At 59.0% G+C, this 114,286-nt stretch carries 104 protein-coding genes, 1 other RNA gene and 2 riboswitches (1 of these 107 cut by a window edge); of the genes, 45 read left to right on the forward strand and 60 right to left on the reverse strand.

Going from position 1 to position 114,286, the window contains the following annotated elements; translation table 11 throughout:
* Window positions 1-1,410, reverse strand: a 1,410-nt coding sequence (locus KYE_RS04630) for a retention module-containing protein (protein ID WP_008170910.1), incomplete at its 3' end; no start/stop codon positions are given.
* 381 nt (window positions 1,411-1,791) lie between these two features.
* Here KYE_RS04630 and KYE_RS04635 point away from each other — a divergent pair.
* From KYE_RS04635 to KYE_RS04655, 5 genes are read left to right on the forward strand one after another with little or no spacing between them, the layout of a single operon-like run.
* Window positions 1,792-3,681 (forward strand): TolC family outer membrane protein, encoded by a 1,890-nt coding sequence (locus tag KYE_RS04635; RefSeq protein WP_008170911.1) that lies wholly within the window; start codon window positions 1,792-1,794, stop codon window positions 3,679-3,681.
* Between the two features lie 23 nt (window positions 3,682-3,704).
* Window positions 3,705-5,840 (forward strand): type I secretion system permease/ATPase, encoded by a 2,136-nt coding sequence (locus tag KYE_RS04640; protein ID WP_008170912.1) that lies wholly within the window; start codon window positions 3,705-3,707, stop codon window positions 5,838-5,840.
* Entirely contained in the window at window positions 5,837-7,267 is a 1,431-nt protein-coding gene (locus KYE_RS04645; protein WP_008170913.1) for an HlyD family type I secretion periplasmic adaptor subunit, read from the forward strand. Before KYE_RS04640 ends, KYE_RS04645 begins: the two co-directional genes overlap by 4 nt.
* A 2-nt stretch (window positions 7,268-7,269) precedes the next feature.
* A complete protein-coding gene (locus tag KYE_RS04650) occupies window positions 7,270-7,905 on the forward strand; it encodes a response regulator transcription factor (RefSeq protein ID WP_008170915.1) in 636 nt (211 codons plus the stop codon).
* Window positions 7,895-8,230: a hypothetical protein gene (locus tag KYE_RS04655; RefSeq protein ID WP_008170916.1), complete on the forward strand. Its 336-nt coding sequence runs from the start codon at window positions 7,895-7,897 to the stop codon at window positions 8,228-8,230. Before KYE_RS04650 ends, KYE_RS04655 begins: the two co-directional genes overlap by 11 nt.
* On the opposite strand, the gene KYE_RS04660 is transcribed toward KYE_RS04655, so the two are convergent.
* The 5 genes from KYE_RS04660 to KYE_RS04680 form a co-directional block, all read right to left on the reverse strand.
* Window positions 8,227-10,140 carry an EAL domain-containing protein gene (locus tag KYE_RS04660; RefSeq protein WP_008170917.1) on the reverse strand — a complete coding sequence of 638 codons (1,914 nt, stop codon included), beginning with the start codon at window positions 10,138-10,140 and terminating at the stop codon, window positions 8,227-8,229. The two genes, KYE_RS04655 and KYE_RS04660, sit on opposite strands and share 4 nt — an antisense overlap.
* Complete coding sequence (locus KYE_RS04665; RefSeq protein ID WP_100169450.1) at window positions 10,127-10,876, reverse strand: transglutaminase-like cysteine peptidase; 750 nt, start codon at window positions 10,874-10,876, stop codon at window positions 10,127-10,129. The genes KYE_RS04660 and KYE_RS04665 overlap by 14 nt, the downstream gene beginning before the upstream one ends.
* 164 nt (window positions 10,877-11,040) lie before the next feature.
* Entirely contained in the window at window positions 11,041-11,430 is a 390-nt protein-coding gene (locus KYE_RS04670) for a CBS domain-containing protein (RefSeq protein ID WP_008170919.1), read from the reverse strand.
* On the reverse strand, window positions 11,417-11,794 hold the full coding sequence (locus KYE_RS04675; protein WP_008170920.1) for a hypothetical protein: 378 nt from the start codon (window positions 11,792-11,794) through the stop codon (window positions 11,417-11,419). The genes KYE_RS04670 and KYE_RS04675 overlap by 14 nt, the downstream gene beginning before the upstream one ends.
* Window positions 11,791-13,275, reverse strand: a complete 1,485-nt coding sequence (locus KYE_RS04680; RefSeq protein WP_008170923.1) for a DUF1538 domain-containing protein — start codon at window positions 13,273-13,275, stop codon at window positions 11,791-11,793. Before KYE_RS04680 ends, KYE_RS04675 begins: the two co-directional genes overlap by 4 nt.
* A 287-nt stretch (window positions 13,276-13,562) precedes the next feature.
* Between KYE_RS04680 and KYE_RS04685 the strand changes: the two genes are divergently transcribed.
* From KYE_RS04685 to senA, 3 genes are all read left to right on the forward strand, one after another.
* On the forward strand, window positions 13,563-15,155 hold the full coding sequence (locus KYE_RS04685; RefSeq protein WP_008170924.1) for an isocitrate lyase: 1,593 nt from the start codon (window positions 13,563-13,565) through the stop codon (window positions 15,153-15,155).
* A gap of 163 nt (window positions 15,156-15,318) precedes the next feature.
* On the forward strand, window positions 15,319-17,133 hold the full coding sequence (locus KYE_RS04690; protein ID WP_008170925.1) for an SLC13 family permease: 1,815 nt from the start codon (window positions 15,319-15,321) through the stop codon (window positions 17,131-17,133).
* 69 nt (window positions 17,134-17,202) lie between these two features.
* Window positions 17,203-18,570: a selenoneine synthase SenA gene (gene senA / locus KYE_RS04695; protein WP_008170926.1), complete on the forward strand. Its 1,368-nt coding sequence runs from the start codon at window positions 17,203-17,205 to the stop codon at window positions 18,568-18,570.
* A gap of 25 nt (window positions 18,571-18,595) precedes the next feature.
* On the opposite strand, the gene KYE_RS04700 is transcribed toward senA, so the two are convergent.
* From KYE_RS04700 to KYE_RS04760, 13 genes are all read right to left on the reverse strand, one after another.
* Window positions 18,596-20,170, reverse strand: a complete 1,575-nt coding sequence (locus KYE_RS04700; protein ID WP_008170927.1) for a cation:proton antiporter family protein — start codon at window positions 20,168-20,170, stop codon at window positions 18,596-18,598.
* Between the two features lie 109 nt (window positions 20,171-20,279).
* Entirely contained in the window at window positions 20,280-21,218 is a 939-nt protein-coding gene (locus tag KYE_RS04705) for an alpha/beta fold hydrolase (protein WP_008170928.1), read from the reverse strand.
* Window positions 21,219-21,402: 184 nt separating this feature from the next.
* The gene (locus KYE_RS04710; RefSeq protein WP_008170930.1) at window positions 21,403-23,544 is read right to left on the reverse strand and encodes a TonB-dependent receptor family protein; all 2,142 of its coding nucleotides are present in this window, start codon (window positions 23,542-23,544) and stop codon (window positions 21,403-21,405) included.
* 194 nt (window positions 23,545-23,738) lie between these two features.
* Window positions 23,739-25,025, reverse strand: coding sequence for a phosphoribosylamine--glycine ligase (gene purD / locus KYE_RS04715; RefSeq protein ID WP_008170931.1), 1,287 nt, complete (start codon window positions 25,023-25,025; stop codon window positions 23,739-23,741).
* Between the two features lie 12 nt (window positions 25,026-25,037).
* Entirely contained in the window at window positions 25,038-26,618 is a 1,581-nt protein-coding gene (gene purH, locus KYE_RS04720) for a bifunctional phosphoribosylaminoimidazolecarboxamide formyltransferase/IMP cyclohydrolase (RefSeq protein WP_008170932.1), read from the reverse strand.
* An 84-nt stretch (window positions 26,619-26,702) separates the two neighbouring features.
* Window positions 26,703-27,020, reverse strand: coding sequence for a DNA-binding transcriptional regulator Fis (fis, locus tag KYE_RS04725; RefSeq protein WP_008170934.1), 318 nt, complete (start codon window positions 27,018-27,020; stop codon window positions 26,703-26,705).
* Window positions 27,017-28,015 carry a tRNA dihydrouridine synthase DusB gene (gene dusB, locus KYE_RS04730; RefSeq protein WP_008170935.1) on the reverse strand — a complete coding sequence of 333 codons (999 nt, stop codon included), beginning with the start codon at window positions 28,013-28,015 and terminating at the stop codon, window positions 27,017-27,019. The genes fis and dusB overlap by 4 nt, the downstream gene beginning before the upstream one ends.
* A gap of 224 nt (window positions 28,016-28,239) precedes the next feature.
* Window positions 28,240-29,496, reverse strand: coding sequence for a DUF3426 domain-containing protein (locus KYE_RS04735; RefSeq protein ID WP_008170936.1), 1,257 nt, complete (start codon window positions 29,494-29,496; stop codon window positions 28,240-28,242).
* 61 nt (window positions 29,497-29,557) lie between these two features.
* On the reverse strand, window positions 29,558-30,454 hold the full coding sequence (gene prmA / locus KYE_RS04740; protein ID WP_008170937.1) for a 50S ribosomal protein L11 methyltransferase: 897 nt from the start codon (window positions 30,452-30,454) through the stop codon (window positions 29,558-29,560).
* A 2-nt stretch (window positions 30,455-30,456) separates the two neighbouring features.
* Window positions 30,457-31,803: an acetyl-CoA carboxylase biotin carboxylase subunit gene (accC, locus tag KYE_RS04745; RefSeq protein ID WP_014578428.1), complete on the reverse strand. Its 1,347-nt coding sequence runs from the start codon at window positions 31,801-31,803 to the stop codon at window positions 30,457-30,459.
* A gap of 18 nt (window positions 31,804-31,821) precedes the next feature.
* A complete protein-coding gene (gene accB / locus KYE_RS04750) occupies window positions 31,822-32,289 on the reverse strand; it encodes an acetyl-CoA carboxylase biotin carboxyl carrier protein (protein ID WP_008170940.1) in 468 nt (155 codons plus the stop codon).
* Between the two features lie 27 nt (window positions 32,290-32,316).
* On the reverse strand, window positions 32,317-32,757 hold the full coding sequence (gene aroQ, locus KYE_RS04755; protein ID WP_008170941.1) for a type II 3-dehydroquinate dehydratase: 441 nt from the start codon (window positions 32,755-32,757) through the stop codon (window positions 32,317-32,319).
* Between the two features lie 316 nt (window positions 32,758-33,073).
* Window positions 33,074-34,687 (reverse strand): diguanylate cyclase, encoded by a 1,614-nt coding sequence (locus tag KYE_RS04760; protein WP_008170942.1) that lies wholly within the window; start codon window positions 34,685-34,687, stop codon window positions 33,074-33,076.
* A gap of 198 nt (window positions 34,688-34,885) precedes the next feature.
* Here KYE_RS04760 and KYE_RS04765 point away from each other — a divergent pair, with 198 nt between their 5' ends.
* Together KYE_RS04765 and KYE_RS04770 are read left to right on the forward strand one after the other, a co-directional pair.
* Entirely contained in the window at window positions 34,886-36,886 is a 2,001-nt protein-coding gene (locus tag KYE_RS04765; RefSeq protein WP_008170943.1) for an EAL domain-containing protein, read from the forward strand.
* A gap of 7 nt (window positions 36,887-36,893) precedes the next feature.
* On the forward strand, window positions 36,894-37,946 hold the full coding sequence (locus KYE_RS04770) for a DUF2333 family protein (protein WP_008170948.1): 1,053 nt from the start codon (window positions 36,894-36,896) through the stop codon (window positions 37,944-37,946).
* A 74-nt stretch (window positions 37,947-38,020) separates the two neighbouring features.
* Here KYE_RS04770 and ppa read toward each other — a convergent pair whose 3' ends face one another.
* The 3 genes from ppa to rpiA all read right to left on the reverse strand — a co-directional run bounded on the left by ppa (window position 38,021) and on the right by rpiA (window position 41,053).
* Window positions 38,021-38,548, reverse strand: coding sequence for an inorganic diphosphatase (gene ppa / locus KYE_RS04775; RefSeq protein WP_008170949.1), 528 nt, complete (start codon window positions 38,546-38,548; stop codon window positions 38,021-38,023).
* A gap of 537 nt (window positions 38,549-39,085) precedes the next feature.
* Window positions 39,086-40,225, reverse strand: a complete 1,140-nt coding sequence (locus KYE_RS04780) for an acyl-CoA dehydrogenase family protein (RefSeq protein ID WP_008170950.1) — start codon at window positions 40,223-40,225, stop codon at window positions 39,086-39,088.
* Between the two features lie 147 nt (window positions 40,226-40,372).
* Window positions 40,373-41,053, reverse strand: a complete 681-nt coding sequence (gene rpiA / locus KYE_RS04785) for a ribose-5-phosphate isomerase RpiA (RefSeq protein WP_008170951.1) — start codon at window positions 41,051-41,053, stop codon at window positions 40,373-40,375.
* Window positions 41,054-41,203: 150 nt separating this feature from the next.
* On the opposite strand from rpiA, the gene ilvA reads away from it, so the two are divergent.
* Complete coding sequence (ilvA, locus tag KYE_RS04790; RefSeq protein ID WP_008170952.1) at window positions 41,204-42,739, forward strand: threonine ammonia-lyase, biosynthetic; 1,536 nt, start codon at window positions 41,204-41,206, stop codon at window positions 42,737-42,739.
* Between the two features lie 269 nt (window positions 42,740-43,008).
* Window positions 43,009-43,170: a hypothetical protein gene (locus tag KYE_RS21605; protein WP_008170953.1), complete on the forward strand. Its 162-nt coding sequence runs from the start codon at window positions 43,009-43,011 to the stop codon at window positions 43,168-43,170.
* On the opposite strand, the gene KYE_RS04795 is transcribed toward KYE_RS21605, so the two are convergent.
* From KYE_RS04795 to KYE_RS04815, 6 genes are all read right to left on the reverse strand, one after another.
* Window positions 43,152-43,787, reverse strand: a complete 636-nt coding sequence (locus tag KYE_RS04795; protein ID WP_008170954.1) for a 5-formyltetrahydrofolate cyclo-ligase — start codon at window positions 43,785-43,787, stop codon at window positions 43,152-43,154. The genes KYE_RS21605 and KYE_RS04795 overlap by 19 nt on opposite strands.
* A 4-nt stretch (window positions 43,788-43,791) precedes the next feature.
* A non-coding RNA gene (ssrS, locus tag KYE_RS21020) (6S RNA) lies at window positions 43,792-43,973 on the reverse strand.
* Window positions 43,974-44,035: 62 nt separating this feature from the next.
* Complete coding sequence (locus tag KYE_RS04800) at window positions 44,036-44,332, reverse strand: cell division protein ZapA (RefSeq protein WP_008170962.1); 297 nt, start codon at window positions 44,330-44,332, stop codon at window positions 44,036-44,038.
* Window positions 44,332-44,538 (reverse strand): TIGR02449 family protein, encoded by a 207-nt coding sequence (locus tag KYE_RS04805; protein WP_008170964.1) that lies wholly within the window; start codon window positions 44,536-44,538, stop codon window positions 44,332-44,334. Before KYE_RS04805 ends, KYE_RS04800 begins: the two co-directional genes overlap by 1 nt.
* A 103-nt stretch (window positions 44,539-44,641) precedes the next feature.
* The gene (locus KYE_RS04810) at window positions 44,642-45,916 is read right to left on the reverse strand and encodes an ABC transporter permease (RefSeq protein WP_008170966.1); all 1,275 of its coding nucleotides are present in this window, start codon (window positions 45,914-45,916) and stop codon (window positions 44,642-44,644) included.
* Window positions 45,913-46,629 (reverse strand): ABC transporter ATP-binding protein, encoded by a 717-nt coding sequence (locus KYE_RS04815; RefSeq protein ID WP_008170967.1) that lies wholly within the window; start codon window positions 46,627-46,629, stop codon window positions 45,913-45,915. Before KYE_RS04815 ends, KYE_RS04810 begins: the two co-directional genes overlap by 4 nt.
* Window positions 46,630-46,696: 67 nt before the next feature.
* Here KYE_RS04815 and KYE_RS04820 point away from each other — a divergent pair, with 67 nt between their 5' ends.
* The gene (locus KYE_RS04820; RefSeq protein WP_008170977.1) at window positions 46,697-47,218 is read left to right on the forward strand and encodes a DUF3299 domain-containing protein; all 522 of its coding nucleotides are present in this window, start codon (window positions 46,697-46,699) and stop codon (window positions 47,216-47,218) included.
* Between the two features lie 6 nt (window positions 47,219-47,224).
* Here the strand turns inward: KYE_RS04820 and KYE_RS04825 are convergent, their stop codons facing one another.
* Entirely contained in the window at window positions 47,225-47,782 is a 558-nt protein-coding gene (locus tag KYE_RS04825; RefSeq protein ID WP_008170978.1) for a ZrgA family zinc uptake protein, read from the reverse strand.
* 136 nt (window positions 47,783-47,918) lie between these two features.
* Here KYE_RS04825 and KYE_RS04830 point away from each other — a divergent pair, with 136 nt between their 5' ends.
* The 4 genes from KYE_RS04830 to KYE_RS04845 are packed head-to-tail and all read left to right on the forward strand — an operon-like array spanning window position 47,919 to window position 52,370.
* Entirely contained in the window at window positions 47,919-48,518 is a 600-nt protein-coding gene (locus KYE_RS04830; RefSeq protein ID WP_008170979.1) for a UPF0149 family protein, read from the forward strand.
* A gap of 26 nt (window positions 48,519-48,544) precedes the next feature.
* The gene (gene pepP, locus KYE_RS04835; RefSeq protein ID WP_008170980.1) at window positions 48,545-49,864 is read left to right on the forward strand and encodes a Xaa-Pro aminopeptidase; all 1,320 of its coding nucleotides are present in this window, start codon (window positions 48,545-48,547) and stop codon (window positions 49,862-49,864) included.
* Window positions 49,865-49,870: 6 nt separating this feature from the next.
* Window positions 49,871-51,154, forward strand: a complete 1,284-nt coding sequence (gene ubiH / locus KYE_RS04840; RefSeq protein ID WP_008170981.1) for a 2-octaprenyl-6-methoxyphenyl hydroxylase — start codon at window positions 49,871-49,873, stop codon at window positions 51,152-51,154.
* Entirely contained in the window at window positions 51,147-52,370 is a 1,224-nt protein-coding gene (locus tag KYE_RS04845; protein ID WP_008170982.1) for an FAD-dependent monooxygenase, read from the forward strand. Before ubiH ends, KYE_RS04845 begins: the two co-directional genes overlap by 8 nt.
* A 9-nt stretch (window positions 52,371-52,379) precedes the next feature.
* On the opposite strand, the gene KYE_RS04850 is transcribed toward KYE_RS04845, so the two are convergent.
* The 9 genes from KYE_RS04850 to ubiE all read right to left on the reverse strand — a co-directional run bounded on the left by KYE_RS04850 (window position 52,380) and on the right by ubiE (window position 58,566).
* A complete protein-coding gene (locus KYE_RS04850) occupies window positions 52,380-53,099 on the reverse strand; it encodes a 16S rRNA (uracil(1498)-N(3))-methyltransferase (protein WP_008170983.1) in 720 nt (239 codons plus the stop codon).
* Entirely contained in the window at window positions 53,096-53,881 is a 786-nt protein-coding gene (gene tatC, locus KYE_RS04855) for a twin-arginine translocase subunit TatC (protein WP_008170984.1), read from the reverse strand. Before tatC ends, KYE_RS04850 begins: the two co-directional genes overlap by 4 nt.
* Entirely contained in the window at window positions 53,878-54,351 is a 474-nt protein-coding gene (gene tatB / locus KYE_RS04860; protein WP_008170985.1) for a Sec-independent protein translocase protein TatB, read from the reverse strand. The genes tatC and tatB overlap by 4 nt, the downstream gene beginning before the upstream one ends.
* 11 nt (window positions 54,352-54,362) lie before the next feature.
* Window positions 54,363-54,602 carry a Sec-independent protein translocase subunit TatA gene (tatA, locus tag KYE_RS04865; protein WP_008170986.1) on the reverse strand — a complete coding sequence of 80 codons (240 nt, stop codon included), beginning with the start codon at window positions 54,600-54,602 and terminating at the stop codon, window positions 54,363-54,365.
* Window positions 54,603-54,690: 88 nt separating this feature from the next.
* Entirely contained in the window at window positions 54,691-55,020 is a 330-nt protein-coding gene (locus tag KYE_RS04870; RefSeq protein ID WP_008170987.1) for a phosphoribosyl-ATP diphosphatase, read from the reverse strand.
* 29 nt (window positions 55,021-55,049) lie between these two features.
* A complete protein-coding gene (gene hisI, locus KYE_RS04875; protein ID WP_008170988.1) occupies window positions 55,050-55,466 on the reverse strand; it encodes a phosphoribosyl-AMP cyclohydrolase in 417 nt (138 codons plus the stop codon).
* A gap of 27 nt (window positions 55,467-55,493) precedes the next feature.
* Window positions 55,494-57,137, reverse strand: a complete 1,644-nt coding sequence (gene ubiB, locus KYE_RS04880; RefSeq protein WP_008170989.1) for a ubiquinone biosynthesis regulatory protein kinase UbiB — start codon at window positions 57,135-57,137, stop codon at window positions 55,494-55,496.
* On the reverse strand, window positions 57,134-57,775 hold the full coding sequence (locus tag KYE_RS04885) for an SCP2 domain-containing protein (protein WP_008170990.1): 642 nt from the start codon (window positions 57,773-57,775) through the stop codon (window positions 57,134-57,136). Before KYE_RS04885 ends, ubiB begins: the two co-directional genes overlap by 4 nt.
* Window positions 57,775-58,566, reverse strand: a complete 792-nt coding sequence (gene ubiE, locus KYE_RS04890; protein ID WP_008170991.1) for a bifunctional demethylmenaquinone methyltransferase/2-methoxy-6-polyprenyl-1,4-benzoquinol methylase UbiE — start codon at window positions 58,564-58,566, stop codon at window positions 57,775-57,777. The genes KYE_RS04885 and ubiE overlap by 1 nt, the downstream gene beginning before the upstream one ends.
* Window positions 58,567-58,691: 125 nt before the next feature.
* Between ubiE and KYE_RS04895 the strand changes: the two genes are divergently transcribed.
* Window positions 58,692-58,970 (forward strand): polyhydroxyalkanoic acid system family protein, encoded by a 279-nt coding sequence (locus KYE_RS04895; protein WP_008170993.1) that lies wholly within the window; start codon window positions 58,692-58,694, stop codon window positions 58,968-58,970.
* A 20-nt stretch (window positions 58,971-58,990) separates the two neighbouring features.
* Here KYE_RS04895 and KYE_RS04900 read toward each other — a convergent pair whose 3' ends face one another.
* Window positions 58,991-59,740, reverse strand: a complete 750-nt coding sequence (locus KYE_RS04900) for an FFLEELY motif protein (protein WP_008170996.1) — start codon at window positions 59,738-59,740, stop codon at window positions 58,991-58,993.
* A gap of 83 nt (window positions 59,741-59,823) precedes the next feature.
* Window positions 59,824-60,747 (reverse strand): alpha/beta hydrolase, encoded by a 924-nt coding sequence (locus KYE_RS04905; RefSeq protein WP_008170999.1) that lies wholly within the window; start codon window positions 60,745-60,747, stop codon window positions 59,824-59,826.
* Window positions 60,748-61,071: 324 nt separating this feature from the next.
* Here KYE_RS04905 and KYE_RS04910 point away from each other — a divergent pair, with 324 nt between their 5' ends.
* A complete protein-coding gene (locus tag KYE_RS04910) occupies window positions 61,072-62,478 on the forward strand; it encodes a WS/DGAT domain-containing protein (protein WP_039881856.1) in 1,407 nt (468 codons plus the stop codon).
* A gap of 35 nt (window positions 62,479-62,513) precedes the next feature.
* Here the strand turns inward: KYE_RS04910 and KYE_RS04915 are convergent, their stop codons facing one another.
* From KYE_RS04915 to KYE_RS04930, 3 genes are all read right to left on the reverse strand, one after another.
* Window positions 62,514-63,299, reverse strand: coding sequence for an ABC transporter ATP-binding protein (locus tag KYE_RS04915; protein WP_008171001.1), 786 nt, complete (start codon window positions 63,297-63,299; stop codon window positions 62,514-62,516).
* A complete protein-coding gene (locus tag KYE_RS04920) occupies window positions 63,299-64,114 on the reverse strand; it encodes an ABC transporter permease (protein ID WP_008171002.1) in 816 nt (271 codons plus the stop codon). Before KYE_RS04920 ends, KYE_RS04915 begins: the two co-directional genes overlap by 1 nt.
* Before the next feature lie 66 nt (window positions 64,115-64,180).
* Window positions 64,181-64,289: riboswitch (guanidine-I (ykkC/yxkD leader) on the reverse strand.
* A gap of 184 nt (window positions 64,290-64,473) precedes the next feature.
* On the reverse strand, window positions 64,474-65,505 hold the full coding sequence (locus tag KYE_RS04930) for an alpha/beta fold hydrolase (RefSeq protein ID WP_008171004.1): 1,032 nt from the start codon (window positions 65,503-65,505) through the stop codon (window positions 64,474-64,476).
* Between the two features lie 154 nt (window positions 65,506-65,659).
* On the opposite strand from KYE_RS04930, the gene glnT reads away from it, so the two are divergent.
* Window positions 65,660-67,018 (forward strand): type III glutamate--ammonia ligase, encoded by a 1,359-nt coding sequence (glnT, locus tag KYE_RS04935; RefSeq protein ID WP_008171005.1) that lies wholly within the window; start codon window positions 65,660-65,662, stop codon window positions 67,016-67,018.
* Window positions 67,019-67,036: 18 nt separating this feature from the next.
* On the opposite strand, the gene KYE_RS04940 is transcribed toward glnT, so the two are convergent.
* Window positions 67,037-67,807 (reverse strand): class II aldolase/adducin family protein, encoded by a 771-nt coding sequence (locus tag KYE_RS04940; RefSeq protein ID WP_008171006.1) that lies wholly within the window; start codon window positions 67,805-67,807, stop codon window positions 67,037-67,039.
* A 138-nt stretch (window positions 67,808-67,945) separates the two neighbouring features.
* Between KYE_RS04940 and KYE_RS04945 the strand changes: the two genes are divergently transcribed.
* Window positions 67,946-68,845: a bifunctional transcriptional activator/DNA repair enzyme AdaA gene (locus KYE_RS04945; RefSeq protein ID WP_008171007.1), complete on the forward strand. Its 900-nt coding sequence runs from the start codon at window positions 67,946-67,948 to the stop codon at window positions 68,843-68,845.
* Here KYE_RS04945 and KYE_RS04950 read toward each other — a convergent pair.
* From KYE_RS04950 to KYE_RS04970, 5 genes are all read right to left on the reverse strand, one after another.
* Window positions 68,828-69,439 carry a TetR family transcriptional regulator gene (locus tag KYE_RS04950; RefSeq protein ID WP_008171010.1) on the reverse strand — a complete coding sequence of 204 codons (612 nt, stop codon included), beginning with the start codon at window positions 69,437-69,439 and terminating at the stop codon, window positions 68,828-68,830. The genes KYE_RS04945 and KYE_RS04950 overlap by 18 nt on opposite strands.
* 222 nt (window positions 69,440-69,661) lie before the next feature.
* Window positions 69,662-70,729, reverse strand: coding sequence for a putative urea ABC transporter substrate-binding protein (locus tag KYE_RS04955; RefSeq protein WP_008171012.1), 1,068 nt, complete (start codon window positions 70,727-70,729; stop codon window positions 69,662-69,664).
* Window positions 70,730-70,799: 70 nt separating this feature from the next.
* Window positions 70,800-74,426 carry an urea carboxylase gene (uca, locus tag KYE_RS04960; protein WP_008171020.1) on the reverse strand — a complete coding sequence of 1,209 codons (3,627 nt, stop codon included), beginning with the start codon at window positions 74,424-74,426 and terminating at the stop codon, window positions 70,800-70,802.
* On the reverse strand, window positions 74,417-75,055 hold the full coding sequence (locus tag KYE_RS04965) for an urea amidolyase associated protein UAAP2 (RefSeq protein WP_008171021.1): 639 nt from the start codon (window positions 75,053-75,055) through the stop codon (window positions 74,417-74,419). Before KYE_RS04965 ends, uca begins: the two co-directional genes overlap by 10 nt.
* 13 nt (window positions 75,056-75,068) lie before the next feature.
* Window positions 75,069-75,794: an urea amidolyase associated protein UAAP1 gene (locus tag KYE_RS04970; protein WP_008171023.1), complete on the reverse strand. Its 726-nt coding sequence runs from the start codon at window positions 75,792-75,794 to the stop codon at window positions 75,069-75,071.
* A gap of 57 nt (window positions 75,795-75,851) precedes the next feature.
* A riboswitch (guanidine-I (ykkC/yxkD leader) is annotated at window positions 75,852-75,958 on the reverse strand.
* 376 nt (window positions 75,959-76,334) lie between these two features.
* On the opposite strand from KYE_RS04970, the gene KYE_RS04975 reads away from it, so the two are divergent.
* Window positions 76,335-77,855, forward strand: a complete 1,521-nt coding sequence (locus KYE_RS04975; protein ID WP_008171025.1) for an aldehyde dehydrogenase family protein — start codon at window positions 76,335-76,337, stop codon at window positions 77,853-77,855.
* Window positions 77,856-78,040: 185 nt separating this feature from the next.
* Here the strand turns inward: KYE_RS04975 and KYE_RS04980 are convergent, their stop codons facing one another.
* The 3 genes from KYE_RS04980 to KYE_RS04990 are packed head-to-tail and all read right to left on the reverse strand — an operon-like array spanning window position 78,041 to window position 80,333.
* Window positions 78,041-78,619 (reverse strand): peroxidase-related enzyme, encoded by a 579-nt coding sequence (locus KYE_RS04980; protein WP_008171027.1) that lies wholly within the window; start codon window positions 78,617-78,619, stop codon window positions 78,041-78,043.
* Window positions 78,620-78,663: 44 nt separating this feature from the next.
* On the reverse strand, window positions 78,664-79,647 hold the full coding sequence (locus KYE_RS04985; protein WP_008171033.1) for an MDR family oxidoreductase: 984 nt from the start codon (window positions 79,645-79,647) through the stop codon (window positions 78,664-78,666).
* Between the two features lie 44 nt (window positions 79,648-79,691).
* Window positions 79,692-80,333: a TetR/AcrR family transcriptional regulator gene (locus KYE_RS04990; RefSeq protein ID WP_008171034.1), complete on the reverse strand. Its 642-nt coding sequence runs from the start codon at window positions 80,331-80,333 to the stop codon at window positions 79,692-79,694.
* A gap of 277 nt (window positions 80,334-80,610) precedes the next feature.
* Here KYE_RS04990 and pqqA point away from each other — a divergent pair, with 277 nt between their 5' ends.
* The 12 genes from pqqA to KYE_RS05045 all read left to right on the forward strand — a co-directional run bounded on the left by pqqA (window position 80,611) and on the right by KYE_RS05045 (window position 93,015).
* Entirely contained in the window at window positions 80,611-80,682 is a 72-nt protein-coding gene (gene pqqA, locus KYE_RS21025; protein ID WP_007153157.1) for a pyrroloquinoline quinone precursor peptide PqqA, read from the forward strand.
* 53 nt (window positions 80,683-80,735) lie between these two features.
* Window positions 80,736-81,665: a pyrroloquinoline quinone biosynthesis protein PqqB gene (gene pqqB / locus KYE_RS04995; protein ID WP_008171036.1), complete on the forward strand. Its 930-nt coding sequence runs from the start codon at window positions 80,736-80,738 to the stop codon at window positions 81,663-81,665.
* Window positions 81,662-82,417 (forward strand): pyrroloquinoline-quinone synthase PqqC, encoded by a 756-nt coding sequence (gene pqqC, locus KYE_RS05000; protein WP_008171038.1) that lies wholly within the window; start codon window positions 81,662-81,664, stop codon window positions 82,415-82,417. The genes pqqB and pqqC overlap by 4 nt, the downstream gene beginning before the upstream one ends.
* Entirely contained in the window at window positions 82,417-82,692 is a 276-nt protein-coding gene (gene pqqD, locus KYE_RS05005) for a pyrroloquinoline quinone biosynthesis peptide chaperone PqqD (protein ID WP_008171040.1), read from the forward strand. Before pqqC ends, pqqD begins: the two co-directional genes overlap by 1 nt.
* Window positions 82,689-83,825: a pyrroloquinoline quinone biosynthesis protein PqqE gene (gene pqqE / locus KYE_RS05010; RefSeq protein WP_008171042.1), complete on the forward strand. Its 1,137-nt coding sequence runs from the start codon at window positions 82,689-82,691 to the stop codon at window positions 83,823-83,825. Before pqqD ends, pqqE begins: the two co-directional genes overlap by 4 nt.
* Window positions 83,791-85,713: a prolyl oligopeptidase family serine peptidase gene (locus KYE_RS05015; protein WP_008171043.1), complete on the forward strand. Its 1,923-nt coding sequence runs from the start codon at window positions 83,791-83,793 to the stop codon at window positions 85,711-85,713. Before pqqE ends, KYE_RS05015 begins: the two co-directional genes overlap by 35 nt.
* 44 nt (window positions 85,714-85,757) lie before the next feature.
* A complete protein-coding gene (ercA, locus tag KYE_RS05020) occupies window positions 85,758-86,921 on the forward strand; it encodes an alcohol dehydrogenase-like regulatory protein ErcA (protein WP_008171044.1) in 1,164 nt (387 codons plus the stop codon).
* Window positions 86,905-88,671 carry a NahK/ErcS family hybrid sensor histidine kinase/response regulator gene (locus KYE_RS05025; RefSeq protein WP_008171045.1) on the forward strand — a complete coding sequence of 589 codons (1,767 nt, stop codon included), beginning with the start codon at window positions 86,905-86,907 and terminating at the stop codon, window positions 88,669-88,671. Before ercA ends, KYE_RS05025 begins: the two co-directional genes overlap by 17 nt.
* 116 nt (window positions 88,672-88,787) lie before the next feature.
* Window positions 88,788-90,578 carry a CotH kinase family protein gene (locus tag KYE_RS05030; RefSeq protein WP_008171046.1) on the forward strand — a complete coding sequence of 597 codons (1,791 nt, stop codon included), beginning with the start codon at window positions 88,788-88,790 and terminating at the stop codon, window positions 90,576-90,578.
* Complete coding sequence (locus KYE_RS05035; RefSeq protein ID WP_008171048.1) at window positions 90,575-91,333, forward strand: polyphosphate polymerase domain-containing protein; 759 nt, start codon at window positions 90,575-90,577, stop codon at window positions 91,331-91,333. The genes KYE_RS05030 and KYE_RS05035 overlap by 4 nt, the downstream gene beginning before the upstream one ends.
* Entirely contained in the window at window positions 91,317-91,901 is a 585-nt protein-coding gene (locus KYE_RS05040) for a DUF4956 domain-containing protein (protein ID WP_008171050.1), read from the forward strand. Before KYE_RS05035 ends, KYE_RS05040 begins: the two co-directional genes overlap by 17 nt.
* Window positions 91,891-93,015: an OprO/OprP family phosphate-selective porin gene (locus tag KYE_RS05045; protein WP_008171052.1), complete on the forward strand. Its 1,125-nt coding sequence runs from the start codon at window positions 91,891-91,893 to the stop codon at window positions 93,013-93,015. Before KYE_RS05040 ends, KYE_RS05045 begins: the two co-directional genes overlap by 11 nt.
* Here the strand turns inward: KYE_RS05045 and KYE_RS05050 are convergent.
* From KYE_RS05050 to KYE_RS20855, 3 genes are read right to left on the reverse strand one after another with little or no spacing between them, the layout of a single operon-like run.
* Window positions 92,987-94,357, reverse strand: a complete 1,371-nt coding sequence (locus KYE_RS05050; protein WP_008171053.1) for a sensor histidine kinase — start codon at window positions 94,355-94,357, stop codon at window positions 92,987-92,989. The two genes, KYE_RS05045 and KYE_RS05050, sit on opposite strands and share 29 nt — an antisense overlap.
* On the reverse strand, window positions 94,354-94,995 hold the full coding sequence (locus KYE_RS05055; protein ID WP_039881850.1) for a helix-turn-helix transcriptional regulator: 642 nt from the start codon (window positions 94,993-94,995) through the stop codon (window positions 94,354-94,356). The genes KYE_RS05050 and KYE_RS05055 overlap by 4 nt, the downstream gene beginning before the upstream one ends.
* Window positions 94,995-96,473, reverse strand: a complete 1,479-nt coding sequence (locus KYE_RS20855; protein ID WP_008171058.1) for a response regulator — start codon at window positions 96,471-96,473, stop codon at window positions 94,995-94,997. Before KYE_RS20855 ends, KYE_RS05055 begins: the two co-directional genes overlap by 1 nt.
* A gap of 192 nt (window positions 96,474-96,665) precedes the next feature.
* Between KYE_RS20855 and KYE_RS05065 the strand changes: the two genes are divergently transcribed.
* From KYE_RS05065 to KYE_RS05075, 3 genes are all read left to right on the forward strand, one after another.
* Complete coding sequence (locus tag KYE_RS05065) at window positions 96,666-96,950, forward strand: hypothetical protein (RefSeq protein ID WP_008171059.1); 285 nt, start codon at window positions 96,666-96,668, stop codon at window positions 96,948-96,950.
* A 67-nt stretch (window positions 96,951-97,017) separates the two neighbouring features.
* Entirely contained in the window at window positions 97,018-98,394 is a 1,377-nt protein-coding gene (locus KYE_RS05070; protein ID WP_008171062.1) for a class II fumarate hydratase, read from the forward strand.
* Between the two features lie 27 nt (window positions 98,395-98,421).
* Complete coding sequence (locus tag KYE_RS05075; RefSeq protein ID WP_008171063.1) at window positions 98,422-98,904, forward strand: CDP-archaeol synthase; 483 nt, start codon at window positions 98,422-98,424, stop codon at window positions 98,902-98,904.
* On the opposite strand, the gene KYE_RS05080 is transcribed toward KYE_RS05075, so the two are convergent.
* Window positions 98,901-99,875, reverse strand: coding sequence for a metallophosphoesterase (locus KYE_RS05080; protein ID WP_008171065.1), 975 nt, complete (start codon window positions 99,873-99,875; stop codon window positions 98,901-98,903). The two genes, KYE_RS05075 and KYE_RS05080, sit on opposite strands and share 4 nt — an antisense overlap.
* 165 nt (window positions 99,876-100,040) lie before the next feature.
* Between KYE_RS05080 and chrA the strand changes: the two genes are divergently transcribed.
* From chrA to msrB, 3 genes are all read left to right on the forward strand, one after another.
* On the forward strand, window positions 100,041-101,222 hold the full coding sequence (chrA, locus tag KYE_RS05085) for a chromate efflux transporter (protein WP_008171067.1): 1,182 nt from the start codon (window positions 100,041-100,043) through the stop codon (window positions 101,220-101,222).
* Window positions 101,223-101,334: 112 nt separating this feature from the next.
* On the forward strand, window positions 101,335-101,988 hold the full coding sequence (gene msrA / locus KYE_RS05090) for a peptide-methionine (S)-S-oxide reductase MsrA (RefSeq protein ID WP_008171069.1): 654 nt from the start codon (window positions 101,335-101,337) through the stop codon (window positions 101,986-101,988).
* Between the two features lie 11 nt (window positions 101,989-101,999).
* The gene (msrB, locus tag KYE_RS05095) at window positions 102,000-102,425 is read left to right on the forward strand and encodes a peptide-methionine (R)-S-oxide reductase MsrB (RefSeq protein WP_008171070.1); all 426 of its coding nucleotides are present in this window, start codon (window positions 102,000-102,002) and stop codon (window positions 102,423-102,425) included.
* 33 nt (window positions 102,426-102,458) lie between these two features.
* On the opposite strand, the gene KYE_RS05100 is transcribed toward msrB, so the two are convergent.
* Window positions 102,459-102,779, reverse strand: coding sequence for a c-type cytochrome (locus tag KYE_RS05100; protein ID WP_008171072.1), 321 nt, complete (start codon window positions 102,777-102,779; stop codon window positions 102,459-102,461).
* A gap of 58 nt (window positions 102,780-102,837) precedes the next feature.
* A complete protein-coding gene (locus tag KYE_RS05105) occupies window positions 102,838-104,064 on the reverse strand; it encodes a sulfite oxidase (RefSeq protein ID WP_008171074.1) in 1,227 nt (408 codons plus the stop codon).
* A gap of 214 nt (window positions 104,065-104,278) precedes the next feature.
* Between KYE_RS05105 and KYE_RS05110 the strand changes: the two genes are divergently transcribed.
* Window positions 104,279-105,043 carry a lysophospholipid acyltransferase family protein gene (locus KYE_RS05110; protein ID WP_008171076.1) on the forward strand — a complete coding sequence of 255 codons (765 nt, stop codon included), beginning with the start codon at window positions 104,279-104,281 and terminating at the stop codon, window positions 105,041-105,043.
* A 25-nt stretch (window positions 105,044-105,068) separates the two neighbouring features.
* Here KYE_RS05110 and KYE_RS05115 read toward each other — a convergent pair whose 3' ends face one another.
* Both KYE_RS05115 and nhaD read right to left on the reverse strand, forming a co-directional pair.
* A complete protein-coding gene (locus tag KYE_RS05115; protein ID WP_169702174.1) occupies window positions 105,069-106,052 on the reverse strand; it encodes a calcium/sodium antiporter in 984 nt (327 codons plus the stop codon).
* A gap of 9 nt (window positions 106,053-106,061) precedes the next feature.
* Complete coding sequence (nhaD, locus tag KYE_RS05120; RefSeq protein ID WP_008171080.1) at window positions 106,062-107,312, reverse strand: sodium:proton antiporter NhaD; 1,251 nt, start codon at window positions 107,310-107,312, stop codon at window positions 106,062-106,064.
* A gap of 324 nt (window positions 107,313-107,636) precedes the next feature.
* On the opposite strand from nhaD, the gene mqo reads away from it, so the two are divergent.
* From mqo to KYE_RS05140, 4 genes are all read left to right on the forward strand, one after another.
* The gene (gene mqo / locus KYE_RS05125; RefSeq protein WP_008171082.1) at window positions 107,637-109,118 is read left to right on the forward strand and encodes a malate dehydrogenase (quinone); all 1,482 of its coding nucleotides are present in this window, start codon (window positions 107,637-107,639) and stop codon (window positions 109,116-109,118) included.
* 156 nt (window positions 109,119-109,274) lie between these two features.
* Complete coding sequence (locus tag KYE_RS05130) at window positions 109,275-110,507, forward strand: ATP-grasp domain-containing protein (RefSeq protein ID WP_008171084.1); 1,233 nt, start codon at window positions 109,275-109,277, stop codon at window positions 110,505-110,507.
* A gap of 55 nt (window positions 110,508-110,562) precedes the next feature.
* Window positions 110,563-112,587, forward strand: coding sequence for a hypothetical protein (locus KYE_RS05135; protein ID WP_039881863.1), 2,025 nt, complete (start codon window positions 110,563-110,565; stop codon window positions 112,585-112,587).
* A gap of 48 nt (window positions 112,588-112,635) precedes the next feature.
* Window positions 112,636-114,286, forward strand: the 5' portion of a protein-coding gene (locus tag KYE_RS05140; protein ID WP_008171088.1) for an acetolactate synthase large subunit. It continues 20 nt past the right edge of the window; the window shows 1,651 of its 1,671 coding nt (coding positions 1-1,651); it begins with the start codon at window positions 112,636-112,638; its stop codon lies beyond the right edge, outside the window.

The following is a 114,286-nucleotide window of genomic DNA, read 5'->3' on the forward strand; positions in this document are numbered from 1 at the left end:
CTCGTCGATCGCCGAAGTGAGATTGCCTGCGGTGGCGTCCAGGGTTCCGGTTTCGGAATCGGAGACGGAATTGCTGTTCCGGTCGGTCGCTGAGGCGTTGATGGTCAGGGTGCCATCCACCAGGCCAGAGACATCCACATCGGCAACGGAATAGGAGCCGTCGTTAGCGACGGTTGCGGTGGTCGTCACCTCCGTGCCATCGATGTCCGTGATGCTGATGGCGACCGTCTCACCGGGTGCCACGTCCGCCGTGGTGCCAGACAGATCCACGGTTTGGGCGGCGTTGTCGACGTCATCGATGGCGAGGGTCAGGCCGCCAGCCGTTGCATCCAGGGTGGCGGTGTCGGAGTCAGACACGGAGTTGCCATTGCGGTCCGTCGCGGAAGCATTGACGGTCAGCGTGCCATCGGCCAGGCCAGAGACATCCACATCGGACACGGAATAGGAGCCGTCGGCGCCAACGGTGGCGGTGGTGTTTACCACATTGCCCTCAATATCGGTGATTGAGATGGAAATGGTTTCACCCGGAGCCACGTCTGCGACAGTACCCGATAGCGCCACTGTCTGGGCAACGTTGTCAATGCTGTCAACGGCGATGTCCAGCGCGCCAGAGATGGCATCCAGAGTACTGTCGGCAGAATCGGCAACGGAAACGCCGTCGGCGCCGGTAGCGGTTACCTGAATAGAAATCGGGCCGTCAACAATGCCCGTGAAATTCGAGAATACCGCAGTGAACTGGCCGTCCACTCCCGGCACAACCGTCTGGATCAGGGTGTTTCCATCCTGATCGGTCAGGGTGATCTGAACAGAGGAGCCCTGCACCAGGTTAGTGACTGAACCGGTGGCGGTGATGTTGGGCGTAACGCCTGAACCCTGCGAGACGCTGTCGATTGCAATGGTGCCAGGCTGAGGCAGGGTCGTTTCATTGCCCTCTGATGCACCTTCGTTAACAACGGGCTGGCGACCGGGCTCTACTGAACCAAAACTGGGGCTTTGCTCAGCCGGAGTTATGTCTTCAACAATGCGTGCCAGGCGCACGGAACTGCTGCCCCCGGAGCTGCCCCCGTCCAGACCTGCTGCGGGTGCTTCGGCATCTTCAATGGCGCTGCCCAGCGCCTCTTCGATAGAGGCCAGAGCCTCAGCCACACCGTCCTGTGACACGCTGGACTCAGCTACTGCTGGATTGAACTCGGGTGCCATTTCAGCGGTAGCGACAATGCTCACGCCACCATCAACAGTGACGGTGTTGTTGTATCCGAAGTCGAGCAGGGCCCGCGCGTTATCTTCGGTCACCAGAGTATCGCCGGCGCGCAGGGCATCGCCAGCTTCCAGCAGGCGTCGGCTTCCATCTGGAGCTACCGCCCAGACTTTTCCAGTGGTGTTCAGAACAATCGCGATGGTGACGCTCATTAGGGGCCTCTCTCTGGCAGCCTGTAATCGGAAAAGCACGTTCGGTGTGAAACCGGACAGAGCTTGTCTTGGATAATGAAGGGACAAGTTATAGTGGCGAGCAGCAGGTGCACACTGGACTGCAGTACAGGTTGGGACGGTTTCACGTTAAAAAACGTAAACAAACATTAAATATTGTCAAATAGTAGGATTTTTCGACGATTTGTATAAGATTGCGGCAGCAATGTGTTTATTTGCAACTTTTTGTGACTGGTGTGCGTACTTGGTGGCTGTTGAAAAATCGCGCTGTGTTGGCGCCTTGTTGATTACACCGTATGGGAAGTGGAGGTTGGAATCTTGTTCAGGGCTTATAGGTCAAATCGGTTCAGCTGCGGGCTGAGCATGTTGGGCGTTGCCACCTGCCTGTGGGCAACGTCCCCGGTCCAGGCTGCCGCTGACGAAAACGTTGAAGCGCCTGTGTCGCGTGAAGCACAACACCAGTCCTATGTTGGCGCGGGTGTAACCTCTGCTGTTCAGACCGCCATTGAGACTAATCCCGAAGTGCGTGCCAGTTGGCACCAATTCCTGTCCGCAGAGGATGAGCGGGACGCCGCTTTCGGCGGTTACCTGCCTTCTATTGACGCGCGAGCCCGCTACGGTCTGGAACATCGCAACTATGGGCCGGTCGACGAGTACGATGGTTACAACGGCGAAATCACCCTGACCCAGATGCTCTACGATGGCTTCCAGACCAGCAGTTCTGTTGCGCGCTTTGAAGAGCAGAAGCTGGCAGCCTATTTCGAGTTGCTGTCGAGCATCGAAGACACATCGCTTGAAGTGCTTCGCGCCTATCTTGATGTGGCACGCCAGCGGGAGTTGCTGGAGTTGGCCCGTCAGAACCTGGAAACCCACCAGGACGTTTACGAGCAGGTCAGTAGCAGTGCCGAGGCCGGTGTAGCTCGGGCGGCGGACCTGGAGCAGATCAGTGGACGCCTGTCACTGGCGGAATCCAATCTGGTGACGGTTGCCAGTAATCTGCACGATGTGAAAGCCCGGTACCTGCGCATTGTCGGTGAACTGCCGCCGGGGGAGATGGATGAAGTACAGCTGACTGCCGCCCTCGTTCCAGAGACAGTGGCTGAAACCCTGTCCATCGCCTACGAAGCCAACCCGGGATTCCGTGCAGCCCATCGGGAGATCGAGGCGGCCCAAGCCAACGTTCGTGAAAACCGGTCCGGGTATCATCCGCGTCTGGATCTGGTGGCCAGCTATGGTCATCGTTCATTCGATGACGTGGGTTTCGATAATTCAGAGACAGACGGCCGGGTTGGCATTGAGCTGAGCATGAACCTTTACCGTGGTGGCTCCGACAGAGCCAGAGTTCGCAGCGCCTACAATCAGGTAAACGTTGCCAAGGACTTGCGGGACAAGTCGTGTGTAGACCTGCGACAGCAGATTCAGATTGCCTTTAACGATGTGCGCAACCTGGAAACCCAGATTCCGGTGTTGAACAATCATCGCCTGTCATCCGCCCGTGTCCGTACCGCGTACAAAGATCAGTTCGATATTGGCGAGCGCACCCTGCTGGATCTGCTGGACGCAGAAAACGAGTACTTCGACGCCAGCCGAGCCTATGTGAACGCGCTTTATGACAGTCGTCTGGCGGTGGCTCGGGTACAGGCCGGTATGGGGCACCTGGTGACCTCCCTGGGATTGGTACGCACTGGTCTGCCCACTCTCGAAGAGCTTGGTGCGGAACCGCTGACAGTCACCGCCAGCGCGTGTCCTCCGACGCCCGTAGACAGCTCCGTCAAGCTGTTGCTGGACAACGACGGTGATGGCGTGCGCAACTACAAAGACCGGTGCCCGGACACGCCGGCTGGTGTTCAGGTCGATCTTAACGGCTGCGCCATTTCGGCTGAACTGAAAGTGATCCGGACCGGCGTTATTGAATTTGCCAACGACTCTGCCACTATTGCCTCTGTAAGCGATGATTTTATTGAGGAAATCGGTCGCTTGCTGGCCAATAATCCCGAAGCAAAGCTGGCCGTTGTCGGTCATGCCTCGAAGGTGGGGGCGCCCGGCTACAATCAGTCGCTGTCTGTGCGCCGGGCTGAGGCCGTTGTAGACAGGCTGGTTTCGGATTATGGCGTTGCGCGCTCACAGATGACCGCCTCTGGCCAGGGCTATTACCAGCCTCGCTTTTCCATTCAGTCAGAGGATGCGCTGGGTGCTAACCGTCGCGCTGATATAATCGTCCGTGCCCCGGACACAAACGCCGAGACCAATTGACGTCTCGATAGATAGGACACAGGGTGGAACAGACTGAAAAGGCAAACCACACCGATCATCTATTGACCTGCTTGCAGATCATCTGCAAGTTCCACGGTCAGCCGGCATCCGCTGAAAGTATCACCTTTGGGTTGCCCCTTGACGAGGGGCGCCTCACGCCCTCGAGCTTTGGCCGGGCCGCTGCCCGTCTGGGCTTTACCAGCCAGATCGAACGCCAGCCACTGACCAGCCTCAATGGCGCCCTGTTCCCGGCAGTTTTGCTACTCAAAGGTGACCGGGCCTGTGTTGTCGACGGCATTGATGCTGAACAGGGGACCGCATCACTGGTTCATCCTGAGTTGCCGGAATCGGAGGCGCACATCCCGCTGGACGATCTGGCAGACGAATACACCGGAAACGTCCTTTACTGCCGCCCGAAGTTCCGGCTGGACCAGCGTTCACACAAAAACCGTTCAGCACCGAGAGGCCACTGGTTCTGGGGCGTCATCGCAGAGAACCGCCGGCTGTACCGTGATATCTGCATTGCCGCGTTGATGATCAATCTGTTTGCAGTGGCCATGCCCCTGTTTGTCATGAACGTCTATGATCGCGTGGTCCCCAACAACGCCACTCACACACTCTGGGTTCTGGCCGTGGGGCTGATCATTGCGCTGTCTGCAGATCTGGTGTTGCGACTGATGCGCGGTTGGTTTATTGATCTGGCCGCCAGTCGGGCCGATGCCAAACTTTCGTCTTCCATTATGGAACGGGTACTCGGCCTCAGCCTGAGCCACCGGCCACAGTCTGCGGGGTCGTTCGCCGCCAACGTGCAGTCCTTCGAATCCGTTCGCTCGTTTGTCAGTTCAATGACCGTCGTGGGGCTTGTGGACCTGCCGTTTGTGTTGCTTTTTCTTGGCGTGATCATGCTGATCAACTGGCCTCTGGGTGTGCCGGTGATTGTGGGTGCGATCGGCCTGGTGATTTACGCCTCTATTGCGCAGCGACGCCTGAGGGCGCTCTCGGAGGAGAGCATGGTCGCCGGCTCCCAGCGAAACGCCACCCTGGTCGAAGGTCTGGCCAATCTGGAATCGGTAAAAAGCTTTGGCGTCGAAAGCCGGATCCAGCGTTCCTATGAGCGCACCTCGCTTTATATCAGTAACGTCAGTGCCCGGCTGAAATTCATTGCTTCCACCATCCAGAACGGGGCCCAGTGGTGCCAGCACCTGGTGTCCGTTGCCATCATTATTCTCGGGGTTTACCTCATCATCGAAGGTGAATTGACCCAAGGCGGCCTGATTGCGGCCTATCTGTTGTCATCCCGGGCCATGGCGCCGGTCAGTCAGGCAGCCGGCTTGCTGGCTCAGTACCACCAGGCATCCACTGCGTTAAGGGCGCTGGATGAGATCATGGAAACTCCGCAGGAGCGACCCGCGGGCAAAAGCTGGGTCTCACGCCCTGTGCTTAAAGGCAACATCGAGTTCAGTGGCGTTGAATTCCAGTATCCTGAGGCCGGGCATCGGGCCCTGACCGGAGTCTCTCTCAATCTGAAAGCGGGGGAGCGTGTGGCGATCCTGGGCAAGAACGGGTCGGGTAAGAGCACGCTCCAGCGCCTGTTGCTGGGCCTGTACCACCCCGATTCGGGCAGCATCAGCCTCGATAACGTTGATCTGCGCCAGCTGGATCCGGCCGAGTTGCGTCGCAACATCGGCTACGTGCCCCAGGCCGTGGAGCTGTTCTACGGCAGCCTGCAGGAAAACATTACACTCTCCCGACCGGTGTCCCACGAAGAGCTGTTGCGGGTGACAGAGATCAGTGGGCTAAAGGCGTTTGTCGATGCTCACCCTGAGGGGTTTGATCTGCAGGTGGGCGAGGGCGGCCAGCGCTTGTCTGGCGGTCAGCGCCAGGCGGTGGCGATTGCCAGAGCCATGGTGGATGACCCTCCAATTCTGTTGCTGGATGAGCCCAGTGGCTCACTGGACCATTCCAGTGAGGAGCATTTCAAGCGCAATCTCGCCAGGGCCGCGCAGGGGAAGACCGTGGTCATGGTAACCCATCGTACGTCCCTGCTGGAGCTTGCCAATCGCATTGTCGTACTCGATGGTGGGCGGGTCGTGGCCGATGGCGCCAAGGACACCGTTATTGAAGCGCTGCGCCAGGGCAAGATCCGGGGGGCGTCATGAGCGACCAGAGCAATCAGCAGCGCACCCTGGCCGAGAAAAGCTTCCATGGCATTGGTCGTGGCAGCGACCGGGTGGGGCGAAAATCGGAAGGGCTGTTTGATCGGGTATTCGGACGCTGGTTAAGAATACCGGACACCGAGGGTTGGGAAGTCGACAGCGAGTGGGCGAGGGTTCAGCAGGAGCCGATACGCGCCCGCAGCCTTCTCTGGATGGTGTTTTTTGCTTTTGTGGCCTTGCTGGTCTGGGCCGCGCTGGCCCCCATCGACGAGGTGGCCAGGGGTGAAGGCAAGGTGATTCCGTCCAGCCAGTTGCAGGTAATACAGACCCTGGATGGTGGCGTTGTGGAAGAGGTCGCCGTGCAGGAAGGTGATCTGGTAAGCAAGGGCGACTTGCTGGTTAGCGTTGAATCGACGAGGTTCGCCTCGGACCTGGCCGAGCAGAAGTCCCGAGAACTGGCGTTGAAAGCCGACATTGTGCGTTTGCGGGCACTGGTGGATGGCACCGATATCCAGTTTCCTTCGGAGTTTTCGGAAACCGCCCCGGAACTGCTGGAGGTCCAGCGCTCGCTGTTCGAGAACAGCCGTCAGGAGTTGCAGGAACAGCGGTTGATCTACCAGCAACAGCTGGAACAGCGCCAGGCTGATCTGCGGGAAGCAGAATCGGCGCGCACACAGTATCAGGAGGTTCTCGACCTCGCTTCTCGGGAGCTGGAGCTGAAGCGACCGCTTGTGGCTTCCGGCGCGGTGTCGGAAGTGGACCTGATCAAGCTTGAGCGGGAAATCAGCAACGCCCGGGGTGAGGTGAATCAGGCCAATGCCGCCATATCGCGTGCCCGTTCGGCGATTACCGAGGCCCGGTCGAAAATCCGCGAAGCCGGACTGATGATGACCAACAAATGGCGTCAGCAGTTATCAGAATCCATCAGCGAACTGGCCGCTATCCGGGATGCGATGGGGGGCCTAGATGACCGGGTCAGCAAAACACAGATTGTCTCGCCTGTGGATGGCACCGTGCAGCGGCTGTTTGCCAAAACCGAAGGCGGCGTTGTCGCGCCCGGGCAGGACGTGGTTGAAATTGTGCCACTGAACGATGAGCTGCTGGTTGAGGCGAAGATCTCGCCGAGAGACATTGCCTTTATTCGCAGGGGGCAGAAGGCCATCGTGAAATTCAGCGCTTACGATTTTGCGGTCTTCGGCGGCCTTGAGGCGACAGTGGAGCACATCAGTGCTGACACCATTACTGACGAGAAGGATAACACGTTTTATCTGATCCGCTTGCGCACGGAATCCGAGGGGTTCTCGGAAAAACTGTCGATTATTCCGGGTATGACCGCTCAGGTGGACATTCTCACTGGTGAGAAAACGGTATTGAATTATCTGTTGAAGCCTGTTGTCCGGGCCACCTCCCAAGCTATGAGTGAGCGCTGATCATGTCTTTGTCGTTGCTTTTGTACGACCGCCGTTTTGCGCCTCTCGATCACTGGCATCGGGTGCTCCCCGAGGCGCATCCACGTGAAGCCTCAGAATGCGTGACCGCTCCGCAACACGGTGCTTTGCTGTGGCTGAGCACGGACGTCGCAGACTGGCAGGCCACAAGTCAGCGCTGGTCAGATGCTGGCAGCCGCGTTCTGATCCTGACCCGACTTCCCGACCCGTCGGAAATGAACCGTGCTCTGGCCTGCGGTGCGCGGGCCTATCTGCCGGCCCTGGCAAATACACAGGTTGTCCGGCAGGCGGCGGAGGTGGTGAGTTCCGGGGGGTTGTGGTTTCCCGAGGACCTGCTGGGTTCATTGCTGCGTCTGGTTTCCGGCGCACTGGAGCAGAGCGGGCGCCAGCGCACAGAAGCCGATCTTTCAATGCTAACGGGTCGGGAGCAGCAAGTGGCTCGCTACGCAGCCAAAGGTGACAGCAATCGGTTGATTGCCGAATCCCTGGGCATAACAGAGCGAACCGTTAAGGAACACATGGGGTCGGTGTTTCGTAAGCTGGGTGTCAAAGACCGAATGCAGCTGATGCTGCTGGTCACCGGGCAGCGTCCCGCCGGTGGAGGGGAGAATGTACGTTAAACGCAACGAACAGCGGATTGTGGCGGTCAGTGAGGACTATCTCGACGGCTTTGAAAAAGTCGACCAGACGGATCCGGAGCTCCAGGTGTTTCTGGCAGAGAAAACCGATCCCAACCGAAACCGGCGCTTCCGGGAGTCGGATTCGTCGCTGATCCGGGTCATTGAAGATCTGGTGGACCTGCTGTCCTCCAAGGGTATCATTCGCTTTACCGACCTGCCGCCGGAAGCTCAGAAAAAGCTCATGGAGCGCAAATCCATGCGCGGGAATGACGACGATCTGAATCTGATCGACCATCGCGGTGACGATCTCTTCGACTTCGATTAGTCGCCCGCTTTCACGCCGGGCCCCGTGGCGCCATCGAATCCCAGTTCCCACGCCGCCCGAACAATGTCAGGGGTGCTTGCCCCCGCCAGGTAGATTGGCAGGCCAATGGCGTGGGCCATGCCGGTCAGTCGCTGCATATAGTGACGGGTACCATGATCAGACCCTAACCGCTGCGCGTAAGCGGGATCGGTTTTCAGGTATCTGAGCCCCAGTTCCCGAAGTTTTGGCAGATTTTCCAGGTGCTGCCCGACACCGCTGATGCCCACCTGGCAGCCATAGGGTCGAAGGTCCTCGATGAACGATCGCAACGATTGATCGTCCAGTTGAAGAACCGACTCTGGCAGCTCGAAGTGGAATTCCCCGGGGAGCTGCCCGGCAGCCGGCATGCTGGCCAAAAGCTGGCGCCGCGCCTGTTCACTGTTCAGGCTCTGGGTTGCGACGTGCACAATCACCGGTGTTTCGCCCAGTGTTTCCGGAGATGTCGTCAGGTGTTTCAGCATGGCTGAATCCACCAGAGGCATCAGAGACAGGCGTCGACTCCAGGGCAGGAAATAGCCTGCGGTACGCCATTCGTTGTCAAGCTTCAGTCGTACCTTTGCCTCAAGGTGAATAACCGTGCCGTCCGGCCGAACCAGTGGGTGCAGTACCGCGTCGACGTCATGGTTGCTGATCGAGTGGCTGATTGCCTCGCGCCACTCTTGAGTGCTCTGGAATGGAATGTGAACGTCTGAGCCTGTGTCCACGGCCAGATGTTCCTGGGTCTGTTCCGCCTGAGCCAGCAGATGGTCTGCCTTCATCAGAATCTCTGAGCGTGTGACACCGGCTTTGAATACACTGGCCGACCAGCTCAGTTCCGACTCACCGTTCTCGTCAAACAGTCCGGGAACGGAAGCGGTAAGAGGAGTCCCGAGCGCGGTGGTCTCATCAAACTCCGTCAGAATGACGCCGAAGTCCGAGCCGTTGAGCCTGCCCATGAACAGGTTCGTGAAATGCAGTTCGCTGTTGATCAGGGCGTCAGAAAGTCGTAGGCAGAACGCTCGAAGAGCCTCGTCAACCGTTTCGTGGCCATGCTCAGCGTTAAGGTCAGTCAGGTTCGCTATTCTTGCCAGAATCAGCGTGTGCCGTGTGTCCTGGTCGTAGTCACAGATGAGTCCGTCCAGCCGGCTGATAAAGAACTCGCGGTTGGCGACACCTGTAACCGGGTCGTTCAAGGCCTTCTCTCGCATGTTCGCCAGAGCTTGCGATTCCCGCTCGAGCATGTCTTTTACCCGACCGGAAAGTGTGTTCATAGCTTTCGCCACACGGCGGAACTCTTCGGTGGCAGGTTCTTTCAATTCCACAAAACGCTTGTCTCCGATGGCTTCGGCCTGATCTACCACGCCTTTCAGAGGCCGGGTTATACGGCGCACCAGCCAGCTTCCTCCCAGCCCTGCCAGCACGGCGACAATCAGCAGCCAGGTGAACAGTCGCCGGGTGGTTGTCCATAACGAGTTCTGGGCATGGGTGGTGTCGCTTTCAAGCGTCAGGCTACCGTAATTCACCCAGCCATCGGTGAGGGTTGCGCGGCCGGCAGGAACGTCTAGCGGAAAGAGCGACTGGAACCAGTCCGGCGCCGCGCTGCTTTCAACCTGGCCAGTCAGTTCAACAGACTTGCCATCGGGCATGGCAAGCCGGATTCTCTGATAGTGACCGGTGGCGAACTGGGCTTCCAGAAACGAACGCAGCAGGGCCGGCTCTTTTTCCGTATGGGACAGCGTGATCGCCAGAGAGTTGGTGTTATCAATGTTCTTGATCGTCAGTTGTTCCTGATAGTAAGCCTGAGCGGACAGCAGACTGCCAGCCAGGCTGGAGGCAAAGGCAGTGACAATCAGAAAGCTGATTAGCAGCCAGAGCTGTTTAACGAGAGACATTCAGACTCACTCCTTCACGTTTCATTCGGTTCAATACGTCTCGCCACGGCGATAACCGGGCGGTGGCGCTGCCGGCAGAGGCGCCGGTTCCCCCGGCCCAGAGTTCGCTGCTGTTGAAGCTGAATACGGGGGTCAGATCGGTTCGTTCGCTGGCTGGCAGAATGTCCTCGATCAGGCTGTCCAGCAGGATCGGTTCGGCCCCGGCTTCCGGGTAATACCCCAGAACCATATGCGGCCGGGTGACCGGGCTGGTGGACCCTCCTATCCGGGCCCGAACATAGATCAACCTGAGTTTGTCATCGCTGATACCGGCGTTGAGCAGGCTTACATACTGGATGATTACATAATCCTCGCAATCGCCCCGGCCTCTGGCCAGTGTTTCGAGAGGCGTTGCCCAGTAGTCCTCACGACCCCAAAGCGATTGATCCAACTGGTAGGCCAGCGCTTTGTGAACAAAAGCATTCACCTGTTTCAGTTTCTCGGCGGTATCCAGGGAGCTTACCCGCTGTAGCAGGGATTGCCATCGTTCAAGGATGGCTTTATCAGCCTGGAAACCATATTGATTCCATTGCGCGTGGGTTTCGGCGAAATCAATGGAGGCGAAAACGGGGCGCGGTGAAGCCTGGGGAAGTGAACTGGAGAAGGCTAGGGCGGCAGCACAAAAAGCAGTGGCGGCGAGCAATCCACTGCGTCTTGTCCATGCTCTGATTGTCAGTCGGTTACTATCGACGCCCATCGACGCTCACTTGATTCGATTGAGGTGACCACGAATGAGCCCATACAACGAGAAGGCAGTGTGTCCTAGTGCCGACGAGTTGTCAGTTGTGGCTTTGTAACCTGTTCACCGGGAGGGCTGATGCCATTCGGGTACGAGGCGGCCAAGGATTTGCAATGCGCCTGCTAGTCGATGCTGTCGAGCAGGGCCGCCATAATGTCGTCCATGACCACAAAGCCTTTGAGGTCATTGTCGGCCAGCACCAGAAGGCGCTTTACCCGGTATTTGCTCATCAGACTGGCCGCATGCCGGACATTCAGGTTCTCACCGACGCTGATCACCGGCTTGGCGCAGGCGTCATAAACGTTCAGAAGGTCGATGTCGCCGTCCTCGGCGATCACGGTTTTTAGCACGTTGGTATAGGTGATCAGGCCCCAGGCATCGTGCTCGCTCTGTTTCTCCACCACCAGTGATTTCACCGAGTGCCTCTTCATCAGAGAGAGCGCCTCACGGATGGTGGCAAACGGAGTAATGGTGATAATGTCCCGGACCATCACATCTTTAACCAGTTTCATCGTTGTTCTCCGGATACAGTGAACATTTCAGGTGTTGTTCGAATTTCTCGACCTGTGACATATCGATCCCTCCCAGGTGTTCCAGGGGCAGGGTGAACACAAGTCCCTGTGAATCGGTGTGGTCGGGCATGAGAATTTTCTGGATGGCTTTCAGAATATCAAGTGAAAGGCCCTTCTCCAGTACCATCAGCAAAACGCTCTGGCTGCCGTCGTAGGTCAGCCCGAAGAAGGTCTTCCGGGCGGCGTTACTGATGCCCCGGCCCGACAGCACCGTTATGCCCCCGGCGCCCAGGTCTCTTGCCGCATCCACACAGTCCTGCTCCCGATCCTCGGGAACAATGGCAACCAGTACGGAAAATTTCATGGCTCTGTTTTCCTCTGCTTAGCAAGCATTTCAACAATGATGGCATAGCCCATCACCGTGACAATCGGAAAGATCGACGCGAAGGCAATCAGGCCAAAACCGTCGATCAGTACGTTACGGCCCTCTATGTTGCTAGCCAGGCCAATGCCCAGTGCGGTCACCAGGGGCACGGTGACCTCGGAGGTGGTGACGCCACCGAGATCGTAGGCCAGGGGAATGATGTACCTGGGTGCCAGCGCGGTCAGAAAGATGACCAGAATATAGCCGCCGATGATGTACTGGTGTATCGAATCGCCACTGATAATCCGGTGTACTCCGAGGGTTATGCCCACGGCCACCCCGACCGCCACGATGATCCTGATGGCGTTGCCATTGATGGTTCCGGCCGCCGCCTGTTCTGCCTGGTGCCCGATAGCGATCAGCGCAGGTTCGGCCATGGTGGTGGCAAAACCGATCATGAACGCAAAGAGGTAGACGAAGGCGAAACCCTCCATGCTCATCAACTGCTCGGCCATGCTGGTGCCAATGGGAAACAGGCCCAGTTTCAGGCCGACAACGAAGGCATAGAGCCCCAGGACAACCAGTGCAAATCCGGACAGAATCCTGCGGGGATTGGTCAGCCCCCGGCGCAGGACCAGGTACTGGAAGAACAGGATGGTGATAATGATCGGGAGCACATCACGGACCATTTCAGCCAGGTCCAGCAACATCGCGAGCACAAGCGGGGCGTCCTCCACATTTGCATTGGCAACCAGAGCCGGCAAAACGGACGGATCCGCGGTTTCCCCGGAATAGACAACAATCCCGTACAGCTGAACGGTGATCATGGGCACCATGACTGCAAGCGCGACCAGTCCGAACCCGTCCATTAGCGGATTACGCCCGCGGATGGAGGCAGCAAGACCAATGCCCAGGGCTGCAATCAGGGGAACGGTGACGATATTGGTGGTCACACCGCCGGAATCGTAGGCGAGTCCGACAATCTCCGGCGGCGCAAACCCAGTGATGATGACAACCACGATATAGCCGATGATCATGAACCAGTGCAGCGGGTAACCGAAGATGGTCCGGAACACGCCCAGGGCAACGACGAGGCCAACGGAAACGGCCACCAGTATCCTGAGCGTCAGGGCCTTTATCTTGCCCTCGCTGATTTCCTCCGCCTGCTGGGCCACGGCAATCAGTGCCGGCTCTGCCACCACCGCAGAAAAGCCCATTGCAAAGCCGAACGAGAGCAGAACCGGCACAGAGCCCCTGCGGGCAAACTGATTGGACAGGCTTTTGCCAACCGGGAAGATGCTCAGCTCAAGGCCCTGGAGGAACAGGGCAACCCCCACGGCCACGATCAGTAAGCCAATGGCCATCGCCAATGTGTTCTCCGGCACTTGCTGGAGAATGACGAGCTGAAAGAAGGCCACGACAGCGATGATTGGAAACAGGTTCTTCAGGGCGTGCAGAAGGGAATGACTGAAAGCTCGCATATAGAACACTGTTCACGCCTGATGGGTTCTGATGGGAAATGATCATTGTTCACAATAACAATAGCTACTGTTTCAGCGTTGATCCATCTCAAAAGCCGATCCTGTTCTTCATTCACCAAAAAAATGCCGAAAATAGATTATATAAATTTCAATTATAAATTTGAAACCACTAAAGTAACCATCAATGTCAGCGCTTCGCTCAAAAAGTGAGCAGGTTGTTGGCTTCGGAAGTTGCTGTACGCTTCTCCGCATCGACTTAGAAAACCAACGTAGAAAGGATTGAGACAATGCCCTACGCACAAGACGTTGACCAGATTGCTTCCCTGTTGAAGCAGCACCCGACCTGGAATGCTATCAACCCGAAGCACGCCGCTCGCATGCGCGCCCAGAACAAGTTCAAGACTGGTCTGGATATCGCGAAGTACACCGCCAGGATCATGCGCGAAGACATGGCGAACTACGATCAGGACACCGCCCAGTACACCCAGTCCCTGGGCTGCTGGCACGGCTTTATCGGTCAGCAGAAGATGCTGTCCATCAAGAAGCACTTCGGCACCACCAAGCGTCGCTACCTGTACCTGTCTGGCTGGATGGTTGCTGCCCTGCGTTCCGAGTTCGGCCCGCTGCCTGACCAGTCCATGCACGAGAAGACTGCCGTATCCGGCCTGATCGAAGAGCTGTACACCTTCCTGCGTCAGGCAGATGCCTGGGAACTGAACCACCTGTTCCGTGCCCTGGAAGAAGCTGAGAAAGCTGGCGACAACGCCAAGGCTGAAGAACTGATCAAGCAGATCGACAACCACGAAACTCACGTTGTGCCGATCATTGCCGACATCGATGCTGGTTTTGGTAACGCCGAAGCGACCTACCTGCTGGCCAAGCAGATGATCGAAGCCGGTGCCTGCTGCATCCAGATCGAGAACCAGGTCTCTGACGAGAAGCAGTGTGGTCACCAGGACGGCAAGGTAACTGTTCCCCACGCCGACTTCCTGTCCAAGATCAACGCCGTTCGTCTGGCGTTCCTGGAGCTGGGAGTGGACGACGGTGTTATCGTTGCCCGTACTGACTCCCTGGGCGCTGGCCTGACTCAGAAAATCGCCGTGACCAACGAGCCGGGCGATCTGGGCGACCAGTACAACAGCTTCATCGACGGTGAAGTGATCGAGAAAGCAGAAGACATCAACAACGGCGACGTTGTGATCAAGCAGAACGGTCAGCTGGTTCGTCCGAAGCGTCTGGCGTCTGGCCTGTTCCAGTTCAAGCCGGGCACTGGCGAAGACCGTGTGGTTCTGGATTGCATCACCAGCCTGCAGAACGGTGCTGACCTGCTGTGGATCGAAACCGAGAAGCCGCACGTTGGCCAGATTGCAGCCATGGTTAACCGCATCAAGGAAGTGGTTCCCGACGCCAAGCTGGTTTACAACAACAGCCCGTCCTTCAACTGGACTCTGAACTTCCGTCAGCAGGTATTCGACGCATGGAAGGAAGAAGGCAAGGACGTTTCTGCCTACGACCGCGCCAAGCTGATGAGCGAAGAGTACGACAACACCGAGCTGGGTCAGCTGGCTGACGAGTGGTGCCGTAACTTCCAGCGTGACGGTTCACGCGAAGCGGGTATCTTCCACCACCTGATCACGCTGCCGACTTACCACACCGCGGCCCTGTCTACCGACAACCTGGCCAAGGGTTACTTCGGTGACGAAGGCATGCTGGCCTACGTGGCTGGTGTACAGCGCAAGGAAATCCGTCAGGGTATCGCTACCGTTAAGCACCAGGACATGGCTGGTTCCAACATCGGTGACGACCACAAGGAATTCTTCGCTGGTGAAGCGGCCCTGAAGGCCGGTGGTAAAGACAACACCATGAACCAGTTCGGTTAATAGAACAGTTCAGTTGTCTCTTCCGGAGTAATCCGGAAGCCACAAAAACCCCGCCTCGGCGGGGTTTTTTCGTTGAGGCGAGGATATTTGGTGTATCGCTCGTGATGTGTTCGATACTGTAACCTGAAGAGAAACAAGCTCGGTGCCAACCGGAGGGAAGGTGTTGAACACGGATCAGGCCATTGTTTTTTCGATACTGGGTATCGCCCTGGTGCTGTTCGTCTGGAACCGAATCCGGTTCGATCTGGTCGCCCTGATCGCGCTTCTTGCTGTCTCGATTGCCGGGATCGTGCCTGTGGATCAACTGTTCGACGGCTTTGGCCATCCTGCGGTTGTCACGGTGGCGGCGGTTCTGGTTATCAGCCAGGGGCTGGTCAACGGCGGTGTGGTTGACCGCCTGGCCAGGCTGCTTGGAAAGGTCGGGCACAGGCCGACGCTGCAGGTGCTGATGCTGACTTCAGTGGTGGCCCTTTGCTCGGGGTTTATCAACAACGTTGGTGCACTCGCACTGTTGATGCCGGTGGCGGTCTGGATGTCCAGGGAAGCCGGGCGGTCGCCCTCGCTGCTGCTGATGCCCCTGGCATTTGGTTCCCTGCTCGGGGGAACCATGACACTGATTGGCACGCCTCCGAACATCATCATTGCCAGTTATCGGGAAGCTGGTTCGTTCGGCATGTTTGACTTCGCACCGGTGGGCCTTGCCATTACGTTGGCAGGCATTGGCTTTATCACGCTGGTCGGGTGGCGGCTGACGCCGCGGCGGGGTAAGCCCGACGACGGTGGCAAGCTGTTCAGTGTGGGCGACTATGTTACCGAGCTTCGGGTGCCGGAGGATTCCTCCCACGTTGGGGCAACCCTTCATGGGCTTCTGACGCGCGCCGATGCCGAGAAGGACGTCGTGGTTCTGGCGCTTATCCGGGATGACAAGCGGTCGCTGGCTCCCTCTACGTTCTCCGTCCTGCGCGGCGATGATCTGCTCCTGGTGGAAGCGGATACCGATGCCTTGCAGGACTTTCTGGACAGCACCGGGCTCGAGTTGGCGAGAGTGGAGGAAGCCTCTTCAGAAGCGTCCGATCAGGAAGAACCAGAGTCGGGAAAGCCGGGCGAAAAGTCCCTGTCTGAGGGCGACGTGCGTTTGATCGAAGCGGTCATCACGCCGGAATCGGGGCTGATCGGAAAAACCGCCAACAGGCTCAATCTTCGCGAGCAGAACGGTCTCAACATCGTTGCGATTGCGCGTCAGGGTCAGCGGTTGCAGCGACGTCTGGGTGATATTCGTTTTCAGGCTGGCGACATCCTTCTGGTCCAGGGCGAGGAGGAAACCTTGAGTGTCACGCTTCAGGGGCTCGGCTGCCTGCCCCTGGCCGAGCGGGGTCTCCGGTTTGGCAGGGAGCGCAACTCCCTTCTGGCTGGCGGCCTTTTTATCGCCGCCATTGCGTTGATTGTGGTTGGCTGGTTATCTCCCCCGGTCGCTCTGGTCGCCTGCGCTGTGGTCATGGTTCTCAGCAAGGTTCTCAGCAACCAGGAAGCCTACCGGGCGATTGACTGGCCCGTTATCGTTCTGCTGGCCGCCATGATTCCTGTGGGGCAGGCCCTCGAGACTACCGGTGGGGCAGAATTGATCGCGTCCTGGATGCTGATGCTGGGCTCCGGAGGCGATGCCTGGGTGGTTGTTACCATTATCCTTACGGGCACAATGCTGCTGTCGAACGTTGTGAACAACGCGGCAGAGGCCATCCTGGTTGCGCCGATTGCCTTGAGTCTTTCCGGGCAGCTTGGCATTGCCGCCGATGCCATGTTGATGGCGGTGGCGGTTGGCGCCTCCTGCGCTTTTCTGACCCCGGTAGGGCATCAATCCAATGCTCTGGTTATGGAGCCCGGAGGTTATCGCTTTGGGGACTACTGGCGGCTGGGGCTGCCGCTGTCTCTCCTCGTAACCGTGGTAGCTGTGCCAGTCATTCTGGCGGTCTGGGCGTGACGCCGTTTAACCGGTGTCTGTACTCTCTGTTATGCTGTTACTCATCTGTTTTGATGGGTGACTGGCACGATGGCAGTGATTGAGCAAATCGATCTGGCAAAGTCGGAATTGCTGGAGCAGCTTGAATGGACAAGGAAGCGAACCGAGACCCTCGTGTGTTCTCTTCCCGAGACCGCGCTGGACGTTCCCTACCATCCGGGCGTCAATCCACCGCTCTGGGAAATGGGGCATGCGGCCTTCTTTTACGAAGTCTTCGTCTTCAACCTGCTGGATGGCACACCGAGCCATGATCCTGCCATGGACGACCTGTGGGATTCGTTCCACATCGAACACCGGGATCGATGGAACCGCGAGTTGTTTCCGGGGCGGCAGAAAACCCTCGACTACTTCAATCTCATCTATGATCGAGTGGCCGAGCGGATCGAGAAGCAACCGTTAACCGACCAGGCCCGTTACCTCTACCGCTACGCAATCTACCACCAGAACATGCACATCGAGTCTATGATCTGGTGCCGTCAGACCGTCGGCTACCCGGCTCCGCCGGGTACTGATTTTTACCGACCGGCGCCAGGTGACTCGCATCAGGGAGACGCCTGTGTTCCGGCAGGAGAGTGGCTGATCGGGATGCCGGGTGAGTCCGGGCAGTACGCCAGTGACGATTTTGCCTTCGACAATGAAAAGCCATGGTTTACCGTGAAGCTGGAATCGTTCGCGATTTCAAAATGCCTGGTCAGCAACCGGGAGTTTATGCAGTTTGTGGAAGACGGTGGCTACCGGCGGCCAGAGCTCTGGTCTTTTGGCGGGCGGAAATGGCTTCAGACCGAAACCGATGTTGCCCTGGTTCACGGCAGTGACGAGCCTTTTATACGGACGCCCCGCCACCCGCTTTACTGGCGCTGGCATGATGAGCAGTGGCAGGAGCGGGTGTTCGATCGCTGGCAGCCGCTCAATCCGGATGCACCGGTCACTCACGTGACATTCTGGGAGGCGGAGGCCTGGTGCCGTTGGGCGGGGCGTCGGCTGCCGACGGAATACGAGTGGGAAGTCGCGGCTCTGGGCAATCGCCCGGGCGAGCCCTTCCGGCGCTTTCCCTGGGGCAACTCGGCGCCGACCGAACAGCTGGCGGATCTCAACGGGCGCGCCATGGCGCAGAGCCCGGTGTTCGACTTTCCTGCGGGTGACAGTCCGTTCGGCTGCCGGCAGATGACTGGCACGGTCTGGGAGTGGACCGGCGATCAGTTCCTGCCCTACGACGGTTTCAAAGTGGATATGTACCCTTTCATGTCCACCCTGCAGTTCGGTGATCACAAAGTCACCAAGGGGGGCAGTTGTGCAACGTCATCCTGCCTTATCCGGGGTACCTATCGGCAGGCCTATCTTCCGCTTCGGAACGACGTATACACTGGTTTTCGAACCTGCGCGCTCGAAAAGCCCTGAACGTCGACTGTAATCGCCGATACAGTTAATCAGGTTTGCCGACAACCAGGGATGGTTTGGCGGGCTTTTTATCGATCAGATGACTGGCAAGGGCCACGCCGGTTTCACTCATGGTCAGGTAGGCTTCATCGGCCCCGGCTTCCCGGATCTGTTTTGCCTCATCTTCATACATGGTGTGGGCCACGATAAAACCCTTGAAACCCAGTTTGCGCAGCATTCGGGCGGCGATCAGTTTGCCTTCTATGTCACCCATTGCCAGGATCACCGACTGCACTGCAGGCATGTGCAACCCGTTCCAGAAGGACGCATCCTCGGCATCAGCAAAAACCACGTTGCGGCCTTCTTTCTGGTGTTGACTGGCTTTTGCAGGGTCGGAATCCAGCCCCATCAGTTTGGGCTGATCCTCGCAGAGCCAGTCGTAGGCTGCGGTCCCTGTCCGCCCCATGCCCATGATCAGGACGCGGGTATCCCCGAGGGAAATCGGTTGTTCATCGGGATGATGTTTGCTGCCTTCAAAGCGGCTGAGATCCTGGGAGTAACGTTCATAAAGGCCGTGCGCAAACCGGTTGATCGGGGCAGAAACCAGGAACGACAGCGACACCGAAATTGCCAGAGGGACCAACCACTCCGGCAAGGCAACGCTTGCCACAATCAGGCCGAATTCGCTGTAGTTGGTCAGTGCCAGGGCGCTCAGGAAGCCGCTGCGGGCCCGTAAACGGAAGGCCAGCAGCAGGAAGAAGAACAGGATGCCTTTCAGTGGCAGCACCAGCCCCGCAATGATTGCGAAAATGAGCGCATCCCCGTCGGGCAGACCGCCAATGCCAATCTGTAGGAAGAAACCCACCAGGAACACTTCCTTGACGCTCCAGAGCGACTTGGAGAGTTCCTGCGACCGGGGGTGATTGGCCAGCATGGCACCGAAAACCAGCGCGCCGAGCTCCGAGCTGAGGCCGACGGCCTCAAAGCCAAGCCCGCCGACAACGAGTGCCAGAAGCAGTCCCAGGAGCACCAGCAGTTCGTCGTGGCCGCTGGCATCGAGCAACCGGAACAGCAGAGGGCGAAGCAGGGGAAGTCCGAATACAATCAGGGCCCATTCGGAGGGCGTTTTACCAGCGGCCAGGCTCATGACAACCAGGGCGATCAGATCCTGCATGATCAGGATGCCGATGGCGACCCGGCCATGGAACGCCCGCAGTTCCCGTTTGGATTCAAGAACCTTGGCGGCCAGCACCGTGCTCGAGAATGACAAGGCGATGGCCAGCATCAGCGCGGTCGACCAATCGAGGTCCATCAACAGGTAGACACCGGGGGTAAATACCGCGCAGGTGATGCCAAAGTGCAGAAGGCTGCCGCCAATCACTTCCGGACTGACGATGGATCGGAGCTTCAGCTTCAGCCCCACGGTAAACAGCAACAGGAGTACGCCAAGATGCGCAATGTGCTGGAGAACGTCGGTCTCCTCGATCACCACACCGGTGGCTTCGGCGATGCCACTGAGCACAAAGCCGGCAGCCAGGTAGCCAACAAGAGGGGGGAGGCCAACAAGCTTGACCAGCAGGCCAAGGCCGAAGGCAAAGGTAATCCAGATCGCTTCAGGCATGGGATATCAGTTCGGACGTCAAAAGCACAATGGTTGTTAGGCTACCCTGTTTTGCGGTGCCCTTGTAGTCGCTGAAGGTGGAATGCGGAAACTATTGCTCAAATGAGCCTCACTCGACCGGCTGCCCGATAAAGGTCCGGAACAGTTCTGCGGATTCCGCCGGGGCCTCCACCATCGGTGCGTGGCCGATACCGTCCATCAGTTCCAGCCTGGCATTCGGGATTGCTGCTGCGAACACCTCGCCGTTTCGGTAGTTGATCACCCGGTCTTCCTTGCCCCAGATGATCAGGACCGGGGCCTGAATCCTGGTGATGGCATTGCGGAAGTCCGACTCGAAACCGGCATCACGAATCGCCGCAAAAATGACCTCGTTGATGTCTCGATTGGCGATGGCCCGCTCTTCCATCACGCCCATGATCGGCCAGGGCACAAAGGGCTCTTTCTCGAGAGCGAACTCCATGAGCCGCTCGAAGTCACCGGGCTTTTTGGGGATCAGGGGGTTGTCCCCCTCCATCACAAGATCCACCAGTTCGCTTTCATACTCGAGAATGCCCGCGGGGTCGAACAGCACCGCTGATTTCACTTTGCCGGGATAGTTGGCTGCATAGAGTGCGGTAATCGCACCTCCCATGGAATTTCCCATGATGTGGGCATCCTCGACCGACAGTGCCTCCAGAATCTTTGCGACGTAGCCTGCCTGATCTTCCAGGCGGTAGCCGATGTCGAGGGGCTTGCTGCTGTCACCATGCCCCGGCAGATCGATCGCATAGACATTGAAGTCGTCGGTCAGGTGGCCGGCCAGACGGGTCCAGTTGTCCTTGTTGGCCCCGAAGCCATGGATCATGACGATGGTGTCGCCTGCGCTCATTTCCTGGTTCCTGAGATAGGCGATGTCAAGGTTGCCCACTGCCACGCTCGCCGCCTCCAGACCCGCCGATGATCGTTCAAAATCAATCGCGGTCTGGTAGATGTCCTGACGAGAGCAGGCACTGAACAGCAGGGAAGCGGCCAGTATGATCAGCAGGTATACCGGTGACGGGCGGCGCATCGAAGGGACTCCTTTGGGCGATGTGGTCGGAACTTTGTGTCCGCAGTCTACCTTACTCTCGGGCCGGAGAATGGGAATTGCTTCCCCTGCCCGGCATAAAAAAAGACCCGGCCAACGGGCCGGGTCTCATCAGTGGGCCATTCACAGCGGGTTCGCCCGGAAACCAGGCCAACCCGGTCATTCGTCAGAAATTAACGCTTAACCCCAGTGAAGCGGTGCGCGGCAGGTTCGCCATGGCGCCATCGGGCAAACGTGAGACAATTTGCTGTTCATCGAACAGGTTGTCCACTTTCAGGAAGACATCGGCACTGGCGGTCAGTGCGTAGCGGCTGATGAAATCGACCAGGAACAGGGACTCGGTCTCGTCCAGTTTCGTGGCGGTGTTGTTGCATCCCGCGCTGACACACATCTCATCGACGTAGGTGGCCACAAGGTAGTTGTCCCAGCCACTCGGGTGTTCCATGCCTGTCCGGAAGCTCATCTGGTTTTCAGGTACGTCCTTGAGCTGCTCGCCTTTTTTCAGGCCCGAAGCGGCATTGTCCTTGCTGATTTCCGCCTGGGTAAAGGTGTAGGTAAGGCTGACCGGAAGGTAGAACTCGCCTGCCCGGGTGCCGGTCTGGAGCTGGAACTCAACACCGGAAATTTCAGCCTCGCCGGTTACAAAACTGCCAGAGGTGGCGCCATTGCTGCACGGCGAGCCCACGGAACAGTTTTCGGCCTTGTTGGAGAAGTCGCTGTAGAAGCCGATCATTTCCGCGAAGAACGCATTGCCAAAGTACCGGAGGCCGGCCTCCCAGTTCTTGCTGGTTTCCGGATCTTCGTTTGCCTTGGCACCACCTCCGAGAGGGGAGAAACCCCGGTGCACGCCACCCAGAACCTGCCAGTTTTGGGACAGGTCATAGGTAAAGGAAGCGCCGGGCAGGAGTTCAGCACTGTCATTGGCGCGGGTGCTGTCGACGGTTGTGCGGCCGGGATCCGCGTATTGGGTGCGGCTGGTCTGTACATCCTCGTAGCGCAGGGCGAGGTTAACGCTGAGCTTGTCCGTCGCCTGCCAGGTGTCGAGCGCCCAGAAGCTCAGGGCTTCGCCGGTCTCAAAGCGATTATTGCTGCCCGTGGGGGCGACAGTGTTCTGGAACACCAGAGAGCCGTTGACCTGGTCATAAACATCGACCGGCTGGAAACGATCCATTTCATCTTCGTGGTAGCGGGCGCCGAAATCAAACTGGTGGCTGCCCATGTCGACATCAAAGTTTACCTGCACGCCCTCGGACAGGTAGTCCCTGGCGTTGTTTTTGTAATCCAGGCCGCTGGCGTCAACTGTGCCGTCCAGAATACCCTGGGCATTGGCGTCGCCGCCGTTTGCCGAGTCGATGATGCTTCCGCCGCCGCTGAGCTTGAACCAGTTCCGCTTGAAGTCGTTGCGATAGAGGGTGGCCGTGCTGCTTACGGTATTACTCCAGTCGAACTGATGGGTCAGGCTGATACCGGAGTGGGTATTGTTCATCTGGTCGATGCTGGACAACCCGTAACGCCGGTTCGGATCCTGGCTGAAGTCCGCATCGGTCAGGCCGAGGTAACTGGAGTTGGAGGTTTCCTCGGAGTATTGCAGCTTGGCGGTCACGCTCTGGCGCTCTCCCTGCCAGCGCAGCTTGCCGACATAGTCTTCGATATCAAAGCCGGTATCGCGGTTACTGCGGTCAATCTCCTTGAAGCCTTTCGCGGAGCGCTGGACGGTCTCAAGCAGGTAGCCCCAGTCGCCGGCCGTGTCACCATAGGTTACATGAACGTCGGTGGAGCCGCGGTCGTTGGTGACTGTCTCAACATAGCCCTGCCGCTGATCGGGAATGGGTGTGGAAATCAGGTTGATGACACCACCGGTGGTTTGCGGGCCATAGCGCAGCAGCGGGGCACCCTTGAGTACTTCCAGCGAGGACATGCGCTTCAGTGTCGGAAAATAATAGGCGGCCGGATTGGAGTAGGGCGCCGGTGCGATCAGAATGCCATCTTCCATCAGGGTAATATTACTGCTGCGCTCGGCCGTGGCGCCGCGGATGCCGATATTGGGGCGCAGGCCCAGGCCTTCTTCTTCCCGCACATAGACGCCCGGGACGGTTTTCAGCACCTGGTTGATGTCGGTCTCAACCTCGGTTTTCAACTGCGCCTCACCAACGACGTAGCCTGACCCTGGCAAGGTCTGGGCTGCGGACGCATCGCCAATGATTTCCATGGGTTCAAGCATCTGGGGCTGATCATCGCCGACTGCCCAACTGGCGCCCGGGGCAAGGCTGACAGCCACGGCCAGTGATAAGCGGGAAGGTTTAAACATGTGGTTAATCTCCATTACCATTTGTTTTTCGAAATGTAAGTGACAATCATTACTATTACGTTCGGGCGAAACTTTACGGTTCCGTAACTATAAAGTCAATAGTCAGTGCTTATGACGCAGGCAGGTGTCAGGTCAGGCGAAGAAATCCCCGGTCGGCCGGGGATTGAGAATAGGATCGGATCGGTCGGCCAGGCTCAGTGGGTCTCGCGGCCGATGGCGCGGTGGCCGATGTCCTTGCGATAAAACACGCCATCCCACCGGATCCGGGAGGCCAGCTCATACGCACGCTTCTGTGCTTCGGTGACGGTATTGCCCAGAGCCGTGGCGCAGAGCACCCGACCGCCGTTGGTAACCACCTGGTCTCCGTTGAGACGGGTGCCGGCGTGAAACACTTTCTCGCCTTCGGTCTCGGTGTCCGGCAGGCCGGAAATGGCGTCGCCCTTGTTATAGCTGCCCGGGTAACCCCCGGCTGCCAGCACGATACCGACGGAGGCGCGGTCATCCCATTCGGAATCGCACTGGTCGAGCTTGCCGTCGATGGCCGCGTCGCAGAGTTCCACAAGGTCCGACTTCATCCGCAGCATGATCGGCTGGGTTTCCGGGTCGCCAAAACGGCAGTTGAACTCGATCACCTTGGGGGTGCCGCTGTTGTCAATCATCAGGCCGGCGTAGAGGAACCCCTTATAGGGATGGCCCTCGGCCGCCATGCCGCGCACGGTCGGATAGATCACTTCATCCATGATGCGCTGATGAACATCCGCGGTCACCACCGGGGCCGGCGAGTAGGCGCCCATGCCACCGGTATTGAGACCGGTGTCGCCGTCGCCCACGCGTTTGTGATCCTGGGAGGTGGCCATGGCCAGAACGTGCTCGCCATCCACCATCACGATAAAGCTGGCTTCTTCGCCTTCCAGAAACTCTTCGATGACGACACGGCTACCGGCATCACCAAACGCGTTCCCGGCCAGCATGTCGCGGATGGCATCTTCGGCTTCTTCCAGGGTCATCGCAACGATCACGCCTTTGCCGGCAGCCAGGCCATCGGCTTTGACGACGATTGGAGCGCCCTGCTGGCGAACATAGGCCAGGGCTTCGTCCACATCAGTGAAGTTGCCGTAGCCGGCTGTCGGGATTTTGTGGCGCGCCAGAAAATCCTTGGTGAAAGCCTTGGAGCCCTCAAGCTGGGCAGCGCCGGCACTCGGGCCGAAAACCCTCAGGCCACGCTGCTCAAATTTGTCGACGATGCCTGCAACCAACGGCGCCTCCGGGCCGACGATGGTAAGCCCGACATGATTGGTGGCGGCGAAGTTGGCGAGACCGTCCAGGTCCATCACGTCGATGTCGACATTTTCCAGGCCGGTTTCCCGTGCCGTGCCGGCGTTGCCGGGCGCCACGAAAACACGGTCTGCCTTGGGGGATTGCGCGGCTTTCCAGGCCAGGGCGTGTTCGCGGCCGCCGGAGCCAATAACGAGAATATTCATGGTGATAACCCCTCAGTGCCGGAAGTGGCGCATGCCGGTGAAGACCATCGCGATGCCGTGTTCGTTGGCCGCATCAATCACTTCCTGATCGCGCATGGAGCCACCAGGCTGGATGACAGCGGTGATACCAGCCGCCGCAGCAGCGTCAATGCCGTCGCGGAACGGGAAGAAGGCATCGGACGCCATGACCGACCCTTTCACTTCCAGGCCCTCGTCGGCGGCCTTGATACCGGCAATCTTCGCGCTGTAAACACGGCTCATCTGGCCAGCGCCGACGCCGATGGTGCGACCCGCCTTGGCATAGACAATGGCGTTGGATTTGACGTATTTAGCCACTTCCCAGGCAAACAACAGGTCGTTGAGTTCCTGCTCGGAGGGCTGGCGCTCAGTGACCACCTTGACGTCCTCCATGGCCACCATGCCCAGGTCCCGGTCCTGAACGAGCAGACCACCGGTTACACGCTTGTAATCCATGGAACGGGCACGGTCGCCGTCAAACTCGCCGCACGCAAGCAGACGCACGTTCTTCTTTGCGGCTACCAGTTCCACTGCTTCCGGAGCAACGGTCGGCGCGATGATCACTTCCACAAACTGGCGATCAATGATGGCTTTGGCAGTTTCCGCATCCAGCTCACGGTTGAAGGCGATGATGCCACCAAAAGCCGATGTGGGGTCCGTGGCGAACGCCAGGTCGTAGGCCTGACGGATATCGGCGCCGATCGCCACACCACAGGGATTGGCATGTTTGACGATCACGCAGGCCGGATCCGCGAAAGGCTTCACGCATTCCAGGGCGGCATCGGTATCGGCCACGTTGTTGTAGCTGAGCTCCTTGCCCTGAAGCTGTTTGGCCGTGGCCACGCAGGCTTCCTTGGGGTTGCGCTCGGCGTAGAATGCGGCGCGCTGATGCGGGTTTTCGCCATAACGCATGTCCTGGACCTTCACGTACTGGGCGTTGAAGGTGCGGGGGAAATCAGCGTTGTCGTTATCCGGCGTGCGGCCGCCCAGATAGTTGGCGATGGCGCCATCGTAGCCAGCGGTGTGCTCAAACGCTTTTACGGCCAGATCGAACCGGGTGCTGTAGGTCAGTTGGCCATCGTTGGCCTCCAGTTCCTTGAGGACCCGGCTGTAATCACTGGCGTTGACCACGATGGCGACGTCGTTGTGGTTCTTGGCAGCAGCGCGAACCATGGTCGGACCGCCGATATCAATGTTCTCGATAGCGGTCGCCAGATCACAGTCCGGCTTTGCAACGGTCTCCTCGAAGGGGTAGAGATTGACCACAACCATATCGATAGGGCTAATGCCATGCTCGGACATCACCGCATCGTCAGTGCCCCGGCGCCCGAGAATCCCGCCATGAATCTTCGGGTGCAGGGTTTTTACACGGCCATCCATCATCTCGGGAAAGCCGGTGTAGTCGGAGACTTCGGTTACCGGGATGCTGTTTTCTTTCAGGAGCCGGTAAGTGCCACCGGTGGAGAGCAGCTCAACGCCGCGTTCGGTCAGGGCACGGCCGAAATCGACGATGCCGGTTTTATCACTCACGCTGATCAAAGCGCGACGGACGGAGGTGTTAGCCTGGTTTGCCATGGGTCACTTTCTTCGCTGGAGATGAACGAATAAGGGCCTCGCGAATGGTGTCCGGGAGGCCCTCTTCAAATCAGGGTGTCTGGATTATAGCAGACCGTACTGCTTCAGCTTTTTGCGCAGGGTCCCGCGGTTCAGGCCCAGCATGGTGGAGGCCTTGGTCTGGTTGTTGCGGGTGTATTTCATCACCTGTTCAAGCAGCGGGGCTTCCACTTCGGAAAGCACCAGCTGGTAGACCTCGGTCACCGGAGCGCCGTCCAGTTGGGCGAAGTAGTTTTTCAGGGCGACCTCAACGCTGTCGCGCAGGGTGACGGTGTTGCCGCTGCTGTTCACCGTCTGCAACTGATGGATATCATCGTTGGCCGGGGTGCTCAGGTTGTCGTTTGCCAAAGTCTCAGCGCTCATGCTGCGAATACCTCTCCATTTCGTAAGCCTGCAAAATACCGTTGAATCGTGTCTCTCTGCTCCAGCGCATCGTCGATCGCGTTGAAGCGTTTGCGGAACTGTTTACCCGGATCGTGGGACTGCAGGTACCAGCCCACGTGTTTTCTGGCAATACGCACGCCCATGGTCTCACCATAGAAAGCATGCAACGCCTGGAGATGCTCGGTCAGAATTTCCTCGACCTCATCAAGCTCCGGTGCGGCCATGTGGCTACCGGTTTCCAGGAAATGCCGGATTTCCCGGAAAATCCAGGGGCTGCCCTGGGCAGCGCGGCCAATCAGCAGGCCGTCGGCGCCGGTATGGCGAAGGACGTCCCGGGCTTTCTCAGGCGATGTAACATCCCCGTTGGCAAACACCGGAATGCTGATGCGGGATTTCACATCGGCGATGGTGTCGTACTCGGCATTGCCCTCGTATTTGTCCGCACGGGTCCGACCGTGAATGGCCACTGCCTGAATGCCGGCATCCTCCGCCATTCGGGCAATAACCAGTGCATTGCGGTTTTCCCGGTCCCATCCGGTTCGCATCTTGAGGGTGACTGGGACATCAACCGCCTGAACCACCGACTCCAGAATGTCGCGAACCAGGGCTTCATCTTTCATCAGGGCGGAACCGGCGGCCTTGTTACAGACCTTCTTGGCCGGGCAGCCCATATTAATGTCGATGATCTGGGCGCCGAATTCCGCATTCTGACGGGCGGCATCGGCCAGCATTTGCGGATCGCCGCCGGCAATCTGCACCGAGCGGGGCTCAGGCTCGCCTTCATGGTTCAGGCGGGTCTGTGATTTGCGCGTATGCCAGAGTTTGCTGTCCGCTATGACCATCTCCGACACCGCCAGACCCGCGCCCAACCTCCGGCACAAAAGACGGAAAGGGCGGTCTGTCACGCCAGCCATGGGCGCAACAATCAAGGGGTTGGGCAAAGTGTACGGCCCGATTTTTGCCGTTGGCAGCATGATCTGAGTCCGTGTCACAGCGGGTTAAGCAAAGGTCGGGCTGAGCGGTTGTTCAATAAGTAACCGATCCAGCATCCGAAGGGCGGTAATGATACCGCCGGGTGGACAATGATTGAAGGGGCTGGGCGGTGAAAAAACTGATTATTTTTCGCCCTTTCTGGTTGACTTTTGTTCTGTACGATGACCGTCGGGAATGGCTGTCGAGTGAATACTTGCTTACGGCATCAGGGTGCGTGGGGGCGGAAGAGGATGTTGTAATTCACCGCGTCACGGCCCGGATCCCGAATGTTGATGGCAATGCGAACGGGAGTATCCGTGGGCATGGCGTCCAGCTCCCGACCTTCGCCGGCCAGGTACTCCTCAGGCGTGAACAGACTCTGTGCCACCACATCGCCATTCAGGTTGGAAAAGGTGAGGGCAATGGCGGGAAAGGGTTGCTCGAAGTCGGCCCGGTTAATGATCACGGCATCGACCACCAGTTGCGAGCGATTATCCGGATCGGTCCGCACCACCAGTTTCCGGCTCTGGATGGCTTCCACATTGATCAGCGGTTTGAGTTCGCAGCCGGCCAGTTCACAGCCTTTCTCATAGAAGGGGCGCAGCTCGGGGATGGCCGACAGTCGATCGAACTGGAACCAGGTTACCTGGGCGATCAGAACACCGATCAGACCCAGTACAATCACGCTCCACACGATCGTGCGGACGCCACTTCCACCGGAATCGACAGCAACCGGCTCCCGGCGTAGATCCCGGAAGGGCGGGTCGGCATGGAACGCGTCGGCCGGTCGCTCCGGCTCATCAAAATCGAAACCGGATTCGTCCACAAAGTCATCGAACGGATCAGAATCTTTGGCCGGCCCGGTCGCCGCGGAGGAGGGTGTTCCGGTCTGCTCAAACACCGGTTCTTCCTCCAGGCTCAGCTCAGGGCGAGGTGCTGGCCTCGGCTCCGGTTCGGGAGAGGTGTCTTCAGGTTCCGGTTCGGGGGCAGGCTCGGGGCGCTGGGGGGCAGAAGGTTTTCGGGATGCTGGCTCGTCATCCTGAAGAATGGCTTCGGCCCAGCTCTCATCGACTTGCTCATCGGGGCCGTCGGTGTCAGCGTCTTTGTAATCTGTTTCGTCGCGCTCATCAAAGCTGCGGAAACTATCGCTTAACTCGTCATCGGAGAAGGTCAGCTTGGTGCCGGCGTAAGGCCCTTCCGCCGCATCTTCTTCCGGGTTATCGGCGAAGACAAAATCCTCCTCGCTGACGCCGGAGCCGGAGATAGAGCCGGCAGGCGATGATGCACCTGCGGGTTGTGCCGGGGTGGCGGGGGTTCGTGGTTTCTCGCCACCGCCTGGGATAACCTGGTGCTCAATGGCATTGAACACCTTCATGCAGTTCCCGCAGCGCACTTTGCCCTTGGCAATGCCAAGCTGTTCTTCGGTTACCCGGAAGCGGGTCTGGCAATTCGGGCACTGTGTCTGCAGGCTGCTCTGGGTCATGCTTCTTCCTGAAAGCGACTAGGCTACGAGTTTCGGAGTTTAGTCGTTAAGACCGGTTTCGTCATCTGTCGTGGCGCCGTCCTGTGAGGCGTATCCACTCTTCCCGCTGCTCGGGCTCGTCCATGACGAACCATGGCTCATAGGCGGCCATTACTTCCCGGGCCTGGTTAGACAGGATGCCGGACAGCACCAGATCGCCGCCGGGCCTGGTCCGCGAGGCAAGATGGGGAGCAAGGCCGATCAGGGGCTGGGCCAGGATGTTGGCAAGCATGATGTCGGCTTTGGTCTCGGGCTCGTTGTCTGGCAGGAACAGGTCCAGCTTGCTGTCTTCGACACCGTTGCGGCGGGCGTTTTCCCGGCTGGCTTCGAGGGCCTGCGGGTCGGTATCGACACCAATCACATGGTCTGCGCCAAGGAGCAGGGCCGCAAGGCCGAGAATGCCGGAGCCACAGCCGTAATCGATCACCTGCTTGCCATGGGGATCCTGGCCATCAAGCCATTCGAGGCAGAGGGCCGTGGTTGGATGGGTGCCGGTACCGAAGGCCAGACCGGGGTCCAGCATCAGATTCGCCGCATCCGGGTCAGGTGCGTCATGCCAGCTCGGGACGATCCAGAGCCGCTCGCCGAATTTCAGGGGCTGGAAATCGTCCATCCAGGCCCGTTCCCAATCCTTGTCCTCAACCAGAGTGACGTCGATTTCCGGAAGGGCCTGCTGGGTTTGCTGGTGCCAGGCATCCCGGATATCGGCGCAGAGCTGCTCGATATCCCGGCCGGAATCGAACAGCCCGGTCACCGTTGTCTGGCTCCATAAAGGGGTGGTGCCGGGGTCCGGCTCATAGAGGGGCTGGTCGGCGGCATCTTCCATGGAGACGGCGTCAGAGCCCATCTCCATGAGCAGATCCTCCAGCTGATCCGCGTTGTCCGGATCAGCCGGGATCTGGAGTTGTATCCAGGGCATGATTAATCCCGCATCAGTTTCTCAAGGTAGTGGATGGTGAAGTCTACCTGTTTAAAGCCACCATCGCGTACCAGTTTCCGATGCAGCGGTTGATTGGTCTTGATGCCCTCGACCACCAGTTCGTCCAGCGCGTTCTTCATCCGGCGCCGGGCAATGTCCCTGTCGTCGCCCCAGGTGATCAGTTTGGCCACCAGGGAATCGTAGTAGGGGGGAACCGTGTAACCGCTGTACAGGTGAGAATCCACCCGCACACCATTACCGCCCGGGGCATGGAAGTGTTTAACCTTGCCGGGGCTGGGGATAAAGGTTTTCGGATCCTCGGCGTTGATCCGGCACTCCATGGCGTGGCCGGAAATCCGGATGTCGTCCTGGGTGTATTGCAGCGGAAGGCCGCTGGCAATGCGGAGCTGTTCGCGGACGATATCAACACCGGTGACCATCTCGGAGACCGGATGTTCTACCTGGACACGGGTGTTCATTTCGATGAAATAGAACTCGCCGTCCTGATACAGGAACTCGAACGTACCGGCGCCCACATAACCGATTTCCTTACAGGCATCGGTACAGGCTTTCAGGGTGCGTTCCCGGGATTCCGGATTGATGTTCGGAGCCGGTGCTTCCTCTATTACCTTCTGGTTCCGGCGCTGCATGGAGCAGTCGCGATCGCCCAGGTGAATGCAGTTGCCATGCATGTCGGCAAGTACCTGCACTTCCACGTGACGCGGGGCTTCCAGGAACTTCTCGAGGTAAACCGTCGGGTCGCCGAAGGCATTTTTGGCCTCGCTCTGGGTGATCTGGACACCCTTGAGCAGGGCCGCTTCAGAATGGACCACCTGCATCCCGCGGCCGCCGCCACCGGAAGCCGCCTTGATCATGACGGGGTAGCCAATTTCCTTGGCAATCCTCAGGGTCCGCTCTTCATCGTCGTCCAGCGGGCCATCGGAGCCCGGCACGGTCGGAACGCCGGCCTTGATCATGGCGTTGATGGCGGACACCTTGTTGCCCATCAGCCGGATAGTCTCGGCCTTGGGGCCGATGAAGCGGAACCCGCTCTTTTCCACCTGTTCGGCAAAATCGGCGTTCTCGGCAAGGAAGCCGTAGCCGGGGTGAATACCCACGGAATCGGTTACCTCGGCGGCGCTGATGATGGTAGGGATGTTCAGGTAGCTGTCGGTCGCGCTGTTCGGGCCAATACAGACAGACTCGTCGGCAAGCCGTACGTGCATCAGGTCGCGATCGACCTGGGAATGCACTGCCACTGTCTTGATGCCCAGCTCCTTGCAGGCGCGCAGAATCCGGAGGGCAATTTCACCCCGGTTTGCGATCAGAACTTTTTCTAACATGGCCATGAGTAGCTATCACCGCGTTCAGGAAATGACGACCAGGGGCTGGTCAAACTCAACCGGCTGGCCATTCTCGACCAGGATGTCCTGGATGGTGCCGCTCTTGTCGGCCTCAATCTGGTTCATCATCTTCATGGCTTCCACGATGCAGATGACATCACCCACATTGACGGTCTGGCCAACTTCCACAAACGCCTTGGCGGTGGGCGAGGGTGAGCGATAGAAAGTGCCTACCATGGGAGACTTCACGCTGTGTCCGGCCGGGGCCGCTGGCGCAGAGGACTCTTCCGAAGCCGGAGCGGACGCTGCCGGCGCCGGAGCTGGCTGCTGGGCAGGCGCTGGCGCAGGGTAGTGGCTCACGTACTGGGTGCCGGCAGCCGGTTCACGCCGGCGGGAGATGCGTACCGAATCGTCGGCCTCGTGAATCTCCAGCTCCTCGACGTCAGATTCCTCGAGCAGCTCAATCAGTTTCTTGATTTTACGAATATCCATAGTCAGTCCAGTCCCGTTTTGTCAGGTCTATCGGTGAATGCGTTTCAGGGCTGCCTGGAGTGCGAGGTCGTACCCCTGGCTACCCAGCCCACAGATAACGCCTTCGGCGATATCCGAGAAATAGGAGTGATGCCGGAACGGTTCCCGGGCATGCACGTTCGAAAGATGCACTTCTATAAATGGAATTCCCGAGGCCAGCATGGCGTCGCGCAGGGCAACGCTGGTATGGGTGAAGGCGGCGGGGTTGATGATGATGAAGTCCACGCCTTCCGCCCGGGCCTCGTGAACCCGCTCAATCAGTTCGTATTCGGCATTTGATTGCAGGTGCAGCAGATGATGCCCATGCTCTGCTGCCAGTGAGCGCAACCGGTCGTCGATGTCTGCCAGTGTCTCGTAACCATAGACCTCCGGCTCGCGGGTACCGAGCATGTTGAGGTTGGGTCCGTGGAGCACGAGAATTGTCGACATGGTTCTGTCTGCCTTGATGTCTTTTTACAGGATCGCCGATTTTAACGGCATGTTCCCCCAATGGTGCGTGCTTGTTTTGTTCAGATCAACACTTTTTGACAATCGTTCCTGTTGTCCATTGGTCGTAAAAAGCCGGCAAATGAATCGAAACGGGATCTTTCCGCTGATGACAATCATTGTCGTGAACGGCGGAACGAACTTCCATACGACGTTGGTTTCATAAAAGGTAGCAGCCGGGCAGTGACTGAGCCATGCCCGACCGAAAATTGTCTGAAAAGTCTGGGGGGAGGGATTCGGGCCGCGGCACGGCCCGGATTCAGGAATCTGCCAGGGTTACGCAGTTGCGGCCAAGCTCCTTGGAGCTGTACAGCGCACGGTCGGCCCGCTCGCACAGTGCCTGGGAAGTGTCGTCGTCCCAGGCTGCGATGCCACAACTGAAGGTGACATTGAATTCCCGGTCGCCGGCCGGTTGCTGCAACTCGGAGAATCGCTCCCGGATTTCATTGAGAACGTTCCGGGCATCGCTCGGACGGGTGTTGGGCAGGATGATGGCAAATTCCTCACCACCGTAGCGTCCGATGTGGTCGGTCTTGCGCAGGCGTTGTTTGAGGAACATCGACAGGCTGCGCAGTACCCGGTCGCCGATCGGGTGGCCAAAGGTATCGTTCACCTTCTTGAAATAGTCGATGTCGATCATCGCAAAGCACAGCGGCTGTTGTTTCTGGCGCGCCCGCACGATCTCCTGGTCCAGCAGGTGGAGGGTGTGGGTGTGGTTGAACAGGCCCGTCAGGCTGTCGCGAATCATCAGGGCCAGCAACGAGCGGGCGCGTCGCCCGCGATTGTGGATCGTGGCAATCAGGTGTTTCGGGTCGATCGGTTTGGTCAGGAAGTCGTCGCCGCCCAGGCTCATGGCATGGAGCTGTTTCGTCACGTCTTCCTCGGCCGAGAGGTAAATGATGGGCACGCTGTGAAAACGGTCCTGCTGGCGGATCACCCGGGCGATTTCCATGCCCGTACAGCCCGGCATATACATGTCCAGGATGATGATCTCCGGCGAGAACTCCTCCAGGGCGTGGATGATCTGCATCGGGTCGGTGATGATGTGGGCGGTCATACCCGCTTTCTTCAAAACCGTTTCCATATATTTCGCCTGGGCCCGGGAATCATCCAGAACCAGGACCTTGTAGGGCTCCACGGTGTTGCCGTGGGTGTAGGTCTCGATCTTTTCGATCAGTTGCCCCGGATCGACAGCAGGGTAGAAGAACTCTTCCCCGCCGCAGCGGGAAGCCTGCAGACGGGTCTCGATAGAACCGTCCTCGTCACTCATGAAAATAATCGGAATCGGCGTATCGTGTCGTTCCTGCAGGCGTTCGATGGTGGTAATGCCGGCATTGGGCGAGCCGCCAAAATTGACGTCTACCAGGATGGTTTCCGGCTTGTGCAGTGCGCAGGCTTCGGTCAGTTCATCGGCATTGGCAAAAGCGGATGCCCGGAAGCCGAAGAATTCCAGCTGCCGGATCAGGCGGGCTGCCATTTCCTGGTTGGCCAGGGCAATGTAAACCGGGGTTCGACGAAATTGGTGGGGCGCTTCAGAACTGTTGAGGTCGGTCCTGCGCAGAGTGCTCTGGGACAAGGTCTCGATGGCATCCTGCAGTTGTCGCTCGAGGCTCTCGTTCAGGGCAGATCCGGGTTCCCACTGGTTGATCAGCGCCAGCGTGGTCTGACCGGCCCGGGCGTGGCTGTCCATTTCAAACCGCTGGGCGTAGCGCACCAGTTTGTCCGTAGCCGCGGCGAACTCGTTGCGGTGGGCCGAAGCCTTGTCCCGGTCCTCGTGAATTTTCTGCCAGGTATCCAGAACAACCCGGGCCTGGGTTGTCACACGGCGTGCGAAATGCTGCCTGAGTTTTTCTTTCTGGCTTTCGTCGTTCATGTTGCTCGGGCCTGTCTCTTTTTCATTATTGGTCGTCCTTTCCCGGTGTGGACGATTTTTCAACCTTAGTCCTTTTGCAGAGTCTATAGTGTTTAATGTTGTCGGCGTAGGTTGCGCTATGTAAATGTTTGTCAACTCTGCGGTGCAGGTCACAAACACCTGGCCGGCTGGCTCACAGCCAATGCGGAGAAGCTCCCCATGGCACGGAAGCACATCCCCCTGAAGCAGACGCAACAGGGTGCGGTCACATTGCGAACCCTGCTTCTGGTGTTGACCGGAAGTCTGCTGGTTACCCTGTTGGTTGCGGTGTTTATCACCAGCTACGGTTATTTCCGGGACTATGTCTCGGATCAGCTGGCAGGTCATGCCCGTGACGGGGCCACGGCCATCGGGTTGTCCCTGTCCAATGCCATCGACGGCCGCGATCCGGTCGCCTCCGCCTCCCTCATTGATGCGGTGTTTGATAGTGGCCGCTACCTGTCAGTCAGCTATCTGAATCATCAGGGCGAGCAGGTTGCCGGTCGGGCCATGACGCTCAATAAAGTGGCTGTCCCCGCCTGGTTCCGCGACCTCGCAGATCTTCCGCTGCCAGTTGCCGAGGCAGAAGTCGTCCGTGGCTGGAGCCGTCTGGGAACCGTGCAGGTAATCAGCCATCCCGGTCGCGCCTATGAGGACCTCTGGCGAATCACCGTCGGGTTGACTGCCAGTACTGCCGTCATCGGGGGGATTGGACTGTTTGCGGTTTTCCTTCTGCTTCGTCGTACCCTGCGCCCGCTTCATGCACTGGAGGATCAGGCAAAGGCCCTCGGGCAGCGGGATTTCAGGAGGCGGGTCTCTATCAAGTCGACCCGCGAGATCAATCAGGTGACCGACGCCATGAACCGGATGGCGGATGACCTCGGCCAGCTCTTCGAAGGCCAGGCGAAACTCATTCAGCACCTGCGCCGGGTAAACAACGAGGATTCGGTCACCGGGCTGGCCAGCCGGAGTGCCTTCGACCAGCGCCTGAAGGTGGAGGTGGAGTCCGAGGAAAAGGCGGCACCCGGAATTCTCATGCTGATTCAACTGGCCGACTTTTCGGGATATAACCAGGCCTATGGCCGGAGCGAGGCCGACCGGTTGCTGCTGAGGGTAGCAACCTGGATTGGCGAATTCGTCATGCAGCATGCCGGGTCGTTTGCCGGGCGCCGAACGGGCGCCGAATTTGCCATTTTTCTGCCCGGTGCGATGCCGGCTGATGCCGGTGTCTGGTGTCGTCAGTTGGTCACGGACCTCGATGGGGTCTATGCAGATCTTGCTTCGCCGATGGACACCTCTGTTCATGCCGGGCTGGCGAGAACCCTTGAGGGGCGTGGTGCCCGGGATCTGATGGCGGCCGCGGACGAAGCATTGCGCGCTGCCCAGAGCAGGGCCGAGAGTGGCTGCCATCTGGCTGACCCTGAGAAAGACGGCCATCACAACCTCGAAACCTGGCGGGTGATTATCAGTCAGGCGATCCGCCGGCAGGCCCTGTCGCTGTGGCTCCAGCCTATGGTGAACGAGGGCCGGCTCATGCCGGTCTATCATCAGGTGTTTTCCCGGATCGATTCCGCCGAAGGGGCCTTGAAGGCAGGCACTTTTGTACCAATGGCTGAGCGTTTCGGGCTGATCTCGGAACTTGATCGTCTGCTGGTCCAGCGGGTGCTCGATTGCCTGAAACAGAGCCCGGATCAGCCGCTGGCGGTCTCGCTTGGTAATGCCTCCGTGGCCAGCGAGGCATTTCGCACGGATTTGCTGGACCAGCTGCGGCAGGCTGGTTCGCCGGCAAGGAATCTCTGGATCGGTATTTCAGAACAGGCAATCCATCACCACCGGACCGCGGCGGGCCTACTGGTCCGGGCGTTGGGGCGACTCGGTGTTCCGGTACTGGTCGACCGCTTCGGGGTGGGAGGCGTACCGTTCAGTTACCTGAGAAATCTGAGGTTTCAGGCCCTGCGTATCGACAACAGCTTCATCCACAATATCGACACCCATGAAGATAACCGCTTCTACCTTGAGTCTGTGGTGGCCATCGCTCACAGTCGTGGCGTGAAAGTCTTCGCCACAGGAGTGGAAACTGCCGCGGAATACTCGGTACTCTGTAAACTGGGTATCGACGGGGCCATGGGTTACCATCTGGGCAGGCCGTTTGCCGCTGACAATCAACAGACAGGGGATTAAAAGTCATATGCCAGGCAAAATCAGACAGTACTTCAAGGACAAGAAAGACGATGTTCAGGATTATGCCGGCGGCAGCGGCGTAATTGGCAAACTGATTCTGGCGTTGGTTGTGGTCTACCTGCTGGTGGCGCTGGTGCTCGGCATGATCTGGAGCAGCGAGCCGGACACCTTCTCGGTGCGCGAGCACACGAGGTCGGTGGCCAACACGATGGAAAGGGAGCCCATTACCGGCTTTGCCACCACGGTCACCATGATTCGTATCGCAGAAACCCTGTTAGACAAGCCTGGTGGCTATATCTCCAACGATATTTTCCCGCCGGGACTTTGGCTGGACAATATGCCCAACTGGGAATACGGCGTTCTGGTCCAGCTCCGTGACCTGTCTCGCGCCATGCGCAAAGACATCAGTCGCTCCCAGAGCCAGTCCGCGGAAGATCGGGATCTGACCATCGCCGAGCCCCAGTTCCATTTCGACAGCGAGAGCTGGGCAATTCCGTCTACCGAGGCAGAGTACCGTCGGGGCATCACCGCTCTCAAACGTTACCTTGACCGGCTGTCCAGCCCGGACCAGGCCGACGCCCAGTTTTTCGCCCGAGCGGACAACCTGAGCAACTGGCTGGCGGATCTGGAGACTCGCCTGGGGAGTCTGTCCCGTACGCTTGGTGAGAGCGTTGGCAAGGCCTCGGTATCAGACTCGGTGATTACCATGGACTCCGGTGATCCTCTTGCCGAGGAGGCGACCGGAGAAGATGTGAAAACGCCCTGGACCAAAATTGATGACGTTTTCTATGAGGCCCGCGGCAGCTCCTGGGCGCTTCTGCACATCTTCCGGGCAATTGAAGTGGATTTCCGGAAAGTGCTTCAGGACAAGAACGCCATGGCCAGCGTCCGGCAGGTGATCATCGAGCTGGAAGGGGCCCAGGGCGAAATGTGGAGCCCGGTCATTCTGAATGGCAGTGGCTTTGGCGTATTGGCCAACCACTCACTGACCATGGCCGCTTACCTTTCCCGGGCCAATTCGGCGATCAGTGATATGCGGGATCTGCTGTCCCGGGGCTGATGCCAGCCAGGGTTCATCCAGACACAAAAAACCGGGCGCGAAGCCCGGTTTTTTAATGCCATGAAAAATCCGGCTCAGCCTTTATAGGCGTTCACGGAATCCACGATGGCTTTCCTGGCGGCATCGGCGTTGTCCCAGCCTTGCACCTTCACCCACTTACCCGGCTCAAGGGTCTTGTAGTTCTCGAAGAAATGCTTGATCTGGTCGCGCAGCAGCTCGGGCAGATCGTCGATTTCCTTGACGTCGTGGTAGGTGGTGGTCAGCTTGTCATGGGGGACCGCAACCAGCTTGGCGTCGCCACCGGCTTCGTCTTCCATGTTCAGGACACCTACCGGGCGGCAGCGAATCACGGAGCCAGCCTGAATCGGGTAGGGGGTTACAACCAGCACGTCCAGAGGGTCACCGTCGTCCGCCAGGGTATGGGGGATGAAGCCATAGTTGGCCGGGTAGAACATGGGGGTCGCCATGAAACGGTCTACCAGCAGGGCGCCCATGTCTTTGTCCAGTTCGTACTTCACCGGGGAGCTGTTGGCCGGGATTTCGATAGCAACGTAGATGTCTTCAGGCGGGTTCTTGCCTGCGGGGATGTTGTCGAATTGCATGTGCGATCCTTCCTGGTACGTTAAAGGTACGTTTAACTGCGGTTAAAAAGTGGGCGCAATTATACGGGAGTATCCTGCAGTTCGAAACTAAACCTTGGTCGTTGAGTTGGGTGCAAGCGGCTATCTGGCAGGGCTTTCCGAAAAACGCCCGTGAATACGTCCATGTAGGGCTCGGTCGCGCCATCCCTGGCGCTCCACGTTTTCGGAAAGCCCTGCCAGATACCCGCCCCAGCCTCTGAGCAACATTCAAAAGCGAGCACCTCATTAAAAGGCGGATCCCGCGATGCTCGCCCGGGCCCCTCAGGGGCGCCCAATAAAAATAAGGAAATTAATTTCATGACATGCCGCGGGAGGCTTGCACAGTGCTCGAACGGGTCCTGTCGGTGGCCTTTCCAAAACTGTAGAGGGCCAAGGATGGCCCGAAACAAGCGCACATGGATGTGCTCGTAGCGTGTTTTGGAAAGGTCACCGACAGGACCCCGCTCCCAAATCTGGCAGGCTGGGTCAGGACAAGAGGGCGAACTCGGAACCCACAACTCAGAGCTTGATCTGCTTGGCAATGAGCTCCTTCATGATCTCGGTGGTGCCGCCGCCAATAGAGAGAATCTTGGTGTCCCGATAGAGGCGCTCGACCACGGTTTCCCGCATATACCCCATGCCACCGAACAGTTGCACCGCTTCCCGGGTGACTTTTTCGCAGACATCCACCGAGAAGTTCTTGGCCATGGCCACTTCCTTGATGGGGTTCTTGCCGGCCTGCATCAGGGCGGCGCAGCGGTAGGTGTACTCCCGGGCCACGTCGATCTGAGTGGCCATATCCACCAGCTTGTGGCGGGTCACCTGGAAGCTGGCAATGTTGCGGCCGAACGCCTTGCGTTGTTGGGTGTATTCCAGGGCGGCCTCGTAGGCGAGTTGAGCGGTCATGTAGGCCATGATGGCCAGGCTGAGACGCTCGAACAGGAAGTTACTCATGATGGCAATGAAACCCGCGTTTTCGGCGCCGATCAGGCGGTCGGCCGGGACACGGCAGTCCTCGAAAAACAGCTCGGCGGTATCGCTGGCCCACCAGCCCATTTTGCGCAGTTTCCTGCCAGTAGAGAATCCGGGCATGTCCCGGTCGATTAGCAACAGACTGATGCCGCCGTGGCCCTCCCCACCGGTGCGCACGGCGACGGTGTAGTGGTCGGCGCGCATGCCGCTGGTGATGAAGGTTTTGCTGCCGTTGACGATGTAATGGTCGCCGTCCCGGACTGCCCGGGTTTTCAGGTTGGCAACATCGGAACCACCGCCGGGCTCGGTCACCGCGAGGGCGGCGATCTTTTCGCCCCGCAGGACCGGCGGCACGATCTGTTCCCGAATTTCCTTCTTTGCCCATTTGGCGACCGGCGGCAGGCCGATATCCAGGGAGCCGAGGCCAGCCACCAGGCCGCCGGAGGTGGAGCGCATCAGCTCTTCGGAGACAGCCACTTTGAGGAAAATGTCGCCTTCCCCGATGCCGCCCAGTGCTTCGGGAAAACCAATGCCCAGCAAACCTGCATCCCCGGCCTTCTTGTAGAGATCCCGGGGAAATTCACCCGCTTCTTCCCAGTCGTCGATGTGCGGCAGCACGTGGGTTTCGATGAACTTTCGGGCGGTCGCGCGGACCTGCTGGTGGAATTCGTTGAAGTAATCGGACACGGTGACGCTCCCTCTGATCGGAATCAATGCAGAGCAGTGTCGCCCAAATATCGCTACCAAGCAAGCGCTTGGTTGTTGGCGCGCCAGGCAATAAAAAAGCTGGCCCGAAAGGCCAGCTTCGACAGTCGAGGTGCGCCAGAGAGGCGGTCAGGCGCCTTCGCTCGAGATGCTCTTCACGCCGTCTTTGGTTCCCAGCAGCAGAAGATCCGCGCGGCGGCGTGCGAACAGGCCGTTGGTGACCACGCCCACGATGTTGTTGAGCTGCTCTTCTATCCGGATCGGTTGGGAAATATCCATATTGTGGACGTCGATAATGATATTGCCGTTGTCGGTGACAACCCCTTCCCGGTAAACCGGGTCGCCCCCCAGTTTCACGATTTCCCGGCCAACATGGCTGCGGGCCATGGGGATGACTTCCACCGGCAGCGGGAAGCCGCCAAGAATGCCGACCATCTTGGAATCATCGGCAATGCAGATGAAGGTTTTGGCGACCGCTGCGACGATCTTTTCCCGGGTCAGTGCAGCACCGCCACCCTTGATCAGTTCCAGGCGTTCGTTGGTTTCATCGGCGCCATCCACGTAGAACTCAAGCTCACTGGTGCTGTTGAGGTCGTACACCGGAATGCCGTGGCTTTTCAGACGCTCGGCAGTGGCTTCGGAGCTGGCAACGGCGCCATCAAATTCGTTTTTCAGTTCCGCGAGCATGTCGATAAAGAAGTTGGCGGTGCTCCCGGTGCCAACACCGATCACGGTCTCCCTTTCCAGGCTGGGAGCGATGTGGTCAATGGCGGCTTTGGCGACGGCTTTTTTCAGTTCGTCCTGGGTCATCTGGGACTCCGGCTACAAATCAGTTGGCTTTGAACGGATTATAACGCCTAAGCGCCCTCTGCTTATAGACGGCTGCCGTGCAAACTTTCTACACTGTGGGCTTTTCTCAGCCAGCGATCACTCATACACCAACCAAAAGCCGGAACTGCTATGCCGCAACGCTACATCAAGAAGATTCTCGATGCGCGCGTCTATGACGTGGCCATCGAAACACCCCTGACTGAAGCCCGCAGTCTGTCCAAGCGCTTTGGCAACAATATTCTGCTCAAGCGTGAAGACCTTCAGCCGGTGTTTTCCTTCAAGATTCGTGGTGCCTATAACCGGATTGCGCAGCTTTCCGAGGAGCAGAAGGCCAAGGGTGTCATTTGTGCGTCGGCCGGAAATCATGCCCAGGGTGTGGCGCTGGCTGCCAAGAATCTCGGGATCAAGGCGGTAATTGTGATGCCGCAGACCACGCCGGAGATCAAGGTGCGTTCGGTACGGGATCACGGTGCCAAGGTGGTTCTCAAGGGCGATGCCTTCGACGAGGCGGCGGCCCACGCTCAGGAGTTGATCGCAAAGCACGGCTACACCTACATTCCGCCGTACGATGATCCCGATGTGATCGCCGGCCAGGGCACGGTGGCCATGGAAATCATGTGGCAGTTCAGCAAGCCGATCCACGCCATCTTCATCTGTGTTGGTGGCGGCGGGCTGATTGCCGGCATGGCCGCTTACATCAAGTATCTGCGCCCCGAGATCAAGGTGATTGGTGTCGAACCGGAGGACTCCAACTGCCTCCAGGCCGCCATGAAAGCGGGCAAACGCGTGGTGCTCGATGAAGTGGGCATCTTTGCTGATGGTGTGGCAGTCAAGCAGATTGGTAAGTACCCCTGGGAGATCTGCAAGGACCACGTGGACGAGGTGATCACCGTATCCACCGACGAAATCTGCGCGGCCATCAAGGATGTGTTCGAGGATACCCGCTCCATTGCCGAGCCGGCCGGTGCCCTGGGTGTGGCCGGCATCAAGAAATACATCGAGCGCGAGAAAGTCGAGGGCGAGAACCTGATTGCCACCCTGAGCGGTGCCAACATGAACTTCGACCGTCTGCGCTACATCTCCGAACGCACGGAAGTGGGCGAGAAACGCGAGGCCATCCTGGCGGTGACCATTCCGGAGAAACCGGGCGCGTTCAAGACCTTCATCAACGCCCTGCACAAGCGCAGCATCACCGAGTTCAATTACCGCTACGCCGATGCTACCAATGCCACGATTTTCGTTGGCATCCAGATTGCCGCGGGTGGTCACGGCCGCGAGGATCTGGTTCAGGATCTTCGGGAGAGCGGATACTCGGTGGTCGATTTAACCGACAGCGATCTGGCCAAGCAGCACATCCGTCACATGGTGGGCGGCCACGCGCCGACCATCACCAACGAAAAGGTGTTCCAGTTCGAGTTCCCGGAGCGTCCGGGGGCGTTGCTGAAGTTCCTGATGTCTCTTGGTACCCGCTGGAATATCTCCATGTTCCACTACCGCAACCACGGTGCAGCCTACAGCCGTGTTCTGCTGGGCGCCCAGGTGGACGACGATGAAGTGCAGGATTTCGAGAAAATGCTGGATAAGGTTGGCTTCCGCTATGACAACATGACGGACAACGAGGCCTATCAGCTGTTTCTTGGGCAGGGCAACGCGCGTTCAAGTTAACTCTGGGTAGGGCAGGGTCTGGCAGGGCTTTCCAAAACTGTGCGGAGCCATGGATGGCGGAGCCAAGCGTACAGGGATGTATCCACAGCGTGTTTTGGAAAGCCCTGCCAGACCCTGGCCGGTCCCCGAATGCAAAGCTTACTGAATTTTAATCTGTGAAAAATTGTAAAAGTACAGATAGGTGTTAGTCTTTCTTCTGATTCTTGAAGTCAAGAATAGCTATCTGATTTCCCGACACTTTTAAAACCGCATTTTGAGGAACTGAAGCCATGGGCGGCAAGCCTGACATCATCAAAGCCATTGTGCTGATTTTTGCCATCGGCCTTGTGATTACTGGTTTCACATCCATCCACGCCTCCGAAGATAAAGACGCACGAGCGGCCAATCTGGTTGGCTCCGTTCAAGTCATGAATCAGCCGCTGAACCGGTAACGTCGCTTATCGGTCACTACGCTGTGAAGGGGCACGTCCCAGGGCTCTATTGGCAGCTTCTTAACTTTCTGGAAATCGTGGGCCAGGCCAATCAGCTTCGGCGCCAGCCTTGGCCGTATCCGGCTGAAGGCAAATGTTCTGTCGTAAAAGCCTCCTCCCATCCCCAGTCTTCCGCCCTGTTCGTCAAACCCCACTAACGGAAACAGTACTGCATCCAGTGCCCAGGCCGGGCGCCGCAGGCCTTTGCTGAACCCTGGCTCGGGAATGCCAAACCGGTTGGCGGTGAGTTCCACGCCATCGTAGTAGGGGCTGAACACCAGCCTGCCTTCATGAATCGGATGGAGTACCGGCAGGTAGAAGCGGATGCCCTTGCGCCGGGCGATGTCCAGGTATACGTGGGGATCAATTTCGCCGTCGTTGGGCAGATAGATGGCAATGTGCCGGGCCCGGTGCAGGTCTGGATTCTTCAGCAGATTGAGGGCCAGGTGCTCGGCGGCCTGTTGCTGTTTTTCAGCGCTCAGGTCGCGACGATTCTGCCGCAGGCGTTTGCGAAGTTCACTGCGCGACAGGGTATCAGGGTGGGACTGGAACGGTTGAGGCTCGATAAACTGGCTCAAAATAAAGCTTCCCGGGCTGCCGTTATCGGATGTGGCCCTTGAACCCAAAGTTCAAGGTCGGTGGCCGCTGTGACATATTAGGCTTTCCCCTGTCGGGGACGTGCTCACAATGCCCTGAAGTAGCCACCTGGGTAGTGCGCATCGGCTCGAGGACGTATCCGACTATCCCGAACAGCCCAGGAAGTTGTTCTCATTATACGGGCAGTGTCGGGGCCGATTGCAACACCTGTCTGAGATTCTCCGGGGATTTAACGACCGGAGCCATCACCCAGCGCTCCGTCCAGTTTGTTGTCCATGGCTCGCAGCAAGGTGCTGGTGGCATCGGACATGGTGTCGCGCTCGAGCAGTTCGTGGGTTATGTTGAGAGCGGCCATTACAGCAATGCGCTCGGTACCAAAAACCTTGCCGCCGGCGCGGATTTCCCGCATTTTGTTGTCCAGATGCCGGGCGGCACGCAGCAGTGCCTCCTGTTCTTCCTCGGGGCAGGCGACCAGGTATTCCTTGTCGAGGATTTTCACCTCAACCGTGGTGGATTGCTGTGCCATCAGTGATGCTCCAGGGCCCTAAGGCGGCTGATCATGGCTTCGATCTTGTGCTTCGCGTGATCGTTCTTCTGCACCAGCTGGGCCCGTTCCCGGTTCCAGTCGTCCTGCAGTTCCCGCAATGTGGCGTTGTCCCGCTCAAGTTTCTGACAGCGTTCAATCAGCCTGTCCAGCTTGTCCGCTAATGCCTGTACTTCGGACTGTTCCATGACGTGCCCAGCAGTGGTTTTATGATATTAAGCTCAACTATAAGTGTGGACGCTAAGTCGGTCAATTTACAGGCTTGTCATTGCGTTCCCTGCGTGATGCCCATCACTGATCTGCTGCCTCGCCAAAGCCCAGCCGGCGGCTCTGGCGCCATGTGTTGAAGGCGGGTATCAGCGCCACGGTGAAGGCGGCAACCGGAACCAGGGCCATTAACGTCCATTCCTCGGGCGTTAATGGGCGAAGCTCAATCTGCAGGCCATAGTTGGCCAGTAACCATGGGCTCGCCAGTGCAAGGCCCGCCATGCCAAGGGCCAAAGCCATCACGCAGGCGGCAAGGGCAAGAGCCACGCACTCGAGGATGTAAAGTGAGGCAATCAGCGCCGGAGAGGCACCGGTTGCCCGCAGCACCGCAATTTCATGGGCCCGCTGGCTCTGGAGGGTCAGAAGTACGGCAATCAGTCCGATCAGGCTGGTTACCACGACAAAACCGGTTATGCCCAGTAGTGCTCGCTCAAACTGGCCCATCAGCCGCCAGAGTTCACTGAGGGCGACTCCCGGAAGTATGGCCGAGAGCGGCTCGCCGGCAAACTGGTTGATTTCCCGCTGTATGCGGAAGGTCAGGATTTGCCGGTCGATACCAACGAACACGGCGGTAATGGCATCGGGTGTGAAATCTCGGCCCTTTGCCTGCTCCGGTGTGATTGTCCGTCCGGGGATGGCGACCCCGGATTCCCAGCCTACGTGCATGGCCTCCATGCCATCCAGGCTGATATACATGGCCTGGTCCACCGGCGTGCCAGTGGGCGCCAGTATGCCGGTGACGGTAAACGGCGTGTCTTCGTGGTTGGAGAAACTGGTGCGTCCACCGCCATGGGATAGCACGATCTGCTCGCCCACCTGATGCGCCAGCGAGCGGGCAACGCCGGCACCCAACACTACATCAAAGACGCCTTCAAACCACTGGCCTTCATCCAGTTCGAGGGGCAGGTCGCGGCCGTAGCGGAAGTGCTTGAAAAAGTTCTCATCTGTGGCGACCACACGATTACCCCGGTAGCTGTCTCCCAGGGAAATCGGAATCAGCCAGGCCAGGCGGTTATCCTGTTTCAGGCCCTGATAGGTCGACCAGCGAATGTTGTTGGTGGCATCGCCAATATGAAACACGGTGTACAACAGCAGGTTCAACTGGCCACTTCGGGCGCCGATGATCAGGTCTGTACCGCTGATGGTGCTGGTGAAGGACTGTTTGACCTCCGTGCGGAGGTATTGGATGCCCAGCAACAGGGAAACGCTCAGGGTCAGGGTCAGGCACACCAGGGCCAGTACTTTTTTCCGGTGCCAGAGGCTGGCCAGGGCGAGTGTCAGGGCCAGGCGTGCTTTCATGTCCGGTCACCCTGCAGTTCCAGCTGATTATCGAAATGGCGGGCCAGGGACTGGTCGTGACTGACGAACAGAACCGAGGTGTTGTGCCGGTGCGCAAGAGTTAGAAGCAGTTCCAGGAACCGGTCCCGGTTGTCGGCATCCAGTGCGGAAGTCGGCTCGTCCGCGAGAATCAGGCCGGGCGCGCCAATCAGCGCCCGGGCGGCTGCGATACGTTGCTGCTGGCCAATACTCAGCCTGGTGACTTTCCTCTGCCAGTGGTCCGCGGGGATGGACAGGGCGGCAAGCAATCTCTCAGCCTCGTCTTCGACGGTCGGTTCGGTGCGCTCTCTGCGCAGTTCAGAAAGTCCGCAGGGCAGGGTGACGTTGGCTCGTGTGCTCAGGTAGGGCACCAGATTGAACTGCTGGAAGATCACGCCCATGTGGTCGGCCCGGAACTGGTCGCGGGCGCCGGCACCGAGCCGGTGGATATCGGTTCCGAGTACGCGGACAGTGCCAGAGGCCGGCCGAAGCATGCCTGCCAACAGGCTGAGCAGCGTGCTTTTGCCACTGCCGCTCGGGCCGTGGAGGAAAAGGTGTTCGCCGCGTTTCAGTATGATGTCCGGAAAGCTGAGGCGGGGCTGGACAGGATCCCAGGAAAAGCCGAGCCCGCTGACTTCCATCGCAGTTTCTGTGCTTCGGGAACTGTTGCTGGCTGAGTCTGTCTTGCTGGTCATGTTGGTTGCCGTCGGCCCGGTGTATGATGGCGGTTTCCGGATAGTAATCTCAGGAGTCTTTGGTCCAATGATGTCTGCCCCGGCACGTTCGCGCTTTGCGCTGCCTTTTTTCATCGCGCTTACCCTGGTGTGTGTACTTCCATCAACAGGCCGGACTGAAACCCGGGAGATCGACTGGCTTGAACTGATGCCCGCCGAGGATCTGGCGCTGCTGGAGAATATGCCAGAGATTGAGCACGAGGGCGATGGCCCGCCGCTGCTGCCGGATGAGATCATGACCGGTCGGGTTGTGCCGGAAATGGGCAATGTTGAAGGCCGCATTCCCGGCTTCGTGGTGCCCCTCAAGACAACCGAGGACATGCGCATCCTGGAGTTCTTCCTGGTGCCCTACTACGGCGCCTGTATTCATGTGCCGCCACCGCCCCCCAATCAGATCATTCACGTCAAGTACAAGGAAGGTTTCACGCTCGAAGCCCTGTACGATCCGGTGTGGGTCGAAGGCAAGCTGGTCATTGACCGCACCGAAAACGACATCGGAACGTCTTCCTATTCTATGGTCGCAACCGGGGTTGAGCCGTACGAAGAATAGACGCTGTCATCGGCTGCGGAGTTCAAACCTGCTTTCTCCGTGGCCCAGACGGGCTGATCCCTGACCTTGTGGCCTTACCCACTGAACGCCGAGATGCTCTATTCCGGAAAACCGGGTTGTAATGGGTGTTGCAAGCGCCTGGGATGAGCCCAGGCCCGGACAGCTCAGGGTCTGGGTGACTTCGAAATCCGAGTGGGATGATTCGTCCGGATGATCATGCCCATGGCTGTGTCCGTGATCATCGCCACCTGCCTGATGATGCACTACCGCATTCATGACGGCGCAGCCCCCCTCACTGGTGTCCGCAAGGGGAGTCTGTCCAAGCCAGTTGGTTACTTCGTTAACCAGTGCTTTCTGGTCGTCCGAACGGGCACGATGCTCGAACCCCACCAGGTTGTAGGCCGGCGATGTGAACAGGAGATCAATCTGCTCTCCCTTGATGGCCAGTTGTAGTTCGGCATGACCGTGCTGGTGCGCACCTGGATTGTCGCTGGCAAGCACAGGGCCAGCGCTTGCAATCGCGGCGCCAGCCAGGAAGAAGCAGGTTTTGGCTCGTAAGGACATGGCTTTATCTCTCGGCAGAAATGATACATTATAACATATTGTTCGCTTGCCGGATAAAAATCAACAGGCAGTGCCTTGGCACCGCCTGAATGCTAGGATAGACCCCTAATCCATTAACACAGGATCCGCCTGTTTCATGTCAGAAACCGACACTTCCGGTGCTGCCCGCGCCGCAGAATTCGAGCGCTGGGCCAACGTTTTTACAGCTCACAAGGCATTCAGCCACCCATCCGAATTGCACGGCGCGCTCTGTGGTCGCCTGGCGGCCGGATCGCGTATCGAAGAGCCGGAGTGGCTGGCCATGGTGTGCGAACACATGGGGCTGGCCGAGAACGCGGCCGAAGAGTCCGATGATCTCGCTCCGTTCATGAACAAAGCCTATGAACAGACCCTCGAGCTCTTGAAATCAGCAGACATGAGTTTCCATCCTTTACTGCCGGATGACGACTATGCCATTGAGCAGCGGCTGGAAGCCCTGGTTTCCTGGGTGCGGGGATTTCTCGAGGGTATGGCACTTTCGGCCGGCGAGTCACTCGGCCAGGCGCCGGACGAGATCCGGGAGCTGATCGAGGATATGGTGGCCATCAGCCAGCTATCCGAAGAGGAAGAAGCGGACGACGAAAGCGAGCAGCAGTTGCTGGAGATTACCGAATACATCCGGCTGGGGGCGTTCGCCGTGTTCACTGAATTCAACGCCCCTGAACCACCGAAGTCTGATTCGCCGACCCTGCACTGAGCCGGGTCCTGATTGCAGGAGAGACTATGAACTCCATGATTCCCGTAAAGGAGTTTGCCGAGCGCCGTCGCAAGCTGATGGAGCGTATGGCGCCAGACAGCATTGCGATTATTCCGGCCGCCCCGGAGCGCGTTCGTAATCGGGACGTGCTGCATCCGTTCCGCCAGGACAGCGATTTTCATTACCTGTCCGGTTTTGGTGAGCCGGAGGCCGTCCTGGCGCTGATTCCGGGCCGTGAACACGGGGAATCGGTACTGTTCTGCAAAGAGCGCAATCCGCAGAAGGAGCTCTGGGACGGTTTCCTGGTTGGCCCGGAAGGCGCCATCGAACGCTACGGCCTGGACGATGCGTTTCCGATTGCAGACATCGACGATATCCTGCCGGGCATGATCGAGGGTCGCAGCCGGGTGTATTATCCCCTCGGCAAGGATGATCATTTTGACGCCCGTGTCATGGACTGGGTGAAGATGATTCGCAGCAAGGTTCGCAATGGCGCCCACCCGCCGGGCGAGTTCGTAGCCCTCGAGCACCTGCTTCATGACCTGCGGCTATACAAGAGCGCCAATGAGATCAAGATCATGGCCAAGGCCGGCCAGATCAGTGCCGAGGCCCATTGCCGGGCCATGAAACGGGCCCGCAAGGGCGGCTTCGAATACAACCTCGAGGCCGAGCTTATCCACACCTTCATGGAGCATGGCGCACGGTCTACGGCCTATCCCTCCATCGTGGGCGGGGGCGCCAATGGCTGCATCCTGCATTACATCGAGAACAGTGCACCGTTGAAAGACGGCGATCTGGTACTGATCGATGCCGGCTGTGAATACCAGTGCTACGCCTCTGACATTACCCGCACCTTCCCGGTGAGTGGAAAGTTCAGCAATGAGCAGCGGGCCCTGTATGAGGTGGTGCTGGCAGCCCAGTACCAGGCCATTGAGGCCGTGTCGCCGGAAAATCACTGGAACCGGCCCCATGAGGCGGCGCTGGAAGTGCTGACCCAGGGGTTGATTGATCTGGGGCTATTGTCCGGAACCCTCGAAGACGCCATTGCCAACGAAGCCTACAAACCCTTCTTCATGCACCGAACCGGCCACTGGCTGGGGCTGGATGTGCACGATGTGGGCGATTACAAGGTCGGTGATGCCTGGCGCCAGCTGGAACCCGGAATGGCCCTGACGGTTGAACCGGGGCTGTACATTGCGCCGGATAATACCGACGTGGATGAGAAGTGGCGTGGCATCGGCATTCGCATCGAAGACGACGTGGTGGTGACTAAAGACGGCTGCCGTGTGCTGACCGAAGCGGTCCCGAAAACCATTGCCGAAATCGAAGCCCTGATGGCGGATTGACACCCTGTGACCAAGACAGATACTGATCTGATCATTGCCGGTGGTGGCCTTGCCGGAGCAACCCTGGCCCTGGCGTTGGCACGGATGGTGCCGTCGCTCCGTGTGACGGTGGTCGAGGCCTTCCCGCTCTCGCCCGACGCCCTGCCGGAGAGTTACCAGCCGAGTTACGATGCCCGTTCAACCGCACTGGCGTGGGGCTCCCGGTTAATCTTTGAGGAGCTGGGGCTGTGGCAAAGGCTGGCCGAACATGCCACACCCATCGAACATATCCATGTTTCAGATCGGGGGCATTTCGGCGCCACACGGTTGCATGCTGCCGAGCATGGCCAGGCGGCGCTCGGGTACGTGGCTGACAATCGCTGGATGGGGCTGTGTCTGATGCGTGAGCTTCTGGATACCAACGTCCAGTGGCGGGCGCCGGCAGAAGTAACGGACATGACGCCCATTCCCGGCGGCGTCCGTGTTCAGCTCTCAGAAGAAGGTGAAGAGACCGCGGAACTGAAGGCCCGTTGCCTCGTCGTTGCAGATGGCGGTCGTTCCGGTCTGCGGGAAAGGCTCGGGTTCCGGCCGGATCGTCACAGCTACGGCCAGAACGCACTGATCGCAAATGTCTCTACCAGTGACAGCCACGGATTCACTGCCTTTGAACGATTTACCGATGCCGGTCCCATGGCTCTCTTGCCCCATGGATCACCGACCAGAGCCGGACATCAATCGGCACTGGTCTGGACGCTATCCGATGAGGTTCTGCAGCAGGTTCTGGCGCTGCCCGACGACGAGAAATGCCGTTGGCTTCAGGACCGGTTTGGCTGGCGTCTGGGCCGGTTTACCCGCATCGGCGCCTGTCACCATTACCCGCTGACCCTGACGACGGTGGACGAGCCGGTACGCCCTGGGGTTGCCCTGGTGGGCAATGCGGCCCATGCCCTGCATCCGGTCGCCGGGCAGGGCTTCAATCTCGCGCTGAGAGGGCTCATGACGCTGGTCGAACAGTTCCGCCTGGCTGAAGAGCATGGCAGGTCGATTGGCGATCTCGAGGTCCTGAAGCGCTACCAGGCTCTGCATCGGGAAGACTGGCAACAGACGGTGCGCTTCTCCGATTCGCTTGTTCGTTTGTTCGGGCATTCCATGCTGCCGGTTGCGGCGGCCCGCGATGCCGGCCTGGTGGGTCTTGATCTGTTGCCTGGGGCAAAACGCTGGTTTGCCCGCAAGGCCATGGGCCTGGGCGGCCGCAGGGCCGTGATTGAACGGCCCGGAAACCTGAACCGGGAGGCGCCGGCTAATGAGTGAGGCGCAAACGTTCGATATTCTTGTGGCTGGCGGTGGCATGATCGGTTCCGCCCTGGCTCTCGGGCTGTCACGACAGGGTTGGCATGTGGGGCTGGTGGAAGATTCCGGCCATGAGTCTCTGGTTGAGGCGCCGGACTCCGCCACCACCGTTGCAGATTTCGAGCCGCGGGTCAGTGCCATTTCGGCCGCCAGCCAGCAGTTGCTGGAGCAGCTCGGAGTCTGGTCCGAGGTTACCGCGGGTCGACACTGTCCTTATCAGACCATGACCGTCTGGGATGGTGACGGCACGGGGCGCATACAGTTCGAGGCAGCCGAGCTTCAGGCGCGCGCCCTTGGCACTATTGTCGAAAACCGCAGCATCGTGCGTGCCCTGTTCAGGGCGCTGGAACAAAGCCCGGTTGAAATGATTGAGGGTGCGAGGATTACTGGCTGCAAACGGTTGTCTCAGGACTTCACGGTTGAGCTGGAGGATGGCCGATCCTTGTCTGCCGGATTGGTGGTGGGATGTGACGGAGCCAATTCCCGCCTGCGTCAGTGGGTGGGGCTGCCAACCCGCGAGTGGGACTACGACCAACAAGCCATCGTGAGCTCGGTGCGAACCACCCAGAGCCACCGCTTTACTGCCTGGCAACGGTTTTCAACGACCGGACCACTGGCGTTCCTGCCTTTGTTACCCGAGTCCGGCAGTGAGCATTTCTGTTCCATTGTCTGGTCCCAGGATACCGATGAAGCCAGGCGCCTGATGTCTTTGGGCGACCAGGAATTTGCTGCGGAGCTGGAACGTGCCATTGAGCGCGAGCTGGGGTCGGTTGAAGCGGTTTCCGACCGGTTTGCTTTCCCGCTTCGCCAGCGCCATGCCAAGGACTATGTTGCCCCTGGCTTCGCCCTGGTGGGAGATGCGGCGCACACGATTCACCCGCTAGCCGGGCAGGGTGCCAATCTCGGCTACGGCGATGTCCGTGCCCTGCTGGACGAGCTGTCGCGGGCGCGCAAGGCCGGTCTTTCACCGGCCAATGACCTGGTTCTGCAACGCTACCAGCGCCGCCGCAAAGGCGAAAATCTGACCATGATGGCCGCCATGGAGGGTTTCAAGCAGTTGTTTGGCCGTGATGAGCTGCCGGTTCGCTGGCTGCGCAATACCGGCCTGCGTTGGTTCAATCAGTTAGGGCCGATCAAGAACCGAATTGCTGCGGAGGCCATGGGTCTGAATTCTTGAGCTCCGCTATCAGAGACAGGCGTCGAATAGCCGGCTGACCAGAACCGGAACCGCGGTTTCCATTCGCAGGATGCGGGGGCCCAGATGGACGCTCTGGCATCCGGCTTCCTCCAGTTTTTCAACTTCGTAGGGGATAAACCCCCCTTCCGGGCCGATGCACAGAAGTGATGGGCGGTTCAGGTGCACCGGGCAGGGCGTGCTGGTTCCCGGATGAGCGACAAGCGCTTGCTTTCCCTCGATAAGAGCTGGCAACTCGTCCTCAACAAAGGGTTTGAACAGCTTGCGGATCTGCACCCGGGGCATCAGGGTGTCTTTTGCCTGCTCCAGTCCCAGGGTGAGGTTCTCCCGGAGCTGCTCCTCTGACAGCCACGGCGTCTGCCAGAAGCTTTTCTCTACCTTGTAGCTGTTGATCAACCAGAGGTCTTTCACGCCGAGGGCGGCGCAGGTTTGCAGGATACGGCGGAACATCTTCGGCCGGGGCATGGCCAGCACCAGGGTGAGCGGCAGTGGTGGAGGGGGAGACTGGTCCAGCGTCACCCGCAGCTCCGCCTCGGTATCGGTAAGCCGGATCACTTCGCCGGTTCCCAACTGGCCATCCGCGCGGCCGACGGGCACGGTGTCGCCAGCAACCACTTTGATCACGGACTGCAGGTGGGCCAGACGTCGGCCACGCAGGACCGCCCGGTCAGGCGCTACGAAATCCTCGTCAAACAGTAACGCCAGGTTCATTCGCCGGCAGGCTCATCGCTGTCCGGGTCTGCGACTTCCCGTTTCGCCAGTCGCCCGAACAGGATGCCGATCTCGAACAGGATCCACATGGGTACTGCAAGCAGGGTCTGGGAGATGATGTCGGGCGGCGTTAGCAGCATGCCGATGATAAAGCAGCCAACCACCACGTAGGGGCGCTTGGCCGCCAGATCCGCCGGCGTGGTGGCGCCGGTGAGGATCAACAGCACGGTGGCGATGGGAATCTCAAATGCGACACCGAAGGCAAAGAACATCTTGAGCACGAAATTGAGGTAGCTGGTGATGTCCGGTAATTCGACGATGCCTTCCGGTCCTATCGCGGTAAAGAAGCCGAACACCAGCGGGAAAACCACGTAATAGGCGAATGCCGCCCCCGCGTAGAACAGGATTACCGAGGTAAACAGCAGCGGAAAGGCCAGTCGTTTTTCATGGGCGTACAGGCCCGGGGCGATGAAACTCCAGAGTTGGTAGAGAATGATCGGGATGGCGGCAAACACGGCCAGAACCAGGGCCAGCTTCAGTGGTGCGAAGAAGGGCGAGGTAACATCCGTTGCGATCATGGTCTGACCAACGGGCAACAGGGAACGGATAGGTTCAGACAGCCACAGGTACAGCTCGTTGGCAAACGGGTAAATGGCCGCGAAGCAGACCAGCACCGCGAGAACCATCTTCAGTAGGCGATTACGCAGCTCGAGCAGGTGCTCGATCAGTGGCATTTCCTGCTGTTCCGGAGGCAGCTGGTTGCCGTCGGGTTTTGCATTCATGAACGGTTATCCGGCGGACTTTGCGGGGTTTCGTTTTTGGGTTGTTCGTTCCCGGCAGCGCCTGTATCTGGCGTCTGCGGGGCGTCACTGGTATCAGCCTGATCCTGTGCCGGAGCCTCGGAGGCCTTTGTCTGGCCCGACACACGCCGTGTTGCCGGTGCTGACCTTGGCTTTTGGGTCTCGTTCTCGGGCAGGATCATGTGCTCGTATTTTTTAGCCTCGTCCAGGGCGCCGCGCACGGTTTTCTGAACGTCGTCCAGGCCAACATCCCCCGCCTTGCGAAGCTCCTCACGGAGCTCATCGGCTTTCAGCTGCCGGTCCAGTTCCGAGGTGAACTGGCTGACCATGCGCCGGGCACCACCCACCCAGCGGCCCGCAGCACGGGCAGCCGTGGGCAGACGCTCGGGGCCGAGTACCAACAGCGCGATGACGCCGCAGATCAGCAGCTCAAGAAAGCCGATATCGAACATTCAGCCTGGTCTCAGCTGTGGGACTTGTCCCGGGGCTTGTCTTCGGCCGCAGCCTGTTGTTGCGGCTGCTCCTCTTCCTTGCCTTCCAGGGAGTCCTGGTTCTCGGCCTTGGAGTCCTCATCGCTCATGGACTTCTTGAAGCCGCGAATGGCGCCACCGAGGTCGCTGCCGATGTTGCGGAGTTTCTTGGTTCCGAACAACAGAATGACAATGCCGAGTACGATAAGTAATTGCCAGATGCTGATACCCATTACGGGGTCCTCGTTTTAATGTTTCTGTTCAATGACATTGTACGTTATCAGAACGGTTACGCGGAAACCCCTTTGGAGGTACTACCGCTCACTTGTCCCGCGACGCTTTTTCTTCCAGGCCTGACAGGTCGAACCGGCTGGCCAGCTCGTCCAGGATGTCTTTCGGGCCAAGGCCCAGTCTCGACAGCATCACCATGCTGTGAAACCACAGGTCGGCGGTTTCATAAACCACGTCCCGGGTTTCACCCGAGTGTTCTGCGTCCTTGGCGGCCAGCAGGGTTTCCGTGCACTCTTCCCCGACTTTTTCCAGAATCTTGTTCAGACCCTTGGCGTGGAGACTGGCTACGTAAGAGGTTTCCGGGTCTGCTTCCTTCCGGGCTTCCAGAACCTGTGCCAGGTTTTCCAGTACATTGCTCACTGTCCGTGCTCCTCAGTTGCTGCCGTAGCTCAGTTGCTGCCGTAGATAGTGCCGGGATCCTTGATCACCGGGTCAACACTGACCCACTGACCGTCTTTCAGGGTCCGGTAGAAGCAGCTGCGTCTGCCAGTATGGCAGGCTATGCCGCCTTTTTGTTCTACTTTCAGCAGGATGACGTCCTCGTCGCAGTCCAGTCGAATGTCCCGGATGACCTGTTGGTGCCCCGAGGTTTCCCCTTTGCGCCAGAGCTTGCCCCGGGAGCGCGACCAGTATACGGCGTGGCCTTCTTCGGCGGTCAGCCTGAGCGACTCGCGGTTCATCCAGGCCATCATCAGGATGTCGCCGGTGTCGGCGTCCTGGGCGATGGCCGGAACCAGGCCGTCCTCTGTCCAGCGAATGGCATCCAGCCAGTCAGGGGTCTCGACGTTATCCGAGCTATTTTGCATTTTTGTGAATCCTGAAATCTTTATCGGTTATCGGCTGCCCCGGAGCATGAGCCCGCCGGCGACGGCAAACAGGGCCCAGCTCCAGGCAGGCACGCTTTCAATCCACTGCCGGCTCTCGGGCTGAGTGCCCAGAAAGCCGCCGGCAATGAGCAGTACCGCCAATGTCGCCCGCCGCCAACGCCGCTCGGTACGGATCTGCTGCTCCCGGAGCAACGCCAGTGTTGCCCGGTTCTGGGGCTCGGTGGGCCCCGCCTGCCGCAGTTGCAAGAGCGCATCGTGCACCAGCTGGGGCATTTCCGGCGACTGTTCCAGCCAGGAGGGAAGGTGCGACTGCAGCGACTTGATCAGCCCCGAAGGGCCAATGCGTTTGCGCATCCAGGTCTCGAGGTAGGGTTGCGCGGTGCTCCACAAATCCAGATCCGGATACAGCTGTCGGCCCAGACCTTCAACGTTCAGGAGGGTTTTCTGCAGCAGAACGAGCTGGGGCTGCACTTCCATATTGAACCGCCGTGCCGTCTGGAACAGGCGCAACAGGAAGTGGCCGAACGAGATATCCTTCAACGGCTTCTCGAAGATGGGCTCGCAAACAGTACGTATGGCCGCCTCAAACTGGTTCACTGGCGTGTCGGGCGGTACCCAGCCGGACTGAATATGCAGCTGCGCAACCTGCCGATAATCCCGGCGGAAAAAGGCCAGAAGGTTTCGGGCAAGATAGCTCTGGTCATCCGGTGCCAGGGTGCCAACGATGCCGAAATCGATGGCGATATATCGGGGATCCGCCGGGTTCGAGGTGTCCACAAAGATGTTGCCCGGATGCATGTCGGCATGGAAGAAGCTGTCCCGGAACACCTGGGTAAAGAAAATTTCCACGCCTTTTTCAGCCAGTACCTTCATGTCGACGCCGGCGGCCTTCAGAGCCGCAGTATCGGCAATGGGGATGCCGTGAATCCGCTCCATCACCAGCACGGATTTGCGGGTGTAGTCCCAGTCGATAAAGGGAATGTAGATCAGCGAGGAGTTTTCGAAATTCCGGCGCAGCTGGCTGGCGTTGGCGGCCTCGCGCTGGAGATCCAGCTCATCGTGAATGGTGGAATCGTAGTCGGCTACCACTTCCACCGGGTGCAGGCGCTTGCCTTCGGACCAGTATTTTTCCAGCAGGCCAGCCATCAGGTACATCAGGGCCAGATCCTGACGGATTACCTTCTCTATGCCCGGTCGCAGAACTTTCACGACTACCTTCTGGCCGTTGCGCAGGGTGGCTGCATGCACCTGGGCAACCGATGCCGAGGCAAGCGGGTCCGGACTGAATTCGGCAAACAGGTCCGAAACCGGGGCACCGAGGGAGGTTTCGATAATGCTCCGGGCTTCATTGCTCGGGAACGGCGGTACCCGGTCCTGGAGATTCTTCAGGGATTCCGCCATGTCGTCCGGCAGAAGATCCCTTCGGGTAGAGAGGATCTGGCCGAACTTTACGAACACGGGGCCCAGTTCCTCCAGCGCCAGCCGAAGGCGGTCGCCACGATCGAGCTTCGGTTGCGGGAACAGGTGCCAGGGCGCCAGCAGGAAAAACACCTTCAGGGGCGCGGGCAGCTCTGCGATAGGCAGGAACGTGTCCAGCCGGTAACGGCAGAATACCCAGGCAATTCGGAACAGGCGTTGCAGGCGGGTCACAGGTTCTCCGATTCGTCAGTCTTGCCGCGGTTTTCAATCAGATTAAGCCGCGCTTCCAGTCTTTCCGTGCGCAGGTTCAGTTCGTCGATATCCTCGAACGTAGCTTCCAGCTCCCGCCGACCGGGCAGGGCGCGACTTTCCTCGTGCACATACTCCTCGATGTTGGCATTCAGGGACTGAAAGGCCTGTCGACTCCATCGGATAGCGCCGCGAACCCGTTGGCCGAGGAAGTGTGCGGGCACATCGCCGATGTGCCGGGCCATGGCGGCTTCCCAATCCGGTTCAAGCTGGTTCAGGGCTCGTTGCAGCTGGTGGGCCAGGGCCGTGTCGCCGGTAACTTCGAGGCGGCCATCGGCAAAGACCCGGTCATCACCGGTGGCCAGTGCCGCAAAGGCGATGGGTTTGCCGGTAACCTCAAGAGCAGGCTGGTCGACCGGCTGGCTGCCAACCCGAACGCGGTTTCCGGCGCGGTCCAGGGTGTAGGTCAGGGGGAAAGGATCGGTAATGTTGAACTGCACCGGGCCCGCCAGTGCTTCCATCAGGGCATGATGCCCCGCCGGATCCAGTTCCAGCGCCCGGTTCAGGGCGCTTTCCAGGATCGCGGAGACAGCGGAAAGCAGGGTGGGGCCGGGAAACATCAGGGCTTGATTCCCACATGCAGGGCGACAATGCCGCCGGTCATGTTGTAGTACTTGCAGTTCACCAGGCCGGCGTTTTCCATCATGCCCTTGAGGGTGTCCTGGTCCGGATGCATGCGGATGGATTCGGCCAGGTACTTGTAGCTTTCGCTGTCGCCGGCGATAAGCTGGCCCATCAATGGCAGAGCGGAAAACGAGTAGGTGTCGTAGGCCTTGCTCAGCAAAGGATTGGTCGGCTTGGAGAATTCCAGGATCATCAGTTTGCCACCGGGCTTGAGAACCCGGGCCATGTCGCGCAGAGCCTGATCTTTATCGGTGACATTGCGCAGGCCGAAGGCGATGGAAACCGCATTGAAGTTGTTGTCCGGGAACGGCAAGTGCTCGGCGTCCGCCTGCACGTATTCGATGTTGCCGGCGTAGCCGCGATCCGTCAGCCGGCTGCGGCCCACCTGCAGCATGGAGGCATTGATGTCGGCCAGCACCACCTTGCCGGACGGACCCACCAGATCCGAAAACTTCATGGTGAGGTCGCCAGTGCCGCCGGCAATATCCAGTACCTGGTGGCCGGGACGCACGCCGGAAAGCTCGATGGTGAAGCGCTTCCAGAGCCGGTGGATCCCCATGGACATCAGGTCGTTCATGAGGTCGTATTTGCCCGCCACGCTGTGGAATACCTCGGCCACTTGGCTCGCCTTCTGGCTTTTTGGCACATTGCGAAAGCCAAAGTGGGTGACGTCATCCTGGCCGGAATTGTTTGCGGCCTGGTTGGCTGGCGTTTGCTGCTCGCTCATGGGAGATGTCCTGTCAGAATCTGAACCCCGTATTCTAACCGCTGACGGGGTTGCTACAAGGGTGGCGGTGCGTTAAATAGCGCCCTAAACTGTAAATTCGTCCAATTCCGAGAGAAATTGTTTTCATGTCCGTTATTGATGTACACCGCCCGCACACCCTGGATAAAGAACACGCCATACAGGCTGCCGAAACCCTGGCCAAAGACCTTTCCAGTCAGTTCGACGTGGATTACCAGTGGCAAGGCGACCAGCTGAAATTCAAGCGCAGCGGCGTCAAGGGGCACCTGAACATTACCCCGACGGATCTGCACATTCATCTGGAACTGGGCATGATGTTGCGGCCCTTCAAATCCCGGATCGAGCAGGAAATCCACTCCCAGCTGGACCAGATCATCAAGGTCTGATCAGCCGGGTTGTCGTCGACTCAGAGATTGTCCGGCAGGCTGAACGGGTCCGGACGACCGTCGAGTATATTGCGCATCACTTGTTGTTCCCGGGAAACCAGGCGGTCGATCAGTAACTCCACATCGTCCATCTTCCGGAAGGCCGAATAGCCCCGGTGCAGGAAACTGTGCAGGTCGCTCAGATCGGCCATTTCCGCCGGACCCCGGGTCATCGACAACAGCCATCCAAGGGTGCGGTTGCGGACATAGCGATCAAGCTGCTGGCCCACGTCAGCCACCAGGGTGATCTGCTTCTCCCTCTGGTCCAGCTGTCGGCTTTCCCTGAAGGCGGCGCAGTAGTCCTCAGTGGTTATTGCGTCGGCGGGCACGCCCTGCTGGTGGAACAGCTCGGCCAGCTCAAGATCCAGCCGCTGGGTGATCAGGTTCAGCTCCACCAGACCAGCAAACGTGTCCAGCAGGTTATCCGGCAGCCACTTCACCATTTTGGGGAAGACCCGATCAATATTGTCGTCCCGGTGTGTCATTCCTGCGGGCGCGTACAGATCGGTCAGCAGGAACTCCAGGCCATGATGGTAGCCGGGGTGATGGTAGAGGTCTTCATGGGTCGCCTTCAGCCGCTCCGCCTGCCAGTCAGCAACGTGAAAAGCGTTCTCCAATAATGGGTGCTCCGCCTTCAGATGCCGAAAATCATGGTAGTCCAGCAGCAGTTGTTGCAGCCGGCGAGCGCTTTCGGAGCGGGCTTCGGTAGCGACGAGGCGCTCACGGTACATGGGCGATGGCTCCACTAAACCTGAGGAAAAGAGCGTAGTTTAGCGGAGCTACGGCGGTCTTGCAGTAGGGCAATGCCCGGGCATTAACCCTGTGCGGCGGCGGGCAGCGTTTCGAACCCCGGGACCCATTCCTTGCTGTCGAGGGTGATGAAGTGGCTCGGCGCCTCAGTTTCGACGATTCGCATGGTGGTCGGGCTCTGGCGGGCGCTAGCCAGCATGGAGGAACGATCCAGAATACGGTCGACCGCAGGGATCAGGAAGGTGCCGTGGCGTACATGGCTGTAGACGCTGGTGTCTGTCCGTGCCATCCAGTCCATGATGTTCTCGATGTTACGAACAATGGTCAGATGATCCTTGGTGGCGGAAAACAGTTTGCTCAGTAGTTGCTTCTTGCGCGGGTTCATCTTGCCAAAGAAGGTCTGACCGTAGGCGGACGACGGAGCGCTGTTGATCAGGCGTATCAGCCAGGGCCACATACCGTGGCTTACAGGTTCCAGAATGGTGGTCACCAGCGCCGACAGCCTGCCGTTGGGGAGCACGGGTGCTTCCAGTACCACTTCCACGTCGTCATACAGCTCTGGCCATTGCTTGATGGCCTCCAGGATCACCGCCCCGCCACGGGAATGACCATGAACCCGAATGTTGTCAGTGGTTGGCAGGCTGGAAAGCGCCTGATTGAGAATGCAGGCGTCGTATTCGATGGTGCCTTCCAGGTGCTTGATCGGCACTTCCCAGTCCGGGGTCTCCGGGGTCACGCCGTTCACCGGAATGTGGTAATTGCTACAGGTGAGCAGGATCAATTCGGTGGTGGGCGCTTCATAGGCCTGGGTGAAGTAGCAGTGGTTCTCCAGAAAGCCGTGCACGCCGACAACGGTCTGCTCGGCCTTGCCGCTGTGGTTGCGAACGGACACAGCGCCTTTGCCAACGCGATACACCCGCCCGGAGAACATTTCCGAGTAGGCGCTCTCAATCGGTTTTATCAGTTTGCGAACGTGGCTCGCTTTCATAACTGCTCTCCCGTCCAGCACGGCAATGACCTGTTATTGGAATTAGGGTGTGCTGGTAAGCCTTTTGTACCCTGATCATCTCGCTGTGTTACTGGCCCTGAATAAAGAATTTTTGATCCCTCAGGGCCAATCGATCACGGATCGACAGCGCGTAATAACCATTGCACTACGGCTTATAACCAGTATAGGACTGAACAGTTACTCACGTGTAATTTTTTGTAACAGCGTGCGCTGGTGCCGCATATGGAGCCGGAAGGGCTTGTCTGGCACAATGCGGAGTTCGGTTTTTACTTACCTTCACCACTTTTCCAGGGACGTTCGGGTTTGAGTCACGAACAATCGCATCTCCTGCTACCTGCGGATTCGGCCTGGCTGGCCCTGGAACGCCCGGAAAACCCCATGACCATCACCGTGATGCTGCGGGTTGATGGCCTCACCGCGCCTCGTTTCCGGGAGTTCCTCCGGGTGTACTGGATGGCCTGGGAGCGTTTCCGGTACATGCCGGTCAAGCGCTCGCCCGCCTGGTGGTGGGAGCAGGACCCGATGTTTGATGTCCGCCACCACCTGGATGTGGTGGTAGATCGCTTCACTCCGGAAAGCCTGCAGGAGTGGGTGTCGGTGCGGCTGAACCAGCCTCTGCCCATGTATCGCCCGCGCTGGAAGTTCTGGTTGGCGCCCAATGCCGAGGGCGGGGCGGTCCTGTTGCTGCGGATTCACCACTGTTACGCCGATGGTCTGTCCCTGCTGGGCATTTTTGAACGCCTCTGCCCACCGTCGCCCCAGCAGCATCCTGCCATATACGGCGCACCTGAAACCGCGGAGCTTTCACGGTGGACCGCTGCAGCAAAAGTCTGGCTCGGGCAACTGTTGGCCTCTGGAGAGTCAGCGGAAGAAGCGCATGGCGTTGCCGGAGTAGACGAGTCTGATGGCAACCAGTGGCAGGATGCCGGACGCCTGCTGGAGCGGGTTGCCCAGAAAAGTCTCAAGCTGGTCCATGAGTTTTCGGAATTCCTGGTGGAGCCGGAGGATTCAGACACCGATCTCCGGCGGCCACTGCTGGGGCGACGGCATTGTCGCTGGTCTGAACCGGTGCCCCTGGAGCGCTTCAGGGCCATTGCCCAGGTCACCAATGTGACGATCAACGATGTGCTGCTGAGCTGTGTCGCGGCTGCGGTGCGCACCCGACTTGGAATTGACGGTGCGGACCTGGATGAAGCGGTGCTGCATGCGGCCGTGCCCGTCGATATCCGCAGCCGTTTGCCCGACGAGCTGAAGCCGGCCCCTGGCGCCCTGGGCAACTATTTCGGCACCGTGTTTGTACCATTGCCGGTGGATGGCGAAAGCCCCCTGGAACGCCTGTACCGTATCAAGCATGAAACCCGCCGCCTGAAGAAAAGCTGGCAGCCCGGCATTGCCTGGGGGCTGGCGGCCAGTGCCACGGTCGTTCCGGAGCCCTGGCGGGAGCCTCTGGCCGATGTGTTCTATCGCAAGGCCAGTGCCGTGGTGTCCAACGTGCCCGGCACCCCGGAGCCTCGCTACATTGCCGGTTGCCGGATTACCGAGCAGATGTTCTGGGTGCCCCAGGCCGGGGATATCGGTCTGGGTATCAGCATTGTCAGCTACGCCGGCCAGGTGCAGTTTGGCGTCGTTGCCGATGAGGCGGTGATGGCCGATCCCGAAGACTTTCTCAACGACTGCCTGCAGGAACTGGCCCAGTTCCCCGGCGATTAAGGCGCGTATTCGGTCTTTTTTTGGTCTCTAAAATATCAGGCTGCCTGATTCCGGGCTGTCTCACTGACCGACTGATGAATGTCCTCGAACAGTTTTCGATCCGTCTGCCCGATCGGCAAGTCGTAGGTGATGGTGGCCCCGAACGCCTGCGGATCGTGGGGATCGTTTCGTACCTTGTCGAACACCAGCAGCCGGGTACCCAGGTAAAAACCTTCCTTCAGATCGTGGGTCACCATGAAGATGGTGGTGCCGGTTTCCTGCCAGAGTTTCAACAGCAGATCGTGCATGTCGCCCCGAATGCCGGGGTCCAATGCGCCGAATGGCTCGTCCAGCAGGAGTACTCGTGGGCGCATGATCAGCGACTGGGCGATGGCGAGGCGTTGTTGCATGCCGCCGGAGAGTTCGTGGGGCCATTTGTTGGCTGATGGGCTCAGGCCCACAGACTCCAGCATGGCACCCACTTTCTCCAGGGCTTCGCGGCGGGCGCTGCCGAACAGTTTGCCCAGCCAGGGCTTCTGTTCCAGTTCCAGACCCATCAGCACGTTCTGGCGCACTGTCAGGTGAGGGAACACCGAGTAGCGCTGGAATACGATACCCCGGTTTCGGTCCGGCTCGCCGGGGAAGGCCTCGCCCTCCAGTAAGAGTTCGCCGCGGGTCTGGGTTTCCTGGCCCAACAGCATTTTCAGGAAGGTGGATTTGCCACAACCGGAGGCGCCCACGAGGGTGCAGAACTCGCCCTGTTTCACGCTCAGGTTCAGGTTCTCCAGGATCACCTGATCGCCGTATTCCTTCCAGAGATTGTTAACGGTAATAAAGCTCATCAGTGGCCTCCTGCGTTGTACCAGGGGAACAGCCTGCGGTTTGCCAGACGCAGGCACTGGTCGATAACAATGGCGAGAATGGTGATCCAGATGACATAGGGCAGGATCACGTCCATGGCCAGGTAGCGCCGCACCAGGAAGATCCGGTAGCCGAGGCCTTCGGTGGAGGCAATCGCCTCGGCAGCAATCAGGAACAGCCAGGCGGGGCCAAGGCTAAGGCGCACGGCGTCGATCAGGCGGGGCAGCACCTGGGGCAGGGCCATGCGGGTGATCACCTGCCAGGAATTGGCACCCAGGGTCTGGATCTTGATCAGTTGCTCGCCGGGAAGTTCGCGGACCCGCTGGGCCACATCCCGCATCATGATGGGCGCGGTTCCGATTACGATCAGCATGACTTTGGAAAGCTCGCCCAGCCCGAACACAATGAAGAGAATCGGTAGTATGGCCAGCGGCGGCACCATGGAAAGGGCAGAAACCAGAGGAGCAAGGTTGGCCCTGACCAGTGGCAGCACTCCATTGAGAATACCGACCACCAGCGCCAGCGAGGCGGCGATACCGACGCCCATTCCAAGGCGCGCCAGACTGGCGGTCGTGTCCTGCCACATCAGGTAGTCGCCGCTGCGACGGTCCTCCTGAAAAGCCATGCGATCCACGGCCGCGGTCATCTGCTCCAGGCCGGGAAGGAGTTTGTCGTTGGGGTTGTCTGCCAGGCGCTCCTGGGAGGCCAGGCTGTAGATGAGCATGATCAACAGAAAGGGCAGCAGGCCCAAGAGGGTAGCGGAAACACGCCCGGGGTGATGGTTGATCATTCGCATGAATCGTCTCCTCTGGTTACACAACACGGCAAGGTCATCGCGGGTAACAGCGTCCCTTGCGATTCAGTCTCCCGGGCTTTTGTCCCGCCGTGTAACCTCCCCAGAGGTCGGTAACTCTCGGACCAGCCATCCGGGAATCTTGACTGCCCGGACCGGAACCCTAGTCACCCATTTTGTCCGTCGCTCTGTCTGCGGTGTTGTGAACAGTGCTTTGAACGGATCGGGTTTTTGAAAACCGTCAGTCGGAAACAGTGCAGATGGCATGCCAGATCCGAAGAGCGGGCGAAAACGGGTCATCCCGGCAAAAGCATCGGCAAAAATATGCACCGGGTTGGTGCGGCATAGGTTCGGATGCTCGATCATGACGCCTTTCCCGAGAGCAAGGCCCGGGCGGCCGCAAGGATGCGATTGTGGCTTGCAGCCTCCCGGCCCGCACCACCGGCAACGTGGCCCCAGTCCGATTCCAGCGATTCCACGGTTGCGCCGGGCATCCGGCGGCCATCCTCACTGGCGTCCTCCTCGGTAAAGTAGAGATCGGTGGTGCAGGGCATCATTCGGGTAGGCATGGCAATGGCAGAGAGCGCCGCTTCGTAATCCATGCCAAATACGGGGTTGTCGCTGATATCACCGTTCTGCCAGGTGTTCAGTACGGTGAGCAGATCATTGGCGTCCTGGCCCAGATGATCCTGCTCCCAGAATCGAAGCAGCTCTTCAATGGAGCCAAAACCCTGTTCGCGCCAGAGCTCGTGACGGAAAAACGCCTGGGAATAAGCCCAGCCCGCATAAACCCGGCCGAAGGCCCGGAGTCCGCGTTCGGGTGGACTCCGGTAACGGCCATTCTCGAAGGCGTGGTCACAGGTCAGTGCCGCCTTTACGCCCTCAAGAAATACCCGGTTGTGGGGATAGCACCGTGCGGTGCAGCAGGTAGCCAGCACCGCGCGCACCTGCGTCGGAAACAAACAGCCCCACTGCAGTGCCTGCATCCCGCCCATGGACCAGCCCATTACCAGCGCGATCCGGGCGTCTCCGAAGATGTCCTCCACCAACCGCTTTTGTAGCATCACGTTGTCATTCAGGGACACGGCAGGAAAGCCCGGGCCGCGCTGCGCTCCGGCGGTGTTCGAGGGTGAGGATGATTCGCCTGCGCCTAACAAAGCGGGAATAACGATGCAGTAACGGTCTGGATCGAGGGGGCTGTTGCCTCCAACCCACGGGTGATTACCCGCGGCTGCACCACCGTAGTACGTGGGCAGCATAATCAGGTTGTCTTTTGGTGCGTTCAGCTCGCCGATGCGGTGGTACCGCAATCTCGCGGAGTGCAACGTTTCGCCGGAAGTCAGAGGCAGGTCACCTGCTTCGTAATCTTCTACAAGCCATTGCTTCGACGCCATTTTCCCCTCTCTTTCAGGCTGACTGTTTGCCTGAAGTCTCTCGCCTTCGCTCTTATATATACACGCTGGCATGTAAGTTGAATGGCAAAAACAAAGAAAGAAACGTGCCAGAACCCAAACTGATTGCCCGCATGACGGGCCGGAGAAAAACAGGATGACGGAATTGACCAACACCCAGGCCCTGAAAGAGAAGCTCACAGAGGAAGGTGTGAAATACGCCATTGCCAGCTACGTGGACATCCACGGTGTGACCAAAGGCAAGTTCGTGCCCGTGGCTCACTTGGGGCAAATGATGGAAGGCTCGGAGCTTTACACAGGCGCCGCCCTGGATGGCGTGCCCCAGGATATCTCCGACGACGAGGTCGCCTCCATGCCGGATGCCGATGGGCTGGCCATCTGCCCCTGGAATCGCCAGCTGGCCTGGTTCCCGGGCAATCTGTTCCTGAACGGCGCGCCTTTCGAAGCCTGTTCCCGGAATATTCTACGTCGTCAGCTGAGTGCGGCGGCCGATATGGGGTATCGCTTCAATCTCGGTATTGAAACCGAGTTCTTCCTGTTCCGGGATACCGAGGATGGCGGCTTTGCCCCGCTGAGTGATCGCGACAACCTGGGCAAGCCCTGTTATGACCCCCGCACGCTCATGGATAACCTGCCCATCATGGATGAGCTGGTAGACGCCATGAACGAGCTGGGCTGGGATGTGTACTCGTTTGATCACGAAGACGCCAACGGCCAGTTCGAAACCGACTTCAAATACGCTGACGCCCTGACGATGTCTGATCGCCTGGTGTTCTTCCGGATGATGGCCAACGAGATTGCCCGCAAACATGGCGCTTTCGCCAGCTTCATGCCCAAGCCCTTTGCCGACCGCACTGGCAGTGGCGCCCACTACAATATGTCGCTGGCGGATCTGAAAACCGGCGAAAACCTGTTCGAGCCCAAGGGCGACGATCTGCACAACTGCGGCATCAGCAAGATCGCCTATCACTTCACTGCCGGTGTGCTGAAACACGGCGCGGCCATCAGTGCCGTGATTGCACCGACAGTGAACAGCTACAAACGGCTCGTTCGCCAGGGCAGCATGTCCGGTTCCACCTGGGCACCGGTATTCATGTGTTATGGCTCCAACAACCGCACGAATATGATCCGGATCCCCGGCATGGGCGGGCGTATCGAATGCCGTGCCGCAGACATTGCCTGCAATCCCTATCTTGGCAGCGCGCTGATTCTCGCTGCAGGGTTGGAAGGCATCCGTGAAGGTCTGGACGCGGGCGTACCCCACCACGAGAACATGTACAACTACAGCGATGCCGAGATCACCGAGCAGGGCATCGAGTATCTGCCCCGGAACCTGGGCGAGGCCGTGGAGGCTTTTGAGGTCGATCCGCTGGCGAAAGAAGTCTTCGGTGAAGCCATGTTCAACAGCTTCATCGAATACAAGAAAGGGGAGTGGGAGAGCTATCAGAACCACGTGTCGGCCTGGGAAGTGGACCGTTATCTGAAAATGTTCTGATAGCTACAGGGCCTGATGTCAGCTTCGGAAGCCTGGATCGATGCGGTCCAACTTCCGGAGAAGTCCTGGCCAGGCAAGGTTGCCACCCATGCCCTTGGTGACCTTTTTGGCCTGCTCCCGAATGGAGCTGAGAATGGTATCGGGAATACGTACCAGCGGCTGGCCTCCGGACATGGCCTGAATCTGGACCTCGCAGGCGCGCTGCAGGATGTACATGTTCAGGAAGGCCTCGGCGACGCTGGGTCCCGTGGTCAGCAGGCCGTGGTTGCGCAGGATCATGAAACGGGCGTGGCCCAGATCTGCCTGCAGGCGCGCTTTCTCGTCTTCGCGCAGCGCCACGCCTTCGTAATCGTGGTACGCGAGTCCGGATAGCGGAAAAAGACTTTGCTGGGACAAGGGCAGCAAGCCTTCCTTCTGCGCTGACACAGCGACACCGGCGGTCGTGTGGGTGTGCATGACACAGGCAGCATCCTCACGAACCGCATGGATGGCGCTGTGAATGGTGAAACCGGCAGGGTTGATGTCGAAATCGTCTGGATTGATCTTGTTGCCTTCCTGATCAATGCGCACCAGGCTGGAAGCCGTAATTTCCTCGAACATCATTCCGTAGGGGTTGATCAGGAAATGATGCTCGTCACCGGGAATTCGCACCGAGAGATGGGTGAAGATAAGGTCGTCCCAGCCGTAGAGAGCAATCAGTCGGTAGGCGGCGGCAAGGTCAATGCGAAGCTGCCACTCCTCCTCACTGACTTCACCCTTTTTGGATGGAATTGCCAATTGCTCGGACATAGTGCTGACCCCTCGGAATCGGTTGGTTTTATTGTTGATTGACGGTCAATGTAGCGCCCGCAAGAATCGGATGGAAGGGGGCGAAGCAAACGCGCATCATATGGATGATGGGTTGTGCGCACATGAAGGAGCCGAAGCATGGAAAGTTTCCGAACCCCGATGCAGGACGAGAAGGATAGTGACGCGAAAGCATCCATGCCCGTTGCCGATCGAATGGTCGCACTGGCCAGGTACATCGAGAGCCGGCCAGATGAACCGTTGAGCCTTGCCGACCTCGGCGCTGTGGTTGGGTTGTCGCCATCCCGCGTACAGCGGGTGTTCAAGGAAACCTTCGGTGTCTCACCAAAGGCTTATCAGGATGCACTGCGCCTGAACCACTACAAGCGGGCGTTGAGAACAGGCCGGACCGTGACCGATGCAATCTACGATGCCGGCTTTGGTTCGGTCAGTCGCGTCTATGGCAAGGCAGACCGACAGGTCGGCATGCCGCCTTCCCGCTACGGCAAGGGTGGGGAAGGTGAAACCATTGCCTATGCCTGCCGGGAAACGGCTCTCGGCCTGCTGATGATGGCCGCCACCGATCAGGGTGTGTGTTTTGCCGAATTCGGGGATGATGAGACGGCACTGGGAGATCAGTTACAGAAGGAGTTTCCGAAGGCTCGACTGGCTCCGTCTGGGGCAAAGGGATCGCCGGAGCTGGATGCGTGGATGTTGGCTCTGGATGAGCATTTGAGCCAGAACATGCCCAGACCGGATGTCCCTCTGGATATCCGTGGCACCGCATTCCAGACACGCGTCTGGAAACTCCTGCTGAGCGTCCGCGAAGGTGAGGTGGTGAGTTACACAGAGTTGGCAAAGCGACTGGGTGAGCCCAGAGCCGTTCGGGCGGTGGCCTCCGCCTGCGGGCGGAACCGCATCGCCGTGCTGATTCCCTGCCATCGGGTGTTGCGCAGTGACGGTTCCCTCGGTGGTTACCGCTGGGGCCTCGACCGAAAACAGCAATTGCTGGAGAAAGAGCGCTCAGCCTCGACCCAGTAGCACCCAGAACTGTCGCTGGAAAAACGCCGTTTCCTGTTTCAACGAAAACAGCTTCGGCGCAAACAGCCAGGTCTGGGTAATGCCCATCAGATAGGTGTAACTCAGCAGTCCCAGATCCTCCGGGTCTTCCTGTGTAGAAATCAGACCCTGCTCAGCTGCCTGGGCAACCAGGTGCCGGAACATCGCAATAATCGACCGGGTCAACGCCCGTTCCCGCTTCAGCGTTCGGCTCATGGCATCGGTTAGTTCGGTCTTGTTCAACAGAATCTCGAACGACTGACGATACTTCCGGTCATTGGCCAACAAGCTCAGCCAGCGTTCAATAAAATGATCCATGGCCTCAATGGGCGTTTCCCGCATGCCAGAACACTCCGCGACCAGGGCTTCCAGCGGTTCCTGGGAGTAGGCAAGTACAGCTTCGTACAGATCATCCTTGTTCTCGAAATGCCAGTAGATCGGCCCACGGCTACAACCGGCTTCTTTGGCAATACGGCTCAAAGTCGTTAGTGAGTAACCGTCCCGGCTAAACAACTTGAGCGCGGCCTCAAGCACAGTCTGGCGGGTTTTCTCGGCATCTTCCTTGGTACGGCGCATCTGATTCGTCTACTTAACTTGGCTTGGGAGTTTCGGGGTGGTATGAGGGTGCCTTTCCAAAACACGCTCCTTGCGGCACATCCATGTGACGCTTGGGCTCCGCCATCCATGGCTCCGCACAGTTTTGGAAAGGCACCCCCACACCACCCCTCCCGCGAAGTCTAAACAAAAACGGGCACGAATGTTCGTGCCCGTAGCTTCAATGTCAGTAGTGCGGCTTGTTCAGATCTCTCCGTCAGCCGCCATCTCCATGTAGCTATCATTAAACCGCAGCTTCACGTTGCCAGAGTCACCCATGATCGACCCATCGGGGAACTCAATGCCTACGAAGTCCGGGCTCATGGCCCCCTGGCCCAGCAGGCCCTTCTCGAAGGAGAACTCACGTACGCTGTCCATCGCTTCAGACGCCTCGTCGCTGTTGATGAAGTCCACCGACATCTGCGGCTCCCAGAACATCTTCATGCCTGCCAGCTGTGCTTCGTAGCCGCCCTGGTCCGTGCCGGAAAGCTCGCCCAGGTATGCCCGCGCCTCCGCACCCTCTGGGGTATCGGACTCAAGAATACTCATGGTCTCGTACCAGGCTCCGACCAATGCCTTGCCCAGCTTGGGATTGTCGGCCAGGGTCTCGGTGTTTACCAGAGTCAGATCCTTGATGTGGCCCGGAATCTGGCTGGAATCAAACAGCTTTGTAGCACCGGGATAGGCTTCCACTTCGCTCAGCAACGGATTCCAGGTTGCCACATGGCGAACATCGTCGGTCTGGAATGCAGAGACCAGATCAGCGTCAGAAATGTTGACCACGCTCAAGTCACGTTCTTCCAGGCCAACGCTGGCCAGGGCGCGGGCCAGGAGGTAGTGGGAGACGGACAACTCAACCAAATGAACGGTTTCGCCTTCCAGCTCTTCGATGCTGGACGCATCTTTTGAAACCAGGCCGTCGTTGCCGTTGGAGTAATCACCGACGATCAGCGCGGTGGTATCCACACCAGAGGCTGCGGGAATCGATAGGCCGTCCATGCTGGTAGCTGTCACACCATCGAACTGGCCGGCGGTATACTGGTTAATGGACTCGATGTAGTCGTTCACCTGCACGATATCCACTTCGATATCGTACTTGTCCGCCCACTTTTTCATGATTCCGTAGTCCTCGGCATACTGCCAGGGCACCCAGCCGGCATAGATGGTCCATGCGATGCTGAAGGAGTCCTTTTCCTCGGCCATTGCACCCATGGACAGGGAGGCCGTGAACAGACCGGCCGCCAGACCTTTGGTGATGTCGCGTGTTTTCATGGTGTCTCTCCTCGGGCCTTGCCCGTGTTTGCAGGTTTGGTCTTTCTTCAGTTTTTTGGGGTTGCTGGCATTACTCGGTAATCTCTTCAACGATCACGACCGGCGTTCCGGGCGAGACCGCCTGTCCCGCTTCCCGGCGCACGTCTACCACGCGTCCGGTTACGGGGCTCAGTAATTCGATTTCCATTTTCATGGATTCAATAACCGCCACCGGCCGCTGGGCATCGATGGTGTCGCCTGGCTTGACCAGGCACTCCCAGAGGTTACCGGCTACGTGGCTTTCCACCGCGTGCTGGCCTGCTGGCAGGTTGGCAATGTCGTCTTCGCCGGTGTCCTCGATCGGTGCTTCGGAACTGAAGTTAATCTGGCCCGACTCGATCCAGCGCTGCAGCTCCTCATCGAAGGCCTGTTTGCGCTTGGCTGTGAAGGTCTGAATTTCGTCGTCGTTGTTCGCCAGAAACTGCTCGTAGTCCTTCAGATTGAAGCGGGTTTCCTCGACCTTTATCGGGTAGTCGCCATTGGGAAAGTCCCGTCGGATTTGCTGCAGTTCTTCGGCACTGACCTCGTAGAAGCGCACCTGGTCAAAGAACCGGAGCAGCCAGGGCTTGCCGGGCTCGAAGAAATCGGTGGTGCGGTAGCGATTCCACATCTGCAGGGTACGACCGACAAACTGGTAGCCGCCTGGCCCTTCCATGCCGTAGATGCACAGGTAGGCGCCGCCGATGCCAACGGAGTTCTCCGCGGTCCAGGTACGGGCCGGGTTGTATTTGGTGGTCACCAGCCGGTGCCGGGGATCCAGCGGGGTAGCGACCGGGGCGCCCAGATAGACGTCGCCCAGGCCCATCACCAGATAGGTTGCCTCGAAAAGCGTCTTTTTTACCTCATCGATGCTGTCCAGTCCGTTGATGCGGCGGATGAACTCCAGGTTGCTCGGGCACCAGGGGGCATCCTTCCGCACCGACTGCATGTATTTCGCGATGGCGGTCTGGCAGGCTTCGTCATCCCAGGACAGGGGCAAATGAACGATGCGCGCGGGCACATCCCATTCGGGCTGTTTTTCCAGTTCCTTTTCGGCGCCGATCAGCAGATCCAGCAGCGTGCGCTGGTTCAGTTTCTGGCTGTCGTAATGCACCTGCAGGGATCGGATGCCGGGGGTCAGCTCCAGAATGGCATCGTGATTCTGCTCACGCAGCCACAGCATCAGCGCGTGGGCGCGGAAGCGCAGGCGGATATCCAGCTCCATTGGGCCGTATTCCACCAACACGTAGTTGTCGCCGGCGGCCCGATAAACCACGCCGGTTTCGTGTTCATCGTCACTGAGTGCCGCCAGAACCGGGGAGGTTGGTGTGATCGGTTTGATATGGGCGGTCGCTGCGGTCAGGGTGGCGATGGACTCGTCGAGGGCTTCCCGCAGGGCCACGGCCTGGTCCTGACTGACCGGAACAAATTGGACCTTGTCACCGGCTTTCAGTTGGCCCAGTTTCCAGAGGTCAGCGCTGATGACGGTCACCGGGCAGACAAAGCCGCCCAGGCTGGGGCCATCGGGACCGAGAATGACCGGCATATCGCCCGTGAAATCCACGGTGCCAACTGCGTAGGCGTTGTCGTGGATATTGGACGGATGCATACCGGCCTCGCCGCCATCGCTGCGCGCCCATTCCGGTTTCGGGCCAATCAGGCGAACGCCGGTGCGGCTCGAGTTGTAGTGAATCTCCCAGTCGCTGGCGAAGAAGGTGTCTATATCTTCTCCAGTGAAGTAGTCCGGCGCGCCATGGGGGCCATAGGTGACGTGCAGTTTCCAGGTTTTGCCGATGGTCGGTTTCAGTTCGGCAGGAAGGGCTGTCAGACCGGTTGGCTCCGAATCCGCCAGGGCCAGCACATCGCCGGCCCGCAAGGCGCGACCACAATGGCCGCCGAACTGGCCCAGGGTAAAGGTGCTGCACGAGGTCAGGTATTCCGGGCAGTCCAGCCCACCGCTGAATAGAACATAGGCCCGTGCTCCGTCCGCCGTGGTGGCACCCAGCTTCAGGGTAGCGCCAGCGGGCACGTCAATCACCTGCCAGAAGGCGACCGGCTTATCGTCCAGCGTGGCGTCCAGCTGGGCGCCCGTCAGCGCAATCTGGGTGGCGCGGTTGAAGGTGAGCACTGGTCCCTTCAGGGTGATTTCCAGACCTGGAGCCCCTTCCGGATTGCCCAGCAGTCGATTGCCAAGCCGGAACGAATAACTGTCGAAAGGACCCGACGGTGGTACGCCGATTTCCCAATAGCCGATGCGACCGGGGTAGTCCTGGATGGTGGTCAGGGTGCCGCCACTGAGCACATCCACGGTGGCCGGCTGGTAATCGAATTCGTTGAGGGTTCGAGTAAACAGTCTGCCCTCGGCAAAGCGCGGGTCGTCCAGTACCTGGCGCACGTATTTCAGGTTGGTCTCGATGCCATAGAGCTGGCTGTCGTCGAGTGCCTGCATCAACCGCTGGCGGGCCGATTCGCGATCGGCCTCATGCACAATCACCTTGGCGAGCATGGGATCATAGAGCGGCGACACCTCCGTACCCGGTTGGATCCAGGTGTCGATTCTCAGGCCATCCTCTTCGGGCCAGGCCACGTTGGTGAGCAGGCCTGCGCCGGGCTGGAAATCCTTGTTGGGGTCTTCCGCATAGATCCGGGCCTGGATGGCGTGGCCGGAAGGCGCGAGGTTGCTGCCCAGTTTTGCCAGGTCGGGCAGGGTGCCTGCGCCCAGTTCCACCATCCATCGGACCAGATCCACGCCATAAACCTGCTCGGTCACACCGTGCTCCACCTGTAAGCGGGTATTCACTTCCAGGAAGTAGAACTCGGTGGTGTCCGGGTCGTAGATAAACTCCACGGTGCCGGCACTGCGGTAGCTGATACTTTCGCCCAGCTGGCGCGCGGTGGCGTGCATGCGTGTGCGGACGTCCTCGGTGAGCCCGGGAGCCGGTGCTTCTTCAATCACTTTCTGGTTCCGGCGTTGGGCGGAACAGTCTCGCTCGCCGAGGGCCAGAACCTGGCCTTTGCCATTGCCAAACAGCTGCACTTCCACATGGCGGGCATGTTCCACAAATTTTTCCAGGAACACGCCGTTGTTGCTGAAGTTGTTCTGGCTCAGGCGCTGGACCGACTCGAAGCTCTTGCTCAGATCGTCCGGGCCATAGCAGCGGGACATGCCAATGCCGCCACCGCCGGCGGTGCTTTTGAGCATCACCGGGTAGCCGATGGTGTCGGAGGCTTTCAGTGCTTCTTCCAGATCGGTCAGCAAGCCAGTGCCCGGGAGCAGTGGCACACCGGCGCTTTCCGCCAGTGACCGGGCCGTATGCTTGAGACCGAATTGCTCCATCTGCTCGGGTGTCGGGCCCAGGAAGACCACGCCCGCGGCGTCACAGCGTCGGGCAAAATCGGCGTTTTCGCTCAAGAAGCCGTAGCCGGGGTGGATGGCGCCGGCACCGCTCTTGCGGATTACCTCGAACAGTTTGTCCTGATCCAGGTAAGTGGTCGCTGCCGGGCCGTCTCCCAGGGAATACGCCTCGTCCGCCTGACGCACATGCAGCGAATCGGAATCCGCTTCGGCGTAGACGGCAACCGAGGTCAGCCCCATGTCACGCAGCGTGCGAATAACCCGGCAGGCGATGGCGCCGCGGTTGGCGATCAGGACCTTTGAGAATCTGCCGCTCAGCTCCATACCAGCACCTCAATCGGTGTGGGGTTCCAGCCGTTGCAGGGATTGTTGAGCTGCGGGCAGTTGGAGATCATCACCAGAACATCCATCTTCGCTTCCAGCTCCACGTATTTGCCGGCATCGGAAATCCCGTCGGCGAAGGTGAGTCCGCCGTCGGCCGTGACCGGGACATTCATGAAGAAGTTGATGTTGTGGGTGATGTCCCGTTTGCTCATGCCCAGTTCTTCGTGTTCGGTGACGGCCACCAGCCAGCTGTCCCGGCAGGCGTGCATGCACTTTTTCTCAAGGGCATAACGGGTTGTGTTGCTCTCGGCCGCACATGCACCGCCCAGGGTGTCGTGACGGCCGCAGGTGTCGGCGGTGATTTCCAGCATCACGTTGTTTTCAGAAGACATCAGCTTCGAGCCAGCCGTCAGGTAGACGTTGCCCTGCTCGCGGATGGTGTCGACGGCGCTGTAGCGTTCGGTCGGATTATGGGCGTTGTAGAACAGGGTGTCGGCGGCCTGGTTGCCCTCCAGATCCAGAATCCGGATGGTTTCGCCGGCGTTCACCACTTTCAGGAAATACTCGCCTGCCGGTACGGTTTCACGGAAGGCGGCATTTTCGGGCTTCAATGTGCTTTGCTTGATCATCTCCGGCCTCCCATTACTGCATCAGGTGATAAAGAGCGGTGTTGGCAAATGCCCGTGTCGCCTCGGGCGACGAGGTTTTGCACGGATCGGCATCGGTCACCGGGGCCGCCTTGAACAACTGGTACCGCAGCGGATGGCTGGGGTATTCGCTGGCCGGATTCATCGGATGCGGGCAGGTGTGCAGCACCACGATGGTGTCCATCTCGAATCGAAGGTCCACTGTGGCGCCGGCGTGGGAGTGGCCCTCGGAGAAGGCCATGTTGCCGTCGTCATCTGTTTTTACTTTGCTGAACCAGTTCAGGTTGGCGGTCAGGTCTTTCTTGCCAAGGCCGTACTTGGCCAGTTCGTTCAGAAAGCTGTTGAAACCGTTTCGGTGGTAGTGGTTATGGGCTTCCTGATAGGTCTTTTTGCCCCAGCGCTTTTCCACCAGATCGGCATTGCAGGTGCCGGCGACGGTGTCGTGCCAGCCCAGGTCATCGCGGATGATGGAGGCAAATACCCGGCCCATGTCCGAGAGCAACACGTGGCCCTTGGTGAGCAGGAAGGTGTGCTGGTTTTTCAGGGTGTCCGGCATGTTGTACCGCTCGAGCGGGTTCTCGGGGTTGTACATCAACATGCCGACGTTGGCACCGCCGGTTTCGTCAATCAGGCGCAGCACGTGGCCGCGGCGCATGATAAAGGACCAGTGGGATCCGCCGGGAATCAGATCGTCGTAGAGGGGGGTTGCGGTTTGCAACATGGCCTTTTCCTCCTGGTTAGGGCATTTAAAAAGCGAGAGGCGTCAGTAACTGAGCGATCCTCCCGGGCTTTTGTCCCGCCGTGTAACCTTGGAAAAGGTCGTCAACTCTCGGACCAGCCGTCTGCACGGATTGATGGCAGACCGGAACCCTAGTTGACCATTGGTCAGATTGTGGCGCGTTGATTGTGGTTTCAGTAACCGACTTCTCGCTGCGTAATGGATACTCTGCAGAGTCCATGCCAATCGCTAAATTACTGTTTTTTATTGTGGTGGGATTTGAGGTGTCTGACAGGTCTGCTTCTTGCCTGGGCGAGCGCACTGTTTTTGTGCATCGAGCAGTGCCTTTCCTGTGCATTTATTTTCGGAGAGTGATTTCGGAGCCGCGCCAATGGTGGCATGGCCTTCGAGCCATCTACTACCAAGGGAGGAGTTTTTCGCCTCCATCGCACCATTCAACTTTCCGGGTTTGGCGTCTACATTGAATGGGTAAACGCGAAAGGCCGCGTTGCCCTGCGACAAACACAACAAGAGGTCGAGATCATGATCTACGCACAACCAGGAAAGGATGGCTCCGTCGTTTCTTTCAAATCCCGTTACGAGAACTACATCGGTGGGGAGTGGGTTGCCCCGGTAAAAGGCCAGTATTTCGAGAACATCACACCGGTCACTGGCAATGTGATCTGTGAAATTCCGCGCTCCAGTGCCGAAGATATTGATCTGGCCCTGGACGCAGCGCACAAGGCGGCACCTGCGTGGGGCAGGACCTCTCCCACCGAGCGTTCCAACATCCTGCTGAAAATTGCGGACCGCATCGAGGCCAACCTCGAGAAGCTCGCAGTCGCTGAAACCTGGGACAACGGCAAGGCCGTGCGCGAAACCCTGAACGCCGACATTCCCCTCGCGGCTGATCACTTCCGCTACTTCGCGGGTTGTCTTCGTGCCCAGGAAGGCCACATGGGCGAGATCGACCACAATACCGTGGCGTACCATTTCCATGAGCCGCTGGGTGTCGTTGGCCAGATCATTCCATGGAACTTCCCGATTCTGATGGCGGCCTGGAAACTGGGCCCCTGTCTGGCTGCGGGTAACTGCACCGTGCTGAAGCCTGCCGAGCAGACGCCTGCCAGCATCCTGGTACTGATGGAAATCATTGGTGACCTGCTGCCGCCGGGCGTGCTGAACATTGTTAACGGCTACGGCATCGAGGCCGGCCAGGCCCTGGCCACCAGCAAGCGTATTGCCAAGATTGCCTTCACCGGCTCCACCCCGGTTGGCTCCCACATCCTCAAGTGCGCGGCTGAAAACATCATCCCGTCCACAGTGGAGCTGGGTGGCAAATCCCCGAACATCTACTTCTCCGACGTGATGAAGGCCGAGCCGGAATTCATCGACAAGTGCGTGGAAGGTCTGGTTCTGGCGTTCTTCAACCAGGGCGAAGTCTGCACCTGTCCGTCACGGGCGCTGGTCCAGGAAGACATGTTCGAAGAGTTCATGCAGAAGGTGGTTCAGCGCACCAAGTCGATCAAGCGTGGCAACCCGCTGGACACCGATGTTCAGGTAGGTGCCCAGGCGTCGAAAGAACAGTTCGACAAGATCATGTCCTACCTGGCCATTGGTAAGGAAGAGGGCGCTGTGGTGCTGACTGGCGGCGACCGCGAGCATCTGGATGAAGAGTTCAACAATGGCTTCTACATCCAGCCCACCCTGTTCAAGGGTGACAACAAGATGCGCGTGTTCCAGGAAGAAATCTTCGGACCGGTCGTGGGCGTTACCACCTTCAAGACCGAGGAAGAAGCCCTGGCCATCGCCAACGACACCGAGTTTGGTCTGGGTGCCGGTGTATGGACCCGCGACACCAATCTCGCCTACCGGATGGGCCGCAACATCCAGGCCGGTCGGGTGTGGATGAACTGTTACCACGCCTACCCGGCTCACGCAGCCTTCGGTGGTTACAAGAAGTCTGGCGTTGGCCGTGAAACCCACAAGATGGCGCTCGAGCACTATCAGCAGACCAAGTGCATGCTGACCAGCTACGACACCAACCCGCTGGGTTTCTTCTGAATCAATGAGCGGTAAGCGGGCCTCCCACACGGGCCCGCCTGTGAGTCAGCACAGCGGATGTGCACCTTCATTCCCCGGTGTCTGGCCGGGGCGACTCTCTGACGAGAGTTCGGGTTTTTCTGTCACTCTCTTTTGGCCCTTCCCAGGGCCTTTTTTATTGGGGCGGATTTTGGTGTCAATGCGCTTTATCGCCCCAGTGAGTAGAACTCTGCGTTAGGCCGCATGTTTGTCACGTTTGCCATCCGATTGGAAAGCCCGAAGAACGCGGCGATGCCGGAGATGTCCCAGATATCCTCGTCGTTGAAACCATGACGTTTGAGTTCCTCAAAGTCCGCGTCACTCACTTCTTGGGCTTGTTGCGAAACCTTTATGGCGAAATCAAGCATGGCTTTCTGGCGTTCAGTGATGTCGGCCTTTCGGTAGTTCACGGCGACCTGGTCTGCGATCTCCGGGTTCTTTTCACGGATGCGCAGAATAGCGCCATGGGCCACCACGCAGTACTGGCACTGGTTCAGGTTGCTGGTAGCGACCACGATCATCTCGCGTTCGCCCTTGGTGAGGTTGCTGTCTTTTTCCATCAGGGCATCGTGGTAATCAAAGAAGGCACGAAACTCGGCGGGGCGATGTGCCAGTACCAGAAAGACATTGGGGATAAACCCCGACTTTCCCTGAACGGCAAGAATCTTCTCCCGGATGTCCGCCGGGAGTGATTCAAGCGACGGAACCGGGAATCGGCTCATTGGTTGTTCGTTGGACGAGCTCATAACAATTCCTTTAATGGCGGTTTTATGGTTCAAGAAGTTTCGGTTCAGCCTGCGACCGGTACGACGATACGCCCACGAACCTTGCCGTCCAGCAGTTGGCTCGCACCTTCGATGGCGTCTTCAAAGGGTATTTCCGTGATCATGCGCTCGAGCAGATCGATGTCGAGATCCTCCGACAGGCGCTTCCAGGCTTCGAGTCGCTCAGCTTTGGGCGCCATCACGCTGTCCACGCCACACAAGGTCACACCCCGAAGAATGAACGGGGCAACGGTGGACGGGAAGTCCATGCCGGCCGCCAGACCACAGGCTGCGACGACGCCACGGTATTTCATGCCGGCACAGACATTGGCCAGCACCTGTCCACCGGCCACATCAATGGCGCCGGCCCAGGTCTCGCGCACCAGGGGTTTGCCTGGTTCACTCAGCTCAGCGCGATCGAGGGTGTTTCCGGCCCCCAACGACTTCAGATAGTCTGCTTCCTCGGATCGGCCGGTCACCGCGGTCACGGAATAACCCCGCTTGGCCAACAGCGCCACCGCAATGCTTCCAACGCCGCCGGTTGCCCCGGTCACCAGGATGTCGCCGGAATCAGGTGTTACGCCATTCTTTTCCAGTGCCATGACACAAAGCATGGCGGTATAGCCGGCGGTGCCAATGGCCATGGCCTGTCGAGGAGAAAACGCCTTGGGCAGAGGAATCAGCCAGTCACCGGAAACACGGGCTTTCTCGGCCAGGCCGCCCCAGTGTTTCTCGCCAACGCCCCACCCGTTCAAGACAACCGGGTCGCCTGCCTTGAAGTCTGCATGCGTGGAGCTTGATACGGTGCCGGCAAAGTCGATGCCTGGAATCATCGGGTACTGTTTCACGATCGGTGACTTTCCGGTGATGGCCAGAGCATCCTTGTAGTTCAAGGTTGAGAAGGCTATATCCACGGTAACGTCGCCTTCCGGCAGTTCCGATTCTTCTATGGATGTCAGTGACACTTTTTGGTCGCCGCGTGATCCTTCAATGAGTATGCCTTTAAACATGTTGCCTCCGTGTTTGGGTAATGAGGATGGTTTTTCGTCCCGGGTCATGAGCCGCGAAGTAGCGACAAAAATCCCTGGGCGAACCGATCCAGTGGTTCTGGGGATTGATCCAGCTTTGCGCGCAACACCGCGCCCTCCCAACCAATCCAGAAGAAGTGCGCCATCTGATCGCACTTTAGATCCTTGGAAATCTCACCGGCCTGCTGGGCCTCTCTCAATACCCCAGCGGTGCGGCACTCCCAGTCCGTGAAAACGTCCTGTAACAGAACACGGAAACCCTCGGGCAGGGCGGTCATTTCCTGTCCCAGATTGCCGATCAGGCAGCCGCGGCGATACTCGAACCTGGCCATGCCCGTTTTGGCATCCTCAACAAACGCTTCGAGCCGCTGCAGGGGAGTGAGGGCGCGATCTTCAAACCAGCGATCAAATTTGCGCGCAAAATAGCGGCCGTAGGCTTCGATCAGGATCCGGCCGAAGGCTTCTTTATTGTCGAAGTAGTGGTAGAAGGAGCCTTTCGGTACGCCGGCTTTGCGAAGTATTTCGTCGATGCCGGTGGAGGAGTAACCCTTCTCCGTCAGCACTGACAGGCCCACGGTGATGAGCGTTTCCCGGGTATCCCTGAAATCGGCATTTTCAGTCTTCGGGGGGCGGCCCCGTTTTCGCTTGATGTCTGCTGTCTGGTTCATCGTCTTGACTCAATTTAGACCGATCGTCTATTTAATTATCAGAATAAACTAGACTGGTCGTCTAATAAAATCAAGTGAAGTTGCTATGGGGTGCAGCCAGGGCGGAATGGGATTCGCTCTCCCAAGTGGGAGCGATGCTACTTTGTGGTGGCCAAAAACAGTTCCAAAGTACCATATTGGCCCCTTGCCCCGGCCGATAGGATGGGAACTGGGTTATCGGCAATGTCGTTGATTCACCCTCAATGCGCTAACAATCATGACAATAGAGGTGAGCATTATGTGGACCAAACCAGCCTACGAAGATCTCCGCATCGGTTTCGAAGTCACCATGTACTTCGCCAATCGCTGAGTGCTGAAGCGGCCAGCCTCGAGCTGGCCGTTTTGCTTGTGGAGTGACCCACCATGTTGATTCACGTTCTGGGCTCCGCTGCAGGCGGTGGCTTTCCCCAGTGGAACTGTAACTGCGCCAACTGCGACGGCTTCCGGAAGGGTACCCTGAACGCCCGGGCCCGTACCCAGTCTTCCATTGCCATCAGTGAAGACGGCGAGCACTGGATCCTGTTTAACGCGTCCCCCGACATTCGCGCCCAGCTGGCTTCCTTCGAAGCGATGCAGCCGGCACGTGCTTTAAGGGATACCGGCATTGATGCCATTGTGCTGATGGACAGCCAGGTGGACCACACCACCGGCCTGCTGTCCCTGCGCGAGGGTCTTCCGATGGATGTCTGGTGTACCGAACAGGTGCATGAAGACCTCAGCGGTGGTTTTCCGCTGTTCACCATGCTCAAGCACTGGAACGGTGGCCTGAACTGGCAGCGCATCGAGGCATCCGAGCAGACGCCTTTTACCATTCCCTGCGCACCGTCCATCGAGCTGACCGCCATTCCGCTGCTGAGCAACGCACCCCCGTATTCACCGCGCCGGGACAACCCGCATCCGGGCGATAACATTGGCCTGTTCCTGAAAGACACCCGCACCGGTCAGACAGTCCTTTATGCCCCGGGCCTCGGCGAGCCGGACGACCGTATTCTCGGCTGGATGCGCCAGGCCGACGTGCTGATGGTGGACGGGACCGTCTGGCACGACGACGAGATGATCCGCCAGGAAGTAGGCACCAAGACCGGCCAGGCCATGGGTCATCTGGCCCAGAGCGGCCCGGGTGGCATGATCGAGGTGCTCGACACCATGCCGGCCCAGCGCAAGATCCTGATACACATCAACAACACCAACCCGATCCTGAACGAGGACTCCCCGGAGCGGGCGGAGCTGACCCGCCACGGCATCGAGGTGTCCTGGGATGGAATGCACATCGACCTTTCGGGGCAGCCATGAACGCCAAAGCCAACACCGCCATGAACCGGACGGATTTCGAGCAGGCCCTGCGCGCCAAGGGCCAGTACTACCACATCCACCACCCGTACCATAAAGCCATGTACGGCGGGCAGTGCACGCCCGAACAGATCCGCGGCTGGGTGGCCAACCGGTACTACTACCAGATCAAGATTCCCCAGAAAGACTCCGCCATCATGGCCAACTGCCCGGACGCTGGTGTGCGCCGGCTCTGGCTGCAGCGGATTCTGGATCACGATGGCCACGACGGCGATGTCGGCGGCATCGAAGCCTGGTTGTCCCTGGCCGAGGCGGTGGGCCTTAGCCGGGAAGAGGTGATTGACCAGCGCCACGTTTTGCCGGGTGTCCGCTTTGCCGTGGACGCCTACCTGAACTTCGCCCGCCGGGCGACCTGGCAGGAGGCGGCCTGTTCGTCACTGACCGAGCTGTTTGCCCCGGAAATCCACCAGTCCCGACTGGACAGCTGGCCCGCCCACTATCCGTGGATTGAAGAGAGCGGCTACAGCTACTTCCGCAAGCGTCTGTCCGAAGCCAGAAGAGACGTGGAACATGGCCTGACCATTACCCTCGACCACTTCACCACAGAGGCACAGCAGGCCCGGGCCCTGGAGATTCTTCAGTTCAAGCTGGACATCCTCTGGACCATGTTGGATGCCATGACCATGGCCTACGGCCATCGCACCCCGCCGTACCATACCGTGACCGACGAACAGGTCTGGCACCGGGGGCTGTAATGGAGGTGGGTATGAATGAGGTGCCGCGTTTTCGTCGAGGGTTCCGGTTCCAGTGGGAGCCGGCCCAGGAGAGTTATGTGCTGCTTTATCCGGAAGGAATGGTGAAGCTCAATGGCAGTGCCGGTGCCATTCTCAATCAAGTGGACGGCCAGCGTACCGTGGCCGACATCGTCGCCAGTCTGGAGCAGCAGTTCCCCGACGCCGGCCCGCTTGGCAAGGACGTCAGCGAATTTTTGCAGGACGCCCGGCACCAACACTGGATTGAACTGTCATGAGCACGACCAACCCCCACAACGCCGGGCCGCCCCTGTGGCTGCTGGCAGAGCTGACCTATCGCTGCCCGCTGCAATGCCCCTATTGCTCCAATCCGCTGGACTTTGCGCAAACCCAACAGGAGCTGACCACCGAGGAGTGGGTGAGTGTGCTTCGACAGGGCCGCACGATGGGGGCGGCGCAACTGGGTTTTTCCGGCGGCGAGCCCCTGGTCCGCCAGGACCTCGCGGAGCTGATCGCCGAGGCGCGGCACCTGGGGTATTACACCAACCTGATTACTTCAGGGCTGGGCCTGACGGAGGCCAAGGTGGATGCCTTTGCCGAGGCGGGGCTGGATCATATCCAGGTGAGCTTTCAGGCGTCCGATCCGGAACTGAACAACGCCGTGGCCGGCTCCCGAAAGGCCTTTGACCAGAAGCTGGCCTTGGCCCGGGCGGTGAAGGAAGCCGGCTATCCCATGGTGCTCAACTTCGTGATCCACCGCCACAACATCCACCAGATGAACGACATCATGGATTTGTGCGAGCGCCTGGGGGCGGACTACGTCGAGCTGGCCACCTGCCAGTATTACGGCTGGGCCTTCGAAAACCGGGAAGGGTTGATGCCTTCCAAAGCGCAGCTGGTGAAGGCAGAGCAGGAAGTGAACCGGTACCGGGAACGGCTGCAGCAATCCGGTTCGGCCATGAAGCTGATCTTTGTGACACCGGACTATTACGAAGAGCGCCCGAAAGCCTGTATGAACGGCTGGGGTAATCTGTTCCTGACCGTGGCCCCGGATGGCACCGCACTGCCGTGCCACAGCGCCCGTTTGCTGCCCATCGACTTTCCCAATGTCCGAGACATGGATCTGCAAAACATCTGGTACGACAGCCCGGGGTTCAACCACTACCGCGGCGACACCTGGATGCCCGAGCCTTGCCGTTCCTGCGATGAGAAGGAGAAGGACTTCGGTGGCTGTCGCTGTCAGGCCTATCTTTTGACGGGCAAAGCGGATAACGCAGATCCAGTATGCAGCAAATCGTCGTATCATGATCGAATACTGGCAGCGAGGAAAGCTGCCGATCATGCCACGGCCGGCCTGACTGAACTGGTATATCGAAATGCGGATAATTCACGGCTTTTCTTCCGGGGTTAACAACTCCGCCATCAAGCCTGCACTGGTCGGCCATCACCACGACAAAACGGTACTGAGTGCCTACGAGGCCTGCTCGGCGCATGTCCAGCGTGGGGAACTTGCGGTGGCCCCGGCGGGTGTGTTCTGGCTGGAGACGGATCCGGCACGCGGCTGCAATACGCTCTGGCACCTTTCCGATCAGGGGCCTGTTCGCCTTGGACCTGATGATCTTGGCATCCGCAGCCGGGTAAATGGCTATGGTGGTGGCGCCCTGGCGGCTGCCGACAGCGGTGTGTTCGTGGTTGGCGAGGATCAACAGATACGGTTTGTCAGTCTGCCCGACGGCCAGTGCCACAACCTGACCGATGACCCCGGAGCGGCCTATGGTGGGTTGGTCGCTGACCAGTCCCGTCGACGGGTGCTCGCGGTACGGGAAGCAGAGGGCAAGCAGCAGCTGGTTGCCGTCTCCATGCTGGGCGAGCGTTCGGTGCTTCATTCCGGCCTGGATTTTTACAGCGCGCCGGCGGTCTCGGCCGATGGCAGTCAGGTTGCCTGGACCAGCTGGCAGTTGCCGGATATGCCCTGGCTGCGTTCACGGCTGTGGACCGCAAATTGCTCTGAAGATGGATTGCTGGATCAAGGCCGGGAATGGCCCACACCTTCTGAGGCGTCGGTACAGCAGCCGGTGTTCGATGGCAACCAACTCTGGGTTTTGTCAGACCACGGGGGTTGGTGGCAACCCTGGCATATTGATACTTCGGGCGAGGGCGCTTGGCACGCCACCGAATCGCCAGCCCGGGATCATGGCAACGCGCCCTGGCAGTTGGGTGAATCCCACCACTGCCCGACAGGCAGTGGCAGTTGGGCCCGGGTTCGTTACTGCAATGGGACCGGCGAGCTCTGGCTAAGCTCCGGCGAAACGGGTGAAGCAATCCGGGTTGCCCGGGGCTTTGGCGACTTCCGATGTCTGCAGTCGGCTGGCGAGCATCTTTACTGCATCGGGCGAGCCGCCACCCGCCTGGACGCGGTCCTCCAGATTGATCTCGAGACCGGCCAGGCCCGCACCATTGCCGGGGGCGAGGAGGCCATGCCAGAGCCGCGGGCGGCACTGCCGCTGGATATCGAGATTCCGGCTCTGAACCCGGGTGAAGCTTCTATCCACGGATTTTTCTACACTCCGAAGCTGGCCACGCCAGATGTCCCTCCACTGATTCTGATTGCTCACGGAGGACCCACTTCGGCGGCCTATCCGGTGTTCAATCCCCAGGTTCAGTACTGGTGTCAGCGGGGCTTTGCCGTCGCTGAAATCAACTATCGAGGCAGCACCGGCTTTGGTCGTGAGTTCCGCCTGGCCCTGGAAGGTCGGTGGGGTGACGTGGATGTCGCGGATATGGAACGGGCGGCAGACCACCTTGCCTCCTTCGGCCTGGCTGATGGGAGACGGGTGTTTATCCAGGGTCGCAGCTCCGGGGGTTACACGGCCCTGATGGCGATGATCCGGAGCAGGCGTTTCACCGCTGGCGCGAGCATGTTCGGCGTAACGGATCCCATGCGTTTACGGGCCATGACCCATCGGTTTGAATCCGGTTATCTGGATTGGCTACTGGGGTCGCCAGAAAAATACCCGGAGCGGTGGCAGGAGAGAACGCCCCTGTTGCACGCCGAACGCATTACCGCGCCCATGATCTTTTTCCAGGGCGGACAGGACCGGGTTGTGGTGCCTGAGCAGACCCGGGCAATGACCGAGGCCATGAAAGCCGCGGGCAGGGCGCCGGAGCTGCACTGGTTTGAAGACGAGGGGCATGGTTTCCGGCGACAGGCCAACCAGGCAGGTATGCTCGAATGGATGTTCAGCTTCTACCGAAAGCATAGCCAAAAGGCCAATGATCAGGCGGAGAACTTGAGTTAAACTCTCGGCTATTCCTATAACAACAAACGGTCGAGTGCAGTCTGATGAGTCACGATATATCCAGCTTGCGAAAGTTTGTCTCACCGGAAATCGTATTTGGTGCCGGCTCCCGGAAGTCCGTGGCCAACTTCGCCAGTAATTTCGGTGCCCGGCATGTCTTTCTGGTGTCCGATCCGGGTGTGGCTGCCGCCGGTTGGGTCGATGAGATCGTGACGCTGCTGACCGATGCAGGTATCCGCTCCACCGTTTATACCGGTGTTTCACCAAACCCCAAGGTGGATGAGGTGATGACCGGGGCCGAGCTCTACAAATCCAGTGAATGTGATGTCATTGTCGCCATCGGTGGCGGCAGCCCCATGGACTGCGCCAAGGGCATCGGTATCGTGGCCACTCACGGTCGCAGCATCCTGGAGTTCGAGGGCGTCGATACCATCACCAACCCGTCACCGCCTCTGATACTGATTCCCACCACGGCAGGTACCTCGGCGGATGTGTCCCAGTTTGCGATCATTTCCGACCCCAACCGCCGGTTCAAATTCTCGATCATCAGCAAGGCCGTAGTGCCGGATGTTTCCCTGATCGATCCGGAAGTTACCGAGACCATGGATGCCTACCTCACCGCCTGCACCGGGGTGGATGCCCTGGTGCATGCCATTGAGGCTTACGTGTCGACTGGCAGCGGCCCGCTGACCGATACCCATGCCCTGGAGGCAATCCGGTTAATCAACCGGAATCTCGAGCCGCTGGTGGACAACACGGCAGATCCCTATCTCCGGGAGCAGATCATGCTGGCCTCCATGCAGGCGGGGCTGGCCTTCTCCAATGCCATTCTCGGGGCAGTACACGCCATGTCCCATAGCCTGGGTGGTTTCCTGGATTTGCCCCATGGTCTGTGTAATGCGCTGCTGCTGGAGCACGTGGTGGCTTACAACTTCCAGTCTGCCGAAGATCGTTTCCGCCGCGTTGCCGAAGCCATGGATATCGATACCCGTGGAATGGCCAAGCCGGAAATCAAAAAACGGTTAATGAACCGCATTGTAGAGCTCAAGCGTCGGGTTGGGCTGGAGGCGCGTCTCGCCCAGCTGGGTGTTTCGGTGTCCGACATTCCCCACCTGTCCGGCTTTGCGTTGCAGGACCCGTGCATTCTCACCAACCCCCGGAAGTCGTCGCTGCGGGATGTCCAGGTTGTCTATGAAGAAGCCCTCTGACAGCAAGGATGGCGAACAGGACAGTAGCTACGGAATTGGCGATCTTCTCGGGCTGGGCAGCCAGTCCGTCCGCAAGAACTATTACCCGGCTCTGCAGGAACGCATTGACGAGCTGGAGCAGGAACGCAACCGCTACAAATGGCTTTTCGAGAACGCGCTGCACGGTATCTTCCAGGCCAACCTGCGGGGCGGCTTTCTGGCCTGCAACCCGGCGATGGCGAGAATCTGCGGTTATGACAGCCCCGAGGCGCTCACGGAAAAGGTCATCCGGCTCCGTGAACAGTTGTTCTGCAGTTCCAGTGAATTCGATGCCATACGTCAGGAGCTTCTCGACGAGGGCAGTCTGAGTGCCCGGGAAACCCGTTTCCAGCGTGCTGATCGCACGCCGGTCCACGTTGCTGTCACCCTGCTGCGACGCCCGGACCTCGGACCGGAAGTGGTGGAAGCCTTCGTTGCCGACATTACCGAGCGAGTGTTGGCCCGGCAGAAACTGGAGCAGTTGAACGCCACCCTCGAGCGGCGCGTGGAAGAGCGGACCGAAGCACTGCAGAATGCCAATGTGGGCCTGCGCTACCAGATTGAGGAGCGCGAGAAGGTTGAGCGCGAGCTCTTTGTTGCCATGGAAGCCGCCAAAGAGGCCAACCGCAGCAAGGATAAATATCTCGCGGCGGCCAGCCATGACCTGCTCCAGCCCCTGAATGCAGCCCGGCTGATGATATCCGCGCTCCAGGACAGCACGCTGCCGGAACAGGAAACCCGCATGGTGCACCAGGTACATCGGGCTCTGGAGGGCGCCGAAGACCTGCTGGCGGACCTGCTGGATATCTCCAAGCTCGACCAGCAGGCAATGAAGCCTGATCTGGTTTATACCGATGTGGCCGCCCTGGCCAGATCCCTCGGGGAGGAGTTCGAGGCCGTTGCCAGCAATGCCGGCCTCGGGTTCCGGGTACGCACCATTCCGGCGATGGTGCGAACAGATCAGCGCATGCTGACCCGTATCCTCCGAAATCTTCTCAGCAATGCCTTCCGGTACACCCGCAAGGGCGGTGTTGTCATGGCGTTGAGATCCCGCGGCGACCGTCTGCGGATTGAAGTCTGGGATACCGGTGTTGGCATCGAGGAAGACAAGCTGCGGGACATTTTCACCGAGTTTCACCAGCTGTTGCCCCAGGGCACCGGCGGCCGGCAGGGTGTGGGCCTGGGGCTGGCCATCGTGGAACGGATGGTTCGGGTGCTGGGGTACGACATTGATGTGTCATCACGGCCCGGTCGTGGCTCCCGCTTCGTGCTGACCCTGCCGCTTGAACCCGCTCAGGCCAGACCGGATATGGCCCGTACAGATTCGCTCCAGAATTTCGCCGATGGCTTTGATGGTGTGCCGGTGCTGGTGATCGACAACGAGCCGGCGGTGTTGGAGAGCATGCAGTTGCTGCTGGAGCGTTGGGGCTGTGATGTGCTCACAGCCGCAAGCAAGGCAGAGGCCGTGGAGGCTCTCGAGCAAACCGGCCAGATACCGGCCCTTATCCTTGCGGACTATCACCTGAACAATGAGCGAACCGGTTACGATGCAGTTCACGGGGTTCGCCGCCACCTTGGTCGGGATATTCCCGCCGCCATCATTACCGCAGATCGCAGCGATGACACCCGCAAGATACTGCGCGCCCAGTACCTGCCAATACTGAACAAGCCGGTGAAACCCAACCGGCTCAGGGCCCTGATGACCAGCCTGCTGACCTCTGCCTCGGCGTGACCCCTTCTCGCCCGTCCTGTAAGACCTTCTTACATACACTCTGAAGCCCTTCGCGAAATACTCCCTCAACCGGTCTCCGATACCGGCAGGTTTCAAAACATCTGAGGGAGTAACAGATGAAAACAACAACGATTGGCCGGAAAGCCGGCAGTGGATTTGGGCATTGGTGGCTGGCAATGATCGGCGCCGGGCTATTGGCCGGTTGCGGCGGTGGGGGCGGCGAGACGGAGGTGTCCAGCCCCTCGGATTTCGACCCCCCGGCGGAGCCCGTGAACATAGGGGGCGATGCCGAGCTTTATGATCCCGAGCGGCTGATTGATGTGTCGGTCTCCATGAGCTCCGCCGATTTCAGCAAACTGAAATCGGAAGCCCGAACCCTGGCCAGCACCGACCGGGAATGTGTGCCCGAGTTCGAATACACGGAATTCACGGCCAGCGTCACCATCGACGGTGACCGTATGGACCGGGTGATCGTGCGCAAGAAGGGCTACATGGGCTCCCTGAGCCCCAGTATCCCCTCTCTCAAGCTGGACTTTAACGATCTCTGGCCTGGCCGCACCTATCAGAACATGACCCGGATGACCCTGAACAATAACCGCCAGGACCCCTCCAATGCCCGCCAGTGCATGGCCTATGACCAGTTTCGGCAGGCCGGGCTCGCGGCGCCGAAATGCAATTACGCCAGAGTGTCTGTTAATGGCGAGGATCTGGGTGTGTTTACCAATGTCGAGCCTATCAAGAAGCCCTTTCTGGCACGGGTATTCGGGGACGACGACGGTAACCAGTACGAAGCCCAAACGGCGGACTTCGGTACCTGGCTGAGCGAACGTTTCGAGAAAAAGACCAACGAAAAAGAAAACGACCGGACTGACCTGCAGGCCGTTACCGATGCTCTGGACTTGCCCGATGAGCAGATGGTGAATGTATTGCCGCAGCTGGTGGATGTGGATGAATTTATCCGGTTCTGGGCGCTGGAAACCCTGTTGGGCGCCTGGGATTCCGCCACTGGCAACGCCAACAATTTCCACATCTATCGGGATCCCGGAGACGGCCTGTTCCATTTTATTCCCTGGGGCGCTGATACGGCCTTTCGTGGGGCGCATCCCCTGAAGCCGCTCACGGGGGTGCTATACCGCAACTTCTCGCTGGCGGACCGGCTTTTCAGCATTCCCGAGTACCGGGCGCGCTATGAGGCCGAGCTTGAAGACCTGCTGGCCACCCAGTGGGATGAGGCCGATTTGCTGGCGGAAGTGGAGCGGATACGTGAACTCACCGGCACCAGCGCGGAGGCGACTGCCAGCCTGAATGCCTTCATTGGTGGCCGCGGCGTGGCCGGTGATGACGATTTCCGGCCTGCCCGCCGAGCTGTTATTGAACAGGCCATCGCCGAGGAGACGCCCTCCGGGGAAGTGTACCGGCTTGCGGACACGCAACCGGATTGCAGCGTGCCGGCGACAACCAGCCTGACCGGCACCATCAAGTCCGAGGACGGTGCCGACACAGGTGCCTTCCGCTTCACGCTGCCCGGAGGTCGGGCGGTGAACGCGAGCCTGACTTTTGCCGCCTTCGAGGTGGACAGCCTGGTTTACTCGGTTGATCGCGAATCAAAGCCGGCGGTGATCAGCCTCCTGCTGATTGGCGCGGATATCAACGACAACTTCACGCCCTATGTGCTGCAACTGTTTATCGAGGCATCCGATTACGTGCCGGGCACACACGAGTTCCATGGCTTTGCCACCAACGCTCTGTTGTTTGAGGTGGATGAAAGCCAGCCCGGGGATGTGCGCACCCTGGCCCTTGGCGCAGAGGGCAGTATTACTGTCATCGGGGTGGGATCCGGGGCCAGTGAGGGCGACGTGGAACTGAGCCTGAACGCCACCCTGGAATACGATTCGGCGATTCGATGAACATGGCTGTCGCCAGCCCGCTGGAAGGATTCCGCGGGCATTGTCTGGCCGAACAGATGCAGGCCCGTTTGATGAATCGGGTCGACACCAAGTTTTTGGTGCCTGCATACCTGCTGGATGCCTGTCTGCGTGGATTGGAGCACCATTACTCCATCCTGGAGATCGACGGGCGCCGGCGGTTTACCTACGACACCCTGTATTTCGATACACCGGAACGCCAGCTTTACCTGGATCACCACAACGGCAAGTTGAACCGGTTCAAGCTCCGTATCCGGCACTACCGTGAAACCGGGGACAGCTTCCTGGAGGTCAAGAAAAAGAACAACAGGGAGAGAACCATCAAGAACCGTTTGCCGCTGACATCGCAAACCGTTGCGAGCAGCCGGGTGGTCCCTTTCCTTGAAGAGCAATTGGGCCGACCGGTGGCAGGGATGCTGCCGGCTCTTTTTGTCGGCTACCGCCGGATGACCTTCATGAGCGCACGGGGGACCGAGCGTATTACGGTGGATACAGGGCTGGGTTTTCACTCGGCCGACCGTCGCAGCGGTCTGTGCCTGCCTGATGTTGCCGTTTTCGAGGTCAAGTACGATCGCAAGGTCCCATATTCCCCTTTCCTGGAACGTCTTGGTCAGCTCGGCTGCCGCCCCGTGCAGTTCAGCAAATACTGCATCGGCACAAGCCTGTTGTTCGGCCACGAATGCAAAACCAATCGCTTCAAACCGCTGTTAAGGAGACTTCATGGAATCTGCAGTTGATGTCCATTTTGCGATCCGGCTTTTGATCAATACCGCCTCCGTGTTTGTGCTGATTCGCTGCTACTACGCGTTTTCCCGTCACCGGGAGAATGCCGCCTCGTTCATTCTGTTTGGTGTCGGCGTTTTCCTGGTGACCGCATTGCTTCATTCGGTCACCGTCACCATGGGCTTTGCCTTCGGTCTGTTCGCCGTTTTCTCGATGCTCCGGTACCGAACCGAGGCCCTGGGCATAAAGGAAATGACCTACCTGTTTCTGGTGATCGCCATGGCCCTGCTGGCAGCAGTTGGCAACATGCACCACCTGGAGCTGGTGTTTCTGAACCTGCTGGTCATTGTTCTGGCGCTGGTGCTCGAAACCCGTGTGCTTTTGCCGCGACACAGTGAGAGAGAGGTGGAGTACGAAAAGATAGAGAACGTTCACCGGGACCGCCGGGAGTTGCTCATTGCGGACCTGCGAGAGCGCACCGGTCTGGATGTGTTTCGGGTGGATGTGGTGTCTGTCAGCTATCTGAGGGACACCGCCATGTTGCGTATGCACTTTCGTCAGGAGGCCGATCATGCTCGCTGAGCTGAAATGGGCGTGGATGGTGATCGGTCTGACACTGGCGTTCATGTTACAGCCTCTGCTCGCTGTGGCTTCCCCTGTCGAGGCAGAAGTGGGCGGTTACGTCGCCGCCGGTGTTGACCATTACGGGTCATTTTATGATGAAGACGGTGAGCGCAGCACAGCCCGGGGCGTCCTGAGAAATGCGAAAATTGAACTGGAACTGGCCTTGGGCAAGCGCTGGGAGGCAGAGCTGGATGGCAGCTACAAGATTGAAGGCGACAAGAAAGAGCTGGATCTGGGCGATGCCTATCTCCTGTATGACGGGGAGAGCCGTTTCGAGGCTCAAATTGGGCGCTTCAAGGAGCCTTTTGGCCTGGAACGCCTCGCCAGCTACACCAGCCTGAACACCAGCGAACGTTCGCTGGTGACCTCGGCGTTCGCACCGGGGCGTTCCATCGGTGTTATGGCGGGGCAGTACCGCAAACGCGGCACCTGGTCCCTGGGTCTGTTCACCGATGAGCCCGATGGTGGCTCCACTCACGCTATAACCGCGAGACTGACCCGTGCCCCCATTCGTTCAGAAAACCAGACCCTACATCTGGGCGCCGCGGCCTCTTATCGTGATCTTGGCGACAGCCGCTTTCAGATCAAGGATGAGGGAGAGGTGTTCAGTGCCGATAATGTCATCCGCAGCCCACGATTCGAGGCTGGTGATGCTTGGCTGGCAGGTCTCGAGGCCGCCTGGCTTTATCATCGTCTGACCCTCGTGGCGGAGGCCATGGCTCAGAGCGTGCGTCGAACCGACGGGTCACGCTGGCAGTTCGGTGGCGCCTACCTCCAGGCCGGTGTGTTCCTGACCGATGATCGGCGCTATTACAGCCGGGGTGAGTTTGACTGGATAGAGCCCCGGCACCGGGCGGGCGCCCTGGAACTGGTCGCACGGCACAGTGCTGTGGACCTGAGAGACCGGAACCTGGGCGCCGAGGCGAGTGTGACGCTGCTGGGTCTTGCCTGGTATCTGGGCGAGCTGTTCCAGCTGCGCCTGAATTACCTGATGCCGGATATTCGCGGCAATACCCTGATGGCCGTGCCGGACGGAGACGCTGTTACCCTGCGTGCTGTGCTGCGGTTCTAGGCAGCGTGAGGGTCACCTGCGTCCACTGGCCGGGTTCGCTGGTAATCGACATGTTGCCCTTGTGATGGCGCATGATGGTCTGACAGATACTGAGGCCCAGCCCCAGGTTGTCCGGTGTATCACTGGTGGAATAGAACGGATCAGTGAGCCGCTTCATATCGTCTGGCGCGATGCCCTGGCCGTTGTCCCGAATTACGATTCGATGGGCACTGTCAGCGCTTTCGGCCGTTATCTCGATTTTGCCGGGCTGCCGGTTTTTGCTCACGGCAGAGACGCCATTGAGCAGCAGGTTAACGAACACCTGGGTCAGGGCAGATGGATAGCAGGGAACGGTCGTTCCCTCCGGGATGTCAGTCTGAAGCTCGACACCTCGTAGCTGATGCTGGCAGAAGCGGGTGGCGGTGGTCACCAGTTTGCCGAGGTCTGCCGTTTCCAGGCTGTGTTCAGGGACGGGGCGGGAAAACTCGATCAGGTCAGACACAATATCGGCAATGCGTTTCTGGTGGGTGCTAGCGTCGGTCAGGGCGTCTGCGACCTCGACATCCCGGTTTACCGAGTTGGCAAAATCCACGGCCTGGCTGGCGCAGTTCAACGGGTTCATGATCTCGTGGAGCAGCCCCTTAGCCATATGGCTAAGGGCCTGATGTTTCTGTTCCTGGGCCAGTCTTTCTTCCGTTGATTTCAGGGTTTCCAAAGTGCGGGAAAGTTGTCGATTCCGGTCTCGGAGCAGGAATTGGAGCGCCAGCAGGTTGCGCAGGAACTGCGACAGGAACCAGGCCGATAGCGGTGCGACCACCAGGCACATCAGAATCAGCCAGTTGGTCAGAATGCCGATCAGGGTGTCGCTTACCTGAGTGCTGTCGACCGCCACGAACGTGGCGAGTACCAGCAGTGTCAGGTTGATCAGGATAATCACGCTGGTGTGGAACAGGGACAGGGTAATGATGCCCACGGAGCTGATGAAAAAGAACAAGCCCACGATGGGAGCGAGCGACGCGCCCGTTGTCATGTATCCCAGGTAGCTGAACGCCGCCATGTTGAAAAACACCAGGTAGACAATCATCGGCGCTGACCGGCGCAGGCGCGTGAACCGGTGAGCGGCGATCAGACCGGTCAGAATCGCGGTGTAGATGAGGTAGATACCGAATACGTCCGGTGCATCCGGGTTCAGGGCCAGGCCCCCGAGAAACAGCAGGGTACCGATAAAGGCAATCACCAGGTAAACGTCGGCGAACAGGGGCAGCACCCGGTACCGATACTGGGTGTGGTAGAAGCGTTCGAAGCGTCGCTGTCGGTAGGCGGGCAGCTGGCGGATCTGATCCATCCCGGAAAGCAGTTTCACTCGGCGGCTCCGTGTTGGTGTCGTTGCATAAAGAGAATGAGCTCGGGCAGGCGCTCGAAGCCCAATTTCACGAAAATCCGGTCCTTGTAGGAATGCACCGTCTTGCAGGAAACGCCAAGCCTGCCTGCAATATCGCGTACCGGCAGCCGGCTGGCCATCAGCTGTGCCACTTCCCGCTCCCGTCCGGACAAGGCCTGATAGGCGAGCATGGCGGCCGGTGCTGGTTCCTGCTGCCAGTTACCGACATAAACCTGCCCGTTTCGAATGTAGAAGAGCGTCTTGATCAACTCCTGCACTGGCTGGTCCTTGGACACCACGGCCTTGATGCCTGCTTCCAGATAGATCGCCATCCGCCCGCTGCTGACCGGCGTGTCCGATATCAGCAGCACGGACAATGACGGATTCACCGCCAATGCATGCTCGGCGATGGTGAGCCCGTCGTTGTCCTGCAGGTTTTCCTCAATCAGCAGTACCGAAGGGGTGGCCCTCTTTAGCCGATTGAGCGTTGCCACTCCGGTCTCCGATTCGCCAACCAGCTCGACCTCATCGTGCAAGAGGATCTGGAATAGCAGGCTGTCACGGAGCAGTCGCTGCCCCATGGTGACGTACAACCTGAGCCTGCGCTGACCTGACGCCATCAGTCTGCCCTGGCCGGCAGATGGAGACTCAATCGAAGACACTGGTCGCCTCCGGTCACGTCGATATCGCCAGCAAGCAGTCGGGTGCTTACGAAGAGCATCAGAAGAGCGCTCTGCTGCTCCAGCAGGGGGCGGGAGAGGCGGGTGATTGGCGCCAGCAGATGGCTGTACATGTGAAGTGGGCTGGCGCTGGCGACCATGAGGCCGCTTTCGGTCCGGGTCAATTCCAGAGCAGAGCGCTCCAGCCCGGAGGCCTTCATCAGGGTTGCCAGTGCCTGGCAAAGGGCCATCAACGGTGTTTGTGTTTCGCTCGTGCCTGCCGGGTTCTCCAAGGCGTTCGCGAGAGCCTGGTCAAAGGCTTGCCGGTTCTGGATGCCGTGCACGTGGCCTGGCTGAAGGGTGCTGAGCTGCCTGCCCGCCATTCCGGCAAAGTCTCTTACAAGATCATGCTCAAGCGCGGTTTCCCGGCTTGCGCGCAGATGGGGTGGCTGGGCAGGAAGTGTGCGAACGGTTGCCAGGGCATCCAGAAAGTCGGCGGTGATCGGTTCGCCGGTAAAACCGTCCACTCGCTCGTTTAGATGTTCAAGCAGTCTGGCTCGTCGTTGCTGGCGAAGCTCCGCGAACTGTTGTTCTGCAATTGAGCGTGAACGGTCTCTTGCAGAGACCAGGGTGCGATGTTGGACAAGAGCCTTGCGGAAGAGCGACAGCAATTCGGCTGCGTTCCATGGCTTCTTCTGATAGCGGAAGATCCGGCCCTCGTTAACTGCATCCATGGCCACATCAACCTCGCCCCAGGCTGACGTGAGAATTCGGACAATTGTCGGGTGCGACTGGCGTAGTTCGTCCAGCAGCTCTTTGCCATGCATCCCGGGCATTCTCTGGTCTGTCATCACCACCGCGACATCGCTGTCTTTCTGCAACACGAGCTGAGCCTCTTCTGCACTGATGGCGCTCAGCACGCGGAATTCGTCCTGCATGCGCTCCAACTGCCTCGACAGATAACGGGTGGCAGTCGGTTCGTCATCCACGATCAGAATCGCCGGTTTGGGGCCCTCGTGGGCCTCGCTGGTATCCGGAGAGAAGGTTTGTCCTTCGCGGGTAAGCGCGGCTGTGAGCACGTGCGACCGGATAACATCGGGATTGACCGGCTGTTCGAAGCAGCGATCGACCAGCTGATGGTCGAGCAGTTTCACGAGGAGGTTCAGCGCAATGGCATCTCCTATGAGGATCTTCAGAATCCGGGGGTGGTGGTCCCTGGCCCGTGCCAGTAGCGACGACTCAAGATAGTCATCAGCGCGGTTCGGAAGCAGAACGATGGCGGTGGGTATGGTGGCAGCCGAGGGCAGGTAGTCGAGTGCCCCCTGGTCAGTGGCGAACGCGTGAATAACGAAATCGCTGGCAAACAAGGTTTCGAAGTGCTGTCGGTCCTGGTCGTCGTCATACCGGAGAAGGATCTCCGCCGCTCCGCTGGTCGCCATGATTACTCTGTATCCTGTTAATGGGGTAGGGAAGAGATTAGCAACAACAGTGGCTTAGCGGTGTAGGAACTTCCTACAGCAGTGCCTTTGCCGGCAATGAAAACCTGGTTCTGTGACAGCCTTGGCACTATGGACTGTCCTGGCGTCAGGAGCGACTACACTTACCAGAGGCTCATCGAAAGGGAGATAACCATGACAGTTCCTGAGAATGGTCTGACGAATCACGAAGTCACCATCTGCCTGGCTGGCGGTGCCGTGCTGGGTCCGTTCAATGCGACCTGGAGCAAGGATTCCGGTGGGGATGTGCGTGAGCTGGTCCGCGAGTACGATGCGTTTCTGCAGGGTGAAAAGCAGCACCGTTACAAGTTTCACCTGCACGACACCTACACCAACACCGTTCATACCCTGATCCTCAATTTTGAACAGGTTACGGGCATCTGCGACCATGTCCGGCTCAGATCCCAGGGCGGCGGCTGAGCCATGGCCGGGCCCCTGGCGTACACGCCAAGAAGCCCACAGTGCAAATGCACGGACAGGAGGGAATATGAGCGAATTCAGAACGGAAACCGACAGCCTCGGGGACGTCCAGGTACCTGCTGATGCGCTCTGGGGCGCTCAAACCCAGCGGGCGGTGGAAAACTTCCCGGTCAGTGGCCAGCCAATGCCTCAGCCGTTTATTGCCGCCGTTGCCCAGATCAAGCGCGCAGCCGCCGAGGCCAATACCAGCCTGGGCCTGCTCGACAACGATCTGCGGGATGCGATCTCCCAGGCTTGCGAAGATCTGGTCAAGGGCGAATACGCAGATCAGTTTCCGGTAGACCGCTACCAGACCGGCTCGGGCACCAGCACCAATATGAATGTCAACGAGGTGATCGCCAGTATCGCCCGCAACGCAGGCTTCGAGGTGCACCCGAACGATCACGTGAACATGAGCCAGAGCTCCAACGACGTGATTCCAACGGCGATCCACGTGAGTGCCGTGATTGCAGCCAAGGAGAAGCTACTGCCGGCGCTGTCGCATCTTTGCGGTGTGATCTACGAGCAGGAAGCGGCATTTTCCAGCCAGGTAAAAACCGGCCGCACCCACCTGATGGATGCCATGCCGGTGACCCTCGGCCAGGAGTTGAAAACCTGGCGCGAACAGCTTCTGGCCGTGGAAAAGCGGGTAGAAGCCGCAGCTGATGAGCTGTTGGCCGTTCCCCAGGGCGGCACCGCGGTGGGTACCGGAATCAATGCGCTCCCGGAATTTCCGGGCCAGTTCGTCAAGTTCCTGCGGGCCAACACCGGCTATCCCTTTACGTCGCTCGATCACAAATTCACCGGCCAGAGCGCGGTGGATGCCCCGGTGGCCCTCTCCGCACAATTGCGCGGTGCAGCCATCGTGCTGACCAAGATCGCCAACGATCTACGCTGGATGAACAGCGGCCCTATTCACGGCCTGGCTGAAATCAGTCTTCCGGCATTGCAACCGGGCAGCAGTATCATGCCGGGCAAGGTCAATCCGGTCATCCCGGAGTCCGTGGCCATGGTTGGCGCCCAGGTGATGGGGCTGGACAGCGCCGTGGCCATTGCCGGTCAGTCCGGTAATTTCCAGCTCAACGTCATGCTCCCTCTGGTGGGCGGCAACCTGCTGGACATGACCGATTTGCTCGCCAATGCGGCCATCATGCTGGCGGACAAGGCGATCAAGGATTTCACGGTCAATGCCGACAACCTGAACGCAGGTGTGGGCAAGAATCCCGTACTGGTGACAGCGCTTAATCCCGAGATCGGCTACAGCCTGGCGGCAGACATCGCCAAGGAAGCGTATAAAACGGGCCGGCCAGTCATCGATGTGGCGGAGGAACGCAGCGGCCTGAGCCGGGAGCGGCTCGAGGAGTTGATGGATCCGCTCAAGCTGACCCGGCGCGGTATCGCCTGATCGGTCGTTTCAGAGGGGCGCAAACGCTTGCTGATCATCCTGGAGCTGTTTGTGATGCTGGTGCTGGCCAACGGCACGCCGGTGGTTGCGGCCGGGCTGCTGAAAAACCGCTGGTCGGCCCCGGTGGACGGCGGTCGACTGCTGTCCGATGGTCGCCCCGTATTTGGTGAAAGCAAAACCTGGCGGGGTGTTGTATCCGGTGCACTGGCTTGCGGGCTTTTTGCGCTGTTTACCGGGCTGGGATTCGTGTTCGGGCTTCTGTTCGGCCTGCTGGGGCTGGGAGGAGATCTTCTGAGCAGCTTCATGAAGCGTCGAATGGGTTTGGCATCAAGTGCCCGGGCTGTCGGGCTGGATCAGATCCCGGAAGCCCTCCTGCCCATGCTGCTGGCGATGTGGTGGCTGCCGGTGAGCCTGTGGGTAGTGTTGGTTGTCGTGGTGGTTTTTACCCTGTCCAACATCTATGGCTCACCGCTGCTCTACCGTCTCGGTATACGCCGGCAGCCCCACTAAACCGGGCCGCGAGTCAGGGTGTGAAGGGTTACTTCCGGCGGGCAGTTCAGGCGAACGTTTACCACGGACGTTCCGGAACCCGGTGAGGTGTAGCCCTGCATGCCATTCATCCGCCAGTAACCTCGACCGAGTGTGCGCGGGCAGTCAGAGTCGAGAGTCACCGGTATACCTCCGGGCAGGCAGATCTGGCCGCCGTGTGTGTGTCCGCAGAGAAAGACGTCGTAGCCGGCGTGGGCAGCCTCGCGCCAGATCTCCGGCGTATGGCTGAGGAGGATGCTGGTGCCTCCCGCAGGGATATTGTCCCCCGCCTGGTGCAGGTTGTGGACCTTGAAGAAGTGGGCGTCGTCCACACCCGCGAGGTACAGGGTCTGGCCTCCCCGTTCAATGGGCGCCATTTCGTTCATCAGCAGTTGGTAACCCATGTCTTCCAATGCCGGTACCATGCGAACGCTGTCGTGGTTACCCAGAACCGCATAGGGCTTGCTTTTTATACCGTCCCTCAGCCGCGCCATGCCGTCCAGGGCGCCCTCAATCGGGCCCCACGTGAGTTTCCGGTAGTCGCCGGTCAACACGCACAGATCGTAGTCTAACGGTTCGATCTGGCGCAGGACTGCCTGCAGGTTGGCTTCGTCCATGTCTACGTGCAGGTCGGTCAGATGCAGAATGCGAAAGCCCTCGAAGGCTTCCGGCAGGCCGGGAAGCTGGAAATGATTGTGCACGGTGTTCAGACGCCGGCTGTTGCTCTGGCCCCGGCCCCAAAGGCCAACCATGCGCAAACAGGTACGGATAAAGCCGGGCGCGGTGGCCCAGTTTTCCAGATGGAATGAGCTGTGATCCTGCCCGAATACCTTCGCTTCAGCTTCCCGTTCAATGCCGAGCCTCTGGCGGGCGTGAACAGGGCCGAGCCTCAGGCTCAGGCGGTATTCCAGGAGTTCATCCTGGTTCTCCGGTGTACGAGCCCTTGCCGTCATTTTTCTTCCCTTATATGCCGAGCCGGGCATGGCCGATGTGCTAAGTGGCAAACCCTGTCTGTCATTATGGATGGCCCTCGAAGGTATGCAACCAAAACGACACAATGTTCATGTTTGATGACACACTGGCGGTGAAACCGGCGGAGCAACAGACTCAGGAGATTTATGACGGAACCATCGAGTGATGACAGGCTGTCGTTCAGCCAGATTTTCCTGCTGTTCCTTCGGCTGGGGCTGACGTCGTTTGGTGGTCCGGCAGCGCATCTCGGATTCTTTCACGATGAATTTGTCAAACGTCGGCGGTGGCTCTCAGACAGTGCCTACGCAGAAGTTGTGGCCCTCTGCCAGTTGCTGCCGGGACCGGCTTCCAGCCAGGTCGGTCTAACCATCGGGTTCCTGCGCGGCCATTACCGCGGCGGACTCGCAGCGTGGCTGGGGTTCACCCTGCCATCGGCGGTGATCATGATTGGTCTTGCGTTGGGGTTGAACGCCTGGCCAGAGGCCAGCAGTGGCGGCTGGGTACAGGGTCTCAAGTTGTTTGTGGTGGCGGTGGTGGCCAAGGCGGTCTGGCAGATGGGAACAACCCTGTGCCCGGACCGTCCCCGAATCGCCATGGCGTTGCTGGTAGCGGTGAGCCTTCTGATGATGGGCGAAACCTGGATGCAGATACTGGCGTTGGTCATTGCCGGGGCTGTGGGTTCCTTTCTGGGGTTGGGGAGCGGAGAGGCATCTGAGCCGCTGCATGTGCCACTGCAATCCCGGAAACCTGCGCTTTTTGCAGGGGCCTTTTTGATTCTGTTGTTGGTTTCCTTCCTGCCTCAGGCCGCCGGCAGTCTTGGCTGGATAGGCGCTGAAATGTACCGGGCCGGTGCCCTGGTGTTTGGCGGTGGTCACGTTGTGCTGCCCTGGCTGCAGGAGGGCTTCGTGGCCTCCGGTGCCATGCCGGCGGACACTTTCCTGGCGGGGTATGGCGTTGCCCAGGCTATGCCGGGACCGCTGTTTTCCTTTTCAGGATTTCTGGGTGGTTCACAGGCCGGTGTTCTCGGTGGTGTGATTGCGGTACTGGCTGTGTTCCTCCCTGGAACCCTGCTTGTATTCGCCGGTCTTCCCCTATGGAGCTGGCTTCGGGAGCATCGTCGCGCCCGGTCAGCACTGGCCGGGGTGAATGCAGGCGTGGTGGGGTTGTTGCTGGCGGCTCTCTACGATCCGGTCTGGGTCTCCGCCGTCCATGGTGCGCATGATCTGGCACTCGTGCTCGCCATTTGGGTCTGTCTAGCTGTCTGGCGGGTTCCGGTCTGGGTACTGGCGCCGCTGAGTGCGCTGGCTGGAGTGATCCTGCTGTCCTGATCAACGTACATATAGTCCGTTCTTCCTGAGCCGGCACACGGGTTGGCAAATCAGCAGGTTTCCAGCCACAATCGAGCGGTTAAAGGCAGATAATTCGAACGCAGAGGTTACCATGACGACATCCTGCAGTATCCCGGGTCTCAACGTACCACGTAGCCGTTTTCCTGATCCTGAACAGGACCTGCCGGCGGCCGAGGGCGAACAGCGTGTCGTGCTGGCTGGCGGCTGTTTCTGGTGTGTGGAAGCCGTTTTCCTGGCCATCGATGGCGTAACCAGTGTTGAGTCCGGTTACGCTGGCGGTCACGCCAGCTCTGCCAATTATGAGGCCGTATGCTCAGGTACTACCGGCCACGCAGAAGTGGTCGATGTTCACTATGACCCTGCCAGGGTCAGTTTTGGCGAACTGCTAAAGGTGTTCTTCTCGGTTGCTCACGATCCCACCCAGTTGAACCGCCAGGGCAACGACCGGGGCACCCAGTACCGCTCGGCTGTGTTCTACGAGACTGCCGAACAGCGGCGGGTAGCCGAGGCCTACATCCACCAGCTCAATCAGGCCGAAGTGTACCCGGACCCGATAGTGACCACGCTGGAGCCGCTGGAGGCATTTTACCCGGCAGAAGAGTACCACCAGAATTTTGCTGCCCGGAATCCCTACCAGCCATACATCATGGCCGTGGCCGCCCCGAAAATGGAAAAGCTTGTAGACAGTTATCCTGATCGCCTGAAGCCGGAATTTACAGACAACGACGCAGGCAGCACCGCCTGAGGAGGCAGACTATGGGAGTTTCCGCTGCAGGTTATGACCTGACACCACTAAACGAAGCACAGGTTGAGGAGAAAGCTGCGGATCTGACATCGGAAGAGCGGCGCGTACTGCTCGACCATGGCACCGAGCATCCGTTTTGCGGAACCTTGCTGGATAACAAAAAAGCCGGTGTTTACCACTGCCGGCTTTGCGATCTGCCTTTGTTCAGCTCGGACTCGAAGTTTGACTCGGGAACCGGCTGGCCGAGTTTCTTTCAGCCCTTTGATCCGGAGCATATCCGCTACATTGAGGACACGAGTCTTGGCATGACTCGCACCGAAATCCGCTGTCCCCGTTGCGACAGCCATCTCGGCCATGTCTTTCCTGACGGCCCGCCGCCAACCGGGCAGCGATACTGCCTGAACTCGGTTGCCATGGTGTTTCAGGAAAACGCCTGAGACGAAAAAAAGGGGGCCGCAGGGCCCCCGATTCTATTTATTGCCGCCTGTCACAGTCGCCACGTAGTGGGCCACCGCATTTATCTGTTCCTCAGACAGCGACTCGTTGAACGCCGGCATGACACCCACCCCGCTGGTTACGGCATTGACCACCTGTTCCATCGTGGGTTTGAGTTCATCGAGATCCGGGCCGATGGCACCAGCCGAACCGGCATCCGCCAGGGTATGGCATATGGTGCAGGAGGGTTGTGCCTCCTGAGTGAATACCTGTTTCCCCTTGTCAAAGTCGCTGGCGATCGTCAGGGGCGACAGTCCCATCAGAGCTATGGCGCCCAGTACTGCAGTTTTTCTCATATTATTGCTTTCCGGAAAGGTCGGAGCCGCCGTGTTCCGGGGCCGGCTCCGCCAATGATCAACTGACGGCAACCGTGACTCCGTGGTCGCTCCAGCCATTGTGGCCGTAGCCACGCTCATTCTCGATTCGGCCCTCTGGTTGGGTATTGCCACGGACATCGGTCGCCCGACTGACTATCCGGTGCTCTCCAGCCGGCATATCTGTTGCGAGCACGAAGGGTCGCCAGGCATAGGGGCCGAGGTCCGGCCCCAGGAAGCGAGCCTGTTTCCAGGTTTTGCCGCCATCCACTGAAACGTCGACCTTTTCCAGCGCAACCGTGCCACCGAAGGCCACGCCGTAGATCATGTTACGGCCGGTCCGACCGCTGTCCAGGGGGGCGGTTACCCAGGATTTAACGTTCATTTCCCACATGGATGGCTGATCCGGGGCGCCTTTCACGCCAACATCACGAACCCGGTAGCCTGAAGCCTGGATCTTGGCGTCCGTCTGGTTTTCAGTGAAGGCAACGTTCTTGACGTACTTCACGTTGTTCACGCCGTAGTAACCCGGCACAACCATTCTCAGCGGGCCACCATGAGTGTGGGTCAGAGGCTCATCATTCATTTCCCAGGCCAGCAATGCGGTTTCCATGGCACGGGTGGGAACGGAACGTTCCACGATAATCGTTTTCGGGTCCAGGCCGTCGGGAAGTGTCTCGCCGCCGGTGCTAGTGATGTACCGTGTATCGTCAACAGGGCCGCCAAGAGCCTCCACAACATCTTTCAGCGGTACACCGGTCCACATGATGCAGCCCGCAGCGCCAACAGACCATTGGGTACCACTCGCGCCATGGGGGAAGAAGGCGCGACCGTTACCGGAACACTGTAATACGGAGGCAACGGTGGTAACCCCCATCTGTTTCAGGTCGCCGACCGTCAGGGTTCGGGGATTTTTCACGCCCTCGATCCGCACCTCCCAGGCATCCGGGTTATCGGTTACCGAGGCTGGTGGCGCGGGCAGGTTATTGCGAACGAACAAGCGGTCACTTGAGGTAATAACGCCATTGCCGATGGCCCCCCGTTGGGTTTCCATCGTGTTTGCGCTGTGAACAATCAGGGCGTTGCGTTCTTTCCAGGCGGCGTAATCCGGGAGTGATTTTGGTTCATCGGCTTTGGCAAGGGGCGTAAATCCCAGCACGCTTACCGCGGCCATGGCGCCGGCACTGCCAAGTAGCAGGGTGCGGCGGGAGGGGTTCTGAAGGCCCGGGTCATTCGGGCCGCGCATCAGCGCTGATTCCTGCTTCATTATCCGTCTCCTTCTTAGGGTTGTCGTCGGACGGTGGGACTGCTTTTTCAATTCTTCGCGGTTATATCCTTATACCTTATAGATAATGGTCAAAAATTAATCAATACTTTTGTGTGTTATTCAACGGGTTTTTCAGTCGCTATAATTCGCCCCCTATTGAACGCGCAGCAACGAGGCCGCGAACGAACGCGGGAAACAGAGAAGGGTAGCTGAGATGATTCGATTGAAGATGAATCCGCTAACGGAGTCAGCAACGCTTCTTCGGCGGGCGGGTGTGGTTCTGGGCAGTGTCGGATTGACAGCACTCTTTTCCCTGTTGGTTTTGCTGAGGGCGCTGTTCGGGAGGTTGAACCGGCCCATCGTCGACAAATACTGCCGCGAGTGGTCGGCCTCGCTGTTACGACTGGTTCGTGCCAGCCTCACCGTACGCGGGCAAGTGCCTGATTTCGGCGACGGGCGCCGGTACATCATTATGTGCACCCATGCCAGCCACTATGATATTCCGGTCACCTTCGTATCGTTGCCGGGATCGATCCGCATGCTGGCAAAAAAGGAGCTGTTCAGTATCCCGCTGCTGGGGCAGGCCATGCGTGCAGCGGAATTCCCCTCAGTAGACCGCTCCAATCGGCAACGTGCAGTCAGGGATCTGGAGAAGGCCCGGGCGATGATGGAAAGTGGAATCGTGCTCTGGGCCGCGCCCGAGGGAACCCGCTCGCCGGACGGAAAACTTCTGCCTTTCAAGAAAGGCTGTTTTCACCTGGCGCTGGATACTGAGGCGGTGATCGTGCCGGTGGCCGTGCGGGGTATCCACCGTGTTTTACCGGCCCGCACCTGGCAGATCAACCTCGGGCAGCCGGTGGATGTGAGGGTAGGAGAACCGCTGGATACGGCAGGAAAGACCAAAGCCGACCTGGACGAAGTCATGACCGAGGTGCGCGGAAGACTGACGGAGCTGTTGGGAGACGGTGAAGCCGGTTAGCACCGGCCTCACATCGGCACGCAGATCAGGCCGTACCGGCAGCCACCACCGTGGAGAGCAGATAGCCGGTATAGGCCACGTACACCAGCACCAGGATGCCACCATCCACACGGCTCACCAGTTTTCGCCATCCGGTAAGCCCGTAACCCATCAGGAACAGACCCACCGTGAGCGCCAGCATCAGCGTCCAGTCACGGTAGAGCACTTCCGGGTCCACCGCGAGGGGTTCGATAACAGCCGCGAGACCCACCACGGCGAGGGTGTTGAAAATGCCCGACCCCAGAATATTGCCCAGGATCAGGTCGTGTTCGTTCTTTTTGACCGCGGCCAGAGCCGAGGCGAGTTCGGGCAGGGAAGTGCCGATGGCAACGATGGTGAGACCGATCACCAGATCGCTGACTCCAAGGCTCTGGGCAATCGTGACGGCACCCCAGACCAGCATCCGGGAGCTGACGATCAGCAGTACCAGGCCAATTACCAGCCAGATCACGGCGGTTTTCAGGGGCATGGGGTGCGCAATGATCTCGGCGTCGGCATCACCGGCCAGAGGGTCCGCCTTGCCTTTCAGGCCCTGGTAAATTGACCATCCCATAACCACAGCAAATACCGCCAGCAACACCCAGCCATCCATGCGTGAGAGTTGCCCGTCGATCAGCTGGGCGCCGGCAATGAGGGTGAGTACAATCAGCAGTGGCAGCTCCTTGCGGATCACCTGGGAGTGCACTGCAATGGGCGCGATGATGGCTGTCAGGCCGACAATAAGCGCAATGTTGGTAATGTTGGAGCCATAGCCGTTACCCAGGGCCAGGCCAGGGTTGCCATCAGACGCAGCCATGGCTGAGACGGCGAGTTCCGGTGCCGAGGTGCCGAAACCGATAATCACCATGCCGATCAGCAGGGTGGGCATACCGAGATGTTTGGCGGTCGCCGCGGCGCCCTCCACAAATTTATCGGCACTCCAGACCAGCAGGATCAGGCCGGCGATGATTGCGCCAAATGCCATTAGCATAGATAGACCTCAGTTGATGAAACGCCCGAGCATGTAGACACCGGCATAGCCCAGGGTATAAGCCGCCAGAAGGTGTGCAAGATACCGCATATAGGCGGCAAAGGTCAGCCCCGGAATCTTGCTCATTGCCACTATACCGGCGGCTGAGCCAATCACCAGGAGCGATCCACCCACACCAACGGCATAGGTCAGGCCCATCCACTCGCCGGGGCTCATGTCGATGCCGGCCTTCAGCAGGGCCGCCGTCAGAGGCACGTTATCGATAACGGCCGAGAAGATGCCCATCAGGTAATTGGCGTACAGCGGCGGCAGGATGTCGTAAATCGCCACCAGCGAATCCAGCGCATGGATCTCCTTGAGCATGCCCACCAGCAGAAGGATGCCGAGAAAGAACAGCAGCGTTTCAAACTCGATGATGCGGATGTACTCGAGAATCGGGTCCAGATCGGAGTCGTCACTCATGAATCGAGACACCAGGAACATGATGGACAGGCCGAACAGAAAGGTCAGTACCGGTGGAATCCCGAACAGGGCATTACCGGCAATGGTGCTCAGGATTGTTAACAAAAACAGCCCGCTGATGATCGCGTCCACCCGTCGCACAGGGGTATTGTTGGAGCGCAGGGTCACGGTTCCTGTGAGCCCTCGAGACAGGAAAACCGCAAGGATGAAAACGGTGATCGAGGCCGGAATGGCCAGGGTCAGAAGGGTCAGTATTTCAACCTTTTTCGCCAGGAAAATCATCAACGTAGTGACGTCGCCGGTGATCAGCGAAACGCCTCCCGAGTTGACCGCAAACACAACCAGCGTGACGAACTGGATACGTTTTTTCAGCTCCAGATCCAGAGACAGAATCAGCGAGCATGAGACTAAAGTGGCGGTGATATTGTCTGCTAAAGAGGAGAAAATGAAACAAAAAAGACCGGTCAGGAACAGTAGCCGTCGCTCGCTTACCTGCTTCGGCATGATCAGGTAAATCACGTTTTCGATCATACCCTTCTTGTTCAGGTAGGCGACAAACGTCATGGCTGCGACCAGAAACAGCCACAGCCCGGCGATTTCGGCGATGCTCTCGGACAGACCATCGGAAATGGCAGACGTTTCACCAGCGTTATCACTGAACAGGAACAGCAGCATCCAGCTCATGGTGCCAAAGAACAGCGTTACCTTGGCCTTGTTGATGTGGATGACCTCTTCAAATATGACGCCTAGCAGCGCCAGAACCGCGAGAATAATCAGAAACGCATCAAGGGCAGACATTGGGGAAATCCCGTCCTGGTTTGTCAAAGTGGAGGCCTGAGCCGGCCAGACAGATCACGCGGGCGGATTTTAGACCTTTGACCCGTAGCAAACCACTGTTCGTAAGTGCACGTATCGGCCCCTGAAGCAAATAGATGCCGAAGAAAGACGCAACGATTGACAATCGCAATTTATTCTCCCGGCAAAAATCGGGATAATTGCGCGCACATTCAGACCGGAAGCAGACGGCGGCGCCGTTTACCTCGCGCCCGACCGGCTTCCGACAGGCTCTCTTGCTGATCGTGAGAGGGCAAAAAGGCTCAACACTAGCTAGGGTGAAAACCAATGGCCGTTAGACAGGCAGACGTAGTGCTGGTCGGCGGTGGCGTCATGAGCGCCACTCTCGGCATGATGCTCAGGCAGCTTGATCCGTCCCTGGACATCGTCATGGTGGAGCGTCTCGACCACGTTGCCCATGAGAGCACAGACGGATGGAACAACGCAGGTACCGGGCATGCCGGGTACTGTGAGCTTAACTACACTCCCGAGACCGGTGATGGCGATGTCACCATCGATCGGGCCCTGCAGATCAACGCCCAGTTCGAGGTGTCACTGCAGCTGTGGTCCTACCTTGTGGAGCAGGGCATCCTGCCCGAACCCTCCAGCTTTATTAATCGCACACCGCATCAGAGCTTTGTCTGGGGCGAGAAGGATGTGGCCTTCCTCAAGCGCCGTTATGAACGCCTGAGTGCCCATCACCTGTTCCGCGACATGGAATACACCGAGTCTCCGAAGGATCTCGAGGAATGGATGCCGCTGATCGTCAATAACCGGGACCCCATGCAGCGGGTTGCCGCGACCCGGATCAAGCACGGTTCCGATGTGGATTTCGGCTCGCTTACCCGCAGCATGGTGAGCTGGCTGGAAACCCAGCCGAATTTCGAGCTGATGCTCAGCTCACCGGTGCACTACATCGACCAGCGGGACAACGGCCGATGGAAGATCCGCGTCAAGAACCAGAAGACCGGCGAGCTGACCAAGCTCGAGACCGGCTTCGTATTCCTCGGCGCCGGCGGTGGCGCGTTGCCGCTGCTGCAGAAATCCGGTATCGACGAAGCCCGTGGCTACGGTGGCTTCCCGGTGAGCGGTCAGTGGCTGGTGTGTGGCAAGCCCGACATCGTCAAGCAGCATAACTCCAAGGTATACGGCAAGGCGCCGATCGGGGCACCGCCCATGTCGGTACCGCACCTCGATACCCGCATCATTAATGGCGAGCCGGCCCTTCTGTTTGGCCCCTTCGCCGGTTTCACCACCCGCTTCCTGAAACAGGGCTCGATCTTTGATCTGATTGGTTCGGTGAAGCCCACCAACCTGAAGCCCATGCTCTCGGTGAGCAAGAGCAACATGGACCTGACCCGCTACCTGATCGGGGAAGTGTTCCAGTCCCACGGTGACCGGGTGGCATCGCTGCGCAACTTCTTCCCGGACGCCATGGAAGAGGATTGGCAACTGCGCATGGCCGGCCAGCGCGTTCAGATCATCAAGCAGGTCGATGGTGGCGGTGGCAAGCTTGAGTTCGGCACCGAAATTGTGGCGGCAAAAGATGGAACGCTGGCGGCGCTGCTGGGTGCTTCGCCCGGAGCCTCCACCGCAGCCAATGCCATGATCAACGTGATCGAGCGCTGTTTCCCGGAGAAGATCAAGACGCCGGAGTGGCAGGAACGGATGAAAGAGCTTGTTCCGTCCTATGGCCAGTCCCTGGTAGAGGACGAAGCACTGCTTACCAAAGTTCGCGAGAGGACCCTGTCGACCCTGAAACTGGGCTGATATTCCCAATCGATCTAAGAAAGCCTAAGGCACTGCGATTGCTGGATTCACTCCCGGCTGTCGTAGTGCTTTTTGCGTTTCAAATGGGGGCGAAATTTGCGATTTCACAGCTAATGCGTAGGGTTATAAGTCAACCCTTATGAAAGGAGAGAGCCTGTGAGTGAGCAAAAGTACAATCCTGAGAAAGGGTATATTGCATTACTGGGCTGGAGCCTGAATGCGGTTGAAGCGGCCGACAAATTCGATCGTCGGTATGTTGTCGTGGCACCGGACTGGGCCGAAGCCTATTGCGAAGAGCATGACATTCCCTACGTGCCCTGGAATTTTGAGCGCCTGAATGACCGTTCGGTAGAAATTGCGCAGACCCTCAAGGAGATGGGCGTAGACGTTGCCATCCCGTTGTTTGAGGAGACTGTGGAGTGGGCAGGTGCCATTAACTCGGTGTTGATGGACAAGCCTCGTTTGTTCGGTCAGGCCATGCTGCTGCGTGACAAGGCCCTGATGAAACGCCGTGCCCAGCTCGGTGGTATCCGGGTGGGTATCTTCGAGGAAGCGCACGACAAGGGTGATGTTATCCGGTTCCTCAAGCGGGTTAACCAGACTCTGCTGAAACTGGATGGTGACCCCAACGATCCGATTCACCTCAAGGCCTTTGATAAGGCCGGCTGCCTTGGCCACCGGGTGATCCGTACGCCTGATGAAGTCGATACCATCCCGGAAGAAGAATTCCCGGTTTTGATGGAGTCGCACCTGGATGGCTGGGAGTTTGCGGTCGAGGCCTGGATTCACAACGGCAAGATCGCCTTCCTGAACATTTCCGAGTACGTGACGCTGGGCTATTCGGTATTTGTGCCCGCAACACCGGACCTGGAGAAGTATCGCGACCAGATTCGCGGCGAAATCGAGAAGCTGATCAAGACCTTCGATATCGAATTCGGGTTTATCCACCCGGAGTACTTCGTGACCAGCGACCGGACCATGTACTTTGGCGAGGTGGCCTATCGTCCACCGGGCTTCAAGGTATTCGAGCTGCTTGAGCGTGCCTATGGTTTCAACGCGTATCAGGGCATGATCCTGGCCTTTGACCCGAAGACCACGGAAGAGGAAATCAAGGCCTTCTTCCCGAAGGAAGTGGTGGATGCGAAGGGTTACGCCGGTTGTTTCGGTGTGTATCCGCGCCGCCGGGTTGTCAGCAAGCTGGAAATCCCGGAGGAGACCGAAAATCACGAGTATTTCGAGTCTCACGAGCTGACTGCGCCGCTTGAAGAAACGGTCACCAAGCGTACCGCTTTCGGTACCCACTGGGGGCTGGTGTATTTCTTCGGTGAAGACCCCTATGTCATGCGGGACCTCCTGAAACATCAGGAAGACCTCGATTTCTATGTATAATCAGGAGAAGCATTAACAACAACCGGGTTTGGTGCCAGGCCCTGAGGATTATCGTTTGAACGATCACCAATCGGGCAGCGCAGCGCCAGCTGTAAACATTGACAAGCTGGCTCAACGCCTGGATGACGCCATTCAGGCTTTGGAAGAAAGCCGGTCTTTTACCAAGGCCGGCAAACTGCCGCGTGTGCTGGATATTGCCCGCCGGGTCCTGCTGCAGCCGGATGGCTGCCGGATCATCGAGGAGCGCGCTGAGCGCCTTGAGCTGGCGGGCGTCTTTGCCGGCACCGACTGGGCCGAACCCGGTATTCTCCTTCCCACGCTGACAACCTATTCGCTGCAGAGCCAGAATGCCGATACCGTCGTCATTGAGGCCTTCAGCGAATTGCGGCTGCTTGCCGTCGCCCGGGGCAGCTATCTGCACCCTTCGGTGTCGGCTGAACAGGCCCACCACTATCTGACCCAGGTTCTTGCCATCAACCTCGGCCTGCTGTTTGGCATGACCGGCGAGGCTGAGCGGGAGCAGGGCAAGCTCGCGCTGATCAGCCAGAACCTTGTGCAGTACGTGGCCCACCACATCGGCTACGAACATGTCATTGATAGTCTGATCGAGGAGATCTGGCGCATCCTTGAACAGCGACCGATCCAGGTATCGGACGTACGCAAGATGATTACCCAGATTGCCCTTTGCCGGGCCGATCCGCAGGCCGATCTGGGCAGTGCCGGGCGCGGTGCCGACCGGTTGATCTCCAGCCTCTATGGGCCCACCCGGGCCTGCAGTGAAGACCCCGGAACCGTGGTCTACGAGCAGCGGCTGGAAACCATGGACGCCCAGGCCCTGCAGAACGAAGCCACCGGGTTTGCGCGTTCCATGCACGATACCGGCCTGGTCTCGCCTTACCATGCCTCGTTCATACGTTTCATCCTGTTGGACCAGGACACCTTGCTGAGCGAGGCGCTGGGGCTGTCCAGTACCGGCCGGGATTGCCTGATGTGCTATCGGGAGCTGGTCCACACCCTGATTAAAGAAGGTATCTATCCGGAAACGGCACAGGGCATCTACGGCCTGGCGCTACTGCTGGAGCGGGGTATTCTTTATCAACCTCCTGTTGCGCCGGGTCTGTGGCGCCAGGCACGGCTCTCTCTGTGCCCCCATGCGCGGGAGCGACTTGAACTGGCCTATGGCTACCAACCGCAACCCAATGCCTGGTTGATTCAGGGCGTGTTGAACATGTTGGGCCAGCCTTTGGGCGTGGGGCAGGGCAACAATCCTACCTGCCAGTCGGCCCGTGCTCTCTCGATGTGGGCCTATAACGATCCGGATTATCTCTTGCAGATGGTTGCCTGGGCTGCCCGAGACAATGAGATCGTCATTCACTTTGAAGGCCAGCCGGTGTCGTCGGCCCGCAGTGTCGGCGGTGTCGCGTCCGAGGTAACCCTCGATCTGGATCCTGTCTCCCTGGTTGTAGTGCCGCATCTGGACCGCATTTATGTGGAGATGGGCCGGTTGTGCGTCGGCCGCCAGGGCGATCCCCACAAATGGGTGAACCCGGAGTTCCACGGCTGGTCTGCCGGGCGCGGATTTGCTATTAACGTGGATGTGGCCACTGGCAAGCTGCATGATCTGGAAGGCTTTATCCGGCATTTCTATGCCAGCTATCACCCCTACTACAACGGCAATCAGCCGCTGATCCACCCGCAGCCTGCGGGTATTGCAGTGACCGACAGTGCCGCCCGGTTTATCGGCTGGCACGCCATTACCATTCTCCGGGCCGCGCTCGACCCGGAAGGTGAGATGCGGATTTATTTCTTCAATCCCAATAACGACAGCGGCCAGAACTGGGGCGATGGAGTCAAAGTCAGTACCTCGGGCAACGGAGAGCGTTTTGGCGAGTCGTCGCTGCCTTTCGAACAGTTCACATCGCGACTGTACATCTTCCATTACGATCCCCTGGAGCGGGGGGAGCCTGCGGAAGTGAACGAGGATGCCCTTCGGCGCGTAACAGAGGGTGTGTATCGCAGTTGGGGTCTGGATCGCGTGCCGGCGGATGCTTTGCAGGCGGAGCCGCCCATAACCGATTGATCCCGGAACCTGCCGATCACCCGGAATCCACAGATCAAGAGGAAGGCCATGGCCAACGAACAGACCCCGGCCCGTAATGGGGCCGAGTTGTTTATCCGGGCGCTGGAAAACGAAGGCGTTGAATACATTTTCGCGGTGCCCGGTGAGGAGAATCTAGCCTTCCTTGAGGCTTTGAGGACCTCCAGTATTCAGCTGGTCCTCAACCGCCATGAACAGGCTGCCGGGTTCATGGCCGCCACCTACGGCCGCCTGACGGGGCGCGTGGGAGTCTGCCTTTCCACGCTCGGGCCCGGCGCCACCAACTTCGTGACTGCCGCCGCCTACGCCCAGCTGGGCGGTATGCCCATGATGATGATCTCGGGCCAGAAACCCATCAAGTCCTCCAAGCAGGGGCTATTCCAGATTCTGGATGTGGTGGACCTGATGCGTCCGCTCACCAAGTACACCCGGCAAATCAGCAATGCCAACACCATCCCCGCCAAGGTTCGGGAAGCTTTCCGCCTGGCCTCTGAAGAGCGCCCGGGTGCCGTGCATCTGGAGCTGCCGGAGGACATCGCCGATGAGGCGCCCGAATCCGATACCCATATCTTCAAACCCAGTGACGCCCGGCGGCCCTCGGCCAGCCCGAAAAGCCTGGAAATGGCGTGCGAAATGCTGCGCGAGGCCCGGCATCCGCTGATCATGATCGGCGCCGGCGCCAACCGGAAACGGGTTTCCCAGGCGTTGCTGCATCTCGTGAATGTCACCGGCATCCCGTTCTTCACCACCCAGATGGGCAAGGGCGTGGTGGATGAGCGACATCCGCGCTACCTGGGCAACGCTGCCCTGTCGGCCGGGGACTTCGTTCACTGTGCAATCGACCGCGCCGACCTGGTGATCAACGTGGGCCATGATGTGGTGGAAAAGCCACCTTTCTTCATGACCCCCGGCGGCAAGAAGGTCATTCATGTGAACTTCAGTGCGGCCGACGTGGACCCGGTGTACTTCCCCCAGCACGAGGTTGTCGGGGATATCGCCAACAGCGTGGAATACATGGCCGAGAACTGTGGCCAGTGCGCCAACCATGATTTCACCCGCCTGATGGAGGTGAAGGAGGCGGTGGATGCGCACCTGCAGGAACGAGCTGAAGACGATCGTTTCCCGGTGATCCCCCAACGCATTGTTCATGATGTGCGCCAGGTAATGCCCGATGACGGCATCATCACGCTCGACAACGGCATGTACAAACTCTGGTTTGCCCGCAATTACCGCGCCTACGACAACAATACGGTACTGCTCGACAACGCCCTGGCCTCCATGGGCGCCGGCTTGCCCAGCGGCATGATGGCCTCCATGCTGTATCCGGATCTGAAAGTGATGGCGATCTGTGGCGATGGTGGCTTCATGATGAACAGCCAGGAGCTGGAAACGGCGGTTCGACTGAACCTGAATCTGGTGGTCCTGATTATCAATGACAGTGCCTACGGCATGATCAAGTGGAAGCAGGGCCAGGAAGGCTACAGCGATTTCGGCCTGGATTATCGCAACCCGGATTTTGTCACCTATGCCCAATCCTATGGCGCCAAGGGTCACCGCGTGACCCGCACAGAGGACCTTCGGCCAACCCTGGAAGGTGCCCTGGCTGAAGGCGGTGTTCATGTGGTGGACGTGCCCGTGGATTACAGTGAAAACCGACGGGTGTTTGATGAGGAGCTGGCGG

The sequence above is a fragment of the Marinobacter manganoxydans MnI7-9 genome (genome assembly GCF_000235625.1).
GTDB lineage: Bacteria > Pseudomonadota > Gammaproteobacteria > Pseudomonadales > Oleiphilaceae > Marinobacter > Marinobacter manganoxydans.

Bases quoted from the DNA above. Each gene is read 5' to 3' on its own strand.
- KYE_RS04635 (WP_008170911.1), top strand. From the start codon at position 1,792: ATGTTGGGCGTTGCCACCTGCCTGTGGGCAACGTCCCCGGTCCAGGCT.
- KYE_RS04645 (WP_008170913.1), top strand. From the start codon at position 5,837: ATGAGCGACCAGAGCAATCAGCAGCGCACCCTGGCCGAGAAAAGCTTC.
- KYE_RS04650 (WP_008170915.1), top strand. From the start codon at position 7,270: ATGTCTTTGTCGTTGCTTTTGTACGACCGCCGTTTTGCGCCTCTCGAT.
- KYE_RS04655 (WP_008170916.1), top strand. From the start codon at position 7,895: ATGTACGTTAAACGCAACGAACAGCGGATTGTGGCGGTCAGTGAGGAC.
- KYE_RS04660 (WP_008170917.1), bottom strand. From the start codon at position 10,140: ATGTCTCTCGTTAAACAGCTCTGGCTGCTAATCAGCTTTCTGATTGTC.
- KYE_RS04665 (WP_100169450.1), bottom strand. From the start codon at position 10,876: ATGGGCGTCGATAGTAACCGACTGACAATCAGAGCATGGACAAGACGC.
- KYE_RS04670 (WP_008170919.1), bottom strand. From the start codon at position 11,430: ATGAAACTGGTTAAAGATGTGATGGTCCGGGACATTATCACCATTACT.
- KYE_RS04675 (WP_008170920.1), bottom strand. From the start codon at position 11,794: ATGAAATTTTCCGTACTGGTTGCCATTGTTCCCGAGGATCGGGAGCAG.
- KYE_RS04680 (WP_008170923.1), bottom strand. From the start codon at position 13,275: ATGCGAGCTTTCAGTCATTCCCTTCTGCACGCCCTGAAGAACCTGTTT.
- KYE_RS04685 (WP_008170924.1), top strand. From the start codon at position 13,563: ATGCCCTACGCACAAGACGTTGACCAGATTGCTTCCCTGTTGAAGCAG.
- senA (WP_008170926.1), top strand. From the start codon at position 17,203: ATGGCAGTGATTGAGCAAATCGATCTGGCAAAGTCGGAATTGCTGGAG.
- KYE_RS04700 (WP_008170927.1), bottom strand. From the start codon at position 20,170: ATGCCTGAAGCGATCTGGATTACCTTTGCCTTCGGCCTTGGCCTGCTG.
- KYE_RS04705 (WP_008170928.1), bottom strand. From the start codon at position 21,218: ATGCGCCGCCCGTCACCGGTATACCTGCTGATCATACTGGCCGCTTCC.
- KYE_RS04710 (WP_008170930.1), bottom strand. From the start codon at position 23,544: ATGTTTAAACCTTCCCGCTTATCACTGGCCGTGGCTGTCAGCCTTGCC.
- purD (WP_008170931.1), bottom strand. From the start codon at position 25,025: ATGAATATTCTCGTTATTGGCTCCGGCGGCCGCGAACACGCCCTGGCC.
- purH (WP_008170932.1), bottom strand. From the start codon at position 26,618: ATGGCAAACCAGGCTAACACCTCCGTCCGTCGCGCTTTGATCAGCGTG.
- fis (WP_008170934.1), bottom strand. From the start codon at position 27,020: ATGAGCGCTGAGACTTTGGCAAACGACAACCTGAGCACCCCGGCCAAC.
- dusB (WP_008170935.1), bottom strand. From the start codon at position 28,015: ATGCTGCCAACGGCAAAAATCGGGCCGTACACTTTGCCCAACCCCTTG.
- KYE_RS04735 (WP_008170936.1), bottom strand. From the start codon at position 29,496: ATGACCCAGAGCAGCCTGCAGACACAGTGCCCGAATTGCCAGACCCGC.
- prmA (WP_008170937.1), bottom strand. From the start codon at position 30,454: ATGCCCTGGATACAACTCCAGATCCCGGCTGATCCGGACAACGCGGAT.
- accC (WP_014578428.1), bottom strand. From the start codon at position 31,803: ATGGCCATGTTAGAAAAAGTTCTGATCGCAAACCGGGGTGAAATTGCC.
- accB (WP_008170940.1), bottom strand. From the start codon at position 32,289: ATGGATATTCGTAAAATCAAGAAACTGATTGAGCTGCTCGAGGAATCT.
- aroQ (WP_008170941.1), bottom strand. From the start codon at position 32,757: ATGTCGACAATTCTCGTGCTCCACGGACCCAACCTCAACATGCTCGGT.
- KYE_RS04760 (WP_008170942.1), bottom strand. From the start codon at position 34,687: ATGAACGACGAAAGCCAGAAAGAAAAACTCAGGCAGCATTTCGCACGC.
- KYE_RS04765 (WP_008170943.1), top strand. From the start codon at position 34,886: ATGGCACGGAAGCACATCCCCCTGAAGCAGACGCAACAGGGTGCGGTC.
- KYE_RS04770 (WP_008170948.1), top strand. From the start codon at position 36,894: ATGCCAGGCAAAATCAGACAGTACTTCAAGGACAAGAAAGACGATGTT.
- ppa (WP_008170949.1), bottom strand. From the start codon at position 38,548: ATGCAATTCGACAACATCCCCGCAGGCAAGAACCCGCCTGAAGACATC.
- rpiA (WP_008170951.1), bottom strand. From the start codon at position 41,053: ATGACCCAGGACGAACTGAAAAAAGCCGTCGCCAAAGCCGCCATTGAC.
- ilvA (WP_008170952.1), top strand. From the start codon at position 41,204: ATGCCGCAACGCTACATCAAGAAGATTCTCGATGCGCGCGTCTATGAC.
- KYE_RS21605 (WP_008170953.1), top strand. From the start codon at position 43,009: ATGGGCGGCAAGCCTGACATCATCAAAGCCATTGTGCTGATTTTTGCC.
- KYE_RS04800 (WP_008170962.1), bottom strand. From the start codon at position 44,332: ATGGCACAGCAATCCACCACGGTTGAGGTGAAAATCCTCGACAAGGAA.
- KYE_RS04805 (WP_008170964.1), bottom strand. From the start codon at position 44,538: ATGGAACAGTCCGAAGTACAGGCATTAGCGGACAAGCTGGACAGGCTG.
- KYE_RS04810 (WP_008170966.1), bottom strand. From the start codon at position 45,916: ATGAAAGCACGCCTGGCCCTGACACTCGCCCTGGCCAGCCTCTGGCAC.
- KYE_RS04815 (WP_008170967.1), bottom strand. From the start codon at position 46,629: ATGACCAGCAAGACAGACTCAGCCAGCAACAGTTCCCGAAGCACAGAA.
- KYE_RS04820 (WP_008170977.1), top strand. From the start codon at position 46,697: ATGATGTCTGCCCCGGCACGTTCGCGCTTTGCGCTGCCTTTTTTCATC.
- KYE_RS04825 (WP_008170978.1), bottom strand. From the start codon at position 47,782: ATGTCCTTACGAGCCAAAACCTGCTTCTTCCTGGCTGGCGCCGCGATT.
- KYE_RS04830 (WP_008170979.1), top strand. From the start codon at position 47,919: ATGTCAGAAACCGACACTTCCGGTGCTGCCCGCGCCGCAGAATTCGAG.
- pepP (WP_008170980.1), top strand. From the start codon at position 48,545: ATGAACTCCATGATTCCCGTAAAGGAGTTTGCCGAGCGCCGTCGCAAG.
- KYE_RS04845 (WP_008170982.1), top strand. From the start codon at position 51,147: ATGAGTGAGGCGCAAACGTTCGATATTCTTGTGGCTGGCGGTGGCATG.
- KYE_RS04850 (WP_008170983.1), bottom strand. From the start codon at position 53,099: ATGAACCTGGCGTTACTGTTTGACGAGGATTTCGTAGCGCCTGACCGG.
- tatC (WP_008170984.1), bottom strand. From the start codon at position 53,881: ATGAATGCAAAACCCGACGGCAACCAGCTGCCTCCGGAACAGCAGGAA.
- tatB (WP_008170985.1), bottom strand. From the start codon at position 54,351: ATGTTCGATATCGGCTTTCTTGAGCTGCTGATCTGCGGCGTCATCGCG.
- tatA (WP_008170986.1), bottom strand. From the start codon at position 54,602: ATGGGTATCAGCATCTGGCAATTACTTATCGTACTCGGCATTGTCATT.
- hisI (WP_008170988.1), bottom strand. From the start codon at position 55,466: ATGCAAAATAGCTCGGATAACGTCGAGACCCCTGACTGGCTGGATGCC.
- KYE_RS04885 (WP_008170990.1), bottom strand. From the start codon at position 57,775: ATGTTTCCCGGCCCCACCCTGCTTTCCGCTGTCTCCGCGATCCTGGAA.
- ubiE (WP_008170991.1), bottom strand. From the start codon at position 58,566: ATGAGCGAGCAGCAAACGCCAGCCAACCAGGCCGCAAACAATTCCGGC.
- KYE_RS04895 (WP_008170993.1), top strand. From the start codon at position 58,692: ATGTCCGTTATTGATGTACACCGCCCGCACACCCTGGATAAAGAACAC.
- KYE_RS04900 (WP_008170996.1), bottom strand. From the start codon at position 59,740: ATGTACCGTGAGCGCCTCGTCGCTACCGAAGCCCGCTCCGAAAGCGCT.
- KYE_RS04905 (WP_008170999.1), bottom strand. From the start codon at position 60,747: ATGAAAGCGAGCCACGTTCGCAAACTGATAAAACCGATTGAGAGCGCC.
- KYE_RS04915 (WP_008171001.1), bottom strand. From the start codon at position 63,299: ATGAGCTTTATTACCGTTAACAATCTCTGGAAGGAATACGGCGATCAG.
- KYE_RS04920 (WP_008171002.1), bottom strand. From the start codon at position 64,114: ATGCGAATGATCAACCATCACCCCGGGCGTGTTTCCGCTACCCTCTTG.
- KYE_RS04930 (WP_008171004.1), bottom strand. From the start codon at position 65,505: ATGGCGTCGAAGCAATGGCTTGTAGAAGATTACGAAGCAGGTGACCTG.
- glnT (WP_008171005.1), top strand. From the start codon at position 65,660: ATGACGGAATTGACCAACACCCAGGCCCTGAAAGAGAAGCTCACAGAG.
- KYE_RS04940 (WP_008171006.1), bottom strand. From the start codon at position 67,807: ATGTCCGAGCAATTGGCAATTCCATCCAAAAAGGGTGAAGTCAGTGAG.
- KYE_RS04945 (WP_008171007.1), top strand. From the start codon at position 67,946: ATGGAAAGTTTCCGAACCCCGATGCAGGACGAGAAGGATAGTGACGCG.
- KYE_RS04950 (WP_008171010.1), bottom strand. From the start codon at position 69,439: ATGCGCCGTACCAAGGAAGATGCCGAGAAAACCCGCCAGACTGTGCTT.
- KYE_RS04955 (WP_008171012.1), bottom strand. From the start codon at position 70,729: ATGAAAACACGCGACATCACCAAAGGTCTGGCGGCCGGTCTGTTCACG.
- uca (WP_008171020.1), bottom strand. From the start codon at position 74,426: ATGGAGCTGAGCGGCAGATTCTCAAAGGTCCTGATCGCCAACCGCGGC.
- KYE_RS04965 (WP_008171021.1), bottom strand. From the start codon at position 75,055: ATGATCAAGCAAAGCACATTGAAGCCCGAAAATGCCGCCTTCCGTGAA.
- KYE_RS04970 (WP_008171023.1), bottom strand. From the start codon at position 75,794: ATGTTGCAAACCGCAACCCCCCTCTACGACGATCTGATTCCCGGCGGA.
- KYE_RS04975 (WP_008171025.1), top strand. From the start codon at position 76,335: ATGATCTACGCACAACCAGGAAAGGATGGCTCCGTCGTTTCTTTCAAA.
- KYE_RS04980 (WP_008171027.1), bottom strand. From the start codon at position 78,619: ATGAGCTCGTCCAACGAACAACCAATGAGCCGATTCCCGGTTCCGTCG.
- KYE_RS04985 (WP_008171033.1), bottom strand. From the start codon at position 79,647: ATGTTTAAAGGCATACTCATTGAAGGATCACGCGGCGACCAAAAAGTG.
- KYE_RS04990 (WP_008171034.1), bottom strand. From the start codon at position 80,333: ATGAACCAGACAGCAGACATCAAGCGAAAACGGGGCCGCCCCCCGAAG.
- pqqB (WP_008171036.1), top strand. From the start codon at position 80,736: ATGTTGATTCACGTTCTGGGCTCCGCTGCAGGCGGTGGCTTTCCCCAG.
- pqqC (WP_008171038.1), top strand. From the start codon at position 81,662: ATGAACGCCAAAGCCAACACCGCCATGAACCGGACGGATTTCGAGCAG.
- pqqD (WP_008171040.1), top strand. From the start codon at position 82,417: ATGGAGGTGGGTATGAATGAGGTGCCGCGTTTTCGTCGAGGGTTCCGG.
- pqqE (WP_008171042.1), top strand. From the start codon at position 82,689: ATGAGCACGACCAACCCCCACAACGCCGGGCCGCCCCTGTGGCTGCTG.
- KYE_RS05015 (WP_008171043.1), top strand. From the start codon at position 83,791: ATGCGGATAATTCACGGCTTTTCTTCCGGGGTTAACAACTCCGCCATC.
- ercA (WP_008171044.1), top strand. From the start codon at position 85,758: ATGAGTCACGATATATCCAGCTTGCGAAAGTTTGTCTCACCGGAAATC.
- KYE_RS05025 (WP_008171045.1), top strand. From the start codon at position 86,905: ATGAAGAAGCCCTCTGACAGCAAGGATGGCGAACAGGACAGTAGCTAC.
- KYE_RS05030 (WP_008171046.1), top strand. From the start codon at position 88,788: ATGAAAACAACAACGATTGGCCGGAAAGCCGGCAGTGGATTTGGGCAT.
- KYE_RS05035 (WP_008171048.1), top strand. From the start codon at position 90,575: ATGAACATGGCTGTCGCCAGCCCGCTGGAAGGATTCCGCGGGCATTGT.
- KYE_RS05040 (WP_008171050.1), top strand. From the start codon at position 91,317: ATGGAATCTGCAGTTGATGTCCATTTTGCGATCCGGCTTTTGATCAAT.
- KYE_RS05045 (WP_008171052.1), top strand. From the start codon at position 91,891: ATGCTCGCTGAGCTGAAATGGGCGTGGATGGTGATCGGTCTGACACTG.
- KYE_RS05055 (WP_039881850.1), bottom strand. From the start codon at position 94,995: ATGGCGTCAGGTCAGCGCAGGCTCAGGTTGTACGTCACCATGGGGCAG.
- KYE_RS20855 (WP_008171058.1), bottom strand. From the start codon at position 96,473: ATGGCGACCAGCGGAGCGGCGGAGATCCTTCTCCGGTATGACGACGAC.
- KYE_RS05065 (WP_008171059.1), top strand. From the start codon at position 96,666: ATGACAGTTCCTGAGAATGGTCTGACGAATCACGAAGTCACCATCTGC.
- KYE_RS05070 (WP_008171062.1), top strand. From the start codon at position 97,018: ATGAGCGAATTCAGAACGGAAACCGACAGCCTCGGGGACGTCCAGGTA.
- KYE_RS05080 (WP_008171065.1), bottom strand. From the start codon at position 99,875: ATGACGGCAAGGGCTCGTACACCGGAGAACCAGGATGAACTCCTGGAA.
- chrA (WP_008171067.1), top strand. From the start codon at position 100,041: ATGACGGAACCATCGAGTGATGACAGGCTGTCGTTCAGCCAGATTTTC.
- msrA (WP_008171069.1), top strand. From the start codon at position 101,335: ATGACGACATCCTGCAGTATCCCGGGTCTCAACGTACCACGTAGCCGT.
- msrB (WP_008171070.1), top strand. From the start codon at position 102,000: ATGGGAGTTTCCGCTGCAGGTTATGACCTGACACCACTAAACGAAGCA.
- KYE_RS05100 (WP_008171072.1), bottom strand. From the start codon at position 102,779: ATGAGAAAAACTGCAGTACTGGGCGCCATAGCTCTGATGGGACTGTCG.
- KYE_RS05105 (WP_008171074.1), bottom strand. From the start codon at position 104,064: ATGAAGCAGGAATCAGCGCTGATGCGCGGCCCGAATGACCCGGGCCTT.
- KYE_RS05110 (WP_008171076.1), top strand. From the start codon at position 104,279: ATGATTCGATTGAAGATGAATCCGCTAACGGAGTCAGCAACGCTTCTT.
- KYE_RS05115 (WP_169702174.1), bottom strand. From the start codon at position 106,052: ATGCTAATGGCATTTGGCGCAATCATCGCCGGCCTGATCCTGCTGGTC.
- nhaD (WP_008171080.1), bottom strand. From the start codon at position 107,312: ATGTCTGCCCTTGATGCGTTTCTGATTATTCTCGCGGTTCTGGCGCTG.
- mqo (WP_008171082.1), top strand. From the start codon at position 107,637: ATGGCCGTTAGACAGGCAGACGTAGTGCTGGTCGGCGGTGGCGTCATG.